The sequence below is a fragment of the Luteolibacter sp. genome (genome assembly GCF_039920825.1).
Taxonomy (GTDB): domain Bacteria; phylum Verrucomicrobiota; class Verrucomicrobiia; order Verrucomicrobiales; family Akkermansiaceae; genus Luteolibacter.
On sequence record NZ_JBDSCX010000041.1, the window covers coordinates 230,687 to 328,082 of the forward strand.

64 protein-coding genes and 1 pseudogene (1 of these 65 only partly in view) are annotated in these 97,396 nt (G+C 60.0%); 14 read left to right on the plus strand and 51 right to left on the minus strand.

Features of this window, described 5'->3' with window-relative positions:
• A protein-coding gene (locus tag ABIQ96_RS12180) for an alpha/beta fold hydrolase (RefSeq protein WP_348214867.1) crosses the window boundary here: on the minus strand, positions 1 to 385 show its beginning. It extends 443 nt beyond the left edge of the window; the window shows 385 of its 828 coding nt (coding positions 1-385); the start codon lies at positions 383 to 385; the stop codon falls past the left edge of the window.
• 108 nt (positions 386 to 493) lie between these two features.
• Between ABIQ96_RS12180 and ABIQ96_RS12185 the strand changes: the two genes are divergently transcribed.
• On the plus strand, positions 494 to 865 hold the full coding sequence (locus ABIQ96_RS12185) for a hypothetical protein (protein ID WP_348214868.1): 372 nt from the start codon (positions 494 to 496) through the stop codon (positions 863 to 865).
• 99 nt (positions 866 to 964) lie between these two features.
• The gene (locus tag ABIQ96_RS12190) at positions 965 to 2,245 is read left to right on the plus strand and encodes a DUF3422 domain-containing protein (protein ID WP_348214869.1); all 1,281 of its coding nucleotides are present in this window, start codon (positions 965 to 967) and stop codon (positions 2,243 to 2,245) included.
• Here the strand turns inward: ABIQ96_RS12190 and ABIQ96_RS12195 are convergent.
• The 19 genes from ABIQ96_RS12195 to ABIQ96_RS12285 all read right to left on the minus strand — a co-directional run bounded on the left by ABIQ96_RS12195 (position 2,239) and on the right by ABIQ96_RS12285 (position 53,762).
• On the minus strand, positions 2,239 to 2,400 hold the full coding sequence (locus ABIQ96_RS12195; RefSeq protein ID WP_348214870.1) for a hypothetical protein: 162 nt from the start codon (positions 2,398 to 2,400) through the stop codon (positions 2,239 to 2,241). The two genes, ABIQ96_RS12190 and ABIQ96_RS12195, sit on opposite strands and share 7 nt — an antisense overlap.
• Positions 2,401 to 2,478: 78 nt before the next feature.
• Positions 2,479 to 3,531 (minus strand): peptidase M42, encoded by a 1,053-nt coding sequence (locus ABIQ96_RS12200; protein ID WP_348214871.1) that lies wholly within the window; start codon positions 3,529 to 3,531, stop codon positions 2,479 to 2,481.
• A gap of 73 nt (positions 3,532 to 3,604) precedes the next feature.
• Positions 3,605 to 6,949: a tetratricopeptide repeat protein gene (locus tag ABIQ96_RS12205; RefSeq protein WP_348214872.1), complete on the minus strand. Its 3,345-nt coding sequence runs from the start codon at positions 6,947 to 6,949 to the stop codon at positions 3,605 to 3,607.
• Between the two features lie 50 nt (positions 6,950 to 6,999).
• Complete coding sequence (locus ABIQ96_RS12210) at positions 7,000 to 8,370, minus strand: DUF3142 domain-containing protein (RefSeq protein ID WP_348214873.1); 1,371 nt, start codon at positions 8,368 to 8,370, stop codon at positions 7,000 to 7,002.
• Positions 8,367 to 9,074 (minus strand): response regulator transcription factor, encoded by a 708-nt coding sequence (locus tag ABIQ96_RS12215; protein ID WP_348214874.1) that lies wholly within the window; start codon positions 9,072 to 9,074, stop codon positions 8,367 to 8,369. Before ABIQ96_RS12215 ends, ABIQ96_RS12210 begins: the two co-directional genes overlap by 4 nt.
• A complete protein-coding gene (locus tag ABIQ96_RS12220; protein ID WP_348214875.1) occupies positions 9,071 to 10,633 on the minus strand; it encodes a HAMP domain-containing sensor histidine kinase in 1,563 nt (520 codons plus the stop codon). The genes ABIQ96_RS12215 and ABIQ96_RS12220 overlap by 4 nt, the downstream gene beginning before the upstream one ends.
• Positions 10,633 to 11,439 carry a hypothetical protein gene (locus tag ABIQ96_RS12225; RefSeq protein ID WP_348214876.1) on the minus strand — a complete coding sequence of 269 codons (807 nt, stop codon included), beginning with the start codon at positions 11,437 to 11,439 and terminating at the stop codon, positions 10,633 to 10,635. Before ABIQ96_RS12225 ends, ABIQ96_RS12220 begins: the two co-directional genes overlap by 1 nt.
• Before the next feature lie 76 nt (positions 11,440 to 11,515).
• Positions 11,516 to 12,121, minus strand: coding sequence for an alpha-ketoglutarate-dependent dioxygenase AlkB (locus ABIQ96_RS12230; RefSeq protein WP_348214877.1), 606 nt, complete (start codon positions 12,119 to 12,121; stop codon positions 11,516 to 11,518).
• Positions 12,122 to 12,244: 123 nt separating this feature from the next.
• A complete protein-coding gene (gene ada / locus ABIQ96_RS12235) occupies positions 12,245 to 13,093 on the minus strand; it encodes a bifunctional DNA-binding transcriptional regulator/O6-methylguanine-DNA methyltransferase Ada (protein ID WP_348214878.1) in 849 nt (282 codons plus the stop codon).
• 127 nt (positions 13,094 to 13,220) lie between these two features.
• Complete coding sequence (locus ABIQ96_RS12240) at positions 13,221 to 24,182, minus strand: hypothetical protein (RefSeq protein WP_348214879.1); 10,962 nt, start codon at positions 24,180 to 24,182, stop codon at positions 13,221 to 13,223.
• Between the two features lie 50 nt (positions 24,183 to 24,232).
• Positions 24,233 to 25,186, minus strand: coding sequence for a peptidylprolyl isomerase (locus tag ABIQ96_RS12245; protein WP_348214880.1), 954 nt, complete (start codon positions 25,184 to 25,186; stop codon positions 24,233 to 24,235).
• Complete coding sequence (locus ABIQ96_RS12250) at positions 25,183 to 28,731, minus strand: type I secretion C-terminal target domain-containing protein (RefSeq protein WP_348214881.1); 3,549 nt, start codon at positions 28,729 to 28,731, stop codon at positions 25,183 to 25,185. The genes ABIQ96_RS12245 and ABIQ96_RS12250 overlap by 4 nt, the downstream gene beginning before the upstream one ends.
• Before the next feature lie 37 nt (positions 28,732 to 28,768).
• Positions 28,769 to 39,748, minus strand: a complete 10,980-nt coding sequence (locus ABIQ96_RS12255; protein WP_348214882.1) for a choice-of-anchor D domain-containing protein — start codon at positions 39,746 to 39,748, stop codon at positions 28,769 to 28,771.
• 11 nt (positions 39,749 to 39,759) lie between these two features.
• Positions 39,760 to 41,748: a hypothetical protein gene (locus ABIQ96_RS12260; RefSeq protein ID WP_348214883.1), complete on the minus strand. Its 1,989-nt coding sequence runs from the start codon at positions 41,746 to 41,748 to the stop codon at positions 39,760 to 39,762.
• A gap of 17 nt (positions 41,749 to 41,765) precedes the next feature.
• Positions 41,766 to 47,399: a choice-of-anchor Q domain-containing protein gene (locus ABIQ96_RS12265; protein ID WP_348214884.1), complete on the minus strand. Its 5,634-nt coding sequence runs from the start codon at positions 47,397 to 47,399 to the stop codon at positions 41,766 to 41,768.
• 314 nt (positions 47,400 to 47,713) lie between these two features.
• The gene (locus ABIQ96_RS12270) at positions 47,714 to 49,441 is read right to left on the minus strand and encodes a HAMP domain-containing sensor histidine kinase (RefSeq protein ID WP_348214885.1); all 1,728 of its coding nucleotides are present in this window, start codon (positions 49,439 to 49,441) and stop codon (positions 47,714 to 47,716) included.
• A 97-nt stretch (positions 49,442 to 49,538) separates the two neighbouring features.
• Positions 49,539 to 50,225: a response regulator transcription factor gene (locus ABIQ96_RS12275; RefSeq protein ID WP_348214886.1), complete on the minus strand. Its 687-nt coding sequence runs from the start codon at positions 50,223 to 50,225 to the stop codon at positions 49,539 to 49,541.
• A gap of 81 nt (positions 50,226 to 50,306) precedes the next feature.
• Positions 50,307 to 52,730, minus strand: coding sequence for an NHL repeat-containing protein (locus ABIQ96_RS12280; protein ID WP_348214887.1), 2,424 nt, complete (start codon positions 52,728 to 52,730; stop codon positions 50,307 to 50,309).
• Positions 52,731 to 52,766: 36 nt separating this feature from the next.
• A complete protein-coding gene (locus tag ABIQ96_RS12285) occupies positions 52,767 to 53,762 on the minus strand; it encodes a cell wall-binding protein (protein ID WP_348214888.1) in 996 nt (331 codons plus the stop codon).
• A 132-nt stretch (positions 53,763 to 53,894) separates the two neighbouring features.
• Here ABIQ96_RS12285 and ABIQ96_RS12290 point away from each other — a divergent pair, with 132 nt between their 5' ends.
• Complete coding sequence (locus tag ABIQ96_RS12290; RefSeq protein WP_348214889.1) at positions 53,895 to 56,303, plus strand: ATP-binding protein; 2,409 nt, start codon at positions 53,895 to 53,897, stop codon at positions 56,301 to 56,303.
• Between the two features lie 5 nt (positions 56,304 to 56,308).
• Positions 56,309 to 56,926, plus strand: a complete 618-nt coding sequence (locus ABIQ96_RS12295; protein WP_348214890.1) for a response regulator transcription factor — start codon at positions 56,309 to 56,311, stop codon at positions 56,924 to 56,926.
• Positions 56,927 to 56,929: 3 nt separating this feature from the next.
• Here ABIQ96_RS12295 and ABIQ96_RS12300 read toward each other — a convergent pair whose 3' ends face one another.
• The 4 genes from ABIQ96_RS12300 to ABIQ96_RS12315 all read right to left on the minus strand — a co-directional run bounded on the left by ABIQ96_RS12300 (position 56,930) and on the right by ABIQ96_RS12315 (position 66,455).
• Positions 56,930 to 57,433, minus strand: a complete 504-nt coding sequence (locus ABIQ96_RS12300; RefSeq protein WP_348214891.1) for a rhodanese-like domain-containing protein — start codon at positions 57,431 to 57,433, stop codon at positions 56,930 to 56,932.
• Positions 57,434 to 57,558: 125 nt separating this feature from the next.
• On the minus strand, positions 57,559 to 64,539 hold the full coding sequence (locus ABIQ96_RS12305) for an autotransporter-associated beta strand repeat-containing protein (RefSeq protein WP_348214892.1): 6,981 nt from the start codon (positions 64,537 to 64,539) through the stop codon (positions 57,559 to 57,561).
• Positions 64,540 to 64,859: 320 nt separating this feature from the next.
• The gene (locus ABIQ96_RS12310) at positions 64,860 to 65,726 is read right to left on the minus strand and encodes a hypothetical protein (RefSeq protein WP_348214893.1); all 867 of its coding nucleotides are present in this window, start codon (positions 65,724 to 65,726) and stop codon (positions 64,860 to 64,862) included.
• A gap of 60 nt (positions 65,727 to 65,786) precedes the next feature.
• Complete coding sequence (locus ABIQ96_RS12315; RefSeq protein WP_348214894.1) at positions 65,787 to 66,455, minus strand: hypothetical protein; 669 nt, start codon at positions 66,453 to 66,455, stop codon at positions 65,787 to 65,789.
• Between the two features lie 140 nt (positions 66,456 to 66,595).
• Between ABIQ96_RS12315 and ispG the strand changes: the two genes are divergently transcribed.
• Genes ispG through ABIQ96_RS12335 form a run of 4 tightly spaced genes read left to right on the plus strand, consistent with a single transcriptional unit; the run spans position 66,596 to position 71,488 of the window.
• Complete coding sequence (gene ispG / locus ABIQ96_RS12320) at positions 66,596 to 69,064, plus strand: (E)-4-hydroxy-3-methylbut-2-enyl-diphosphate synthase (RefSeq protein ID WP_348214895.1); 2,469 nt, start codon at positions 66,596 to 66,598, stop codon at positions 69,062 to 69,064.
• Between the two features lie 5 nt (positions 69,065 to 69,069).
• Positions 69,070 to 69,351, plus strand: a complete 282-nt coding sequence (locus ABIQ96_RS12325; protein WP_348214896.1) for an ATP-dependent Clp protease adaptor ClpS — start codon at positions 69,070 to 69,072, stop codon at positions 69,349 to 69,351.
• Positions 69,348 to 69,821 carry a hypothetical protein gene (locus ABIQ96_RS12330; protein WP_348214897.1) on the plus strand — a complete coding sequence of 158 codons (474 nt, stop codon included), beginning with the start codon at positions 69,348 to 69,350 and terminating at the stop codon, positions 69,819 to 69,821. The genes ABIQ96_RS12325 and ABIQ96_RS12330 overlap by 4 nt, the downstream gene beginning before the upstream one ends.
• 50 nt (positions 69,822 to 69,871) lie before the next feature.
• Complete coding sequence (locus ABIQ96_RS12335) at positions 69,872 to 71,488, plus strand: multicopper oxidase domain-containing protein (protein WP_348214898.1); 1,617 nt, start codon at positions 69,872 to 69,874, stop codon at positions 71,486 to 71,488.
• Between the two features lie 10 nt (positions 71,489 to 71,498).
• Here the strand turns inward: ABIQ96_RS12335 and ABIQ96_RS12340 are convergent, their stop codons facing one another.
• Positions 71,499 to 72,152 (minus strand): NlpC/P60 family protein, encoded by a 654-nt coding sequence (locus ABIQ96_RS12340; protein WP_348214899.1) that lies wholly within the window; start codon positions 72,150 to 72,152, stop codon positions 71,499 to 71,501.
• Between the two features lie 67 nt (positions 72,153 to 72,219).
• Here ABIQ96_RS12340 and ABIQ96_RS12345 point away from each other — a divergent pair, with 67 nt between their 5' ends.
• Together ABIQ96_RS12345 and ABIQ96_RS12350 are read left to right on the plus strand one after the other, a co-directional pair.
• Positions 72,220 to 73,146, plus strand: coding sequence for a mitochondrial fission ELM1 family protein (locus ABIQ96_RS12345; protein WP_348214900.1), 927 nt, complete (start codon positions 72,220 to 72,222; stop codon positions 73,144 to 73,146).
• A gap of 74 nt (positions 73,147 to 73,220) precedes the next feature.
• A complete protein-coding gene (locus tag ABIQ96_RS12350) occupies positions 73,221 to 73,964 on the plus strand; it encodes a glycosyl transferase (protein ID WP_348214901.1) in 744 nt (247 codons plus the stop codon).
• Positions 73,965 to 74,055: 91 nt separating this feature from the next.
• Here the strand turns inward: ABIQ96_RS12350 and ABIQ96_RS12355 are convergent, their stop codons facing one another.
• The 15 genes from ABIQ96_RS12355 to ABIQ96_RS12425 all read right to left on the minus strand — a co-directional run bounded on the left by ABIQ96_RS12355 (position 74,056) and on the right by ABIQ96_RS12425 (position 85,229).
• On the minus strand, positions 74,056 to 74,796 hold the full coding sequence (locus ABIQ96_RS12355; RefSeq protein WP_348214902.1) for a sulfotransferase family 2 domain-containing protein: 741 nt from the start codon (positions 74,794 to 74,796) through the stop codon (positions 74,056 to 74,058).
• Positions 74,793 to 75,530, minus strand: a complete 738-nt coding sequence (locus ABIQ96_RS12360; RefSeq protein WP_348214903.1) for an SGNH/GDSL hydrolase family protein — start codon at positions 75,528 to 75,530, stop codon at positions 74,793 to 74,795. The genes ABIQ96_RS12355 and ABIQ96_RS12360 overlap by 4 nt, the downstream gene beginning before the upstream one ends.
• 8 nt (positions 75,531 to 75,538) lie before the next feature.
• Entirely contained in the window at positions 75,539 to 76,570 is a 1,032-nt protein-coding gene (locus ABIQ96_RS12365; RefSeq protein ID WP_348214904.1) for an ELM1/GtrOC1 family putative glycosyltransferase, read from the minus strand.
• Between the two features lie 5 nt (positions 76,571 to 76,575).
• Entirely contained in the window at positions 76,576 to 77,394 is an 819-nt protein-coding gene (locus ABIQ96_RS12370) for an FkbM family methyltransferase (RefSeq protein WP_348214905.1), read from the minus strand.
• Between the two features lie 14 nt (positions 77,395 to 77,408).
• Entirely contained in the window at positions 77,409 to 78,221 is an 813-nt protein-coding gene (locus ABIQ96_RS12375; RefSeq protein ID WP_348214906.1) for a glycosyl transferase, read from the minus strand.
• Between the two features lie 298 nt (positions 78,222 to 78,519).
• Positions 78,520 to 78,927, minus strand: coding sequence for a type II toxin-antitoxin system HicB family antitoxin (locus ABIQ96_RS12380; protein ID WP_348214907.1), 408 nt, complete (start codon positions 78,925 to 78,927; stop codon positions 78,520 to 78,522).
• A 4-nt stretch (positions 78,928 to 78,931) separates the two neighbouring features.
• Positions 78,932 to 79,138: a type II toxin-antitoxin system HicA family toxin gene (locus ABIQ96_RS12385; protein WP_348214908.1), complete on the minus strand. Its 207-nt coding sequence runs from the start codon at positions 79,136 to 79,138 to the stop codon at positions 78,932 to 78,934.
• A 103-nt stretch (positions 79,139 to 79,241) separates the two neighbouring features.
• Entirely contained in the window at positions 79,242 to 79,730 is a 489-nt protein-coding gene (locus ABIQ96_RS12390; RefSeq protein WP_348214909.1) for a hypothetical protein, read from the minus strand.
• Positions 79,731 to 79,909: 179 nt separating this feature from the next.
• Positions 79,910 to 80,149 carry a hypothetical protein gene (locus ABIQ96_RS12395; RefSeq protein WP_348214910.1) on the minus strand — a complete coding sequence of 80 codons (240 nt, stop codon included), beginning with the start codon at positions 80,147 to 80,149 and terminating at the stop codon, positions 79,910 to 79,912.
• A gap of 24 nt (positions 80,150 to 80,173) precedes the next feature.
• The gene (locus tag ABIQ96_RS12400; protein ID WP_348214911.1) at positions 80,174 to 80,608 is read right to left on the minus strand and encodes a hypothetical protein; all 435 of its coding nucleotides are present in this window, start codon (positions 80,606 to 80,608) and stop codon (positions 80,174 to 80,176) included.
• 132 nt (positions 80,609 to 80,740) lie between these two features.
• Positions 80,741 to 81,853: a glycosyltransferase family 4 protein gene (locus ABIQ96_RS12405; RefSeq protein WP_348214912.1), complete on the minus strand. Its 1,113-nt coding sequence runs from the start codon at positions 81,851 to 81,853 to the stop codon at positions 80,741 to 80,743.
• On the minus strand, positions 81,850 to 83,106 hold the full coding sequence (locus ABIQ96_RS12410) for a hypothetical protein (RefSeq protein ID WP_348214913.1): 1,257 nt from the start codon (positions 83,104 to 83,106) through the stop codon (positions 81,850 to 81,852). Before ABIQ96_RS12410 ends, ABIQ96_RS12405 begins: the two co-directional genes overlap by 4 nt.
• A 56-nt stretch (positions 83,107 to 83,162) precedes the next feature.
• Positions 83,163 to 83,525, minus strand: coding sequence for a hypothetical protein (locus ABIQ96_RS12415; protein ID WP_348214914.1), 363 nt, complete (start codon positions 83,523 to 83,525; stop codon positions 83,163 to 83,165).
• 89 nt (positions 83,526 to 83,614) lie between these two features.
• Positions 83,615 to 84,448: a GH25 family lysozyme gene (locus ABIQ96_RS12420; RefSeq protein ID WP_348214915.1), complete on the minus strand. Its 834-nt coding sequence runs from the start codon at positions 84,446 to 84,448 to the stop codon at positions 83,615 to 83,617.
• A 172-nt stretch (positions 84,449 to 84,620) separates the two neighbouring features.
• Complete coding sequence (locus ABIQ96_RS12425) at positions 84,621 to 85,229, minus strand: protocatechuate 3,4-dioxygenase (RefSeq protein WP_348214932.1); 609 nt, start codon at positions 85,227 to 85,229, stop codon at positions 84,621 to 84,623.
• Between the two features lie 197 nt (positions 85,230 to 85,426).
• On the opposite strand from ABIQ96_RS12425, the gene ABIQ96_RS12430 reads away from it, so the two are divergent.
• Both ABIQ96_RS12430 and ABIQ96_RS12435 read left to right on the plus strand, forming a co-directional pair.
• Positions 85,427 to 85,711 (plus strand): hypothetical protein, encoded by a 285-nt coding sequence (locus ABIQ96_RS12430; protein ID WP_348214916.1) that lies wholly within the window; start codon positions 85,427 to 85,429, stop codon positions 85,709 to 85,711.
• Positions 85,708 to 86,565 carry a hypothetical protein gene (locus tag ABIQ96_RS12435; protein ID WP_348214917.1) on the plus strand — a complete coding sequence of 286 codons (858 nt, stop codon included), beginning with the start codon at positions 85,708 to 85,710 and terminating at the stop codon, positions 86,563 to 86,565. The genes ABIQ96_RS12430 and ABIQ96_RS12435 overlap by 4 nt, the downstream gene beginning before the upstream one ends.
• Before the next feature lie 149 nt (positions 86,566 to 86,714).
• Here the strand turns inward: ABIQ96_RS12435 and ABIQ96_RS12440 are convergent, their stop codons facing one another.
• Both ABIQ96_RS12440 and ABIQ96_RS12445 read right to left on the minus strand, forming a co-directional pair.
• Entirely contained in the window at positions 86,715 to 87,491 is a 777-nt protein-coding gene (locus tag ABIQ96_RS12440) for a hypothetical protein (protein WP_348214918.1), read from the minus strand.
• A complete protein-coding gene (locus tag ABIQ96_RS12445) occupies positions 87,488 to 88,252 on the minus strand; it encodes a hypothetical protein (protein ID WP_348214919.1) in 765 nt (254 codons plus the stop codon). The genes ABIQ96_RS12440 and ABIQ96_RS12445 overlap by 4 nt, the downstream gene beginning before the upstream one ends.
• 119 nt (positions 88,253 to 88,371) lie before the next feature.
• Here ABIQ96_RS12445 and ABIQ96_RS12450 point away from each other — a divergent pair, with 119 nt between their 5' ends.
• Entirely contained in the window at positions 88,372 to 88,977 is a 606-nt protein-coding gene (locus ABIQ96_RS12450; protein WP_348214920.1) for a hypothetical protein, read from the plus strand.
• A 68-nt stretch (positions 88,978 to 89,045) separates the two neighbouring features.
• Here ABIQ96_RS12450 and ABIQ96_RS12455 read toward each other — a convergent pair whose 3' ends face one another.
• The 6 genes from ABIQ96_RS12455 to ABIQ96_RS12480 all read right to left on the minus strand — a co-directional run bounded on the left by ABIQ96_RS12455 (position 89,046) and on the right by ABIQ96_RS12480 (position 94,047).
• A complete protein-coding gene (locus tag ABIQ96_RS12455; protein ID WP_348214921.1) occupies positions 89,046 to 89,225 on the minus strand; it encodes a hypothetical protein in 180 nt (59 codons plus the stop codon).
• Between the two features lie 70 nt (positions 89,226 to 89,295).
• Complete coding sequence (locus tag ABIQ96_RS12460) at positions 89,296 to 90,153, minus strand: SPFH domain-containing protein (protein WP_348214922.1); 858 nt, start codon at positions 90,151 to 90,153, stop codon at positions 89,296 to 89,298.
• A gap of 81 nt (positions 90,154 to 90,234) precedes the next feature.
• Positions 90,235 to 90,966, minus strand: a complete 732-nt coding sequence (locus tag ABIQ96_RS12465) for an amino acid ABC transporter ATP-binding protein (protein WP_348214923.1) — start codon at positions 90,964 to 90,966, stop codon at positions 90,235 to 90,237.
• Positions 90,956 to 91,732, minus strand: coding sequence for an amino acid ABC transporter permease (locus ABIQ96_RS12470; RefSeq protein WP_348214924.1), 777 nt, complete (start codon positions 91,730 to 91,732; stop codon positions 90,956 to 90,958). Before ABIQ96_RS12470 ends, ABIQ96_RS12465 begins: the two co-directional genes overlap by 11 nt.
• 16 nt (positions 91,733 to 91,748) lie before the next feature.
• Positions 91,749 to 92,552: a transporter substrate-binding domain-containing protein gene (locus ABIQ96_RS12475; protein WP_348214925.1), complete on the minus strand. Its 804-nt coding sequence runs from the start codon at positions 92,550 to 92,552 to the stop codon at positions 91,749 to 91,751.
• Between the two features lie 46 nt (positions 92,553 to 92,598).
• Positions 92,599 to 94,047, minus strand: coding sequence for a PLP-dependent aminotransferase family protein (locus ABIQ96_RS12480; protein WP_348214926.1), 1,449 nt, complete (start codon positions 94,045 to 94,047; stop codon positions 92,599 to 92,601).
• Positions 94,048 to 94,199: 152 nt separating this feature from the next.
• On the opposite strand from ABIQ96_RS12480, the gene ABIQ96_RS12485 reads away from it, so the two are divergent.
• Positions 94,200 to 94,517 (plus strand): DUF2917 domain-containing protein, encoded by a 318-nt coding sequence (locus ABIQ96_RS12485; protein WP_348214927.1) that lies wholly within the window; start codon positions 94,200 to 94,202, stop codon positions 94,515 to 94,517.
• 88 nt (positions 94,518 to 94,605) lie between these two features.
• Here the strand turns inward: ABIQ96_RS12485 and ABIQ96_RS12490 are convergent, their stop codons facing one another.
• From ABIQ96_RS12490 to carB, 3 genes and pseudogenes are all read right to left on the minus strand, one after another.
• Complete coding sequence (locus ABIQ96_RS12490) at positions 94,606 to 95,490, minus strand: GIY-YIG nuclease family protein (protein WP_348214928.1); 885 nt, start codon at positions 95,488 to 95,490, stop codon at positions 94,606 to 94,608.
• 15 nt (positions 95,491 to 95,505) lie between these two features.
• On the minus strand, positions 95,506 to 96,639 hold the full coding sequence (locus ABIQ96_RS12495) for a Fic family protein (protein WP_348214929.1): 1,134 nt from the start codon (positions 96,637 to 96,639) through the stop codon (positions 95,506 to 95,508).
• A 95-nt stretch (positions 96,640 to 96,734) separates the two neighbouring features.
• Positions 96,735 to 97,396, minus strand: a pseudogene (carB, locus tag ABIQ96_RS12500) (carbamoyl phosphate synthase large subunit); the annotation flags it as partial.

The window sequence follows — 97,396 nt, forward strand, 5'->3', positions numbered from 1 at the left end:
CATCGGCTCCCCGGGCAAACGAATTGAGCAAGGCGAGACTGCGAATGCGATTGTGGGCGGTGAGGGCAAGTTGCTGGGCAACCGAGCCTCCGAGCGAATGTCCGACGATATGGGCGGCCTCGATTCCGCAGGCGTCCATGATCGCCAGCGTGTCCCCTGCCATTTGCTCCACACTCAGGGATGTCCCGCACGGTTGGCTAAGTCCCATTCCGCGATTGTCGAAAGTGATGCAGCGGAAGCGGTCTTTAAGAGCGTCAACCTGCGGAAGCCAGCCGCCGCCATGAACTCCCGTGCCTTGAATGAAAACCACGGGCGGCCCTTCCCCCCACTGCGTGTAGGCAAGACGGCATCCGTCATGTTCGAGAAAATCCGGGGTGGAACGCATGATGAAAAGCTAACGAACGTGGGCACGTTGCCAAGGTTCCAGCCGATTGACAACCGGAGACCCGCGACTTTGATTGACCTGCTAGATCATCCGGCACAATCTGAAGCCATGGGCTGGGCACGCACGTTACTTTTGGGAGACATCGGCAATCGTCTCGATATCGCGGATGCCGAGGAAGACATCAACCGGATCCAGCGGACCCAGCAGCGCGCGGAAAACGCATTGCAATCGAAGGAACGGGAAATCGCCATGCTCAAGGACGAGCTCGGCCGGCAGAAGCTCGCGATCCAGGCACTCACCCGCTTTCTCATCGAGAAAGGGATCATCGCCTCGACGGAGCTGGATAACTTCATCGCCCTGATCGATGCGGAAGACGGGGCCGTCGATGGGAAAATGGAACTCGATCCAGCAAGCCGCCGCCTTCGCTTCCCAGAGAAGAAAGTCCCGGATGGGACTTTCCGTAAAACTGATAATGTCTGATGCATCCAGCGCGAATGGTGAGGGCAAAGACGTCATGCCAGCGCGCGAACCAAGCGCTTAAGGCACGCAAAATGCATTACAAAGCGAGACCCTGACACCGTGGATCCAGAGCGCTTCCATCCCCAATACCGCGAGCTGCACGCGGAACTACTGGCCCGACCGTTTCCGGTGGTTTCAGGGCAGGTAATGGTTTCGCACCGGGCGATTCTTTTCACTCCTGCGGAAGCCGCCGAACATCGTGCGGCGGTGGCGGCGCTCGCGGATTTTCCGGAAGTCGTGGCGACGCCGGAAGAGCAGGGATTTCAACTTTTGCGGCTGGGAGCGGTGGAACTGCGGATCGAGCGGCACACTGAATTCACCACGTTCACCGTATTCTCACCTCAGGTCGGCATGCCGTTTGCGGAATCGGCGATGAATCTGCTGCCGGAAGGTTGGCTTGATGCGATACCCGGCCGGATCCTGGCGGCGGTGGAAATCGCCAGCGAACTGGTGGCGGTCGCGGATGCCGGGACGGCGGCAACCATGGAACGGGTTTTGGAATTGTTCGATCAGGAACGGCTGGTCGGTGGCTGGGTCGTGGAACGGGTCGCCTCGGTGTGGAGTCATTTCAGGCAGGACGAAAACGGTGCCACACGGTTTCTCGTGCAAATCCATCGTCTCACTTCAGGCCGCTACGGCCGGCTTTTACAGCGGCTGGTGGAAATCGAAAACTACCGGATGGCGGCGATGCTCGGTCTTCCAGTGGCCCGCGAGTTGTTGCCGCAGATCGAGGAGCTTGAAGCGCGGCACGTCGCCTTGGTCGAGCGCATCGGTGTCATGCACGAAGGCGACGAACGTGAACTGCTCGGCGACCTAACTAATCTCTCGCTGGAAACCGAACGCCTTCAGGCGCGTTGTGGGTCGCGTTTCAGCATGACGGAATCCTACGCCCGCATTCTATCAGCCCGTGTCCGCGAGTTGAACGAGGAACAGGTTCCCGGTTATCAAACGCTCGGCGAATTTTTCGACCGTCGCCTGGCACAGGCATGGCACACCTGCGAACGGGCCGAGGCGGAGCTCGGTGCCTTGTCCGCGCGCTTGCAATCAACGACCGGCCTGCTGCGAACCCGGGTGGATGTGAGCCTGCAAAGCCAGAACCACCTTCTGTTAGCGAGTGTGGACCGCCGGGCCGCCGCCCAGTTGAAACTCCAGCACAACGTGGAAGGGCTCTCGGTGGTGGTGCTGACCTACTACCTCGCGAACCTGTTCAAAATCGTGATGGAGGGAATCAAAGGCACCGGCCTTCATTTCGACTCGTCACTGGCCGTCGCGCTGTTACTGCCGCTGCTGGCCTATGGAGTGTGGAGGGCCGTGCGGAACGCCCGAAACGAGAATCATTGATTCTCCGTATTCTCGATGGCGTCCTTCAACGGCCGCTTGAAAACATAGTCTTGTGAAATCACCGAGCCGTTGCTCGTGACCGTCTGTTGGGTCAGGCATCCGGACAACAGGACGACCAAGGACGAGGCGATCAGATATTTGGCGAATTTTTTCATGACATCAATTTCAAGACGACGAAACAAAACCCCGTCAGCCACCGCAAGGAAATTCCCATACCCATGGTCGCCGCCGGCTCAGCGGATATAGTTTTCTAGCAGCCGAATGGCTGAGCGCACGGATGCGAGCGAGGCGGTCTCGCTGGCGGTATGATAGCCGGTGGTCGGAATTTGAAGCGTGGTGCCGTTGATCTGACCCGCGGTGGCGGCGACGAGACGGCCGAGTTCGGTACGGCCGAGTGAAAGAGGTTTTGACCGGTTGGCGTTCAGGGCTTCGATCCAAGTGTCCTTGTAGGAGTAAGGAATCCCTAGCGCGCGGCAGTGCTCTTGGATTTCCACGGTGAAATCCGCGTCGAACTCCGCCGTGGCATCCTTTTTCCGCAGTACGAGATCCTGCGCTCCGGCGGCTTCCGGCGTGGGATACGGGCTGGTATCGAGCACAAGCAAACGGCGGGTGACGATGGATTCGCGCTGGAGCCAGGCAAGCGCGAAACGCCAGCTCCGACCGGCTTCTTCCTGCGCCGTGAACAACGCGGTGCCGGCGAATCCGTTGCGGAAAAGATGGATGATCAGGGCGACGCTCAGGACGTTGTCGAGCTGGGCTGATAGATGGGTGTCGGTGACGCGGAGGCGGTCGAGAAAGGAAACCGGTGTGCCGGGCTGGAGGAATTCAAGGCCGGTGATCTCGAAGATGAGGTTGTGGCGGTTGGGACACAGATAGCCGGCCGAAATCGAGCCCTGGCCGAGGTAGGTGCCGGTGTAGGGAAGGTGCGCCTGCACTCTCTGGCCGGTGAAGCGGTCGGCGATCGAAGCCATCATCTGCTCGGAAACCGAATCACCTGTTAGATCGCCGCGGTTGGCCGCGATGAAGGCCGCGTATTGGAATTCGTTCGGGCCGGTACACAGCAATCCGTGGCGGTCGATGTGCGCGGAGAGGACGATGCTTTCCGGATCCCGGCCACGGGCGACGAGCACTCCCATGTGCCGCTCTACCGTGACATCCACCTCTTCCAGTTCGCGGCGGAGGACGCGGAAAAACGAATCCTCGGTGCCCACCACCGACGGCTCCCGCACGAGTTGCTGGAGGATTTCGAGGAAGTCGGTGAGATCGGGCGAATCTTCGGGTTGCATCGGAATGCCGCAGGGAAAGCAGAAGGGATGCCGGATGGTGGATTTTGAAAAACAAGTAATGCGACGGAGGCCATCACGGTGTTTCCAGCCACGGCATCAACGGGTGGAGACGCGACAGGTAGGTGTCGCCATTCACTAGCAGCCGTAGCTTGGGCAGGGCCACGGGATTTTTCCGAAACGCCTCGACCACGGCCTGCCTCTCTGCGGGGACCAGCAAGCGCTGGCTGATTTCGCAGAAATTCAGTGCCGCGATCTGGTGGAGGTCTCCCTGCACGGGATCGCCGAGAATTTCCAAAAGACACTTCGTCGCCTCCGGTAAATCCACCTTATCGATCAGGGCCGCGGCTTTGAGCAGATTCAAATCCTGCCGGTAGCGTCCCTTGGGAAACCGCTTCTCGTGGGCCGCGATCAAGCTGAGAATCATCGCCGGGTCACTTTCCCGTTCGGCTTCCTCGATCCACACCCGCTTGTAGCCGTCTGGCACGGACGCTTCCGGGAACCTCTCGACTTCTACCGAGGGCCGTCCCCGGTGCTGCCGCGCGATCAAACGAACATACCTCAGCGACGCGGCCTCCGCCTTCGGACTGTCCGGATAGGTTGCCAGGAATTCCGCCCAGCCTTCCGGAGTGTCGTTGCGGGAAATTTCCGTATCGCTGTTAGAATCATTGACGAATGCCAGCCGCTTCCGGAAATCCAGAAAGCTCTTGAATGCCGGCGGTAGCTTGTCGCGGACACCCGCCGCGTAATTCGCGAAATCGGCGGCGGTGATTCCCGGCAGCGAGGCGGCCGCCATTAGATCGTCGAGCCGGTCCACCACACTGAGAATGTCCACATGATAGGCCGGATCCAGCGTGGCTCGGAGTCCGTTCAACTCCCGCTTGGCGTCCTCCACCTGGTGCCGGAGTTGTGGCAGGCTTTTCGTGGAATCGGGATGCTCGAAGCGCGTCGCGACGGCGAAGCAGGCTTTTTTAATTTCCGAGGATTTGTCGTCCTCATCTTCCCAGAGCTTGGATTTCGTGCCGGAAAGAGCGTCCAGAATCTTATCGGCCGCGTTCCAGGAATTGTAATCTCCGGGCATCCACGGGCCGACAGCCGGCGGGAAAACCAGATAGACCGGATTCTTCACGCCCAACCGTTTGAGCCGGTCATGGATTTCCATCGAAAGCTTCGCGGCATCAGTCTCCAGCGCCCGTCCACGCTGATAGGCTGAAAACTCCGCGCGGTGGAAGAGGCACTCGTTTGCGAGTTCCAGCGCGGGTATGGCCACGGCCGGGTCATCGCTTTTCGCTGCTTCCATTGCGTGGGCCAGCGCGTGGGTCGCCTCGTCGCGGGCATCGAGTTCGGTGTCGATGAACTCCCTCGAAAAACCGAGTTGCAAGCCGTTTTGCCGCCGCAACAGTTCCTGTTTCTCGCCCTCGCTGTTGGCATAGGAAATCACATACAGCCCCGGCATCGTGATGAGACCTCGATGCTCCCACCAGTAACGGGCGATTTCCAACTCGGTCTTCGCCTTACCGGCAACAGCAGCCGGATCCGCCAGCTTCCCGTAAAGCGACTCTAACGGCGCAATGCGCGACTGCCACTCGGCTTCATCCAGATGGCCCGCTTTGATTTTCGAATATTCCGGTTCATCCGCAGCGGGCGCCTCTTCTTTGGATAGATACTTCCTTGCCCGCGAAAAATCATGCATCGCCAAAGCCCGCGTCCGGATCGCCTGACGCAAGAGCGGTGCCTCCTTCGAGTCATCCGCCAGTCCATCAACCGCCGTCGCGAGCTGATCCAGCGGCGCAAACTGAAGCAACGTGTCCGCCCACTGAACCTCGTAAAATTCGGGGTTTAACTTCGGCCCCCCTTCCCCCTCATCGCCATCCGATGCGCCGAATGCGACAAACGCCTCGCCCGCATGGCCTGAGTAAAACAGCGACATCGCCCGCCGCTGCGGCAGATCGATCACCAGCGGACTTTGCGGATAGGCTTTCTCCAACGCGTCGAAGGCGGCCACCGCTTCCCCGTGCCGGCCTAACCGTTGCAGGATGATCGCCTTCGCGTGAAGCGCCTCGTCACGCGGGTCGTCACTGCGGATCTTGGAAATCAAAGCCAGGGCCTGCCCATGTTCTCCGGCTTCCGTCGCCGACCACGCGAGAATCGTTAGGGTCGCCTCATCCGTCGGCGATGACCGTTTCAACATCTCCTCCCCCAGCTTCAGCAACGCGGGCTCCACGAACTCCTGCTGCCTCACAATCCGCTGATTGAGAAACTGGATCGTCCACCGGTCCGACGACGAGTTCTCCTGCCAATTGTGCGCCAGCATTTCAGCCGCCGCCGGATCCAGGGCATGTTGAATGAACAACCGGGCAACCAGCGGATGACTCGCCACCGCCACGGCATCGAAATCCCGATTTCCGTCCAATCCATTTTCGAAATCACCGCCGTCCTGACGCTCGAAGAGTTTGTCGAAAATGAAATCACACTCGCGCAACACGGTTTTCGTGATTTCCCGCGTCGGCTGGAGATCGAGCCGGTCGAGCTGGTGCCTCACCGCCAACCCTAACTGTCCGTTTTCAATCGCCACCGCGCCGAGCCAGCCATGGGCATCCGGCGTAAACCGTCCGTTCGGATAACGCGAAATGAACTTCTCCAACAACTCATTCGCCTGCCCGAGCAATTCATGTCGCTTCTCGGCGGTCGCCGCGTCGTAATTCCTCTCGTCCGGTGGCGGGATCTGCCTCGCCTCGTCGAGACGGCAGCGCGCCAGCATCAACGCCGCGACCTCCGCCCGCGGATGCCCGGCTTGATGATCCGCGACCTCCGCGAAAATCCCTCCCGCCTCCTGATAGAATCCGCTCCGGAACAGGAACGCCGCCGCCTGCACCTTCCAGTAAGGCGCCAACGCGGGCGGGGCTCCGGCGACCAAGGCTGCGAATTCCTCCTTCTTTTGCGCCGCCGTTCTCTCCGCTTCCTCACGCGCCGCGGCGAACTCCTCCTCGCTCATGTTCCACGGCCGCAACTTCCCCCCTCGCGGCAAGGCATCCTTTCCGTGCTCGACCCGCCACGCGAGGTATCCGCCGCAGGTGCTGAAAGTCGCGTCGGTGGCGGCCAGCTCGCGGATTTCATGCAGGAAATTCGCCGTCGCCGACGAATACTCGCCCGCCTGGTTGGAGGAAATCAACGCGTCGATTCGTTTCAACCTGGCTTCCGCGGTCAGTCCCTTCAACTCCTCCGGCAACCTGTGGCAGAGTTCACTCAGTTCCGTTTCCTTTGGAGCCATCGGATCCGGCGGGGACGATTCCTTGAACAAATCGCTCCACCGTTTGGTCGCCAGCCGCTGCGAATAATGCTCCAGCGGCGGCGGGGCCTGATAGAAGGTGGGGCCGCACGCGAGGAGCGGAACAAGGGTAAATGGAATCCAACGCCGCATGGTCATGAGCTACGCCCAAGCTGTTGGAAATCGAGCAAATTATATAACTATTATTTGGTGCCCGCCGCCACCGCCCTGGCGGTGATTCCGGGGACGCTCCAGAGCACCCGTTTCGCATCGGCGACCACCGGTCCGGACGCGATCGATTCACCTCCCGCGAGCTTCGAAAAGTGCAGAACCACCTGCGTCGCCAGCTCGGCGGGAAGCCCGCCGGGCACTGTGACGCGTGCGAAATTTCCCGGCGCGCCGCTGCGAAAGATGCCCGCGGTTTCGGATTCCAACACCAGCGTCCAAGCTCCCTCCGCCGGGTTCGCTGGAAGATCAGCGGGGCCGCCGTTTTTCAAAACGACCGAACCGTTTTCATGAAGGATCAACTCCAACTGCGGCGATGATTTGCAGGCGAGATGACCTGCCGAAAACGCGGCCTGAATCCCCGGCCCCGGCAACACGAAATAGATCACGCCAGCGGCTCCCGCCTCGTCCGCCACTTGCGATAATTTCGCCAATGCCTCTTGGTCCGGCGTGCGATAGACGATCCTTGAACCGGCGCTGACCGGCGTTCCTGCCAGCGAAGTGAAAGCGCGGGTTTCGTAAGACGTGATCCCTTCGCCCAGCGCGGTCGGTTTCATTCCTTCCTTGAAAAACAAATCGTCGTGCGTCCACCCGCGCAGGTGACCGGACAAGCTGCCGTTGAGGTTGAAAACCGAAATGCGTTCGAAGTTCGGCAGGCCCGCGAGCCACGGCACCGGACACGCCGACCAGGATTCTATCAGCGCGCGGCTTTTCAAGTCCGCCATCGGCTGGAACCTGCTTTTCAAAACGTCCTCCGGCTTGTCCGCTTGGAGGTCGTAGAACATCGGTGCCATCGCCGAGACCGAACCCGCGAGCTGCGCAAACTCCGGATGCCGCGGCCACGAGGCCAGCGCGGTGATGGAGATTTTCACCGGTGCGATTCCTTGCCCCAGCTCCCGCAGGAATTTTCCGTATCGGTCGAGCAACCGGTCCGGGCAATCGAAGTCGAGTTGGAGCCCGGTGAATTTTCCGCCATCCGCCCAGTTCGTGAAAAGCCGCGCGAAGGATTCCACGGCATCCGGCGATCCTAGAAAATCCGTCTCCGGCTTGATGCGGTAAACCGGGATCACCGCGACACCCTCGATTTCGGCCATCGGCGCGGCGATTCTAACCGCATCCCATTTCCCGTCCTTCCATCCGCATTCAACAGCCTGCCAATAAAGAGTTTTCGTTCCCGCCCGTCGCAGGTTTTCGAGTTCCGCGGGTTTCAAGGCGTTGCTCCGGTGCCAGACCCAGTAGCATGGCGGCTCCATCGGCTTCGACCTCGCGGTGGCGACAGGCCGGCTTTTGCCGCAGGCTCCCGCTAACAAACAACAAGCCGCCAGGGTGATATTCCGCGCAAAATTCATGGAACCCTGCTGGAATCCGCGAACAAGCCACCCGCAGCGCAGCGGTAGCCGATGGAGCGGACGGTCTGGATGATTACGGGATTGGCCGGATCGGACTCGATTTTCTTCCGCAGGAGGAAAATGTGCTGATCGAGCGTCCGGGAATCCGGAAAATAATCGATCCCCCAACAGGCATCAAGAAAAGCGTCGCGGGAAACGGGTTCGCCGCGGTGGTCGTGGAGAAGCCGCAGCATGGAAATTTCTCGCGGACTGAGCTCGATGGCTTTTCCTCCGCGCTCGGCGAGCATGGCGCGCGGCTTGACCGTTAGATCGCCGAGATTGAAATGATCCGTGCCATCGCGCGGCGCGCTGCGGCGGAGCGCGGAACGAATTCTGGCCATGACTTCGCTGCGGGTGAACGGCTTGCGGATGAAGTCATCGGCTCCGAGATCAAGACCGACGACCACGTCGATTTCCTGGTTTTTTGCGGATAGAAAAAGGATGGGAACATCGCGGTTGCTCGCCCGGACCCGGCGACAAACCTCGTAACCGTCGACGCCGGGCATCATGATATCGAGGCAGAGGAGATCGGGTTTCTCCGAGCGCCAAAGGTCGAGCGCCTGTCGTCCGTCCGCCGCACGAAGCGCGGTGAAGCCGTCGCTCTCGATGCAGGCGGCGAGGGCGTCGAGAGTCAGCGGATCGTCTTCGGCGATGAGGATATTCATGCGGCGTCGGTTTCGGAAACGATGGCGAGCGCGGGCGGAGCGGGGATGCGCAGCCGGAACGATGCTCCTTGCTGTATATCTATCAACTCCAAAGTTCCTCCCATGCGCCGGGCGAGATCGCGTCCGATGGCGAGGCCGAGCCCTGTGCCGCTGGCACCTTCGTTGGTGGTTTGGAGGACGCGCTCGAACGGGGTGAAAATGCGCTCACGGGCCTTGGCCGGGATACCGGGACCGCGGTCGCTCACTTCAAGGATAAGGAAATCCGATTCCATCCGCGCCAACAGCCGCAACCAGCGCCCGGTGGCAGCGTATTTCTCGACGTTGGATAGAAGGTTGCCGGTGATCTGGCTAAGGGCATCGGAATCCAACAAGACGTGATCGCTGGCGTAAATTTCCGTTTCGATTTCGATCCCGCGGCGTTCGAGCGCGGGCCGGAAACTTTCCAGCGTGCTATGGATGATTTTCTCCGGCATGCAGCGGGCGGGTTTTAGTTCCAGCGTGTCCCGTTCGCGGCGCGAAAACGTCAGGACGTTGGCGACGAGCCGCGAGAGACGCTCGATTTCCTCCGCGACCAGACCGAGCCGGCGACGCGCTTCCGCGGGCCGGGCTAATAGAATTTCGGTGGCGAGATCGAGATTGAGCGAAAGATTGGTGAGAGGCGTGCCGAGTTCGTGGGAAACACGATTGACGAAGGACACGCGTTCGGCGGCGAGCTTGAGGGCGCGGTTCTGTTGGAAATAAAGCAGGACGCCGGAAACCGCGAGGATCAGGGCGATGGTCGAGGCGGCGGCAAGAGTGGACGCATCATGGGTGCTGCTAACAACAAGTCCGTCCCACGCGCGGATCTGCCAATCGCCGGAAAGCGTGCGGGTGGGAATGACCGAGGCGGCAGGGCCGTGCCGCGCGGGACCGATGGAGACCAGAGCCGGCCCCTGCGGCGGATCGATTTCCACCCGCTCTCCGGCCTCCCGCAGCGGGGTCAGCGGGGTAGAAAGCCAATCGGCGAGGTAAGTGGAGTTGCGCTCGCGGACTTTGCCAAGATCGATGAGAAATACGGCGAGCACGCCCGGCTCGGGCTGGCGGTAATGGACGCGCAGGTTGGGATCGGTGGACGAAATCCACGTGCCGTTCGGCGGCAGAGGCTTATCTAGCAGCGACGCATCGAGGATGACTGCGGTCGTTGGATTGAAAGGGCGCTTGCGTTTTTGGATCTCAATTTCCGGAAGACGCCCGTTAGATAAACCTGGTGAAATGGTGAGATCCTTGCCTTCCTTCCAGAAAACCCGGATCAGACGGACACCGGTGATTTCCGACGCGGCGTTCGCGGTTTGATCCGGTTTGTAAAAAACAGAGAATCGCGCGAGTTCATTGAGATGGTCGAGATAAACTTCATCGAGCCGGACCAGTTCGGCGCGGAAGGCATCCGCCAGATCGAGCAGGCGTTCTCTATCAGCGGGGGTGCGTTTTTCCACATCACGCCGTGCCATGCGTTCGCCGCCGGCCATCACGAGGACGGCGGCGGCGAGCATGGGAACGATGGTGACGAGGGAGGCGCGCATCAGGGTTTGGCAAGCGTTGCCGTAACGAAAGCAAACCAAACGCGGTTTGCCGAGTCCGGATCGACCTTGGAAACCGGGGGACGGTTCAAGGTCCCCATCAGGAACGGCTGATTGATGAGAACCGTGAAGGAAGCGTTGATGCGCTGGCTTTCAAAAACGGGGGACTCGGTGGTGGATAATCCCTGTCCATAGGCCGAACGCCCGACTTCGGTGACGATTTCCGGGACGATCCGGAGATCCAAGATTTTAAGATCCTCGCCGAGAGTCGGCTCGATTTCCAAGGTGGTTCCCACGTTCCGGGTTTCAAATGCGGTGGGTGTCGCAGGAGTTTGTAGTCCGTTGAAAGAGGATAAATCCGGAGAGCTTTGGAGTTTCGAAGGATCAGGAACCGGAGTTTGCTGGTCCTTGGCATCAGGAGGTGACATGGCAACCCCGACGGAATTGGGCAGCTCGGCAGGTTCATACTCCTTCGGATAGATCTGCTCGCTGATGCTTTCCGCCGTCGATTTCTGTCCTGATTTCCCCCGCAGAACGGTGAACGATTCTTGGCGGGCGGTTTGCTTTTCCACCGAGGCCAGGAGCTGTTTGTAGAGCTCAGAATCCGGAAGTTGCTGCCGTTGGAGTTTCGCCGCCACGGCAAGCGGCAGTGAAAAGGTTTCGCAACAGATGGAGATGTCCACATACGGAGCGCTTTGCTCAACGGATGCGGCATCCTTTTTCGGTTCGCGATAGGGATCGGCGGGCTTTTCCTGCGCATGCAATGAGGTGGCGGCGAGGGCGGTGATGAGCAATAGGTGAGTTTTCATGACCCCGGCATCCTGGCAGTTCGTTCGGGGAGAAGTGTCAAAAGTTTGTCATAAGATCCCGCGACGGAAAATAAACTCATGGAATCACCATCGTCCGGAACGTCAGGTTGATGCGCGGGGTTTTGATTTTCGCGGATTTCGGGATGCTGTGCAGCCAGTGGGTCTGCGTGGTGTCCTTCATCACCAGCAGGCTGCCGCTTTCCAACAGAACGGAAACCTTGTCCTCCGTGCGCTTGTGCTTGAGGCGGAATTCCCGCTCCGCGCCGAAGCTGACGGAGGCGATGGTGCTGTCTTTGCCTAACGATTTTTCGTCATCGCTGTGCCAGGCCATGCCCTCGTTACCGTCATGATAGAGATTGAGCAGGCAGGAGTTGAAAACGGTTTTTGTTAGCGTTTCGACGGTCGCTTTGAGCGCGGCGAGTTCCGGCGTCCACACTAGGGCCTGCTTGGTGGTGCCTGAGTAGGTGTAGGAGAAATCCGAATCGCCATACCACGCGACTTTTCTAGCAGTGCTGATGTGTTTGCCGAAGATCACGGCCTCGTCGTGTTTCCACGGGATGTCGCGGAGCAGCGTTTCGTAATAGCGCTTCGTTTCCACAACATTCAGGATGGGGCCGAAATAATTCACCGTGCCGTCGCAAGGCAGCAGATTGGCGGTGGGGTCGTTGCCGAAGAGGTCCATGGTGGTGAAAAAATAAGGGGGGTTGATCTCCGGTCAACTCAGCCAATGAATGGAGGAAGAAAAGAGCTTCGCGCCAAAGCTTCCGCACCTCAGTGGCCATGCGGACAGAAGTGTCCGCACTCCCTATGTTGCTTCGCGATCCAGCAGGCGGCGTTTGCGTTCGACGCCCCAGCGGTAGCCGGAGAGATTGCCATCGTTGCGGACGACGCGGTGGCAGGGAATGGCGACGGCGATGGCATTCGCGGCGCAAGCCCCGGCGACAGCCCTAACGGACTTCGGGCTGCCGATTTTTTCCGCAACTTCACTGTAGCTCAAAGTGGATCCGGCGGGTATCTCGCGCAATGCCTGCCAGACGCGTTGTTGAAATGCGGTGCCTCTCACATCAAGCGGTAGATCGAGGCCGAGCTGGGGCGTTTCCACAAAGCCGACGACCTTCGCGATCAAGTTTTCATAATTCTCGTCACCGCCGATGAGCTCGGCCTTGGGAAAGCGATCCTGCAAATCGACGGCGAGGCTGTCGGGATCATCGCCTAGCAGAATGCAGCACACGCCTTTTCCCGAAGACGCGACGAGGATCGCCCCAAGCGAACATTCACCGATGGCAAAACGGATGATCTCCCCTTTCCCGCCGCTGCGGAAAGTTTGCGGAGCCATGCCCAACATCTCCGCCGATTTCTCATAAAACCGGCCGTTGGAATTGAAACCCGCCTCGTAGATTGCCTCGGTGACGGTTCCGCTTTTCAAAAGCTCCTCACGCATCCGCTCGGCACGCCGGGCGACGGCGAAGGCTTTCGGAGTGACACCGGTCACCTGCTTGAAGACGCGCTGGAAGTGGAACGGGCTCATCCCGGCCGCTGCCGCAAGCTCGGCAAGTGACGGTGCGTCCTCCGAATTTTCAATCGTCCGGCACGCCTCAGTAACGGCTGCGGAGTGTTTCGAAAGTGGTGAGGTCGCGCTCATGTTCGGGAACACCCTAGCGCAACTTTTTCACGCTGAAACTCCGGTTCTTGCGATTTCAGGCACGTGACACCCCTTTCGAAACGCGCCGGACCGCTGAGGTGAGCGGCCGGCGCTGGTTAGAGGCGTTCAGGATCCGGCCTCAGAAACCGTAGGACAAACCAATGCCGACCGATTGCGAGGTTTCGGAGTCGGTGCGGAAGTCGGCGCGGTAATTCAGTCCCACCCGGGTGTTCTCATTGATGTCGTAGTAGGCTCCCACTCCGAGAACGAACGCCTCGTTGTCGATTCCCGGGGCCGATGCCGAGAACGGCGTGGAACCGACCGTGTTGAGACGTGCGCTAACGGACTCGTTGGAATCGTCGAAATCAAACGTATAGCCGAGGTGGCCGACGAGGGTGAAATTCTTTTGGACGGCATAATCAAAATCAACTCCCAGATCCAGCAGCGGCGAGTTGATGTCCTGGGAATCGACAGCGAGTCCGGTGCCCGCACCGGTTTCCTTGAAGCTGTCCACACTCCCGGTCGTGTAGCGGAACATCGCGCTCGGGGTGATCCGGAAACCGTCCTTTTCGTAGGCGACGGTGCTGATCCCGAGGGTTAGCTCGACCGCTTCCGATCCGATGCCGTCCGCATGGACACTTCCTCCCGCGCTCTGGCGGGTGGCGTCGGAGTCGTAGGTGCCATAGGTCGCGCTGGCGGTGAGTTCGGTTTTCGTGTTCTTGTCCAACAGATAGCTGCCGAATGCTCCGAAGACGAATCCGTTGACGTCGGTATTGATGAGCGAACCGTCGACGCTGCCGTCGTCGTAGCCTAGCAGCGCGCCGATCTGGGCGCATCCGCCGATGTCCTGACGCGCGCCGACGGTGACGCCGAAGATATCGATGTCATAGCCTGCGTTGGTAGCGGATCCATCCACACCGGACGAGGTGCCGTGAGTGGTGGCGAAGGTCTGGGTGGCGCCCGTTCGGGAAACCGGTGCCTGTTCCGCTTCGCTAACATGTGAATGCAACGCCTGTTCCGTGTAGTCAGCGATACCGCGGTAAACCTCGGGTGAAAGGTTGTTAGCCGGTGCCGCGTGAGCCACAGGAGCCGCAAATGTCTCGGCGGCGAGTTCCTCTGCCAGCGACTCTTCCCCTTCGGACAAGTCGGAGGTCAGCTCGTGAGTGAGTCTGCGGCTCGATGAAAATTCCGCCTTGGCGATATCCCGCGCGCTCGATTCAACCGGACTATCCACCAGCAGAGCGGCGGCTTCCTCCTTGGTTTTCGGCTGGGAGACAAACTTGCCTTGCTTATGGCCGCTGCCCGCGCCGAGTCCGATCAAGGTGCCGGTGACTTCGTCAAAGAGAACCGGGGTGTCGAAACCGATGGCGACGAAGGATTTGAAATCCTTCAGGTAGGTCCCGGCCTTGAAGATCTGAACCTTCTCGCCTTCCTCCAGGCCCACACCCGTATTGACCACCACCAGCTTCCCGCCGAAGCGGACCGAGTCGGCGGTGATGGATTCGAACTTGGTCGCGTTTTGAAGCGACAATTTCACCACTCCGGAGGTCTTGAGGGCTCCGGAAATCGTCAGGTCCTTGCCCTTGGCACCCACTGCGAGCGTTCCGTAGTTGGTCAGGTCGCCATCGACGAGGCCGGTTCCCCCGAGTTGGGCGGCAATCTTAACCATGGTATCGGAGGCGAGGATTCCTTTGACGGTCAGCTCGCCGCCGGTCACCTGCATGTTACCACCACCGACCTGGCCGGTGATCAGGACGGATCCGACGCTGGTGGCATTGCCGGTGATGGTTCCGGAAACCGTGCCACCCTTGAATGTCGCGAGTTTGGTCACCACGAGTTCACCCGTTCCGGCGAGTTCCGACGCTCCTTTTTGGGAGTAGTTGGTGACCGTGTCGCTGAATGTTCCGATGTCCAAGGTGCCCGTGTCGAACAGGCGAACGTTCGCGTTGTCAGCCAGACGATCGGACGCGCCGAGCTCAAGGACTCCCGAGTGGATGTTGACCGATTTCGCCGCAGAGGTTCCGGCGAGTGTCGTACTTCCGTCATACTGGCTCAGACTACCTTGGCCAAGATTCGCCGAAATGGTTCCTCCATAGAGGTTGTAGCTGGCGGCCGTGAGCGTGCCGGTGCCGGTCAGGGTGCCGGAATTCAGATCAAAGGCGCCCACCTTTTCGTTAAAGCCGGCGATGTCGAGCGTGCCGACGCCGACGTTGAGTTTGGAGCTGTCGGACAAGCGGTTGGAAGCTCCCAGGACGAGAGTGCCGTCGGAAACTTTGATGGAGGAGGCATCCGAAGTCCCGTTGAGGATGGTTGTGTCCGACCGTTGTTTCAAGGCGCCCGCGCCAAGATTGGCGTTCACCGTGCCACCATAGAGGTTGTAGAAGGTGGCGGTCAGCGTGCCGGTGCCATTGAGGCTGCCTCCGTCCATGAAGAGGGCTCCAACGGTATCGCTGAAGGTTCCCAATTCGAGACTGCCGCCGGCGATCCGCAGGTCCGCCTGATTGAGGAGGCGGTCGGACGAGCCGAGCGTCAGGGATCCGCCATTGATGTTGACGGTTCCGGCCAGCGAACTGCCGTTGAGCGCGGTGTCTCCGGAGCTCTGGATCAGGGTGCCCGAGCCGAGGTTCGCATTCACCACACCACCGTTGAGGGTGTAGCTGGCTGCGGTCAGCGTGCCGGTTCCGTCGATCGTGCCGGAGTTCAGCACCACGGTGCCGACAGTGTCATTGAAGGCTGCGAGATTAAAGATGGCGGAATCCACGGTGACCGCCGCGCTACCCGCAAGCCGGGCGGAAGCGCCCAACGTGAGGGTGCCGCCGTCGATGTGGACCTCGCTAACGGCAGCCTTGCCGTTGAGCGTGGTAGTGTTGGCCGCCTGGGTGATGATTCCGGTGCCGAGGTTGGCGTTCACCGTGCCGCCTTCGAAGTGATAGTTGGTGGCGGTCAGAGTGCCGCCACCATTGATCGAACCTTCATGGAGATTGAAGGTTTCCACCCGGTCGTTGGAGAGTCCGATGTCGAGGACGGCTCCGGTTTCAACTGATACGGTGGCGTTGTCCGCGAAACGGTTGGAGGCGCCAAGAGCCAGCGTGCCACCGGTGATGTTCACCGCGAGGGAGCCGGAGCTGCCGTTGAGCGTGGTGATGTTGCTGAGCTGGTTCAGCGTGCCGTCTCCGAGGTTGGCATTGATGGTGCCGCCATTGAGGTCGTAGGTGGTGGCGGTCAGCGTTCCAGAACCGTCAACCGTGCCACCATTGAGGGTGAACATGTCAATCGTTTCGGTGTGGGTGCCCAGGTTCAGGGTGCCGGGACCCGTTAGGGTGATGGCCGCGATGTCATTCAGGCGGTCGGAAGCCCCGAGAGTTAGAGTTCCGCCGGTAATGTTGACGGCGCTGGCGGCGGAGGTTCCGTTGAGGGTCGTGGTGTTGCTGAGTTGGTTCAGGGTGCCGGTGCCGAGGTTCGCGTTCACCGTACCGCCGTTGAGGTCGTAAGTGGTGGCAGTGAGCAGGCCGGTGCCGTTGAGGCTTCCAGTTTCGAGAGCGAAGGTTGCCACCGTTTCGTTGAAAGTGCCCATGCTAAAGGTTCCACCGGCGATCTTAAGTGCGGCGCTGTCATTCAACCTTTCCGACGAACCAAGAGTGAGGGTGCCACCATTGATGTTGACGAAGGCCGCGTCGGACGTGCCGTTGAGGACGGTCGAGCTGGTGAGCTGGTTCAGGGTGCCGGTGCCGAGGTTTGCGTTCACCGTGCCGCCGTTGAGGTCGTAGGTGGCGGCGGTGAGCAATCCGGTGCCGTTGAGCGTGCCCGAGTTCAGGGTGAAGGTGCCCACCGTGTCATTGAAAGCGCCGAGGTTGAGGATCGCGGAATTCACCGTGACTGCCGCGCTGTTATCCAGACGGTCGGAGGCTCCTAACGTGAGGGTGCCGCCGTTGATGTTGACCGTGGCAGCTCCGGACGTGCCGTTGAGCAGGGTGGTTTTGCTGAGTTGGTTCAGGGTGCCGGCACCGAGGTTGGCGTTTACGGTGCCGCCGTTCAGGTCGTAAGTGGTGGCGGTCAAAGTTCCGCTGCCGTTGAGCGTGCCTGAGTTCAGCGTGAACGTGCCGACCGTGTCGTCAAAAGTGCCGATGTCCAGAGTGGCCGCATTCACGGTGACGGTTGCGGTGTCATGCAGGCGGTTGTTAGCACCGAGTGTTAGCGTGCCGCCGTTGACGTTGACGGTCGCGGCGGATGACGTGCCGTTGAGCAGCGTGGCGTTGGAAAGCTGGCTCAGGACACCCGCACCGAGGTTCGCATTCACCGTGCTGCCATTGAGGCTGTAGGTGGCGGCGGTCAGCGTGCCGCTGCCGTTGAGCGTGCCGGTGTTCAGCGTGAAAGTGCCGACCGTGTCGTTGAAGGCACCAATGTCGAGGATCGCGGAGTTGACCGTCACCACCGCGCTGTTGGACAGGCGGTCCGACGCTCCTAACATGAGGGTGCCGCCGTTGACGTTGACCGTAGCGGCGGATGATGTGCCGTTGAGGGTGGTCGTGTTCGTGAGCTGGGTGAGGACGCCATTTCCGAGGTTTGCATTCACCGTGCCGCCGTTGAGGTCGTAGGTGGCGGCGGTCAGCGTGCCGCTGCCGTCGAGGATGCCGCCATTCAGGGTGAAGGTTCCGACGGTGTCGCTGAACGTGCCGAGATTCAGGATGCCGGTGCTGGCGATGGTGACGGCGGCGCTGTTGGACAAGCGGTTGGAAGCACCGAGGGTGAGCGTGCCACCATCGATGTTGACCGTGGAGGCTCCGGACGTGCCGTTGAGGAGGGTGATGTTCGCGAGCTGGGTGAGGATGCCGGTGCCGAGGTTCGCATTCACCGTGCCACCGCTGAGGTCGTAGGTGGCGGCGGTGAGCGTTCCGCTGCCATTGAGCGTGCCGGAATTCAGGGCGAAGGAGCCCACCGTGTCGCTGAAGGTGCCGAGGTCGAGGATTGCGGAGTTGACCGTCACCGCTGCGGCGTCGTTGAGCCGGTTAGAGGCACCGAGGGTGAGCGTGCCGCCGTTGATGTTGACCGTGGCGGCTCCGGACGTGCCGTTGAGGAGGGTGCTGTTTCCTGTATGGGTGAGAATCCCTGCACCGAGGTTGGCGTTCACCGTCCCGCCATTGAGCGTGTAGGTGGCGGCGGTCAGGGTGCCGCTACCGTTGAGGATGCCGGAGTTCAGCGTGAACGTGCCGACCGTGTCGTTGAAAGCACCGAGGTTAAGCGTCCCGACATTCACCGTGACGGCAGCCGCGTCGTTGAGGCGGTTGTTAGCGCCGAGCGTCAAGGTGCCGCCGTTGACGTTGACCGTGGCGGCGCCGGACGTGCCGTTGAGCAGGGTGGTGTTTCCTGTTTGAGTGAGAATACCGGCACCGAGGTTGGCGTTTACCGTGCCGCCGTTGAGCGTGTAGGTGGCGGCGGTCAGCGTGCCGCTGCCGTTGAGTGTCCCGGAGTTCAGGGTGAAGGTGCCGACCGTGTCGCTGAAGGTGCCGAGGTTGAGGATCGCCGAGTTGACTGTCACCGCCGCGCTGTTGTCCAGACGGTCGGAGGCTCCTAACGTGAGGGTGCCGCCGTTGATGTTGACCGTGGCGGCGGCGGACGTGCCGTTCAGCAACGTGGTGTTTCCGATTTGCGTGAGAATGCCGGTGCCGAGGTTCGCATTCACCGTGCCGCCGTTGAGACTGTAGGTGTTAGCGGTCAGGGTGCCGGTGCCGTTGAGCGTGCCGGAATTCAGGGCGAAGGTTCCGACCGTATCGTTGAATGCACCAAGGTTGAGCGTCCCGACATTCACCGTAACGGCGGCCGTGTCGAACAGGCGGTTGGAGGCACCGAGCGTCAGCGTGCCGCCGTTGACGGTGACCGTGGCGGCGGATGAGGTGCCGTTGAGGAGGGTCGTGTTGGTGAGCTGGGTCAGGATTCCCGCGCCAAGGTTCGCGTTCACCGTGCCGCCGTTGAGATCGTAGGTGGCGGCGGTCAAAGTGCCAGTGCCGTTGAGCGTGCCCGAATTCAGCGTGAAAGTTCCGACCGTGTCGTTGAAGGTGGCGATGTCGAGGATCGCGGAGTTGACCGTCACCGCCGCGCTGTTGGACAAGCGGTCCGAGGCTCCCAACGTCAGGGTGCCGCCGTTGACCTTGACCAAGGAAGCGGCGGAGGTGCCGTTGAGCAGCGTGCTGTTGCTGAGTTGAGTCAGGGTGCCGCCACCGAGGTTCGCGTTCACCGTGCCGCCGTTGAGGTCATAGGTGGCGGCGGTCAGCGTGCCCGTGCCGTTGAGCGTGCCGCCATTCAGCGTGAAAGTAGCAACCGTGTCGCTGAAGGTGCCGAGATTGAGGATCGCGGAATTCACCGTCACCGCCGCGCTGTCGCTGAGTCGGTTAGAAGCGCCGAGCGTCAGGGTGCCACCGTTGACGTTGACCGTGGCGGCTCCGGACGTGCCGTTGAGCAGCGTGGCGTTTCCGACTTGGGTGAGAATTCCGGCACCGAGATTCGCATTCACTGTGCCGCCGTTGAGGCCGTAGGTGGCGGCGGTGAGGGTGCCGCTGCCGTCGAGGATGCCGCCATTCAGAGTGAAGGTGCCCACCGTGTCGCTGAACGTACCGAGGTTGAGCGTCCCGACGTTCACCGTGACCGCCGCGGCGTCGTTCAGGCGGTTGTTAGCACCAAGCGTCAGCGTGCCCCCGTTGACGTTGACGGTGGCTGCGCCGGACGTGCCGTTGAGGAGGGTCGTGTTCGTGAGCTGGGTGAGGATTCCCGCGCCGAGATTCGCGTTCACCGTGCCGCCGTTGAGACTGTAGGTGGCGGCGGTCAGCGTGCCGGTGCCATCGAGCGTGCCGCCATTCAGCGTGAAGGTTCCGACCGTGTCGTTGAAGGTGCCCAGATTCAGGGTACCGGTATTTACGGTGACGGCGGCAGCATCATTAAGTCGGTTAGATGAACCAAGGGTCAGGGTTCCGCCGTTGACGTTGACCGTGGCGGCTCCGGACGTGCCATTGAGCAGCGTGCTGTTTCCTGTATGGGTGAGAATACCGGCACCGAGATTTGCGTTTACCGTGCCACCATTGAGAGTGTAGGTGGAGGCGGTCAAGGTGCCGCTGCCATTGAGCGTGCCCAAGTTCAGCGTGAAGGTACCGACGGTGTCGCTGAAGGTGTTGATGTCGAGGATCGCGGAATTCACCGTAACGTCAGCGCTGTTGGAGAGCCGGTCCGAAGCTCCCAACGTCAGGGTGCCGCCGTTGATGTTGACCGTGGCCGCGGCGGAGGTGCCGTTGAGCTGTGTGGTGTTGCTGAGTTGGGTCAGGGTGCCGGTGCCGAGGTTGGCGTTCACCGTGCCACCGTTAAGCGTGTAGGTTGTGGCGGTTAGCGTACCGCTGCCAGCGAGCGTGCCGCCATTCAACGTGAAGGTTCCGACCGTGTCATTGAAGGTGCCCAGGTTCAGGGTGCCGGCGAGGGTGACCGCCGCGCTGTCGTTCAGGCGGTTAGAGGCACCGAGCGTCAGAGTGCCGCCGCTGATGTTGACGGTGGCGGCGCCGGACGTGCCGTTGAGGATCGTGATATTGGAGAGTTGGTTGAGAATGCCTGCGCCGAGGTTTGCGTTCACCGTGCCGCCGCTGAGGCCATAGGTCGCGGCGGTCAGCGTGCCGCTGCCGTTGAGGGTGCCGGAATTCAGCGCAAATGTGCCGACCGTGTCGCTGAAGGTGCCAAGGTTGAGCGTCCCGGAATTCACGGTGAGGGCCGCGCTGTTGTCCAAACGATCGGAGACTCCTAACGTAAGGGTGCCGCCGTTCACATTGACGACGGAGGCGGCGGAAGTGCCATTCAGAAGCGTAGTGTTTCCGATTTGCGTGAGAGTGCCGGTGCCGAGGTTCGCATTCACCGTGCCGCCGTTGAGGCTGTAAGTGGTGGCTGTCAGCGTGCCGCTGCCGTCGAGCGTGCCCGAGTTCAACAGGAAGGTGCCGACCGTGTCGTTGAAGGTTGCCAGATTCAGGGTGCCGGAATTCACGGTGACCGCGGAGCTATCGAACAGTCGGTTAGAAGCGCCGAGGGTCAGGGTGCCGCCGTTCACATTGACCAGGGAAGCGGCGGACGTGCCGTTGAGAACCGTGGTGTTGGTGAATTGATTCAGGGTGCCGGTGCCGAGGTTGGCGTTCACCGTCCCTCCGTTCAGGTTGTAGGTGGTGGCGGTCAGCGTGCCGGTGCCAGCGAGCGTGCCCGAGTTCAGGGCGAAGGTGCCGACCGTGTCGCTGAAGGTGCCGAGGTCGAGGATCGCGGAGTTAATCGTCACCGCCGCGCTGTTGTCCAGGCGGTCGGAAGCACCTAACGTGAGAGTGCCGGCATTGATATTGACCGTGCCGGCGGCGGATGTGCCGTTGAGCAGTGTGGTGTTCCCGATCTGATTCAGCGTTCCGGTGCCGAGATTCGCGTTCACCGTGCCGCCGTTCAGGTTGTAAGTGGTGGCGGTGAGGGTTCCGGTGCCGTTGAGCAGGCCGGAGTTCAAATTCAAAATACCGACCGTGTCATTGAAAGCTCCCAGGTTCAGGATACCGGTGCTGGCGATCGTGACCGTCGCGCTGTCGGACAAACGGTCGGAAGCACCTAACGTAAGGGTGCCGCCGTTGACGTTGACCGTGGCGGCGCCGGAGGTGCCATTGAGGACTGCGATATTGGAGAGCTGATTCAGGGTGCCGGCTCCGAGGTTTCCGTTCAGTGTGCCACCATTCAGGTTGTAGGTGGTGGCGGTGAGGGTGCCGGTGCCGTTGAGCGTGCCGGCATTCAGCGTGAACGTGCCAACCGTGTCGTTGAAGGTGGCGAGATTCAGAATTCCGACGCCGGTTAGGGTGACTGCGGCGCTGTCGGACAAACGGTCCGAGGCTCCGAGAACGAGGGTGCCGCCGTTGATGTTGACGGTCGCCGAACCGGATGTGCCGTTGAGGATGGTCGTGTTGACAATCTGAGTCAGTGTCCCCGCGCCGAGATTGGCGTTGATCGCGCCGCCGCTGAGGTTGTAGGCGGCGGCGGTGAGCGTGCCGGTGCCGTCGAGCGAGCCGGTGTTGATCGCGAAGGTCCCGACCTTTTCATTGAAGGCATTCAGGTTCAAACTGCCGCCGGCGATGCTGAGAGTTGCGGCGTCGTTCAATCGTTCGGAGGCACCGAGGCTGAGGGCGCCGCCGTTGATGTTGACGTTGAGCGAGGCGGAGGTCCCGTTGAGGGTGGTGGTATTGGCGGTCTGTGTTAGAACGCCGGCGCCGAGGTTGGCATTCACCGTGCCGCCGCCCAGACCGTAGGTGGCTGCGGTCAGCGTGCCCGTGCCATTCAGGAATCCCGAACTCATCGAGAAGGTACCGACGGTGTCATTGAAGATGCCGAGGTTGAGCGTGCCATTGTTCACCACCACCGCGGCTCCATTTGCAAGCCGGTCGGAAGCGCCGAGGGTGAGGGTGCCGCCGTTGATGTTGACGGTGACGGCGGATGACGTGCCGTTGAGGACCGTGGTGTTTACAATCTGTGTTAGAATTCCATTGCCGATGTTGGCGTTCACCGTGCCGCCGTTCAGGTCGTAGGTCGCGGCGGTCAATGTGCCGGATCCGTCGAGGATTCCGCCGTTTACCGCGAACGAGGCGACCGTGTCGCTGAAGGTTCCGAGATTGAGCCGTCCCAAGTTCACCGTGACCGCTGCGCTATCAGAAAGGCGGTTGGAAGAACCGAGCGCCAGAGTGCCGCCGTTGACATTCACCGCGGAGGCGGCGGAAGTGCCGTTGAGGGTGGTGGTGGTGGTGCCGATCTGGTTGATGGTGCCGGTGCCGAGGTTGGCATTCACGTTGCCGCCGTTGAGATTGTAAGTGGTGGCGGTGAGAGTGCCCGTTCCCGCAAGGATCGCCGCGCCGTTCTGGTTATACGTTCCGACGGTGTTGTTGAAAGTGCCAAGATTGAATGTCGCACCGGACTGGACCGTTAGATCTCCCGCGACGATCTGGTTGTTTCCGGAAAGCACGATCGAGCCTTTCTGGATTTCAGCCGTCGTGGCCGTGATGGTGGAACCGAGCGCCATTGCGGCGTTTCCGTTGGTATTCCACACGAAATTTCCGGCCGTGTTGGCACCGGTGATGGAGGTTCCGGAAACCAGATTGAGGAAAACATTTCCGGTCGCATTGAAATTGAGGGAACCCAGGGAGACAGTCCCTGCGCCGCCGCCGAGATTGATGGAGTTGGCGGTGAGCTGGGTGGCACCGGTCACGCTGACGTTGCCGGAGTTGGTGAGCGCACCACCCGAGGTCACGGTTAGGCTGGAGGCCGTGACAGCTCCAAGGTCAGTATCGCCCTGCTCGGCGATGGTGACAGTGGTGCCATTCAAAGCCACGGTCCCGAAGTTGTTGAAGGCATTGATCAGAGTGATGGCATTCGATCCGGCATCAAATTTGGCCAGACCTGTCACCTGAACGACACCCGTTTGGGCGATGGTGCCGTTCGATTTCAGGTCAAGCGACCCGGCGTTCACCGCCGCCAGAATGGAGGAGCTGGCCTCGCGGAGGATGATCGCGTTTCCGGTGAGGTTGAGGCTTCCGAAATTGTTGGTCGGACCTGATAGAGTGATGTCGGACGATCCGGCGTTGAAAGTCGCCAACCCGTCCGCCCTGAGGATGTGCGTGTTATCTTGAGTAATTCCCCCCGTCGCCTGGACATTGATGGAACCGGTGAATTCCACCACGCCATTGAGCGCCACGCCGCCGTTGTTCGCGAACAGGGTGAGCCCGCCGCCGGAGAAGTTGGAAATGGCCGCTGCGACATTGATGCCGTCATGCGCATTGAGGACAAGGGAATTGGCGTTGGTCCAAGTGACAGGACTGATAACGTTGATCCCGGCTCCACCCGCTCCGGAGTTGCTCACCGTGACCACCGCATTCGACCCGAGCGCGCTAACAACCGAGAGTTCGGAAACCGTCGCGTCCGAGGCGTAGTTCAACGGCGAGAACGTCGGTGAGGCGGTGATGTTGGTTTCGGCCCCGCCGATGGTGATCAAGCCTGCGGCATGAAGGGATGGTGCCCCCATGCAGAGGAAAATCACGGAGCTGAGGAGTTTGCGGGACGGTTTCATGACGGGTGTGTGTAGGGTGTGATGACTGTGAGGCCATCGGATGATATCTATCAGGGTGTGATGGCAACTTGCGGATTCGGGGCGGCCGGGACCAGCAAGCTGGTGGGATACCTGGCCTTAATTTCAGCGTCGAAATCCGCTTCGACAGCCGTTCGGATTCTTTGTCGCTCGGATTGTTCAAGCTCTCGAGAAACAGATTCAAAGGGACGGACAAACGCGGGCTCCACCGCCATGCAGCGGACGAGGAACACGCCTTCGGGTCGGGAGATCACTGCGCTGACCTCACCCGGCTTCTCCAGTGAGAACGCGATTTCAGCGACGGCCTTGTTCCACGGATCCGCTCCGCCCTGGCGCTCCAGCCAGCCCAACACGCCGTCCTTGTAGCGGGTCGCCGCGTGCTCGGAATAGTCCACACTGAGCACGGAAAACCCCTGATCGGGATGAGCGACGAGGTCACCGTTAGAAAAATACCACTCACGGGCTTGGGCGAGTTTCGCCTGATATTGACCGAGCCTTTCCGAATCCGCGCCGGGATCAAGCCAAAGCACGGCGATCCGGCGTTTCTCAGCGGATTGGAACTGGTCCTTCCGCGATTCGTAAATTTCACGCAGCCGGACCTCTGGAATTTCCTCGGACGCCGCAGCCTTCAACTTCGGATTCAGCTCCTTTTCGCGAAGCCGCGAGATCAGAATTCGGGAAATTTCGGCGCGGGCGATAGGATCGGTGTCGATGCCGGCGTCATGTGCGGCCTGATTGAAACGGGCGCGTTCGGTTAGCTCGTCAAGCGCTGTCTGGCGTGACTCGGCATCCGTGCGGCCGGCGTGCTTTTCTTTAAGCTGATAGGCGAGATCTTCTTGAGTGACGGTCACCGAGCCGACGCGAAGCAGCACCCCGTCGTCCGTGGACGGGGGCGTGCTGACCGCCTGATTCCTTGTTTCCTGTTTGCAGGAAACGAAGGTCAGCAGGCAGGCAATCGCAACGGTCTCGATGATAGATTTCCTCATTTTGCCAGATTACGGATCACCGCGTTGCCGGTGCCGCGTTTGAATTCCCACATCAACAGATGGGTTCCCGAACCCGTGAGCTGACGCTGGATGGCGACGGCCGCGCTGGTGGTTTGCGATTGCTTCACCCCGTCGATGTAGAAGACGAGCAGGTCGCTTGAGCCGCCACCGGGGACCTGCATCTCGAAGTTGAGATTCGTCGTGCCACTGACCTCGGCGATGATGCGGCTGGTGTCGCCGGCATTGCCGCCGGAGCTGTTAAGATCGCCGGTGGATTGATTGGTTTTCCAGGTGGAGTTTCCGCTGATCCCGAAGCGCGTGGTTCCGGCAAGCTCGGTGATGCTGGTGGTGGCAAGTTCGCCGGGCTCCAGCTTCATGCTCAGGCGATAGAACCTGCTTTTCGCCTGGGCGGGCAGCGTCTGGCCGACCAGCTTGAGACCGGTGGGATCGGTTGCTTCACTGAAGGTCGAACTGTTATCCGACCATTGCCCCAGAGTGGAGGACGATTCCACGCCCCAATTGACGTCGGCGGCTTTGAACGGGCTGTTCGTTAGAATTTCCGGCTTGCCGTTGGCGACCCGGAACGAAATGGAGTGGGACGGAAGTTGATCCGGCGAACCCAGTCCGAACGCGTAGGCCTGGAGATATTTGGAAATCATCTCCTTCGACATGCCTGCCAGATCCGAGAGTTTGGTCTTGGCGCCGTTGGTGGACGCCTGCAACCAGCGGTCAAAGCCGGCTCCATTCGCTTCCGAGGCGGTATTGGCAACATAGAGAACCGCTTCATTCGGATTCCCGAGTTGATAGATATTGCTTGGAACGAGTTGGAAAAGGACCACCTTCGGACCTCTCGTCAGGCCTTCGGCGCGGGCGGTTACCAGAACTTCCGCGGAATCCTGACCGGCGGGAATCGTGACGGAATCCGGGACATCTTGAATGTGGATGCCTTCCTTGGCGGTGCCGCCGAGACCGAGAGTCACCGTTAGACCCTGGCTAAGATCACCATCACGGTGGATCAGCAAACTGGCAGGCTGGCCGATGCCTGAAACCGCATTCGCCTGCACGACTTCCAGCGAAACCATCGGCCGGTCAACGATAACCCGTTCGACAGGCGCGCCGCCGACGGAGTATTTGAACTGAGGCAGCACCGCGACCTGCACGGCACTCACACCCGCGGTGTCGAGATCGGGAACGGGACGGACTGTTAGTGTTTTGGTGGTCACTCCCCGCGCGAAGCGGACGACCGAACGCAGGCTTTCGTTCTCAACCGCGCCATCGATGACGAAATGCCCGCCGAGCGCGTTCTCGAAGAAGCCCAGCGGCACGTCGAGCGCGGCGGCGGTGCCCGCACCACTGCGGGTGACAACAATATTGAAAGGCTGGTCGAGCGATTCAGTGAGCGGACCAGTCGGGCTGCCCGGCGCGAGTGCGACTTGAACGGAGGAAGGAATGCTCAGGCCGCCCATGCGGATGCGACCTTCGACGATGAGTTGGATCAACTGGCTGCTGCTGACGACCTTGTTTTCCAAGGTGATTTCCTGAGTGACTCCGCCAGGGCGTTTCACGATCAGCACGGTGTCCAGTGTGGGAGTGGCGGTGGAGAAATTTGCATCCAGTCGCACCGAGATGGACTGGCGCGCGTCGCCGGTCTGGCCCCAGTAGAGAGCAGATAGATCGATGATGTCCTTTTCAAGATCGAAGTCGGTGATCCGGTCCGCGCCGGTATCCACGCCACCGAAAACGAAGCGATCAACGCCGCCGCCGCCGGTCAGGATGTCGGTTCCCGGGCCACCTGATAGAGTATCATCAAACGGACCGCCACCGAGACGGTCGTCGCCATGGCCGCCGCGGATGATCTGCGGATGGGTGGCCGAAACAGCCGAAAGGCTGACGGCCTTGAGTCCGGTGCTGAGGTCCCAAATGATCGAGCCGCCCCATTTCGAGTCGAGGTAGTCATGCACGTCGCGCAGCTTTTGTTCGGGAAGCGCCGTTGGGAAAACGAGCAGTTCGTGAAGTTGGCCGCCGAAGGCGTCGGTGATCGGATCGCCTCCGTTAGGAATCGCCGGGCGGCGTCCGCCGATGGTCGGCAGCACCGGATCGATGGATTCAGCCGCGATGTTTTGCCCGTCGTAGGAAAGTCCGAAGACGTTCTGCAGGAGGCTTCCCTCGCGGCGGAAAGTCGAGGTTGATTCCTTGCCCGAAATGTCCACGTAGCCTTGGGTGGCGAGACCGTCCATTTGATAGACCGGCGCTCCGGGATAGGAAATCGCCTGGCTGGTGGGGGCGACTTTCAGGAAACCGCGGTTGGTGGCGAGCAGGGTCTGCGGGGCGTCCGACGAGTCGGCAGCCTTGTAGGCGGCGAGCACGGTGTGATTACTGGTGGAGATGGCCGCATCCTGGAAGAACAGGTGCGCCGAAGTGGATGCAGAGAAATCCGCCGAGTTGTCCTTCACCACGGGTTGGAGCGCTGGAAGCGGTTGAGAAGCGTTCCGGTTGTTTCCAGAGCGATCCGGCCAGGTGCTGATGGGACTGCCCGCGGCGGCAAGATCCATGCCGTCGAGCCAAAGCGTGGAGTCGTTGCCATCGCGGGTGCTCGGGGTGGTGACGCGGATGACCACCTCTCCGGTGATCATCGCGCCGCCGTCATTCCAGCTAACAGGAAGGGTGGCTTGATTCAACGCACGGTTCGAGTGTCGGATGCTCAGGCGTCCCGCTTGGAGGTCGGCGAGCGTTAGATGGCGCATCGTGCCGGCTGCGAGTGGCAGACCGTCCACATCGAGCGTGAAACCGGAACTCGGACTGCCGGTAAACGCGAGATCTATGCCGGCGGGCTGGGTGTCGGAATCCAGAACATGGAGAAAAACGCCCGCCTCGCCGGACTCGGAGACAAGAATTTCCGCGGTGGCAAGTTGTGGGTCGCGGTTGCTGACGTTGGGGTCGCCGCCGAGGTTGTATTCCTGAAGGTTCGTCCAGCCGTCGTTGTCGGGATCCGCATCGGAATCGGCGAGATTGGAATCGAGGCCGTGGAGCTTTTCCCACCAGTCGGGGAGTCCGTCGCCGTCGCTGTCGAGGCTTTCGCCAGGAACTAACAAATCGAGGCGATAATCGGACCCGCGGCTGGCGAAGCTGAGGCCGTAGAATTCCTTGCTGCCGTCGGGAAGCGTGGCGGCCCGGCCGTCGATCGTGATTTGCTGGATCTTGAAGGTGGTGGACGCCGCTCCGATCGATAGGAACTCACCGATCCGGGGCGTTTCCGGCAGATAGGCGAGCGGCACTTCGATGGCGTAGGAAAACAGCTTGTTAGTGCCTTCACCGGTGGGGCGAAGGTCCGCCTTGAGGGTGACGCGGTTGGTGGGGCTGGACTGGTTGACGAAGGTCATTTCCAGTTTCCCAGCCTGAAGCAGGACCGTCTGCGCGCCGCCTACCTGGCGGACCTCGCCATAGAACGTAACCACGGAATCAGTGAAGCCGGGCGCGGCGGCGGCCACGCCTGCCAGAAGGCAGGGGAGGAGCGCGGCAGTGAGGAGATGGAGAAGCTTTTTCATCGGATGGCGGTGATAAGGATTGGAAACCACGGGCATTTCACTGGCCTTGATGGGAGTAGGTTTTGAAGTAGAGCTTGATGTCGCCGATGGTGTCGGAGAGTTTCGTCAGGCCCGTGATGGGATCGGCGCTGAGACCGGCACCGGGGATGACGAGCATCCACTCGGAGTTCCAGACCGAGCGACCTATCAGGCGCGAGTCGAGAACCAGCTCGCTGTCGTCGGCCTCGGGATCGCCGTTGTCATGATACATCCGGAAATCGCCGTGTCGCCTTGGTTCGCCGTAGCCACCATCCACGCCGTTGAGCGTGGGGATGAAGCCGGGCGCGGTCAGGTTGCTCTGGTTGATGACAAACGGAGTGGGGATGCGCTGCTCGTTGACACTCCACATGCGGGTGAACGGCGTCGCCGAACTGGAGGCACGGAGGAAGTCATTTCCGATAGGAACCAGATAGGCGCGCGGGGTGGTGGCGAGTCCGGCGGCATTGTAGTTTTCCAACCAGACCCCGAAGCCCCGCACCTTGGTGGCGAAGTTGGCGGAACTGTAGTTGTGATCCCCGGGAAGCAGCGAGCGACCGAAGACATTGAGTCCGGGCTCGATGCTTGTGGAGAACCTGATGACAAGTCCGGGCTGCGCGGTCGTGGAACTTGCGAACGGCCGGCAGTAGTGGACAAACTCGGGCATTTTGTTGAGATCCGGCACGATCCGGGCCTTGAGCGCGTCCTTCCAGCGGTCATCGCTGGCCGCCGTGCCGCCTTCCGCCAGAGCAGGCCCGATACGGAAGAACTCGCTGCGTAGGGAGATTTTTTCCGTCGCGGTCTGCGGGTTATTGATTCCTAACTGGCCCTTGAGCACTTGGAAATTGGCGTTCATATGGTTGAGGATTTCCGCCAATCCGTTCTGACCCGACTTGGGCTCGCCGTCTGTCCAGAGGCCGAGCTGGCGCTCCTTCACGATCTGGTCATAGACAGGACCTGGAGCCGCGGGATGGCCGGGATCGAGACTCGTCTCGTAGTCGTAGGCCTTGGCGGTTAGCCAGGTGTAGCGGGCCGCGTTATCGAACGCGGTCTGGTATTTGCTCATCGCCTCGTTGCGGGAGAGACGGAAGATCATGTCCTGATAGCGGTTCTTCTGCACCGTGGCGGCGAGCGTCTTGTTGAAAGCCTCGCGCTCGCGCAGGAGACGGAATCCCTCCGACTGGGCGGTGAAATACTCCTGTCGCAGGATTTCAAGGTTCTGCAACCGTGCGCCGATAGCGGCACGGAGCGGTCCTTCATTTCCTGAAGTCGCCTTGAGTTCCACTAACATTCCTTCGATTTCCGCCACATAGTCCACGCGAACACCCGAACGCTCGAGGCCGGCAATAACTTCGTCACGGACAAGTTCAGCGATGCGGGTCCCGATGTCCTTCACTTCGGTCGCGGTGTCCAGTGCAACGTTCGCTCCAACAGCTGTCGCAAGCGCGATTCCACGGGCGATCGAAGTAACGTCATTGGAGAATCCAATACTCGTCGGAAATGCTTCGGAAATCGCTGTTGCGGTTTTGTCAACCGTGTTGCCAATGATCTTGGCGATACCAATCGCAGTTTCCGCGACGACGATCGCCGTATTGATCCCAGCTCGCGTTCCCTGGATTTTGTCAGCCAATCCTTCTTTCTTTGCGATCATGTCGATCTGGTTTTTCAAGCGGATCGTCTGCGCCTGATAGTCACCGAGGAAAGCCGTGTAGGCGTCAATGTCACCCTTGAGGCCTACCTCTTCGTTGAGCATGGCTTCGAGGGACTGTTGGATTTTTCCATAACTCGTCCGCTGGCCCCAACCGGTCGGTGCCTGATAGCCATATGCCGAAGCGCGGGCGACGGGCATGCTGAAGGTCACCGTCGGATCCTCATACTTGTTGCCCTTGATGAATGCCTGCACCGCGGTGGTGAGCTGGGAGCTTCCGCCGGATGTGCTACCGTAGATATCCTTAAGAGTTCCGTCATCCGCCAGACCGGTGACGGTGTTCCTGATATCATTGAAATCCAGCGTCGCCGTGGTCGTCGAGGTGGTTCCGCTAGGAATGATCTGCTCGACCTTGGTCCTGTCCAGATAGGCGAAGAGCAGGTTGTCAGGCCCCTCGTAGCCTTCCGGGAAGGCTTTTCCGAATCCGATGGTGCCAGTGTATGGACGACCGAAGATCTCGATGAGGCGGTTCCGGTAATCGATGTCCTGGCGCATGGCCTCGGCGATCAGGCCGTCGGTGTCATCCGCGATGCGGCGCAGCTTGTTGTCCGCCTTGGCGGCGAAATCCAATGTGGCAAGCGCGTTGGTGCCTGCGGAAACGGCGCGGTTATAAATTTGCTCGAAATGGGTAACGAGGTCTCCGCTCTCGCTGTCCTTCGTGGGGTCGATGTCGAAGGTGATGGCGTCGGAATCGAAGCCTAGCGGATTTACTCCTCCGTCCGCATCGTCCATGGCAACTTGGATTTCATAGAAACCAGCGGCGATTTCACTGACCTCATCCTTGGCCCCGAGGCGCTCGATCTTGTCGAGTCCTTCCGGATTCGTCACCGGAGTCGCGGCGGCGGCATCCGCAGGAAGCAGAGCGTTGGCCACCGCCCAGTCAAAATATGCGGCTTGTCCGGCGCGGTGTGCCCACTCGGAAACGCCCCACGCGCGGGCCGGATCGGCACCGTCGGTGTAGCCCTGCCACTGGCCGTCGGGGTCCTCGGTGTATTTCAGGCGATAGGTGTCGCGGACGATGTCCCGCCCGGCGCGAGCCTTGGCGGCGGCAAGCTTGGCGAAGGTTTTCTCATCGAGGAAATCGACTTCCAGCACGTTCTGCATCAGGGAATACAACTCGGAGCGTGTTCTCCAGTTGAAGTTAGGAGCCTGGAGCAGGTCATAGTGTTTGTTGAGCGCGTTGACGAAGTGGCCCCAAGCGTCGCCGTGGCCTTGCGGATAGAGAATGCGTGCGTCGTTCTCGTTGATGAAGCCATCGCTGTTCGCATCGTAGATGTTATAATTGACGTTGTAGGCAGCCTCGCCGAGACCCTTGGCGTAGTTCCAGAACTCGCGGTTATAAACCGGGTAGCTCTTGCGGAAATCGGTGCCGCGCAGCAGCCCGAGTTCCTCGTGGAGGAGGTCGGGTTCGAAATTCTGGAAGGCGTGGGTGAACGAGGCGACGTTGGCCAATCCGCCGTCATCCGAGACGGTGATGGTGGAGTCCTGCGCATCGCTGTAGGCCTCGCGGGCAAGCAGTTCGTAAAGAACCGACAAGCGGGTGGCGGCGAGCAGCAATGCCTGGTTGATACCGTCGGTGCTAACCGGATTCGAGGAATTGTCGATGGACAGCTCCTTGGCCCGTTGCAGGATGGTTTCATAGAGTTCGATCAGGCCCGTGTTCTCAATGACGTTCTTGTCGGAGTTGAGCGCGACTTTTCCGGCGAAAGGTCCGCCGGCGATCTGGATCTGGCTGGAGTAGGTGGCCGGACTTTCGTTAGAGAAGAAGTCGGTGTAGCGCGCTTCGTAAGGGTTGATGCGGTCGAGGACGCGCTTCACCCAGCCCATGACGAGCTGCGGGATGTAGCGCTTGCTGCCGTCGGCCTGGAGCTGTGGCGAGTTGGCCGCGCCCGCCCATTGGAAGGGAGCGGGGCTTCCGGGTTTCCAAGTGAGCGAGGCGTTGTTGAACTCGAACGGAATCAGATTCCAACCGGTCTCGTTCTTGTGACGATAGCGCATGAGCACCAGCTTGTCCGCGAGGGTGACGTCGGGCCGTCCTTCGAAGACGATGCTGTTCAGTCCGAGGTGTTTCTGGGCGTCGGTGAGTGTCCCGTTTTCGAGGCGGTTCTTCGGCAGGTATTGCTGCCACAGCGTGTGGCCCGAGGAATCGGTTTCCGCCAGATTTCCGTTAGGGAAGACTTCGCTGGCGACCAGGTCAAGCGGTGCGGCGTCTCTGATCCACCATTCATAATAGAGGTCGCCGGTGTTCGCGCCGAACTCGCCGTTGTGGAGAAGCATGACCTTTTCGCTGAAGGCATCGGTGCTTTCCACCACCTTGATCGCGCCGCGGTAACGGTCCGGAACGATCTCGATGATGTGAAGCGAGATCGCCGCGCCGTTGAGCTCGGAGCGGTTGTTCTCCGCGACGGTGACGTAGAGAGAGCCTGTGGGAGTCTGCGTCAGGAGCGAGGAATTGGGAACCAGCGCGGAACCGACGCCGAAGCTGTCGAGGCGCGTGAGGACCGGATCCGGCGAGGTGACCGTGGCCGATAGATCGGATTTCCAGAATTTCTTCACCTCGGGCAAGCCACCTCCGGCAGGCGCCGCCTTGACGCCTTGGAGGAAAACCGGGGCAGTCAGGCTGCCGGGAAGCGCCGTAGCCGCATTCGGGTTCTGGGAAAGCTTGAACATGTCGTCAATGGCCGTCCTCCAGGCGGAGTCCGCGGACAAGGCGCGGATGCTGGTGTATTCGTCCAGCGTCATGACGTTCGGTTCTAGCAGATTGAGCGGGTCCGGGCCGGAGGTCAGTTTCGAGTTGCCGCTGTCCTTGTCGTTCAGATAGCCGCGGAAAACGAGGGTGGACGCCAGCGAATCGTAGTAGAACCGCTTGCCGAGCGAGCCCGGCAGATCCTTGAAGAACCAGCGCTCGGCGATGATCAACAGCTTCGCGGTCTCTGCGGGCGTGAAGCCGGCGGAGCTCATTTGGGCGGCGGTGAAACCGGTCTTCTCACGGCGGTCAAGCGGACGGATGATCTGCGCCGATGCCTTGCCGACCTCGGCGGAGGTCGCCGCGCCGATCACCATTTCCGGCGTGCTGGAATCATAGACGATTTCCGCCGCCTTCATCGCGACGAGGGCGGGAAGTCCGTTGGAGCCGGGGTTCTCGTTGAAATACTCACCGCCCTGATAGGTGAGCGTCTCGCCGCGCTTGAGTTTCGGATAGTCCGAGCGCCACTTGCTGGTATAGACGACCTTGACGGGTTCGATGCTGGTGCCCGTGCCGGTGAAGACCTTGGTATCCGGCAACCATGCCACGGGTGTGCCGTTGGCGGGCATTGTCGGTAGATAGAAATCGCCACGCATCGGATAGAAATACTGGTTGAAGAAGCTGCCGTCACCTGAGACGACCCATGCCTTCCTGTTCACATCGCGCCACAGGGTGCGGCGGTTGACGCCACCGACCTGGATGTTTCCGCCGCGCTCGTCCTGCATCGCGACGTTGCCGATGACGATGTTGAGCGGATAGGGCGGGATCACGAGGTCGCCGGCGAAGACGGGAAACTCGAACTTGTAGGTGAGGTTGTAGGTCTTCGACGGATCCAGCGTGAGGAAACGGTCCTCCGGATTGGTGGCCGGCTCATAGGCGAGGCCGGGAGTGGCTTGGACCACGGCGTCCGTCGGACGTGGGAAGGCGACCGTCCCGGTGCGGGTCTTTCGCACGCCATATGCGGCCATTTCCGGCTCGCCGGTCCGCAGGTTGTTCACCTGTATGAGCACCCAGGGTTCCGAGGTGTAGGGCGATGTTGTTAGGTTGGCATCCGCCTGAAGGGCGAAGGCGGCGAGCGGCGAATTGTTAGGAATTCCGTCGCCGAGGCTCTTCACCTTGAGCGCGGCCCGGCCGGATGCGGCGGCGAGGGCGTGCTCTTCATTCGGATTGTAACCCGCCTTGGCGATATCTCCTTGGTTATAAATTTTAAAGCTGGAAAACTGCGAGAGGTCGAAGACTTTCTGCGGCCTGCCATTGTTGTCCACGCCTTCGGATCCGATGCGGCTGGCAATGAAGATCCGCTTGTCCTTGTTTTCCCCGTTGGTTGGGAAAACGACATCCTTGAATTCCGTGGTCACATACGGCCACGCAACGTTGGGGTTGGGGCCGCGGTCGGTGATGTAGGGATTCTCGTAGTAGGTGATCTCAAGTTTTTTCGCCGCGTCGGTAAAGAGCTGGCTGTGGTTGACCGGGAAAACAGGGCCCCAGGTGCCTACCTCGGCCGTGCGGTTGTAGAGGCCCGCGTTGTAGTTAGAGACCAAGTTGAGGATGTAGCCGGTGCCGCTGAATCCGGCGTTATCAAGCGTACTGTCGATGCGCGTGGCGACTTCCTGAAGGTCGGTATCCGCCCATGTTTCCGGGTAGGTTCCGGAACCGCTAACCGGTCCGATCGCGACGTTGGCCAGCGTCCCGAGGTTGACGAACCTGCCACTGGAGGGACTCGCCTCGAAATTGAACCAAAGCTTGGGACTAACCGACCGGAGTTGTTTCGCGGCGAGCGTCATGTCACGCTCGGTGCGCAGCAGCCGGAGCTCGCTGCCCTTGAGGTAACCCTTGGTATCCGTGCCCAGGCTGAAGAAACGGAATTGGTCGATCTTCAATCCGTTGAGCGGATCGGCATCGACGCCGAGACGCAGCGAGTTCGCATCCACCGTGGTGCCGACGGAAGAATCCGCGGAGCCGGGATACCAACTGGTGACAAAGCTCTGTTCCTTGCGAACGCCGTCCAGATAGAAATCCACGACCGTCACACCGGTGCCGAAAAGCGTGTTGGTGAAAACGTGGACCACATAGTGACGCCATCCCGCGCCAGCCAATGGCAGATCGTGGGTGATCGGCACGCCGCGGAAGTTCGCGGTGACCGTGGAGGCGTCGGCATTGAGGGAAACCTTGAGTCCGCCGCCGCCGGTGCTGAGGATGGTAACCGGTTTATTGGACGCGGTGAGAGTCAGTCCGGTTTTCGATCCGGTCGCCGCTGCGCTGAGCACCAGGGTGGTGGCGTTGACGACCGAGGTAACCTTGGTTCCCGCCGGGATGTTGGTGCCGGTTAGAGTCATTTCCGGCACGATGCCGTTGGTGCTGGCGCAAATGAGGGTCGAAGATCCGCTGACCGTCTTGCAACTGCCGAGGGTCATTGCGGGAGAAGTCGTGAGGCCTTTCGCATTGAGCCAGAAATCCACGACAAATTTATCTCCGGATGGCACCGAGGTCACCGCAGGCGTGGCTCCGGTTTGCACGACGCCGTATGCACCGCCCGAACCAGCCAGGCCGTTTCCGAGTTTTAAACCATGCTGCCCGAGAACGAGCCGCGAGTCCGTGCGGGGAATCACGACGGATGGACTGGATCTAACGACACGGACGGCGAGCTGCTCCTTGTTAGCGGTGCCGTCGGCGGCCTCGTCCGGATTCGGGCGGAAGCTGTAGAGCAGGACGCTGCGGCCGCTGCCGGTCACGCTGAAGGCCTTGGAGGTGCTGGCATCCACGCTCGCGCCGGTGCCCTGATCGGCGTAGGTGAGTTCGCGGAACGACCATTCGTCGCTGGTGCTGATGTCCAGTTTCGTCGGCATGTTGCGGGCCGCGATGGGATCATAGAGGTGACGGTAATGCGCGTCCGGTGTCGGAGCCACCGCGCTTCCGGGGAACTCCGCATCCACCCGTGGAAGATCGGAGGTGAAGACATAGGCGGTGCCGGCCAACTGCCTTTTCGAATCTCCGCTGGAGAGCTTCGTTTCACGGGCGGACGCCAGTTGCGCGGTATCACCGGGATAGGCGGAGACAACTTCGATCTTATAGCTTCTCGCGGGATTGTTAGAATCGGGCCAGTCGAGCTGATAGCTGCCGGGATGCACCGGGAAGAGACTTTGGCCGACCTGATCCCAACGCACCGGCGTGCCGGTAGCCTGGCCGGTGGAAAGGGCGCCCACGCGAACAAAGCCGTCGGCGGGGCCGCGGTCGTCGGTGCGCAAAACAGCGCCATCACAAATGTCCGGGACGAGTTGCAGGTTCGGGTTCGTGGCGTCGAAGGACTGGCCGAGCGGGATTTCCGCCCGGAAAACCGTGGGAACATAGGAGAAGCCGATCTCGGTCGGAGCGGTCGCTGCCTGCACGGTGAAGACCCGGGCCACGCGGTTTCCAACCGCCAGCGTCGCGCCGGCATCCACCATCACGTCGCTGAAGAGCGCGATGTTCGTGCCGACGGCGTTCAGGTTACCGCTCGGTGGCGATGGGAAATCGCCGAGCGTGTAATAGCGGTCGTTAGTTCGATAGAACGATCCGACCTCGACCTTGCGTCCGGCGTCGATCCAGATTTCGTTCAAGCTCGCGTTGCCAAGAAGCGGGTTCGGATAGCTTGCGGAAGTCGGTTCGAGAGCGGTGCGGGCCTTGTTATAAACCCGCACGAACGAGAGTCCGCGGAAAGGAGCGCTGCCCTCGCTGGTCGGACCTGCTGCGGAGAAACGGTAGCGAACCTGTGCGGCCATGGTCCATTTCAACCTGATCCAACCGGTGACAGTGACCGGCGCGGTGGCCACGCGGTTTCCTGTCGGACTCAGTTGGGTGACCGCCGGAGCACTCCGCAGGCCGGAAGTGCCGTCCGGGAGATTCAATTCGTAGGTCTTCGCTGTGTAGCGGAATCCGGCGACGTCCAAGCCGAGCGAATCATTGCCGACCGCACGGTCAATGGAGGCGGCAAATGGGGAATCCTTGGCATACCAGTGGCGGCCGATAGAAGGGCTCGGGTTGCCGACCCCCGCTCCTGCGCTGAGCGTGTTGCCATCCAAGTCCACCGTCTCGACGAAGGCGGCATACTCGAGTTTCCACCGCCAGATGACGGTGACGTCGTGGGTCAGGGTGGTCGTGAAGAACGTGTGCGTTCCCTGGATCACCTGGCCGTCGATGGCGTAGCCGTCGTTGACGAGGCGGTAGTAAGCGGTGGACCCACCCGTTGGCGGCGGGTATTCACCGGCACCCGCGCTGAGTTGGTTGAAGGTCTCGTCCAGATAGATAAACTCGGGGGCTTCGAAGCGTTTCACGGACTCGTAGGGAGCCTTGATCGTTCCGATTTCAGGGTTGAGGCCGACTGCAAGATTCCCCACGTCGATCGAGGTGCCATCGGGCTTTTGGAATTTGCTCTCCACCTTGATCACGACAGGCCGCGAGAAGGTGACGGCGCTGGGGATGCTCGGTTTTTGCAAAAGCGACTTGTGCGAAATGCCGACCGCTCCGGTGGGACCTTCGATCCCGATGCTGACGTTGCGGGTGGCGCTGAAGCCGTTGATTTTCTTGAACTGCATCTCGATCGAGTTGCTGCCCTCGTAGAGGATGACCTGGAAGGAAATCCTCGCGGCGGAGTTCGCGTATTCCTCCATGTCCTGATAGTCGATGATGAACACCCGGTTCGGCGCGGAACCTCGGGTCGTGTAGAGGATGTTGCTGCTGCCGCCCTTCACCATGTCCGTCCAGAACGGAGCGATGAAATTGTTAGGAGTGGAGGCGTTCGGGATCGGCAGCGGACTGAAGCTCGTCGAGGATCCGCCGAAGGTGATCAGGCCGTTGGTCGAAGCTGATAAAGTGCTGTAGGTCTGGTCATAGAAATAGAACGGGAATCCGATGCTGATGGACTGGGCGTAGTCGTCCCCGGAAAGGTCGGCGGCAGTGACCACGTCGGCATCCGTTGTTTTCAGGTTCAGGGCGTTGACCGGAGTGGTGCCCATGGTGTAGCCGAATCCATCGCTGCCCGAGGCGGGAGCGTCTCCGCTGCCGGTGACGACGATGTTGTAGGGGTTTTCATTTCCGTCGGGATCGTTGTTGGCGATGTGGAGAGTGGCGGTCCTGCTTCCGCCGGCGGAAGGGACGAAATTAATGACGAAGGTCGTGACACCGCCGCCACCAACGACGGAAGCGCTTGGTGGGGAAGCCACCGTGAAATCGACCGAGTTCGCGCCGTCCTTGGTGATCGCCAGTCCCGAGAGGTTGGCATCACCGGTATTTCTGATGGAAAAAGTCAGCTTGCCGGTGGCACCCACTACGACGGATCCGAAGGCCTGGGTACCGCCGGTTAGAATCGTGTTGGAGGTAGGTCCCTGCACTTCGATCTCGGGAGCGGTGCCGGTGCCGGTAAGGTTGATGACAAACGGCGATTCGCTGCCATCCGGGTCGTTGTTAGTGATCGAAAGGGCCGCCGCGCGGGCACCCCGGCCGGAGGGAGTGAACTTGACCGTGAGGGCGGTGGTCCCCGACGGGGAGCTCACCGGTGCGGTCGGGCTGGTCGTGATGGTGTAGTCGGAGGAATTCGTTCCGCTCAAGCTGGCGACCAGTCCGGTCAAATCGGCGTCGCCGGTATTGCTGATGGTGAAGGTCAGGCTGGTATTCGTGCCGATTTCCACGTTTCCGAAGGATTTTGAACCTCCCGAGCTGATGCCTCCACTTTCGTCCACCGCGATTTCGGGTGCGAGGCCGGTGCCGGTGAGGCTGATGTTGTAAGGGCCCTCGTCACTGTCGTTGTTCGCGATGCTGATGGCCGCGGCGCGGGTTCCCCGGCCTAACGGGGTGAAACTCACGGTGAAAGTCGTGCTGCCACCCGCCGCCACGGGCGCGGCCGGGCTGACCTGGGTGATGATGAAATCGCCGGAGTTCGCGCCACTCTTGGTGATGGCCAGTCCGGTGAGATTCGTGTTTCCGGAGTTGTTGATCGTGAAGGTCAGCAAGTTCCCAGATCCCGCGGCAACGGAGCCGAAATCTTTCGAGCCTCCATCGGTGATGCTGCTTCCCTGGACCACATCGATTTCCGGCGAGAGGCCGGTGCCGGTGAGCGTGATGTCGAAGGGATTCTCGTCCGGATCGTTGCTGTCGATAGAGAGAGCGGCGGTTCTCGCACCGCGTGCTCCGGGGCTGAAGGTAACGGTAAATGTCGCGGATCCCGCAGCGGCAATCGGTATCGACGCCGGGCTGACCTGGGTGACGGTGAAATCGCCGGAATTCGTCCCGCTTTTGGTGATGGTGAGACCGGTGAGATCCGCGTCACCCGTGTTCTTGATCGTGAAGGTCAGCGGCGTGCTGGATCCCACATTGATCGAACCGAAGTCCTTGGATCCGCCGTCGGCGATATTTGCGGCGGACTGCTCTACGGCGATGTTAGGTGCGGCCATGGCGGTGCCTGCGGACAGGGCCACGAGGCAAAAGGTGGCAAGCAAGGTCAGGATCCGGTTCGGTAACGGAAATTTTTTCATCAGACTTGGGATCGAGAATGGAGTGATGGCAGAGAGAGTCATGGGGGTAGGTCCTATTGGGCTCCTTCGAGAGTGGCGACAGGGCTGACACGGCGGAACTCAACACGTCCGGTGAGTGTGAGATCGGTTTTGATGAGACCGTGGAGGGTCTCGCTGAAGGTGCCCTTGAGGCGGTCTGAAACGGCTTGTTCGGAATCAAAAGTGAACGTCATGGTTCGGTTGATATCCGGTCCCTTGGGAAGATTCTGATGATAGGCGTGGCGGAACGGATTGCTCCGGTGGAAGGGATCGAGGTTGAACGCGGCGGTGACCGACTGGCCCATCCCGATGGAGCCGTTCGCGGAAATGGATAGCTGATAGGCCTCGGTCAATTTCGACGGACGGATGCTGCTGGAGAGCAGGTAGCCGGGCAACAGGCTCGGAATGGTGGCCTTGGCGGCATTGATCGCGGCGGTGCTGGACGAGATCAGGTTGTTATCCGCCGTGGTCCGGATGGAAGGGTCTTTGGCGAGGGCGATTTGCAGTGCCGCGGAGAGGTTGGTGAGAGCGAGGAATTTCGGATCGTTGATCAGGGATTGCTGGCTCACGGAGTCTAACTTGCGGGGCATGTCGTAGGCGATCGAATCAAGACGCACGCCGACCTTCTTGCCGTTGCGCTCCTTGACGCCTTCGAAAAACGGAATTTTGGCGGGATCCACCACCAGCACCGGCAGCGGGGCGATTTCCGGGTCGGCGGTTTTCGTCTGCATGATGGTGACCTGTGAGAGCAGCCGCACCTGGCCGTTGGCATCCGAATGGAGAATCACCCGCACCGGTGCGGTGCCGGCGGATTTTCTGATAGGCGAGCCGTCCTCGACGATGCTGGTGACGGAATCCGCGATCACCTCGCCGACCCACAAACCGGTCACCGTGCTGGCGGGAACGCCGGCCACGACGCCGGAGTTCTGCTGGACCTCGCTGCGGATGGCGGTGACGGGCAGCCAGAAAGAGGCGCCGGTGGGCGAGGTGTTGAGCCGATAGAGATTGGTGCGCGGGGCGTCGTCATTCCAACCGCGCAACGCACCGAGCGAAAGCGTGGAGGTTTTCAGGGTGGCGATGGTTTCGCCGAGGGAGGCACTGCTTCCCGCACCCAATGCGGAGTCCACCTGGTTTCCCCGTTCGTAGGCGAGGCTGTTAGCGGCGGGCCTGACGACGTGGAGTGCGAGTCCGCTGCCGCTGGTGGAGATCAGGTCGAGCTGCGGCGTGGCGCTGGTGGTTCCGAGGTTGCTGAAAACAATTTCCTCGAGATCGAGTTCGAGCTTATCGACACCGGAGCCGACGGTCACGACATCGGACGGGCCGCCGAATCCGAGTTTGCCGTTGCTGGCGGAGTCGAAGCTAACTGAAACAGGCCCCATGTAGCTGGATGGACCCGAGCAGAAGACCCAGTAGGCCTGGCCGGAAGTCATGGCCGCGGTCCCGGTGACACGCTGCCAGTTGCCGGTGGCGGCATTCAGGGAGAAAATTTTGGAAACGGCGTGTTTGGTGCCGGAAGGACCGAAGAACTGATCAAACGTGGGAGTTCCTTGCAGTCCGAAGCCGACGAGGTTGTAGCGGTCGGGATTCCAAGTGGGACGGAAGAACACTGCCTTTCCGGTCACGGTCACGGTGAAGTTCGCCGTGCCCGGCGCGACTTGGATCAGATAGGGACGGTTGCCACTGATGGCGGCAAGGTCGTTTCCTCCGGACGGGTCGGTCCTTTTCCATTGCTGCCACTCGTCCTGGTTGAACGTGCCGATGGAGTCCGGATCCTCGGCGAAAAATTCCGCCAGCCCGGCGAGCGGCTTGGGCGAGGCCGCCATGAGGATGGCGGGATTGCTGAAAACATCCTGCGGCGCGCGGGTCTGCCCGGCGTTGTCCACCGGCTCGACTTCTAACCAAACAGCATTCCAACCGGCAGTAAGTGTGACCGATTGGGTGGCGCTCTGGGCATGGGTAAACCCGGCAAGGGACAACACCCCGACAATCAGGCTTCGTGTCAGCAGATGGAATAAGGATTTCATGAAAGGAAATGAATGGGTCATGGCTGCTGCAAAGTGACGTTGATGCGGAGGAACTTCGCTCCACCGGCAGTGGAGGGGATGGAGGCGCAAACCTGTTGTGTGGTGCCGTTGTCACTCATGATTTCCTGGGTGACTCCTGCGGAACTCCAGTGGATCAGGTCGGTGGACCATTCCGGTGTATAAACGAGGTTGGTCGCGGCGAGGACCTTGGTGTAGATCAGGCTGAGCTCGCCCGCTTCGTCTCCCAGGGCAGGAAGGCCTACGACCCCCGAAACGGATGGATCCATGTGGAAGGCGTATTTCAGAAGATTACTCACCCCGTCGTTGTTAGGAATGGCCGCGGCTCCGGCGATGAGTGGATTGGTCGCGTTGGCGCCGAAATTTTGGATCTGCCAGATCAGGAATGGATCTCCGAAGGTCAGGGTGGCTCCGATGGTCGTGCCGCCGCCGTTGGTGGCGATGGTGCGGAAATAGTAAATCAAACCACTCGTGAGCCCGGTGATCGTGGTCTCCGCAGGCAGGGTGGAGGTTCCCGTTAGGCCGGTCGCGGCTTGCACCAGCACTTGGGTGGAGTTGATTCTCCGCAGGGTGGTGTGGCTTGTTTCACCGACAGCAACGCCGCCTGTTGGAGTATTGGCCAGCGAGATGGGTTGATCAAAACGAGCGACCTCGCCGAGACCATCGGTCGTCCCCGAAGTGCCGGACCCCACGTAGGTGGCGGTCACGCCGGTTGGACTAACGGAACGAATGCGGTGGTTGCCCTTGTCGGCAACGAGCAGGGTGCCATCCACGCGGATCGCGAGACCGGCGGGATTGGAGAATCGGGCACTGGCACCGGTCGCGTTGGTGAAACCTGACACCGTCGCGGAGCCTGCGAAAATGCCGGTGGTTCCATCAGCAGCGACCTTGCGGATGGCATGGCTTGCAGCCTCGGTGACATACGTATTGCCCGCCGCGTCCACGGCGATGCCGACGGGGTTGTCGAATCGCGCCACACTAACCGATCCATTGGTGGAGCCCGCGGTCGCGGTGCCTGCGAGAGTGCTGACGGTGCCGTCGGGTCCGATGAGACGGATGCGATGATTGCCGCGGTCCGCCAGGTGGAGGGTTCCGTTGCCGTCGATGGCGAGTCCGGACGGAAGGTTGAAACGCGCTGCCGCCGGAACACCGTCGGTGAAGCCCGGTGTGCCGAGGCCGGAGAAGGTGCTGACACTTCCCGCCAGCGTGATTGCCCGGATGCAGTGGTTTTTCGAATCCGCCACGAAGAGGATGCCGCTGCCGGTCATCACCAGACCGATCGGCTCGTTAAACTGCGCGGAAGTCCCCGGTCCGTCGGCGAATCCAGCCACGCCGGTCCCGGCGAAGGTAGTGGTGGTCCCATTCGGAGCGACCTTGCGGATCCGGTGATTCAGCGTGTCGGCGACGTAGATGTTTCCTGAGACATCACTCGCGAGGCCGGAGGGTTGCAAAAGATCCGAACCCGTCACCGTGCTGACCGTTAGACCGTCGAACTCCGGATCCAGCGACCACTCGAACCAAACGTTCGTGCTGCTGCCCCGAGGATTGACGCTGGCGTTCAAAGTCGCTGTAGCGCCGGTGGTGTTGCTGGCCGCGAGGGTGGTCACCACCGGCGGATCGAGCACCAAGCCGGTGATCGGGAAAGTGAACGTCGCCTGGTCCGGCGCGTCGCTGTGGATCGTAACATTGCCGCTGAAGGTCCCCGCCGTGGTGGCGGTTAGAGCAAGTCCGAGCGTGAGCGAATCAAGAGGAGCGATGACCCACGGACCCGCCGCGAGCTGATAGCCGGCGGGCAGGGTCACCGAACTAACATTCAGCTTGTAGCTGCCGGGGTTGGTGATGGTGACCTGGCGGGTGACCGGGTGGCCGGTCGGAGTGTTTCCGAAATCGACGGCATCGACCTGCTCGTCAAGGATCGCAGGATCGCTCGTGGTGGCTCCGTCGAACACGGTGATGCCGGCTTGGGGAGTCAGGAAATCCAGCGTATCGCCGGTGACTGTGCCACGGTAGTTCGTGGCCACGGCGCGGAAATAGTAAGTCGTATTTGGCAACAACGGTTGCGGAATGTCTGCGGAAACTAGCCGGTCTCCACTGCCGGAAGCACGCGGCGTCACCGCCACGGTCGGCAGTGCGGCAGCCCGGGCGATTTCACGAACGATCCCTCCTTGAGTGACAAAAATGCGGCCCGCAGCATCGGCCGCGATGCCGGAGGGCGAGCTGAATTGGGCAGCCGTGGCGGGATACAGTCCGCTCCCGGCGACTGGGGAATCGACCGTTCCGCTGATGCCGGAACCGGCAAGCGTGCTAACATCGCCGCCCGTTTCCACACGCCGGATGCGGTGATTTCCGGAGTCCGAGACGAAGACAACACCGTCACCATCGACCGCGATCCCCGTCGGCGAGGAAAACCGGGCGGAAGGTCCCGAGCCATCGGCAAATCCCGCCGTGCCATCTCCCGCAAGGGTGAAAACATCGCCGGAGGAAATCAGGCGGACGCACTGGTTCCCGGTATCCGCCACCCAGACATGGGAGCCTGCGGCGTCCACCGCGATGCCGCGCGGTGAGGCGAACTTGGCCAAGTCTGCCGATCCATCAGCCGTGATGCCCGAGACACCGGTGCCTGCTAGAGTCGTCACGCTGCCGGTGCCGATAGAGAATTTCCGGATCCGATGGTTGCCGGTGTCTGCGACAAACACGTTGCCCGCCGCGTCAACCGCGACTCCGGTGGGATTGAGGAAAAGCGCTGCGTTCGCCAAGTCGTCGCCGAATCCGGCGACACCGGAACCCGCAAGGGTGGACACGGCACCTGCCGAAGTGATTTTACGAATGCGGTGATTGAATTCATCCGCAACGTAGAGATTTCCGCTGGCATCGATCGCCAGCCCGCCCGGCTTCTCAAACTTGGCTGCCGTGCCGTTGCCATTGGCGAATCCGGCCACTCCGGAGCCCGCAAACGTGCTGACCACGCCAGCCGCAGTGATGTGCAGAATCCGATTTCCCGAGCGGTCCGCCACATAAACACCACCACTGCCGTCCGCCGCGATGCCCGATGGCCCGGCCAATCCAGCGACGAGGGAGCCCGCCAAGGTGCTCACACCGTAGGGTGGCAGCAGGTCCGGATCGGTCGAGTATTCGAAAACAACTTCGGTTAGGTTGTCTTTCGGATCGACCGTCGCGTTGAGTTGCGCGGAGGTCGGGATCAGATTGCTGGCTGGCTCCGTCGTCAGAATCGGAAGTTGATAGAGCGTGAACCGCAGGCCGATGCTCTGGGTGATCGCGGTGGTCGAGGAAACCCAGCGGATATAATAAACCGCGCCAGGGTCGAGGCCAAGCGCCGCGGCATTGAGGACGGCGTTGACCTGCTGTTGGCCCGCGCCATTGACATCCCCGCTGACCAAGCTGGAGAACAACTTGGTGTTCTCGATGATGATGCGGCGCAGCACGTGGTTTTGGCTGTCTGCGACAATCAGGTTGCCGTCGGGCGCGACCATCAGGCCGGTCGGAGCGTTAAATTCCGCGATGTCCGATTTCCCATTGGTAAATCCGTCGGTGCCCGCTCCGGCCACGGTGGTGACATCGGCGGCAGAGGTGATTTTGCGGATCAGGTGGTTCTGCTCGTCGGCGACGTAAAGGGCACCCGCACCATCGGTGGCGATGCCTGATGGCGAGTCGAATGCCGCAGCGGTTCCCGTGCCGTCGGAATCGCCCGGCACGCCTGTCGAAGATCCGGCGAAGGTGCTCACCGCGTCGGCAAGCGAACCGCCGGAGGTGATCTTGCGGATGCAATTGTTCCCCGTGTCCGCGACATACACGGTGCTACCGAGGACACAAACCGCCTTGGGCGTGTCGAATTGCGCCGTGGACGGCGTGGTGGAATCCACCAGGCCGAGGGTGCCGGAACCGGCATAGGTGCTGACGCCGCCGGAGGGCGTCACCTTGCGGATGCGGTTGTTTAGCGAATCCGCCACGTAAACATTCCCGGCCGCGTCCAGAGCGATTCCGTAGGGATAATTAAAGCGCGCCGCGCTTCCCGGCTGGTTCAAAAAGCCGGCATTTCCCGGACTATTGGGGCCGGCCAGGGTGCTGACCGTCCAAACTCCGCCGACGACCGCCGGCCGAGCCAGTTTGCAGATTCGGTGGTTGAAGGTGTCGGCCACGTAAACATTGCCATCGGGACCCACCGCGACGGCGGAAGGAAACGAAAATGCGGCGTTCGGTCCGGGGCCGTTGGCCAATCCGGAAAACTGGCCGCTTCCCGCAATGGTGGTGAGGTTTCCAGCCGAATCGATCATGCGGATCCGATGGTTTCCGGAATCGGCGATGAAGGTGTTTCCGAGTTCGTCCCGCGCCACCGACGATGGATAGCCTAATTTCGCGGAAGTGCGGTAGTCGTCGGCCAGTCCGGCCACTCCTGTTCCGGCGTAAGTGGTGACCACCGGCAGGAATTGCGGATCTGTGGAAATTTCAAACGCCCCGGCGGAGTCGCCCGATGGCACCCGGGTGTGGAGCGTCAGTCCATTCGGATTGTAATCGCCGACCTCGGCTTCGGCCGCACCGATGTCCGGACCGTCCGCCAAATCACGCGGAAACCCGCGCTGATCGGTTGCAAGGTTCTCATCATTCGCATGATCGATCGCCGGCGAGTCCGGTTGTGGCGGCATCGTCAGGGTCGGGCCACCGTAATCTCCCAGCGGCGCGAGCTTCGGGTCGCCATCGGTCAGATTGGAGGGCGAAACGGTGAACGGGCCGAAGAAGTTCTCGCTGACGGGAGCAGTGTTGCCAGCGACGATCGAACTTCTGAGGGTTAAAGCGCTGCCGAAATCGTTGTAGATTCCGCCGCCTTTGTTACCTGCGTGGTTTCCGGAAAGCGTGGCGTGGATCAAGGTCAGCGGGCTGGTGTGATAAATCGCGCCGCCGAAGAGGACCGCCGTGTTGCCGGTGAGAGTCGAGTTTTTCAGGATCAAAGTCCCGGAACTCGCGCTGTAAATTCCCCCACCGAGTGAGCCCGCGCTACTGCCGGAGATCGTGCAGCGGATGACTTCGAGACTTCCCGAATTGGCAACCGCGCCGCCGTAGTTGAGCGCGCTGCTGTCGGCAAAGGTGCAATCCTGAAGGCTGGCGAAACCTGCATTGAAGAGCGCTCCGCCGAAGCCGCTGGCCGCCGCACCCGAGCTGTTTCCGTCGCGGAGAGCCAGCTTCTTCAGGGTGAGATTCCCCGCCGCGGTCACGCTCATCACGCGGGTCACATGGTTTCCCGTGAGGGTCACTCCGCTGCCAATCGCGCTGGCATCGAGGGTTGCGGTCTTGGTCAAAAGCAGCTCGCTCGCCAAGGTGATGGTGTGCGAGGCATCGGTGAAAACCACCGGGTCGAAATCAATCACGCCGCCGTCCGGAACATCGCTCATCGCCTGACGCAAGGAACCGGCACCGCTGTTGTTCGCGTTGGTGACGGTGATCCCCGAGGCCGCATGCGCCGCCATGGGAAGGAGGCCGAGCATGAATCCGCTCGCAAGGATCAGCCGTGATTTTTCCTGGATTCCACGGCGGACCGTGAATTTGCCGACCGAGCTGTCTTTTCGGTGGATCGAATCAGAGTTGAACAGGGTCCGGCAGGAACGGAGGAAGCGTTTCATTTGAATGGTTGGCTGAACGACTGGATTGGATTTTCCAAGCCCATCGCTTTGCGAAAATTCAGGGTTTTGCTCTTCACTTTCGGGAAAATCCCAACCCCTCCACCTCGCGAATCAGGAACCCGATGAAGGGTTAGATTTGACTCGCGGGATACTTGTCAGGTTCATTTAGTCCTGACGAGTTTAAAGTTAGTATTACTTAATAATATTCGTAATCAACTTACGATAAATGGTATAACGCACGAAACACCCGCCAAATCGGGCGGTTTGCAACCAGAGCGACATCGAGCCAAGGTAAGGGTTCCTCTTATTAACCCTCAGGAGACCACCAGCGGCAGCCGGAGCACGAAACACGCGCCCGATTTCGAATCCACGCAGGTCAGCCCGCCACCAAGCGACTTGGCGAGGCGGCGGGAAAGCGCGAGTCCGAGGCCCACGCCGGGGCGGCTTTCGGCGGCTTCGCGGGCGGATTTGTGAAAAGCACGGAAAATGCGGCCGCGTTCCGACTCGGGAATCCCGGGGCCGTGGTCGCTGACGGTAATTTCCAAAAACCGGCCGGACGTCACGCTGCGGATTTCCACTTTCGGTGGCTCTCCGTTCGCCGCGTATTTCGCCGCGTTGTCGATTAGATTGAAGAGGATGTGTTCCACAGCGGCGCTGTCCACGCGGACCTTCGACTCGCCAGTCCCGTCCATTTCCAAAGTGAGTCCGGCGGTGGCAAGCCGGGCTTCGAGGCGTTCGCGCATGGGTTCGAGCAACCCTGCGACGCTCGTTTCGCGGACGACCGAGCGGGCGCTACCGCGCTCGACCTTGGAAAACGAAAGTACGTTTTCAACGAGGTGGGAAAGCCGGTCCGCCTCGCGCGAGAGCACGCGGAGGTAGTCGCCGCGTTTCCCCTCTTTCACCGCGCCGCTTTCGAGCATGTCGGAGTAGAGGCGGAAGGTTGTGAGAGGCGTGCGGAGCTCGTGAGTGACGGCGGAAACAAACGACGCGCGGCGTTCGCTGAGCCGCATGACGCCGTGGACGAGCAGGGATGCGGTTAGGAGCGCGAGCAGGACGGCCGCCCAGCCGATGATCAACGGGCCGTTGAGCGGAAAATCCGCTGCCGGAGCCGACTCGTTCCGCAACAATCCGAGTGGGAACGAAACCAACGTCAGCGGATCCCGCGAAGCACCCGGACCGCTGCCGACAACCGCCAGATTCGAAGCGGGCAGCAGGTCTTTGATTTCGGCGAGCAGCCGTTGCTTGAGAATTTCACGATCAAACCAAACGCCCTGGATGCCTTTTTCCACCACACCGGAGGAGGTGGTGGTGAATTGGCGCAGCAGCAGCAATTCATCACCCACCCAGACCGCCCGCATGACTCCCAGATCGAGGATCTGGTTGGCATCGGCCCTGATCGGAGACTGCGTGAGATCGATCTGGTTTCCAATGTTAGAACTGATAACCGTTTCCTCCACGGTTTTCGCCCGCTGTGCGAGTTCCGTTCCGCTGGAGTTCGATTGATAACTGGCATCACCGCGCACTTGGGAGCCGCCCTTGGTCTGGCGCAGCATCTGGTTGTCGAATTTCTGTTGGAGCGCCTGCTTGGGAACTGCGTTCCAAGCGGTCTCACCGGCTTCGGCGGCGCAGGTGAGTTGCGACCACTCCTCGCCGGGAATCGGACTTTTTCGAAGCAAATCCCTCAGTGCCACCAGTTTGGATGGTTGCCCGGATTCGGTTTCCGGGGACGTCAGCTTGCCGCTCTGGCGGAGCTCGAAATGAAGTTTCACCACCGGATCACCGGGAGTGGGAAATGCCGCCGATCCCGCGCCATAGTCGGCGGGGGTATGACGGTTTTCCCCCGCTACGATCACCGCCCCCAAGGCATCCATCCGCCACAGGGCGAGGCGTGTGCGCTCTTCCAGATCGGCGCGGGCTTCGGCGACAGCGCGTTCTTTTTCGGAAGCAAGCACTCCACGCGTCAGCCACGTCATCGCTCCTAACACCATCACGCCGCAAAGCGCGAGGGTGGCCCAGATGAGGACGCCGCGGGAAATTTTCATGGGTGGATCGTCCGGAGTCCAAGCTTCAGCTTGTCTTGATGTTTCGCTGGAAAAATGGAGGAAGACAAACTGAAGTTTGAACTCCGGGCGGTGGGTTTCATGACATCCAACGATAGCCTTTGCCGCGGACGGTCGCGAGCAGGGATTGGTCCTTGTCGCCGAGTTTCGCGCGAAGGTGCATGATGTGCATGTCGATGGTGCGCGTCTCGGTGCGGTCGGGATCAAGGCCCCAGAGATTGCGCAGGATTTCCTCGCGGCTGATGATGCGACCGTTGGAATCGAGCAGGTAACGAAGCAGGTCGTTCTCGCGGTCGGAAAGTTCCTCGCGGCGACCGTCACTGAAAATCAAGACGCGTTCCTTGAAATCAACCTTGCCGCCCGGAACCTCGCGGCTGTCGGCGGGTGCGGTGCGTTCGCAAGTCCGACGCAGCACGGCATCGACGCGCGCTAACAGCTCCTTCATGCTGAAGGGTTTCACCACGTAGTCGTCGGCACCGTTGACAAGGCCGCGGACGCGGTCGTTCTCCTCACCACGAGCTGATAGAATGATCACCGCCTGGCCGGGGCGTTTCTTTTTCAACGCTTCGAGAATGTCGAATCCGGATGGCCCGGGCATGACCAGATCCAACAGAAGCAGCCGGAAATTCGCTTTCAGCGCGAGGTCCATGCCGGCGTGGCCGTCCGCCGCTTCGAGCGTCCGGTAGCCGGCATACTCCAACACATCGACGATCCCCCGGCGGACGGCGGGATCGTCTTCGATGACGAGGATGGTGATTTCAGACATGAGACGGTCGGCTCCATGGCACGGGAGCGGGACCATTGAACCCCCGAACCTGCCCCGTGTCCGTAAAGATCCGGTAAATTTTCACCGCTCGGCGAGCCGATAAAACCAGCGGGCGGCGGCAGGCTTCGGCAGCGTGAAAACCGCCGGACCGTTCGCGTCCGGTGAGAATGATCCGGCGTCCTGCCACGTCGTCAGATCGGGAGAGGACTGCCACTGATAGGTCACGCCCTTGACCAGATTTCCGCAGGTGAACGAGAGAGCCGTTGGATTTTCCACCTTCAGGTCGAGACTCGGAACCGTGGGAGAAAACCGCAGGATGCGGCCGTTTTCTCCATCGGCGATCCACAGGCAGCCATCATTGTCGCGGACCATCTGGCGCGCGCCGTTGAATTGACCGGGCCCTGTTCCACCTTGCTCGAATCCGAAATCCGGCTGACCCAGCACACCGTCCGCATCGGCTCCGTCCAGACGGGAGGCGGCGTGTTCCCATCTCAGCGCGCGGTTGTGATTTCCATCGACAAACCACAGCCGTCCTCCGGGTTCGGCGCAGACAAACCCATATTCCACACCATCCGGGCCGAGGCCGCCATCGACGACGGAGGTCATGCCGCTTTGACCGAGCACTCCGTCGGCAGGAGCGTAGGTGGGCTTCGCCGCCGCGCCATCGAAGCGCAGGATGCGGCTGTGGGAATTGTCCATCACCCACAGCCGGCCCGCTCCATCGAGAGCGATGCTGGCGGCGGAGAAGTGCCGCGCGTCGGTCATGCCAAACTCGTAAGCGTCGAAGGCCGGCTGTCCCAGCACCACGTCGGCGGGCGGGTTCCCGCCCTTGTTGCGGGCGTTGTCGAAGCGCAGCAGCCGCCCGTTCGTTTCCACCCACAGCTCGCCGCCCGCACCGGCGAGGATGGAAATGGGGCCAACGATGGTTCTGGCTGATAGAGCGGCGATTGAATTCGAATTGAAACCCGACTGGCCGAACACGGCATCCGCGGCGACGCCGCTCGCGCGCTGCGAGATGTTGTTGAAACGCAGCACCCGGTTGTTTTCCGTATCCGCCACCCAGAGAATTCCGAAATGATCCACGGTGATCGCGGACGGCGACCACATGCGCCCCGCCGCCGTGGCGGGCGAAGCGCCGTTGAAATCCAACTGGCCGAAGACCGCCTCCGCCGCCGCACCGGAGGCCAGCGAGCGGACGTTGGCGAAGCGAAGCACGCGATGCCGCGGCGTGTCGGTGACGAACAGCTTCCCCGTTCCCGGATCGATCGCCATCGCACCGGGGCGGAAATTTCGTGTTAGATCCATGGTGGTCGAGGCGTCACCGATCACGCCGTCCGCATCCGCGCCATTGACCTTGGTCTGCGCGGCTTCGTGGCGTAGAACCCTGTCGTTCTGATAGTCGGAAATCCACAGCCGTCCGCCGGTGCCGATCGCCAGCGAAGTGGAAATACTGAACGCGCCGGGTCCCGATCCCATCCCGATGGTATTGAAGGAGGGCTGGCCGAGGACTCCATCGGCCGGAGCACCGCTGGCTTTGGCCACCGCGTTGTCGAACCTAACAATCCGACCCACCTGGCTACCGACGTAGAGCCTTCCCGAGGAATCCGCCGCGAGGCCGTACGGCACGGGCGTGCCGGTTTGCGTGATGTTCGCATCCGTTTGGTTGAATCCAAGCTGGCCCAGCACCCGGAGCGCCGCCGCACCATTGGCGAGATGCGGGGCATCGGAGAACAATAGCACACGGTTGTTAGCGATATCCGCAACCCACAGATAGGGCGAGCCTTGGAGAACCGGGTTCGGAGAAATCGCGAGCGAACCCGGCAACTGGAATTTTGCCGAACCTTTACCACCCGAAGAAGTGGAGTAACCCGACTGGCCGAGCACCGCCGACGCCGATGGTCCGTCAGGCAGGGCCGCCGCGTTGTTGAATCGCAGGACGCGGTTGTTGAACGAGTCCGCGACATAGAGATTGCCCAAAAGATCCGTGACCAGGCTCAATGGATGATAGAACGTGCCCGCCGCCGTGCCGGGGTCCGTGTTTTCGAAATTCACCTGGCCGAGCACGCCGTTCGCCGGCACACCGCTGCCGATGGTGGCTGCGTTGTTGAAGCGAAGGACGCGGTTGTTTCCAGCATCGGCCACCCACAGCCGGCCCGCGTTGTCCAAGCACATCCCGGCGGGCATGTTGAAGTGATCGGGGCCATTGCCGGCATCGCCGCAGTTGAAATTCGTTTGACCGAGCACGGCCTCCGCCGCCGCGCCATTCTGCAGCGAGGCACCTGAGCTGAAACGCAGGATTCGGTTCATCCGCGAGTCGCCGACAAACACCTTTTGTGTGGAGGGATCGACCGCCACGAATGGCCCCGACAGATGCGAGGCGTCCGCAGGCTGGCGGCCGAGGATGAGATCCGCCTCGGCTCCGTCCGCTACGACGGCGCGCGCCGCCTGCATGGCTAACAGGAGAACGAGCGACGCCACAAGGCAAACGCAGAATTCGGTTTTCACGGTAGGGAATGGTTGGATGTTTCCAAACGCGGGATCTCATTCGACCGGATGGCGGCCGGAATTAACGGTATTGGCTTTGGTTGCCTGCTTCGACAAAAGTTTGCCGGACTGTACGATCGTGCCGTTGCGCCCGACGGCGACGAACGTGTTCCTGCCATAGCAGACGGAGTAGAGCGCTTCCTGGGTTTTGCCCGGGCGTTTCGCCCACTTTTTGCCATCTTTGGATGATTGGATTTCTCCGGCCCAGCCAACGGTGACGAAGGTCTTGTTTCCGTAACAGACCCCGAAGAGCGTGTCCCCGCCTTTGATGCGATGCGGTGTCCAGGTGACACCATCGCCGGAGGTGGTCACCGCTCCGGAATCACCGACGGCGACAAAGCGGCCGTTGCCGTAGGTGATGCCTAATAGATAATCCCCGAGGCCGGCATTCCGTGGTGTCCAGATGAAGCCGTCGGGCGACGTGAGGATCGAGGGTTTGTTGGAATCGCCATCATGGGTGGTGGCCACAAAGGTTCCCTTACCGGCCGCCAGTCCGTCGAAAACCTGGTTCTCCGGTTGGGGACGGGCCGGCCAAGCCAATCCGTCCTCCGACTCGACGAACTGGCTGGTTCCTCCCAGCAGGAACTTGCCGTCGCCATAGGTGGCGCAATACAGCGTGCCGACGATGGAGCCCGGATAGACGAGCCACGAGATGCCGTCCACGGACGTGAGCACCGTCCGGTCCTGTCCGGCGACGACGAACAAGCCGTTTCGATAGATGACGGAGTAGAGGTCCTTGCTGCTGACCTTCGGCGCGGCTTTCCATTTCGCACCGTCGGAAGAATAGAGCACGGTACCCAGGTAGCCGACCGAAACGAAGCGGCCATTGCCGTAAGTCACGCCCTGGAGGTATTGTGAGTTGACCGACTTGGCCGGGGTCCTGACTTGCCATGTGGCGAGCGGATCGGCGGCGAATGCCTGGGGGGTGATATTTGTTAGGCCGATCAGGCAGATGGCGAGAGCGGCGAGCGGGGAGTTGAGGTTGGTTTTCATAGCGACTCCGGTTTAGCACCGTCCTGAGGCTGCGGGCCATACCACTGCCGGAGGGGAAAAGGCAGTGGTTGCGGGGTTTACCTACGCATTTAGTGGTATTCCGGCGGGGAACGATGTGATTAGGATGACGCGGTGACGATCACCCGCCGCATCCTGACTCAAGTCGCGGTCGCCGCAGGAGCGGTCGTCGCCGTGGTGTCGGCGGTGGCATATGGAATCGTTTTCGACACGACCAAGGAACGTGAGCTGGAGAACCTGAAAACCTATGTGGCGGAAAGGACCCGCCGCGAAGAGACCGGATTCCGCCAGGTCGAGGCAAACCTCGCCACGGTACGCGGGCAGTTCCTCAAACGCATCGCCGAACCCGCGCCCGCGGACTGGCGCGAGCGCTGGGATGACAGGTTCGAGCTGTTTCCCGATGGTTCGTGGCGCAGCCGCCGTAAATTCGCCGACGGGCGGAAATACTCGACGCTATGGATGCATCGCGACGCGGATCTAACAAAAGACCTGCAGGTGCGCATTCTCCATGCGCAGAACATCTGCGACGAGCTGCTTCCATCGTGGGGAGATTCGTTCCCGAGCCTTTATTTCAATTTCCCGGGGCCATCTAACATAGGATTCGATCCAACGATCCCCTCGTGGGTCTGGGACACGCCCGCGGATTACGACATGAATGGGCAGGAGTGGGTGAAGATGGCATTTCCGGAAAACAACCCCTCACGTGGATTCACGTGGACCGGAGTCGTCGAGGAAGAGGTCACGAAGACTCCGCAGGTCGCGGTGTTGCTGCCGATCGACGTGGGCGGTGAGATGCTCTGCTCCGTGGCGCACAGCATCAACGTGCGGGGGATGATCGAGGAAACGACGCACGGCGTGCTGCCGGGAGTCTCGCAAATGATTTTCCGTCGCGACGGACGGCTGATCGCCCACCCTGAGGCAAAGGAGCGCATCATTTCCAGCAAGGGACTTCTAACGGCCGCTGCCAGCGGTGACCCGATGCTTGTCCGTCTCTACGGGATCGTTTCGAAAACTCCGGACAAGCTTTTCTCCGGCTACGATGTTGCGGCCAAGGCGTATTTCGTGGCGGCGCGGCTCGAGGGACCGGATTGGTTTTTTGTCACGGTGATGCCGCGGACGCTGCTGCAGCGGCAGGCGTTTGCCTCGGCGAAGTGGGTGCTGTGGTCAGGATTGTTGTCACTGGCATTGGTGTTAGGTGTTTTCGCCTGGATCCTCCGGCGTCAGGTCGCGAGGCCCCTGGCGGAGTTCGCCCGCGTCACCGGGCGCATGAGCGCAGGGGACACGGATGCGCGTGCCGTGGTGTCCGGCGATGACGAACTGGGGCGGCTGGCCGGAGATTTCAACGAGATGGTCTCCAAGGTCGCTGCCCGCGGCGCGGAACTCAAGGCGCTGAACCTGTCGCTGGAAGAGCGTGTCGCCGAACGCACGCGGGAGTTGCGGGAATCCGAGGAACGCTTCGGAAAAGCGTTCCAGGCGAGCCCGGCACTGATCGCGCTGACCCGCATCGGCGACGGCACGTTCATCGCGGCGAACGACGCGTTCTATCGAATTTCAGGCTATCCGGAGGAAGAGGTCATCGGTCACAGCTCGCTGGATCTGAACATCTACGCCCGGCCGGTACAGCGCGACGAGTATGTGAGCGAGGTGAAAGCCCGCGGCTCGGTGCGGGATCGCGAGCACGAGCTGAGAGACAAGAGCGGCAATCTGCGCACCATTCTAACATCCGGCGAGATCATCGAGCTTGATGGCGAGCCGCATCTGCTGACGGTCGGCCTCGACATCACGGACCGGAAGCACGCGGAGCTGGAAATGGCCCGGGCCCTCACCCGCGAGAAGGAGCTGGGTGAATTGAAAAGCAGCTTCATCTCGATGGTCTCGCACGAGTTCCGCACTCCGCTGGGTGTGATCCTTTCCGCAGCGGACGTTCTGGAGCGGTATTTCGACCGGCTGTCCGCGGAGGACCGCGCATGCCATCTCGAGATGATCCAGCGCTCGACGAAGAACCTGGCGAAACTGATGGAAGAAGTGCTTTTGCTCGGCACCGTCGAGGAGGGCCGGATGCGGTTCACGCCGGCACCGGTGGATCTGGATTCTCTCGCCCGCTCGCTGGCCGATGAAATGATTTCCGCGACACAATCCGCCTGCCCCATCGTTTTCAAGGCTCACGGCCCGCTGGTCGGAGCGGTGTGCGACGAAAGCCTCGTGCGCCATATCCTGACCAACTTGTTATCCAACGCGGTGAAGTATTCGGAACCCGGCAGCCCGGTCGACTTCATCGCCGCGCGGGACGGCGGAAACGTGATTATCACGGTGCGCGACCGGGGCATCGGAATCCCGGTGGAGGACCGGGAACGGATCTTCCGTTCGTTCACCCGCGGCAGGAACGTCGGTCTGCGTCCGGGCACCGGGCTCGGGCTGCTGATCGTCGAACGCTGTGTCCAATTGCACGGTGGAAGCGTTGATCTCGTGAGCACTCCCGGTTCCGGAACCATCGTCACCATCACGCTCCCCGCCTTCATCTAACATCCATGAAGACCATCCTCATCATCGAAGACCAGCCTGACATGCGTAGGAATGTCGCGACCATTTTGAAAATGGAAAACTACGCCGTCCTCGTCGCGGAAAACGGCCTCGAAGGTCTGGCAATCGCCCGCGACGAGAAGCCGGATCTCATCCTCTGCGACGTGATGATGCCGGAACTCGACGGCTACGGCGTACTGGAAGGAGTGCGCGCGGATCCGACGATCGCAGGCACGCCGCTGGTTTTTCTAACTGCCAAAGGCGAGAAGACCGACCTCCGTGCCGGAATGAATCTCGGCGCGGACGATTATCTGGTGAAACCCGTATCCGCGAGCGATCTGCTGGCCACCGTCTCGGCGCGGTTGGAGCGCGAGAGGCATCGGCTCGCAACCGGTTTCAACCCGGACTTCACCACCGCCGCGCCGCTTGAAAGAAAACTGGGCCTGACTCCACGGGAGGCGGAGGTTTTGCTCTGGGTGGCCCAAGGGAAGAGCAATCCGGAGATAGCCACCATTCTCGGCGCGGCGGAAGGTACGGTGAAGAAGCACCTGCAGAACATTTTTGAGAAAACCGGCGTGGACAATCGCAATGCAGCCTCAATGCTGGCGTTTGAAATTCTTTCCTAACATTTATTTCGGCGGGGTGCCTTCGAACGGGATCTTGGTGGTCTTCACATCCAGCAGCGGCCCGAGTTCGTAAACGTTTTTGTAACCGTAGGCGTGGAGGTTGATGAAAGTCTGGATGTTGAGCGCGACCTCCGCGGTTTTGCGCGCGAAGCCGACAGGATCCTTGTCGAAGTTGTTATTGCAGTAAATGAGGATGCGCGTGGTTTTGTCCGGGATGACCTTTTTCAACGCGTCTTCGGTGAAGTCGGTGAAGGCCAGATGGAGCGCTCCTTTCACATGGATCCGCTCGAACTTGTCAGTGGAGCGGGCGTCAAAAACCACGGTGCCGGGTTCGGCCGCCATTTTGAGAAAATCCTCCTCGCTCACCCGATGCGCCTCGCGGACCGGTTCGAGTTCCTGCGTGAGTTTGGCGAAAGCAGCGTAATCGACCGCGGGATTTTTGATCTCGGCGGCGTGGAGTGGAAATGCGGTGAAGCAAGCCAGAATGAGGAGACGTTGGTTTTTCATAACCCCTCGTTTTTTACCCGCATCGAGGCCCGCTGTCCGTCAACGCTCGGTAAATTCAACGGGGCGCAAAAAGGCCGGGAGCATGACTCCCGGCCTTGATGATGTGGCTTGTTAGCCGCCCGAGCTCAATTGTTGACCTTGGCGCGGATGAAGTCGGTGGGCTTGCCGAAGACGGAACCCGGGACGCGGAAGGTGCGGTAGGTCCAGCCGGTGCTCAGGGAGGGCAGGCCTGCTTGAATGGTCGTGGCATCCGTTCCCGTCACTTCGGTGACGTTGTTGGTCCAGGTGGCGAGTTCGTCGGCACCTTGGATGCGATAGATCACTCCGTCGATGAGGGCGGAGACCTCCTCGTGGGTGGTGCCATCGTCGGAGAACACCGCACCGGTGCGGACAGGCACGGTCAGGGTGAGGACGTTGTTGCCACCGACGGTGCCGATCTTGCCGACGAGTTTTCCATCGCTGGCACCGCTGAGCGGATTTCCATCGAAGGCGAACTCGGCGAGGTTGTTGCGGCCGTCTTTGTCCGGGTCCGCGCTGTCGAGGCGGTCCGCACCGGTGAGTCCTTTGAGATCGGCCCAGGTTTCGTAGGCGTTGGCACCCACCTGAAGTTTGCCGTTTCCGATGATCGCCGCGGTTTCAAACTGGGCACCGGAACTGATGGCTCCATAAATGCCGTTAGCCTTGGTGACTCCGTTGATGACGAGTCCGGTCACGTTATCGGTGGCTCCGTGTGTCAGTTCAAGCGTGGCACCACCGGCGATGTTCACGGTGGAGGTGTCGCTCAGACAGGCGTTGCTCAAGGAGAGCATGCCGGTGGTGACGGTGGTGTTTCCGGTGTAGGTGTTGACTCCCGCAAGGATGAGTTTGCCGGCGCCGGTTTTCGTGAGTCCGCCATCCGTCGCCGCATCGGCTCCGATCGCGGAATGCTGAAGCACCTGGCCGATGGTGATGTCCTGGCCATTGCTATTGATGAGGGCACCGCCGTTTCTGACATTGGATGCGCTGAGCCCCGTCAGGAAGGTGGCCGCCGTGGCGCCGGTGTTGGCGACGAGCGTCCCTCCGTTGAAGTTGAAGGTTCCCGTGGCGGCGGCTCCACCCTTGATGATCTGCTTCACCGTTAGAGTGCCACCATCGAGGTTCACCGTGCCGTTTGACGTGGCCACGTTCTGCGAGCCCAAGTTGATGATGCCGAGGTTGGTGGTGGCGGATCCGGACAGGTTGTAGGTGGCGATGCCATGCTCTGCGATCCATGTCTGGCTGTCGGTATTGGTGATCAAACCGCCCGATTGATTGATCTCGGTGGTTTGCGTCCCGCCGACGCCGGAGGTAGTGATATTGCCGTTGGCCGTGGTTTTCGTCACGCTGCCGCCGGACATGTTGAAGACGCCGCTGGCGCTGTCGCGGCCGATCGCAAGCCAGTTGGTGGCGTTGATGGCGCCGGTGGTCATGTTGACCGTGCCGTTATTTCCCGCACCATTGAGGAGCCAGATTTCAGCACCTGTGGACTGGAGGGTTCCGGTGAAGTTGGTCACCCCGCTGGCCAGGGAAATCACCCCTGCGGCGTTGGTGGCGGCACTGGTCACCGTGCCGGCCAGGTTCAGGGTGCCCGGGCCGTTTTTCACCAGACCGAATGAACCGGTGATGGAATCCGGGATGGTAAGTGTTCCGGCCATCACGGTGACCGTTGGTTGGGAGAACGAGGTTTTCGCTCCGGACAGGGTAATGTCGTTAGAGCCGGCGAAGGCCCAAGCGCCGCCAAGGGAAACCGGATTGGTCACGTTCAATGCCGAGCCCGTGGTGTTGTCCAGTGTTCCTCCCGAGAGTGTGAGGGTTCCGGTGCCGGCGGCTGTCGTACTGCCGAGTTCCAAGGTGCCGCCGGAAAGGCTGATGCCGCCGGAGAAGGTGTTGGAGCCCGTCAAAGACAGCTTGTTGATGCCTGTTTTACCAAGGCGCACGGTTCCGGTGCCATTCTGGATGGTGCCGGAGAACACGGAGTCCCCACCGCCGCCGATGGTCAGAACTCCGGTGCCGGGAACACTGCGGCTCACCGTGCCGGTTCCGGACAACTCGGCTTTCCCGAAGATGCTGTTCACGTTCAGGGTGCCGTCCACCTGCACAGCTCCCGATGTCGTGTTGCCAAGGCTGCCTCCGGAGACGCTGAGCACGGCCCCCGTGTCAATCAGCGCGTCGCCGGTATACACCATGTTGGCGAGAGCGATGTTGGCTGTGGCTCCGGGCTGTACTTCGAGTGATTTGAAGTTCGGATTGTAACCCTGCAAGGTCAGCGTGTTTGCACCGCCCAAGGTGGATGTGCCGCTGGAAAACGTCAGGCTGTTCACCGTGAAGTTCACACCCAGGGTGGTATCGGTATTGGTTGCGCCCGCAGCTTGGAAATACACATCCGAGACGAGGCCGGGGATCTGTTTGGTATCGGTGGCCCCTCCCGAGGTGGTGGCCCAGTTGCTGTTGTTCGGAGCGTTGGTGGCATCGTTCCAGATGCTGCTCACATCACCTTTCCAGTAGGCCTCGGTGGGGGTGGCGCTGCCCGTCACGGTGACCACATACTTGTTGCCGACCACATTGCCGACATAGGTGGTGAATCCTGCCACAATGGCGCTGGTATCCAGTGAGAAGGTTCCTGACAAGGCGGCACCGGAGGTAATGATGTCATAGGTTCCGGGGTCGAGAACACCGGACAGTTTGATGGTGGTCGTTCCCGTTGCCGAGACAGTCGCCGCGGAGATGGAATCCGTGCTGATCGAGTTCGCTCCGACCAGCAGCGTGGCACCGTTGAGCGTCAGAGCGCTGACCGCCGCCGCGCGGTCACCGTTTCCGTTACGGAGATCGAAGGTCCCCGCGTTTACCGTTAGGTTGTTGCCCGTTGGCAAACTGATGAAGGGGCCGAGGGCCAAGGTGCCACCATTGACCGTTGTCGTTCCGACATAATCCAGCGAGCCGGTCAGTGTGAGCGAACCCGCGCCTTGCTTGGTCAGGCCGCCTGCACCGGCAAGCGGCTGCGCGGTGGCGAGGGTGAAACCATTGCTGTCGATGACGGCTCCACCCGCTTGCACGTTGGCCGTATCCACGGCGATGAAGGCCGCGCTGTCCGCGGTGGCTTTCAAAACGCCGCCGTTCATGTTCAGGGTGCTGGAACCGCCTCCCGCTTCCTCGACGACGCGTTTGGCATTGAGGGTGCCACCGTTGAGGTTGACCGTGCCCACGGCCGTGGAAAGTTTGGCGATGGAAAGGAGCGGGCCCGATACGTTGATCGTCCCGCTACCCGAGATGTTCAGAACTCCCACGCCGCCTTCTGCGATGGTCATGGTCGATGCGGTATTGGCGACTGCCGTCTGATTCACGGTTCCCGCGCTGAGGTTATAGACACCTTGGGCTCCCACATAACGTCCGACCACCAGCCAGGTGGCGGCGTTGACGGTACCGCCTGTTTGGGTCAGCGCGCCGTAGGAAGTGCCGGTGCCGGCCGCATCGCTTTTCCCGACGAAGACCGTGCCACCGAAGTTCGCGGTGGCGGTGTCTTTCACATTGAGGTTGCCGGTGGTGGTGAGACCGGCGTTGCCGATATAGGTGTCGATCGCGCCTACTGTTAGCGAGGAGCTGTTTTCCAAGTTCAGAATTCCGTTGCCCGCGTTGCCAATCACCATGGTGCCTGCGGCTCCCTTGACGATGGAGCTGGTATCCTTGACGGTCACCGTGCCGACGGCGGTTCCCGCGCCGCCGATGTTGAAGGTGTTGCCGGCGTTATAAACGGATCCGCTCTGCAGGATCCATGTTCCCTGCGAGCTTGTGCTTTCGGCAACGTGGGTCGTGCCGGTGTTGGTGAACGTCGAATTGGTCTGGGTGATGAAGGTCTGGCTGCTGTTGTTAGCGAGGGCGTTGTTAAAGCCGCAACTGAAGTTTCCTACATTCACCGTGGAGTTGGTGAGGTTCAGATTGCAGATCCCGGTGTTGCCGTTGCCACGGGCCAATGCCAGCCAACTCACCAAATTGAGCGTCGAGTTGGTGACGGTGAGGTCGGCGGAAACATCGGGCGTGTTAGATACCCACATTTCCGCGGCCACGTTGTTGATCTGCGCGCCCGCCGTGCCGTCGAAAATTACTTTTCCTGCGGTGATGAACAGCCCGTTGGCCGCCGCGCCGATGGTGTTGGTGCCGGCATTGGTGATGCTAAGAGTTCCCGCTCCCGTTTTCACCATCCCTCCCAGGAGGCCGGAGGTGATGCCGCCGGTGACCGTCAGGTTGTTGGTGATGTTCAGGCCGCTGTTGGTGCCATCGATCATGAATCCGCGATTGATCGTTGTGCTCGCACCCGTGTAGGCAAGTACGCCACCGGCGAGGACAAGATTGGAAGGAGCGCTGGTGGCCGCACCCAGCGGGCCCGCCACACCGCCGTCGGTCAGGACATCCACCGTGAGGGTGCCGCCTTCAAGACGGGTGACCCCGGTGTAGTCGTTGGTCATGGCAGTGATGGATGCGGTTCCGGTGCCCTTTTTGATAAGAGTGGAGGCTCCTGAAATCTTGCCCAATCCGGTCAGGGTGTAGGCCTTGGCGGCATTGTTGAACTGCACTTCCTGCGGCAACACGGTGACTCCGAGGGTCACATTGCCCGTGCCGGTGGCGAGGTCGTTGAACAGGACTGGATTCGGATTGAGATAGGTGGAACCCGTTAGAAGAACCTGATCCACCCAGTTGGCGGTGGTGGCGATATCCCACACCCCGTCCACGGTGCCGTTCCAGCGTGGAAGGGCCACGCTGGTGATGTTCAGATAGACGTTACCCGCATTGTCATCCACGAGGTTGGCGACGACACCTACCGGCAAGGTGCCCAGCACGAAACTGCCGGAACCTGTTTTCGAGGCATAGGTCAGGAGTTTCAGGTTCGCCGCTTGGAACTTGGTGCCCGTCACATTGATTGTGACCGGACCATTCACCGCGAGCGTCCCGGTCACGTTGACCGGTGCCGTGGCGGGATTGGCACCCGCGAGATCACCCACATTGGCGAAGTAGGTGGTGGCGGCCGTGGAGCCGAACGTCAGGTTGGTGAAGTTGATGGTGTTTCCCTTGACCGGGGGTGTGACCGAAAGCGAGGTTCCGTTGGCAAGGGTCATCGGCCCCGCGCTGGCGGCGAAGGTGGCGTTCAAATCCAGCTTGCCGCCGGTCAATGTGGTGCCGCCCGCATAGGTGAACGCGGTCTTGATCGTGGTGGTGCCGCTGCCGGAGAAGGTCATCGCGCCGGAAGTGTTGGCGACCAAGGTGGCCGCTCCGGTGAGGGTTCCCGTGTTGCCGAAGCCACCGCCCACCAGCGTGAAGGTCGGCGCGGTGAGGTAGCCGATGCCCGCGCTGGTCATCGTGATGCTCGTCAGGTTTCCACTGGCATCGATGTTGGCGACCGCAGAGGCTCCCGTCCCGCTGCCGCCGGTGATGTTGACCCGTGGGGTTTCAAGATAGCCGCCGCCGCCCACAACTAGGCCGGTCGCGGAAACGCCATTGCCGCTGGGTGCTTTCAGGGCTTCGGTGAGCGTGATGTTGAAGCTGTTGTTGTCAACCGTGCCGCCCCCCGAATAGACGTAGGCATCGGTGAGGGCCAAATCGTTGAAAAATGCAGTGTTATTGGCATTCGCCTTGAGTGTGCCGCCGTTGAAATGGAAACGATAGACGCCGGTGGCGCTGCTCGTCCCCTTGGTGACGGAGTTGGCCGAAAGTGTGCCCCCCAGAAGATTGATGGTCCCGGCAAGGGATGTCGCGTTTCCAGCGAACTGCGCGGTTCCCCCTGTCCCGAGGGTCATCGAATGCGAGCCGGAGATGTTCAGGGTTCCCGTGCCGTTTTCACCGACGAAAATGCCTGTGTTGTCGGTGAAAGTGCCACCGGATAGGTTCACAATACCAAACGAGGCCGCGCCACCGGCACCGATGGTCATGCGGTTGGCGGCAACGGTGATCGAGCCGCCCGATTGATTGAGGATGCCGCTGTCTCCGGCGAGGCCGACAGCCAGCCAGCTTCCGACCGTCAACGAGCCTCCCGTCTGGGTGTAGGCCCCATAGACGGCGTTGCCCCGGCCGATATGAAACTCGCTCGCGGTGGTGATGGTGCCGGAGGTCATTTTCAGCAGGCCGGCCGAGTTTGCGGTCGAGCTGATCGCGATGGTGGGGGAACTGTTCTTGTAACAGGTGAGCGTGCCGCCTTCGATCAGCATGGTGCTGTTCACGCTGCCGCCATTGCCCACGGCTACGGCATTGTTTGCTGTTCCGGAGACGCCGGCCACGGTGGTCCCCGTGATCTTGATCACGCCGCGTTCCACGGAGAGGCGATCTCCGATTACGTTATTGCCTGATAGTGTGAGGGTGCCGGTGTTGTTGCGTTTCACCAAGCCGAGGCGGGCCGTGGCCGAGCCGGTGATCGTGCCGCCGAAGTTGAAATCACCTGCGGATTGGATAAACACCCATTTGGAATTCGGGCCGCCGTTTTCCAAGCTTCCCGCGCCGGTGAGCCCGCCATTCAAGGTGAAGTCGCCGGAGACCTGGATTTTTCCCGCCTGGATATCCAACAGTCCCGCGACGGCGGTGTTGTTCGCTTGGTCGGACATCCAAACGTCGCCGGTGCCTTGTTTGGTGATGCCTCCCGAGGCGGTGAAGTTGTTGGCGAGGACGATTTTGTTAGACGAGTTATTCACCCACGTCTGTGTTCCGGTGAAGGTGACCGGAATGTTCTGGTTGGCGGTGGCGGAGCCGATGGTCGCGGTGCCCGCGCCTGACGCCATGGTCATGCCGCCGGCTCCCACACCAAGTGCGCGGTTGGTGCCGTCCGCCGCGAGGGTGGTGGTTCCCGTGTTGTTGAACGTTAGCGAATTCGCCGCATGGTTGGCGTTGAAGGTGACGGTCGTGGCCGCGTTCGCAGTGGTGATGTTGAAAATGGCATCATCCGTTACTACGGGAGCTGCTACGGGATCCGGAGTCGTTGCGGCGGAGTCCGTGGACCAAGCTGCGGAGTTCAGCCATGAGCCGTTGGCACCGTCCCAGTAGATGGTGGCGGCGTGTGCCTGGGTAAACAGGAGTGCGGACAGCAGGACATTGCGTGAATTGCTTTTCATGGGTTTTGAATGGTGGTGGATTTGTCGGGAGTGAGGAAACCGGGTGCCCGGAAGAGGACGTGAGTCCGCAAAAAGCCAAGCCAGGGACGGCTGGGAGCCGCCCGGTGTGAAACGGGAAACGTCAAGGAGGCGGATGGGTTTTGGGCCTCGGAGACGAAATAATGATCTAACCTAAAGCAAAGAGATTAGGGCTTCCGCGTATTCTGCCTACCTATTTTGTGTCCCCTTTTCGGGGGGGGTAATGGGGCATACTTCGACGACCGGGTTGGAGGCCTCCGATCATGTTAGATAAGTAAGGAAAAGCTTCCGCTTTCAAACGATCAAGGCGCGTCCTTCAGATCATTGGCGGGCTTTTGCGCGGCCTTCGGAATATTCCATGCGGTGAGCCACTCCTGTTTGGTGCGCTTGAAGCCAAGTTCTAGCAGGTGTTTTTCCATATCGGGGAAATGGGCGGCCCCGTAGAAAATGCCGAGATTTTTGTGACCGGCGGCGAACTCGGTGTTCATGACTTCGAGGCAGCGTTTGTTGCGATCGCTGATGATCACGCTTTCCCCGGCGAATGCGGCGATCTGGTCGTCGCCGTGGCCGAGCGTGTGAACGATTTCGAGTTTCACCCCATTCGAACTGCCCGAGAGCAGGGCTTTGAGGAGCTTGGCGGGATCCGGTTGGTTTTTGGCATCGGGGTCGAGTTTGCCGGCCTTCATCGCGAAGCCGATCAGCGATTCGCCGCGCTCGGACTGCATCTCGGTGAACTCGGCGATTGTCAGGTCGGCGTGGACGAAATTTTTCGTGGTGTAATCGATGGAACCCGCCTGGCCGGTCAGATTGAGAAAGCCGGCGACCATGTCATAGATCTTGTGCAGTCCGGATAGATTTTTTCCTTCGTCTTTAGCCGGCCCTTCCTCTCCGTCTTTCCGCGGTGTGTATTTTTCTCCGCCGATCATTTCGAAAAGCAGGGAATCGTAGCCTTGGAAGCGGGTTGTGAGCGTCTCGTAATACGCCTTGTCCGCGATGTGGACGGCACCGAGGAGCTCGACGCTTTCGCCGTCCTTTTCATAACGGGTGACCGCCGTTTGCAAGCGGGCGGCGGAATCGTCCTCATCCACGCGGATAAAATCGCCGGCACTGGCGGCGACGGCCAGAATGAGTGAGGTGAAGACAGTTGCGAGGCGTGTTCTCCGGGCCATGGGAAAATTTTTCGCATGGGAGAGGCGGTCGCGCGAGGGGAAATTCCATCGGATTTCCGATCAGGTATTCCACTTGCGGATGTAGACGCTGGTCATGGTTTCATCGGTCCGGAGTTCGATAAAACCCGTGTATCGTCCGGGGCTGTGGTTGTTGAAATCCATGGTTTTCTTATGGAGACCGAAGCTAGGCGAATAAATACTTTCAGGAAGATACGCTGGCATCCCGGTGCCCGCGCCACTCCGTTTTAAATCCAATGTCTGGATGAGGCGCACTGTTTCCTCTCGAGAGCATTCGAACGAATAAGAGGCACTCACGTCGGAGAGGATGATGTTGTTGATGTTGACCGTCAGATGTCGCGCGCTTTTCGGAAGTTCGGCGTCGAAATAACTCTTAAAGCCAAGCGCGGGATCCATCCTTTCGCGAACGGCGGACACGACGGGCCGCGCGCAGAAAACCAAGGGAAGGACCAAGGAAACCCACCAGCGATAGGGCCGGATGGGTTTCCAATTTCCGATGGCCCTGCCAATCAGGCCCAGAGGTACGAGGATGAGCAACATGAACGGCGAGGCAAATGCCGCAATAATGAGGGACATTTTCAAGACCCGGTCCAAATCGGTGTTCGTGAACGCTTGCTCAGCACACAGCGACGTCCACGCGGCGATCCACAACACCAAGACCCAGAAAATCCGCCGCTGATTCCGAGAGCGGAGGGCACCTTGAAGGAGCATGGGATCTTCCTGCTTCTCAACTTCCATCGCCTCAATCTTGACAGGCCCAGGAGGTGGCACACAACTTCGAAAACCGAGATTCTCGGTCACAAACGCAACCGTTGCCGGGCCGATGTTTCTCGGTTATATCCACGGTAGAAATGAATCCACCCGCCCTGCGCTACTGCCCCGATCTGCTGCATTATTCCCGACGACTCACCCGCGAGGTGATGGTCGGAAATGTCGGCGTCGGCGCGCATCACCCGATCCGCGTGCAGTCGATGATCACTTCGGACACACGCGACACTCCGGCCTGCGTCGCGGAAGTGCTCGGGCTGGCCGAGGCCGGTTGTGAAATCGTGCGGATCACGGCGCAGACGAGGATTTACGCAGCGAATCTGGAAAACATCGCCCGCGAGGTGCGCGCCGCCGGTTGCAACGTGCCGCTGGTGGCGGACATCCATTTCAAGCCCGACGCCGCGCTCGAAGCCGCGAAGTGGGTGGAAAAGGTCCGGGTGAATCCGGGAAACTACGTGGACAAGAAAAAGTTCGAGATCCGCGAATACAGCGACGATCAATACGCCGAGGAACTGGAGCGCATCCGCGAGGAATTCACGCCGCTGGTGCTGCTTTGCAAGGATCTCGGCCGGGCGATGCGGATCGGCACCAACCACGGCTCGCTTTCCGACCGCATCATGAACCGTTACGGCGACACACCGCTCGGGATGTGTGAAAGCGCGTTGGAATTCGCCCGACTGGCGCGAGAGAACGACTATCACAATTTCGTCTTCTCGATGAAGGCATCCAACCCGAAGGTAATGATCGAGGCCTATCGCCTGTTAGTCGCAAGACTCGATGCGGAAGGCCCGGACTGGAACTATCCGATCCACCTTGGCGTCACCGAAGCCGGCGACGGCGAGGACGGCCGCATCAAGAGCGCCATCGGCATCGGTTCGCTGTTGGCGGATGGCATCGGAGATACGATCCGCGTCTCGCTAACAGAAGATGCCGTTTATGAAATCCCGGTCGCGCAGGCGTTGGCGGCACCCTTCAACGCGCGCAGCGTCGTTGAAGGTGGTTGCTGCGTCTCGCAGCAACGATCCATCAGCGAAGACGCCAGCTCCACGCGGTTCGCTTGGGACAAGGTTAAAAAAAACAAAGCCACGTTCCTCCCTCACTGGACTCAGGATGGAGCGACCTATGCCGTCACCTTCCGGCTTGCCGATTCCCTGCCTCAGGAGATTCTCAACCGTTACGAAAACAAGCGCAAAGCCCTCCAGGAGCAATTCGAATCACAATCCCCTTTCGCTCGCAAACAACTCTCTAACCTCCAATCCACTGAGATCGATCCCGAACTGGATCGCGCCCACGGAACCTGTTTGTTTAACAACGAGATTTACGCAAAACTCGTCGCTGAAGCCATGGCGCATTTCAACGGCAGCCGTTACGATCTCCTCGCGTGGTGTGTCATGCCCAACCATGTTCACGCAGTGCTCAAGTTGTCGCCGGGTGAGCAGCTTGATAAGATTTTACATTCATGGAAAAGTTTCACCGCCCATGAAATCAACAAGCTGTCAGGAAAAAATGGACCCATCTGGCAAAAGGAAAGTTACGATCATCTGGTGAGGGATGGTGACGATTTGAGAAACCAAGTGGCATATGTGCTCGATAATCCTAAGCTGGCGGGGTTGAACGGTTGGAAGTGGGTGGGGGGTGTTTATCCGGAATTTTTAGAGAGGCGGACGTTGCTGCGAGACGCAGCAACCACGTTGATTTCTTCATACGACCCCTTCAGCTACGAACGACGCGCCAGCTCCACTCTAACGATCATGGGCCACGAGCTCGGCGGCGAGAAGACCGTGCGTGTTTTCACGACCCAGGAACGCTGGAACGCCATCGCCCACAAGATCGTTGGCATGGGCGATTTCAAGCCGGAGATCATCGTTGAAAAATCCGGTGTCGTGGAAATCGACCCCCGCGACGAGACAGCGATCTCCGCCATCAATAGCCAAACCGAGCCCGTTCTCGTCACCGTGAAGGACGGTCTCGATCTCGAAGTCATCCACGCGTTCCGCCAGCTCGCGTTCCGCGTCGATCCGCGGCATCCGGTTCTGCTCAAAGACACGCTTCACCCGCCGGTCGGCGACACGGATTTCATCCAGGCACTGCTTCCCGCCGCGCAAAACATCGGCTCGCTGCTGTGCGACGGCATCGGCGACGCCATTCTCGTTAGAGGCGAAACCGCACCGGGCCAATCGCTGCGGCTCGCCTACAACATCCTGCAGGCCGCCGGCACGCGCATTTTCAAAACCGACTACGTCGCCTGCCCGAGTTGCGGCCGCACGCTTTTCAACCTCCAGCACACGACGCAGAAAATCCGCGCCGCCACCGGCCATCTCAAGGGCGTTAGAATCGCCGTCATGGGCTGCATCGTCAATGGCCCCGGCGAAATGGCGGACGCCGATTTCGGCTACGTCGGCGGAGCTCCTAACAAAATCAACCTTTACGTCGGCAAAACCGCGGTCAAATTCAACATCCCCGAAGCCGAGGCCGTCGAGCGGCTCATCGACCTCATCCGCGAGCACGGAAAATGGGTGGACGCACCCGAACCGGCCACCGCCGAAGTCTAACTGTCATGGCTGATCCAGAAACCCTGACCCGTACCAGCGAGGCAACCTCGCTCGATGTTCCGTGGAACGTGATCGTGCATGACGATCCGGTGAACCTCGTGAGGTATGTGATCTTCGTCCTGATGAAAATCTTCGGTTACGACGAGAAAAAATCGCTGGTCATGACGATGCAGGTCCATCGCCAGGGCCGCTCGGTCGTCTGGTCGGGCGAGCGGGAAAAAGCCGAGTTCTACGTCCAGCAACTGCAGGCCCACCAATTGAAATCCTCAATGGAAAAAGCGCAATGACCGTCCTGCCCACACTTGAAGGCGGCCTCCGCATCGATACGGAAGATCCCAGCGATTGGGAGCTTCTCCGCTCGATCATCACCGATGCGAATTGCTGCAAGATCGACCTCGCAAGCCGCCTTGGAGGGCTCATGAGCGAAGCGGCCGGCGGGGAGGATTGGGACGAACTGGTCGTCCCGGATTTGCGCGAGGGTTTCCAGGACGAGCTCGCTGAAATCGGTGCCTTGATAGAATCCGCCATCTTCAATGCCGAAAACGGCCCGGGACCGATCTGGATTTCTCCCGACGATGCGTTCCCATGGTACAGCTCGCTGAATCAAGCGCGTCTGGCTTTGGAGGAAATCCATCATTTCGGCCCCGAAGACGAGGTGGATCCGATGGTCATGACACCGGTCCAGCGCGCGGCATTCATCCGCTCCGGCTTTTATTCGGACATCCAGTCGCTGCTGTTGCGGCATGTGATGCGATAATTCCGGACTTCCTGATTCCTTCCCTCGGGATCGGTCATTAGAATTGGCGAATGTTCGGCCGTTACCTGATCATCTCATTGTGGATTCTCTCGCTGGGCATCGCTCCTGGTTGTCCGTGGTGCCAGAACAATCCGGCGATGAAGCCGACGGTGAACGAGGGCGATCCGGATCCCGGAGGCAAGTATTTCGGCCAGATCCCGGATCCCGCCAAAGTCCGCCGTTACTACATCGCCGCCGAACCGGTCCTTTGGGATTACCTGCCTGCGGGCGAGGATCCGGTGATGAAAACTCCGCTGCCTCCCCAAATGGCAACAGGCGTCAAAGCCGCGAAATTTCGCTATCAGCAATATGCGGACGAAGGGTTTCAAAAAAAGGTCTTCCCCCCCGGCCGCTTGGGAATCCTCGGCCCGGTGATGAGGGGGCAGACCGGTGATTTCATCGTGGTGACACTTCTCAACCGCCTGCCAACACCCGTCTCCATGCACCCGCATGGCGTCCGCTATGACAAGGACAGCGAGGGCTCCAGCTACTTTCCGGGACGTGGCATGGGGGCGTCGATCGGTCCTGGAGCGAAATTTACCTACGTATGGCATCTCGATGAGGCGAGCGGACCCCGGCCGGATGAACCGAGTTCCAAGCCATGGCTCTATCACAGCCACGTGATCGGAGATTCGGAAATCAACGCGGGGCTTTCCGGGTTCATCATCGTCACCGACCCCGCACGCAGTCGCCCGGACGGAACGCCAAAGGACGTGGATCGGGAGATGGCGCTGCTTTTTCAAAATTATGACGAGAGCGGCGTCGATGAAAGTGCGGAGTATGCGGCGGGTGGCTCCTCCGAAGAAAAATCCGAGGGGCTCACGCCATTGCCGTGGGAAAAATTGAAGGAAAAACGGGAGCTGAACATGCGTCACGCGATCAACGGCCGGATCTTCGGCAACTTGCGCGGCCTTGAAATGCGGGCGGGCGAGCGGGTGCGCTGGTATGTGTTCGCACTTGGCAATGAAGCGGACGTCCATACCGCCCATTGGCACGGCGCGCGTCTCACGGACGACACCGGCCGCATGATGGATGTCCTCAATCTAATGCCGGGAAACATGAAATGTGCCGACATGCTGGCCGACAATCCCGGCGAGTGGATGATCCATTGTCATGTAGGGGAGCACATGATGGCGGGGATGTATGGAACCTATCAGGTATTTCCCGCTGACGGACCTGTTCCGGCGGAGGATGCGTTTTTCGGATTGAGCACCAACACCCAAAGCGTGCGCTGGCTTGCTGCCGACGGCGACCTCGATCCCGCATCATTTCAACTCAAAGTCCGCTGCCTCGTCACGGCTTACGAAAATCTATCCGTTTGGACCACCAAGCTCGGCGTGACGATCGGCAGGACCTCCGCCAATGTGCAGCTCGATCAAAAAGGAGCCGGTGAATCCGGCGGAGGAGCTTTCCGGGTGGTCAATGCGGACAGCCTCGGGTTGGTTCGCGGTGACGCTCTGGAAATCGAGCTCAGGTTGACCGGATCCGAGTGGAAGAACGCGATCCGGGAATCTTTGGTTAGGGAAGGCGATCCTTACGTGCCTCTGGAAATTTCCCTGAACGGAGTTGCCCATCAGACCCGGGTTCCCCTGACGATTACGGGAGATAAGGTCGTTTTGCGGAAGTGACGAACCTCGGTCATTCTCCGATCCCCGGTGGCGTTCCATAACCCATGAACACCGCCTTGCCTCCCTCGCGTGGCAGTCGGAAATCATAAACACCGTAACCGTTCGCCTTGATGCCGCGGTAGGATCGGCCGTCGGTGGCGTTGATCATCACCGCGTTGCCGTCCTTTTTCTCATGGCCGAGAAACAGGGCGACGTGGGTGATGTTCACCTTCCGCTCATCGCCCGGAGTGTAGGTGCCGCCCCAGAATAACAAATCGCCGGGCTGGAGATTTTTCAAACTCGCTTCATCGAGCGCGCTCGTGCCTAACGAAACTTCAGTCAGGCGACCCTTTTCCTTGAGCCAGAGATACTGATCCGCAGACGTTCTCGGCGGATCGAGGCCCGCTTCGGTCATGACGAAATACATCGCGCCGGAACAATCGAACCCGCCGTCCTTGGGATCCGAGGCACCGAATCGGTAGGGCAGCCACGCCGAGTCCCTCGCGACGGCAATCGCCTCGCTGATCAACTTTTTCCGGTCCTCGGGCAACGACTCGAATTCCCGCAACGATTGCGTCGCGATCAAGGCCGGCCTTCCGTAGCTGGCCTTGACGACCGGTTCGGTCGCGGGCGTTTGCGCGACCGCTCCAACCCCGAGCAGGATGGAAAACAAAAGGAGTTTCATCCGGCAAGATACCGTCGGGTACGCAGGGTTGCAATGGATCATCCGCCCGTGGCATTCTGACCGGGTCGTGACGAAACCTCTCACCCTCTGGCTGCTGGGCGATGGCAAGCCGGGCCATGAAAACCAATCACTTGGACTCGCGGACGCACTCGCGCGGCGGGTCCCGTGCGAGGTCCACCGGATTTCCCTCGCGGGAAAACGCGGCATCGTCACCCGCGTCAGGGCGGCGCTCAAGGTCAGTGAGCGCCTACCGAAACCCGACCTCATCATCGGCGCGGGACATGCCACCCATTTCGCCCTGCTTAGGCTGGCCCGCAAGCATCGAGCCAAAAGCATCGTCCTGATGCGACCGAGTTTGCCAATGGGTTGGTTCGATCTCTGCATCGTACCAGCTCATGATTTCGCCAACGGCTGCGGGCGGGAAAACGTCATCATCACCCAGGGAGCGCTCAACCGCGTGTCCCCTCCCCCGATTTCCGGCCGTAATGGAAAAATGATCCTTATCGGCGGTCCATCGTCGAGCCACGGTTGGGATGGCGAAAGCTTGCTGGCGACCCTTGCTGAAATTTCCAAGGATGGCTCCTGGCAACTCACCGATTCGCGCCGGACACCCGACGGATTCACCGACGAAATCCGCAGAAAACTGCCCGCCATCGAGGTTTTTCCCCATCAGCAAACGACGCCCGAATGGCTTCCCGGGAAACTCGCTACTGCGGAGGAAGTTTGGGTCTCGGAGGATTCTGTCTCCATGATTTACGAGGCGCTCAGCTCGGGTGCGCGGACCGGCCTGCTTCCCGTGCCACGGCTTGCGGAGTCGTCCCGAGTCCTGCGCGGTCTGGAGAACCTCGTGAACGACGGTTTCATCACCCCGTTTTCGGATTGGGAAAAAACCGGGCGGCTCAAGGCCCCTCCTTCCATCTTGCGCGAGGCCGACCGTTGCGCCGATGAGGTTCTCAGACGCGACACCACCCGCGGAAGACAAGCTGAAGCTTGAACTCCGGAACCGGGCCCCGGCCTCCCTATTTTAAGCTGTTCGATCCCGGACCCCCATTTCAGAATCCCGCCTCCATGACCCGCTACATCGTCACGCTCAAATGGGGAGACCGCTATGGCCCGGAGTATGTGAACCGGCTCGCTTCCGCCGTCCGCCGCCACACCAGGACGCCCGTGACCATCGTTTGCTTCACGGACGACGGGACCGGCATCGACCCGTCGGTGGAAATTTTCCCGATCCCGGAAATCGATCTTCCGGCGGCAGACAAAGTCACCGGTTGGCGGAAAATCTGCCTGTTCCGCCCGGATCTGCCGATCGATGGCCTCGGGTTGTTCGTCGATCTGGACGTCGTGATCACCGGTTCGCTCGACGACTTTTTCACCTTCGGAAACGAGGACGACATTCCGATCATCCACAACTGGATGGCCTTCCATAAGAAGTTTTTCATCAAGGATCCGATGATCGGAAATTCCTCAGTCTTCCGTTGGAAACTCAACCATTGCGCGTTCGTCTGGGATCAATTCCACAAAGAAAAGGAATGGGCGCTGGCAAATTTCCGCCCGCCGCAATCCTATCTAACACACTGCATCCGGCCGCGCATGAAATTCTGGCCCGCCGAGTGGGTCCGCAGTTTCAAGCGGCACTGCCGCCACGCTTTTCCGCTGAACTGGCTGCTGGCTCCGTCGCTTCCCGCCAGCGCGAAAATCATCGCCTTCCACGGCAAGCCCGACCCGGACGAAGCCGCCGTCGGCTACCGCGGCAAGCGGCTGAACCACTACTCGCGTCCCGCTCCGTGGATCGACAAGAACTGGTGTTAGGAATCCACCCGGAGTTCAAGCTTCAGCTTGTTCTTTGTTAGGTCAGTCCCGGATGAATGAAGACAAGCTGAAGCTTGAACTCCGGACCGCCCTATTTCGCGACCGGACCGCCGTGGCGTTCCCGCCATTTCTCGCAGATTTCCAGGAAATCATAGTCGCGGCGGTACCAGTTTTTGACCAGTTCGACCGCGGCCGGCTCCAATGGCGGCGGCCGGTCCGTGTCGGAGGAACTCCGGTTGGTGCTTTTCGAATCCTTGGGCAGCGTCAGCTCACCCGGAAGTCCTAACGGCTCCTTCAACAGTTCGAAATCCGCGTCGAAACTCTCGATCCGGCCGATGAACAGAATCGCATTCTCTCTAGCAGCAAGCTCTTTCTCGTTTCCAAACCAATCCCAGTAGGAGCACTGGAGATGGCTGATTGTCCGCATCGCGTGGACCGCATCGGCATGCGCGGGGTGGGCGGGATCGAGGGCGAGAGCCAGCGAGTTCGGATCGGGAAAACGCGAGAACGCCCGTTCTTCATCGGCCGACCACGGCACGTGATGCGCCGGCGCGCCCTTCCGCAGCCGGCTACCGAAGCCGCTGATGTAGCGGCTGACCGGATCCCGCGTCACGAACATCACGCGATGGCCCTGCGGAATGTGCTTCAACGCGACGCGATGGGGATGAAGATAGAGCACGCATTTCGGAGTGACCTGATGCGAACCAAGCACACTCTTCAAGGTGGTGCCGCCGGTTTTCCGAAGGTGGAGAAAATGGATGTTTTCCCGGTCGGTGCAGCCCGCGAGGATGCGTTTTTTCAGGCGGTCCAATTTCCGGAATGACAGGCTCATGACTTGATTGGATTGACTGCAAGCTTGTCCCTGAGCGGCCCTATCAGAATCCGCGCGTAGGCTTCCGGCTCGTAGTGATGGTCGTTCGGATTCGAATTCAGAAGACCCGGATCCACGGTGCCGTCGGGACCCAGCGACTTGCTATCGAGATTAATGAACGCGATGCCGTGGCCTTCGCAAAATGCCTCCACCTGCTTGTTGAAATGCAGCGTCAGCGCGGTGCGTTCGATCTGCGTCGCGGTGACTTCCTTGCGCGCGGTGGCGACCTCGCCCCATTCGGTGCCGTCCTTGATCGTTGGCAGCGGCGTGCTGATGCAGACGACCGAGGCCGGGCGGGATTGGATTTCCAACAGAAAATCGGTGTAGGTCCTGACCGCTTTCTCGGTCACCAACTCGACGGACTCGTTGTATTTTTTCGCCCGGTACCAAATGATGAATCCGGTGTCCACCTCGCCTAACATCACCACGATCCGTTTGGCGGCGGTGTCGGCCAGCGCCTCACGGAAACGCTGGTAGGCCTGCGTCTTCGAGTTCGGATTGGCTAGACCGGATGCAGTCGCGCCGCCGACGTTGATGACGTTGAAAAAGGATTTAGGAAAACTCCGGCAGATGGCCTTCTGTTTGAAAATGGAGGTGTGCGAATCGCCCAACACCAGGATTTCCTCGCGCAGCATCCGCTTGGCCAGCAGCAGCACGCGCCTCTTGAGTTTTCGGATCGGACGGTTGCGCTTCATGCTACAGACTAGTGGTTCACGGGCCAATGAAGCCGTGAAAGCAGCGTCGCTGCCAGCTCGCAATTGATCGGGCGCGAGCGCGGCAGAAGCCGGGTGTCACCGGGGTGGAAACTCCCGAGAACGGCGATCGGCACCCGGACGATGCGCGACGCCTTCTCCAGCCGGTTGTAATATCCGTGGAGAAAACTTGTCGGCTTAATCTCCGTTTTGGCGGGCATCGTGACCAGCACCGGCCGCCCGGAGGCGACGGCTTCCGTGACCATGGTGACGCTGTCCTGCGTGACACAGACCCACGTCGCGGAACCAAGGAATTCCGCCATCAGTTTCTCCGGTTTTTCCGCCCACCAAACGGCGCGGGCGATGGTCTTCGGGACGAGGTGCTCGCGCAGGATGGTTTCCGCCCGCGCGCCCGTCCGGCGGGAGGTGCTGACCAGCCAGCGGATGTCCTGCGCCTCCGCCAGCGTGTTCATCTTCAGGGCTAACAATTTCCAGTCGGCATCTGTATATTCATGGCTCGCCGACGCGCCGCCGATGATCATCGCCCAGAGACAGCCGTTAGGGCGTTCCCGCCAGGCGCTCGCCGCAGCGTTCGCCTTCGCCGGGGTGATGCCGGTGGGGATCATTTCCAACGGCACATCGGTCACGTCCGTTTCAAACGGCGAGGGCGTGAAAACCGTGTGGAACCAACGGGCCGGATACGGTTTGCGCTCGCCGAGGAACACCAGCGGCGCACCGTGTTTCACCGCCAGGCTGCGCGCGGTGAACACCGCCTTGCCACCGCTGGTGACGATGAGATTCGGCATCACTCCTGTTGGAGGCCTGCAACCCAGGCAGCTCTTGAGGAATCCATCGGACAAGGGTTGCCCGGCGCGGCCCATCCACAGCCGCACGATGGAGCGGATGATTCCGCCGAAACGCGGACTCGTCTGGATGATGTGGGGCTCGAGCTTCACCTGTTGGGCAAGGGCGGCGACCAAGCCTTCCGACTGGCTCACGTGACCCGGACTGCCTTCGCTGATGATCCAGACGACCCTTTTCATGGAGTTTACTCGGTTAGAACGAGGATGCCGTTCATTTTCGTACAGCGGTCGAGCCGGTAACCGTGGGAAACCAGCAGGTTTTTGAGAGGTTCGCCGCCTTCACCAACGATTTCGCCGATGACGAAGCGCGGCCAAATCGTACGCGGAGCGGTTTTGAAAAACGCCTCCAACACCGGAACTTCGAAGCCCTCGATGTCGATCTTCATCGCGTCCACCCGATCCACTCCCGCTTCCATCAGAAGATCGAGCAGCGGTCGGCCGGGGACCCGGCGGCCGGAGCCTTCCGAGCGCACGGCGGTCTGGCCGACATTGCCCGCGTGTTCCTCGATGACGACCTCGCACGGAGTCGGCGTGACAGCGCAGGGGAAGAGCGTGACGGATGATGTTAGATTGTTCGCCGCGAGATTGTGGCGCATCCGTTCGAGCATGATTTCCGTCGGCTCGACGGCGATGACGCGCAGGCCGGCATGGCGTTGGGACAGCGCCCAGAATGTGTAGAAGCCGGCGTTCGCGCCGACATCAAGAAAGACCGCACCGGGATGCAGCGCGCCTCGCAGGGCATCGCGTTCGGGAGCGTCGTGGAAATTGGCCATGGTCAGCCAGCGCTGCTCCGTTAGGTTTCCGCGCGCGCCGAGGCGGAGCTTGAGTCCCCAGATTTCTCGATCGTAAACAGCCTGTTCGCTGTTCTTCACCGGCTTGCGCAGGAGGAACGCGAGTTTGCGGAAAATCCCCGACGGCGGCAGCAGATCGATCAGCTTCAAACTGAATGCCGCGGCTCCGCGCGGTTTCCAGGTGCCCCAGGGAGATGTGGTGTCGAAGGTCATTCAGTTAGCCAATTTCATTCTCTCCAGTGCTCGGCAACCCACGCGGACGGCATGACGTAGCGGGCCAAATGCTTGCGCCATTTCTTCTGGGTCTTGCGGTTTCCCCAGACCCAGCGGAGTTGCTCCATCGGGCTGCGGGGCGAGGTGTTTTGCGACCAGCGGCCGAGGATGGCATCGGGCGGTTTCGGGTGGCCGGGGAAGGTGACGATTTTCACGCCTTTCGGCAGAACGGCAGGACGAAGGTAACGCAACGGCCAGGGCCCCATCGAGTGCAGGCCGAAATGCTTGGTCCACGACGGCGGCCAGAATTTGATCCCGCCGCGGATGCCGGCGGTGACGTAGTTTTGCTCGAACTGGTATTTCCGCGAAATGTTGACCGAATCCTTCTGCAGATTTTCCAACATGTAAGGATGCCCGCCGACGGGAAACCGGAACACCGACGTCTGCCCGGTCTTCTTGAAAATCCGGACCCAGTTGCGAGCAGTGATGACGTCCTGCGGATCGCCGTAGGTGAAATAATCGTCGATGTTGGAAACGATCACCGAGTCGAGATCGATGAAAAGCGCCGTGCCTTCGAGCCCGTCGAGCTCGCGGTTCCAAAGAGCGACTTTCGGCCATTTTCCCGGAACATCGGGCGGAATCTCACAACCCAGTGAAGGCAGCGGTCGGCAATCGACCTCGGGCCGGATGCCGCTGGCGTCTTCGGTGAAACAAACGACCTTGAACGGCCCGGTGATGTTCCGCGCGACCATGGCGTGGAGGATATTGACGTAGCGGGCGTCGTAAACGGTCCCCCACTTCATGCAGAAAATCAGCTTGGTAGTCATCGATTCGGAAAATGCCCGGCCGGGTCAGGTGAAAGCCATAATTCACACAAGAGCAGGACGAAATGTAAGCAAAATCTCAGGTCCGTGGCTTGCATTTCAAAATGACCGGAAGACTTTCAGCCGCAAAAAGGCGCGAAAATACGCAAAGTGGGTGATGTGGCGGGATCATGGATCCGGATCGATTTACGATCCACCCCGCCATCGAACACATCGAAATTTTTCGACCGCTTTTCGCCTCTTTGCGGCGGAGTTCCCCATCACTTCTCAGATGTGCGCCCCAAACCCCAAACCTCGTCCGCTATTGATCGTCGTGCGCGGCCACATACTCCAAAGCGGCGTGCGCGAGAAACCCGGAACGGGTATCTCCATGGCGTGCGGCAAATGAATCGATCTGAACCAGGAGCCGTTCAGGCAAGGTGATGTTCACGCGCTTCGCCTTACCGGACAATTTCGATACGTCCACGTCCACCAAAGCCCAGACTCCATCTGAAAATCGATCCTCGTTACGGTAATGTTCAACGGTTTCAGGAACAGGAAGTTTCCCGCCGTCCAGTAGCAAACCTTCGATATGGCACTCGATCGCCTCAACCGCGTTTGAGAGCGCATCATCGGTCGTGTCGCCCGCCGAAAAGCAGCCGGGTAAATCCGGGACGGTGACGCCATAATCAGAGTCGGGGTCCTTATGAATGACGATTGGGAATCTCATGGGGTTACGGTGGCCACTGCCATCCAGCTTGGGTAAAAATGCTTCGGAGAGTGCCTTTTGGAAAATCCTTCTTGGGGTGCGGCACCGTAACACGCCCAACTTGTTCGGGATGTTTGTATTGATGGTGTGAGCCCCGAACATTCGCCAGAACCCAGCCCCCGGCTTTCAATCTGGCGATGATGTCGCGACTCGTCACCACGAGAGGATACACACGCTACACACCGGGTCAAGAGTGGCGTTTTAGGATTCCGGGACCCGAGCGCGTCAAAGGGCGCGAACGAAGGGTGGTTGAAGTGAAATTAGTTAGATTTCCTTCAGTCTCCTCCCCAGACCTCGATGAGTTCCAAGTCCACGAATTCGACATGGTAGCCGAAGGTACCCTTTCCCCAAGAAAACGCCATCGACCAACTTTTGCCGTCAAAACCCCCACCATCCTCGCCGATCATGATCGATGGATCCTTTGCATGGGCACAAAATTCCTGCTCATCCGATGGTGCCCTACTGAGGACTGCTTCCACGGCGTGACCGAAGAGGGTCGGGAGATGCTCACGAATCTTCTGGATCAATTCACGGCGAACCACGTCGACATGATCAACCCCGATGAGTAAGACCCTGAATTTCCGTGGATCAATCCGTGGATCGCGGAACGGCAACTTCGCTTCCATCTCTGATATGGAAATGAATCGGAACACGAGATCGTCACACATAATCTTCCGTTCCCTGTTTTGCGGATCGATGCCTAGCTGCGCAAGCATTGCCTCTTCAGGTGTCCGAATGCCAAGTATTCTCCGTAACCAGCGCATTTCTTTTGGCTAACCTATAACGCACGCACCCCTACCAGCGGGTGCGCGCGTCGAACGGGAGGGGTGAGATGTTGGAGTTACTGAAAATCATCGAAACTGGGCGGCTGGTAGGGTTGCTCTGGCACGTCTTCCCTCCTGAATTCAGAAAGGAGTGCCCGGCCTTTCAATTTCTGGCACGTTCAGCGATGATCGGCCTGAGACTTCTCAGCGTCATTTTTTTGTCTCTCGTGATAATCCTTCATCATTTGATCGTATTCGGGAGTCCCCTGTTTCGGGATTTTGGCGGCATCGCCTTTGTCAATTCCCAAGACTGTCAAAGGAGTGTAGATCGGCTTACCCTCTCGATACACCGGTGTCCAGTTGCAGGAAACGCTGAAAAGCATGAAGATTATTAAAAATGAGTTGGTTGCAATAGTCATTTTATGCCGATCAGTGCAATTAATTCACTGATGAGAGTTATCATTTTGGATAGCGCTTGGAAGGGAAGACGATCCGCATCTCGAAGTTTCTGTCGATAAGCGGGTGGCGGCTTTGGTTTTGGAATTTACCCTGACGAGTATAACGATACTCGTTACCGAGACGGCAAAAAGAGCGGATCCAAGTGGAAGTCCGAGATCGCCGTATGAACGAAGAAAGGCTACTAAAGATGTATTAGTTTTATCTTTGCTCTGGATCACTTTGACAAGGTCACAATGCATGTCTTTTGTGTATTCCTGACCTACATGTGTTGCCAAGCGCTCTTCGAAATCGGAAGTTGCAGGTCCAGTGTCCGAGAATTTAAAGTTTGAGATAAAATTGCCCGCAACTAGGAAGATCAAAGCTATAAGCCCGCTAAGAACATTTAGCGCCATAAGGGATCGGAAAGGTTTGGATTCCATGCAGAAGATTTTTTTGCAGAGTAGTGCCATTATTTCACTGACGAGGGTTATCGTTTTGGATAGCGCTTGCAAGGGGAGAAGCTGCCCATCTCGAAGTTTCTGTCAATAAGCAGGTGGCGGCTTTAACAGACTTCACCGGGCGGAGCCGATGACTTCCTGGTAAATTGCGAGTGTCGCCCTGCACATGGCGTCGAGCGTGAAGGGCTCGCCGACGGGCGACGGGACGGGGCGGTCGTTAATCACCGAGCGGGTGACTCCGAGAAGTTCCGCGGCATTTCCCAGCGGCACCCGGCCAGCAGGAAACAGCTCGCCTAACAATTCTCCGACTCCGCCGCAATCGTAGCCGACGACGGGTTTTCCCAAGGCCATCGCTTCGAGCACGGTGCGGCCGAATGACTCGGGCTGTTGGGAAAGGGCGAGGACGATGTCGCTGACGGCCATGACCTCGCGGATGTCGCCGCGATGGCCGAGGAAGGTGAGTTCGTTAGAAATGCCGAGGCGGCTCACGGTTTCGCGGAGCTCGTCCATGTAGTCCTGCTTTTTCGCGTGGGTGTCGCCGGCGACCAGGCCGTGGACGGGGATGCCTTCGCTTTTCAGGGCGGCGATGAGATTGAAAAAATCGCCGTGGCCCTTGAGCCGGGTGATCCGGCCGGGAAGCAGCAAGACGCATTTACCTGCGAGATCCGGATGCTCGGAAGTCCACTTGGCGCGCCAATCGGCGGCGGGTTGGAAGTCGGTGCCGTAGTTCTCCGGCTCGATGCCGCGCGGGATGACGCGGATGATTTGCGCCGGGGTTTTCGGATAGTTTCCCAGGATATATTCCCGGATGCAGTTAGAAACGGCGATCACCCGCTCGCCCTTGGTCATGATCGAAGAGTAGAAATTGACGGAGTAAAATCCATGCACCGTGCTGACCAGCCGCGGCCGCGTCGCGGGGTTCATGCCGCGCCAGGCGAGCCACGTCACCCAGCCGGGAACCCGCGAACGGATGTGGACGATGTCCGGCTTTTCTGATGTTAGAAACCGCCGCATCGCGTGGACTTGGAACAGCGTGGCGAGGCTTTTCCGGTGCACCGGCATTGCGACATGGCGGGCTCCGCCGCGTTCGAGTTCCGGCACCAGCCGTCCGCCGTTAGAAACGACGATGGCCTGGTGGCCTTCGCGCACCAGCCGGGCGGCGATTTCCAGAGTTCCGCGTTCGACGCCACCGGCATTGAGCTCCGGGAGGATTTGGACGATTTTCATGCCGTCGCTGGCAATGAAACCAGCGGGATGGAGAGGCGTCGAGCGGCTTTTGCCAGCGCCTTGGAAGCGCCACAGGTCAGGATGAAATCGATGGGCAAGGCAGCGGAGGCGTCGATGGTTTCAAGGTATTTCATCAGGCTGTCGCGGTCATCGCGATCCGGTCCGGCGTGAAGATAGAGTTTTTCAAAACTCCTCGGCAGAAGCGGTCCGCCGAGGGTGGGAACCACTTCGTAAATCACATCGGGATGGGTCCATTCATCGGGAAGCTGCCAGTTAGCGTGCGTCCCTGGCAGCCAGAGCAGGGCGCGATGGGGTTTGCCGCTGCCGGGGAGATCCGGGCCTAACCATTCTTTGACGCTGCGGGTCGGGCGCAGATACATTTTCCAACGCTCCTGAAGCCAGAAGACGTCGAGCGGGCTGGCTTTCATCGAGCGCTCGATGGCGTCCATGCAGTTCGCCGTGGTGGCCGGACCGTTCAGCTCATGATAGCGGATCCGCCATTTTCCGGGCGATTCGGTGATGAGTGACATACCAAGGACTTGGGATTTGCTGCGCCGCGCGACCAAACTGGGAAGCGGGCTGGCGCGGGTCAGTCTTCCGAAAAACCGGACAAGCTCACCCTGCGGACCGACACGCTGGTCCGCGAGGATCCCGAGGATGCCGCCCTCGCGGAGAAACCCGGTGATCACGTGGAAACTGTCGCGTTTCGAAAACAAGCGCGTCCCTTCCATTTCCCGCTGGGCCAACACGCGGGCATCGAGCAGGGGGTTGTTCAGAGGCCGGTAAAGCGCTCCGTTCGCGTGCCCCGGTGGGAACGTGCGATGGATGCGGGTGAGGATTTCCCAATTTCCCATATGGCACGGCAGCAACACGACGCCGGGACTGCGGCGCACCGCTTCCTCGACGAGTTCCGGGTTCTCGACGGTCACCACCGATCCGATCCGCTCGGCGGTGAGGCCCGCCGTGTGCAGGGCGGAAAACAGATTCGCCCCGGTGCGGCGGAACGATTTTCGCGCCATGATCCGCAGGGCTTCGAGGTCGTATTCGCCGTGCAGCGCGATGCGCAGATTCCGCAGAACGACCTGCCGCCGCTCCTTCATGAAATGCCACGCGATGCCACCAAGCACCTCGCCGATCCGGAAAACCAGCGGCCCGGGAAGGATGCCCGCGAGTTTTTCGATCCCGGTCTGGGCCAGCCACTCGAGCCGCCATTTCCAGAGATTGGGATGATTTTCAGGAGACTCGCGGGCCACAGGTGCCGGTTTTTAGGGAATCCCGCCCGAAGGTGCAAGGCCGGTGGCGTCCCGCCTCAACGATCGATGCCGCAGAGATGCACGAAAAATGTAGCGGGCAGATGTGCCAGCGGTTCGCGCAGCTTGTCGATTTCCGCAGCCGGGCCGTGGAATTCCAAATTCGTGAGATCTGCGATCTTCTCCATCCGGCCCAACAACTCGCCGACATTTTCCAAATGCGCCAGCACGCCCGCCGCGCCTTCGTAGCCTTCGCGGCAGAACCCGCGGTCGTCCACCGTGGCGAACTCGTAGAAGTAACAAGCTTTCTCCGGGCGGGTTTTCTCCACGAATTCATGCATCAGCGCATGGAACTCATCGACGCGCCCGGCGTGGGCTTTGAAATACGGATTGATGGTGACGAGATTCGGGGAGTTGGCCATGGCTGGAAAACTGGCGGGACAGGGCAAGGAGTTCAAGCTTTAGCTTGTGGCTTCGAAGACAAGCTGAAGCTTGAACTCCCCGGAGAAACTTATCTAACCACCCAGGAATGTTCCTCCCAAAAGTCGTTCAGATCATCGAGATCACCGTTGAACGCGTTGTGCTCCATCGGCCGGTCCATGGAGCCGAAGTAAGCGGGCGATTTCCACGGGCCGTGGCTGTAGTGTTTTGAAACGGAGCGGCCCGACCACTCGACGCCGGCGTACTGCCACATCGCCCACTCGTCCCAAATGCCGTAGGCCTTCATCAGGCTGGCCGGCGTTTCGAATCCGGAACTGTGGGAGTAGAGCGCGATCCAATACGGGCATTTGCAAATGCGGTTCTTCTGCGCGGGCGTGGCGTGGCTGAGCGAGGCGCGGAGCCGGTCGCTGTTTTCCAGATAGATCGCGGGCAGGACTCCGGTGCGCTGTTCCACTCGATCAATGAATTTCACCAGATCCGCCGGGCTCGATTTGGTATCGAAATCTCCGACTAACAAAACTCTCCGACCCGCGGCGATCTGTTGGAGACGGCCGATGTATTGGTCCGCTTGGGCAACCGGATCGGAGGTTTTCAAAACGAAGTAATACGTCCCGAGCATCATGCCCTGGCACTCGGCGGCCCTGAGGAAATCCGCGCACTTGTCGTCGAGCACCATGCCCTTGCCGCAGCGGGCGATCAGGCCGCGCGCGCCGTTGCGCTTGAGGGCGGAGACATCGTTGCAGGAAAACGATTCGCCGGAACGCTGCTTCTCCTTGGGGTCATAGGAGGAAACGTTCACGACCTTGGGCGCATCAGACAACCCGATCCGGCCATAGCCGCCGCCCCCGCAACTGATGAGGAGCAACGGCAGTGCCGTCGCGAGAAACGGGATGGAAACATTCATACGCCAGTGAATCGAAGAGCGGAGCAAAACGCAAGAAACGAAGCGGAGCAATTTACAAGGCTCCGTCCTAGTGTCGTGTAAAACTTAAAGTGGCAGATAAGCAGTACAAGGTAAGGATTGCTGTCGGAGCAGTCCGAAAGGGTCAACCCGCCAATTTGATTTTCACTCGACACTAATGCCCCATGTCCGTCGGCGTGTAGCCCATCACGATATCGAACTTGGCCGCCAGCTCGCCGATCTTCGATTCCTTAATCGCGGCGAAATCGACGATAACCGACTCGCGGGCCTTCACATCCTTGATGCCCTGGAGCACCATGTCCGTGTCGTTCTGCGCGGTGCCTTTGACATAGCACTGCGTCGTCCATTTGTCGCGGCCCTTCATCTTCACCGCGAAGTGGATGTGCGGCGTCCGTCCGGGGTAGGCGACGGGTTTGACGGTGCGGAAATAATACTCGCCGGTGGAGCCAGTTAGGAATCGGCCGAAGCCTTGGAAATTCGTATCGCGTCCTTCCTTGCCTCCGCTGCCGGAATGGAGATAGACGCCCTTGCCATCCACCTGCCAGATCTCGACCACCGCGTTGCGGATCGGCTCGCTCTTTGCATCAAGCAAGCGTCCTGATAGATGGGTGACTTCGCCGATGGACGAGGTGATGCCGTCGTTGACGACGAGCAGATCGTTGTCGGTATCGAGCGGCAGGTGATCCGGATAAAACGGGCCCTCGGTCTGCTTCGGCGTGAGCATGAGCTGCTCGGCGAACGCACCGGGCGCGGCGAACGTCATGGCGAGCGTGCCGATGATTTTCCGCCGGGTCCAGAGATGGGGCATTTCGATCATGTTGGAAATGAAGCCCTTCCCGCCCTCTGCTTCAAGCGGGATTGTTTGGGCAACTCCCAGGGTCGGCCGGAATTATTGGATTTTCCCCTCGCCCGATCTATCGAATTTTGGAAGGGTACGGACTATTCCGCAGAAATATCAAAATGAAGGGCAATTATGAAGATTTTAAAACTGGGTGGATCGGAGTGCATATCGGTATCAAGAATTCCGAGATCGATGACCTCATTGATTCACTCAAGAAACTACGTAACTCCCGGATCCATTTTCATTTGCGCAGTTCATTCGAAGGAGATTCCGGGATCGCAGACGTTGAAATCTTTTCTCTGGAGGAAGGTGATGCAAGCAATCTTGAATTAGACTCGTCCGGGCCGGTTTATTGCGAAGAGGAATTAGGAGAAGCCGAACAAAATGCAGAGCTCGGGCGATGAATAAACGATGGTATGGACTGGGCAAATCCCTCGGCATCCTGGCTATCTTGCTGGGTGGTTCGGTGGCGGGCATTTATTTCTGGCACCGCCACGTCTATCCTTATGGCCAAAGCCATTGCTGTATTCTGGGGGTGCAATTCGCACTGACGGATTATGCTGAAGCCCACGGTGGGCGATTTCCACACGGCGAGTCATCTCCTGAGGCTTCGCTGAGTCTCCTCTACAAAGAGGAAGGCCTTGATGCGAATACTTTGCGGGGAATGACGGTTCCGGAGAAAACCACCCGGGCCATTTTGGAAAGCGGGCACTTGCTCACCCCCGCGACTTGCGGGTGGCATTATGTCGAAGGGTTGACGAAATCGGACGATCCACGACTTGCGCTTCTGTGGTGCAAGGAACCGCTGCAACACGATGGCAGCCGCGGCAAGTCTGGTGCCCGGGAAGTCGTCAGGGTGGATGGAGACCGTAGTTCGGTATCGGGTGACCAATGGACGGAATTTCTGAAGGAGCAGCAACAACTGATGGAGAAGCGCAGTGCCTCTGAAATCGCCGGAAAACCGGTGGTCCGGGCAGCCGTCGAACTGCCGGATCACACTCAGATAGAGACCATCGAAGGCTACTACGTCATGGATCATTCGTCACATTCGAAGGACTCTTCGGGCAGCGGTAGAGGATCCGGCAGCTCGCTCAAAGTATCCGATCTGACGTGGTATCGGGCTCCGGTTCAGCATGGCAGCGAGACGCGCACCCTGATGTTCTCGAACATGACTTCCGATCCTGTCACCGTGACTTTTACAAACGGTGTCCCCGATGTCAGGGAAGTCGTATTCCGGATGAAGGAAATCCGGAAATGACGACACCTTGATTTGTTAGGAAGGCCGGTATCGATCCCGGACAGACTTGAGCAGGTCAAAGCAACTCCTGCCGCCAATCCATGAAATCCGGATCGGGCGGCGCGGGTTTGGAAACGACCGGAGGCGGTGTGGTTTCGACTTCCACGGGATCACTTTTCGAGGAAGGGATTGCGTCCGTTGTTGGTGGGAGCGGCTTCACGGGATTTTTCCGGTTCCGGGGATTGGGCGACTTCCTTTGGGAGCGAGGTGCCGAAGGTGTCGCCCCAATGTTCGAGGAAAAATTTCTTCTCCTGGGTGAGTCGCAGCGTGGAGCGGCCGAGAATGGGGCGGAGCGAGGTGGTCATTTGCAGGGTGACGAGCAGGAAAACGGCGCTCCAGATCGCGAGCGGACCTTTCTGCGTGCCGCCGGTCGTGAAGATCACCGATTTCAAAAACCGCAGCGCGAAAACCACGGCGATGATCCACGCGCCGATGGAGAGGGAACCCATGAAACCTAACGAGTCGGTGGATTCCGCGAAGATCCACATGGCGGGCGCGAACCCTAACAATAACAGCCCGGCGAGAGCGAGCGCGCCGGCGAGGCAGGCGGCGAGTTGGGAAATGCTGACGCGCGCGCCGGCGAGCGTGGAAAAGATGTAGAGGCTGGGGAAACAGATGAGGCCGGAGAAAACCAGCCCGGCAGTGATTTTCACGGGCGCTGCCCACAATTGTTCATGTTTCGCGAAGCAGCCTAACACAAAACCGAATAGCAGGATGGAGATGACCGCCATCAGGGCGAAGCGTCCGGTCGCACCGTGGTTCGGCTCGGCAAGCCGCACGACGAGATCCCGCGGCCGTCGGAGCAGCGCCTCGAACAGGGTTTTCAAATCGAGTTTTTCGGGAAGCGGGGCTTCTGGCGGTGGTGGTTGGATGTCGGGCGTATTCATGGTCGTGGGGTGATTTTGTGGTTCAGTTGGATGGCATGGGCGATGGGTCCGATGAGAAGAACGAGGATGATGGCGAGCGCAGGAATTCCATGGCCGCCGGTCATTTTGTTGATGGAACTCCAGACGGCTTCGTAGAAATTTCCGCGCAGCGGGTGCTCGCGGAGAAACTCGACCTTGAGGCCCGGCATGCCGAAAAACGGCCGCAGGATCCATGAGAACTGCGCGCCGAGGAATCCATTCCCCCCCAGCCAGGCGAGCAAGGTGGCGGTGGCCGCAGCCGGTGTCGGGGCCTTCACGGCAAGCAGGCGGTGGAGGTGGAGATTCGCCGTGATGCCCGCGAAACCGATGAGCACCGTGTGGGCGACAAGATAGGTGGCGTGGGCTTGTTGCGCACCAGGCGCACTTGGTGTCGGGGCATTCCATGCGAGGAAAAGCGTGACCGGAGCCAGCGACCCGAGAATCACCGCGGCGAGCGCGAAGGAGCTGAGCAGGGCGAGGAGCGATTGGCGGAATCCCAAGCCGGTCCCTAGCAACAAGCCAAGCAGGCCATTCAGCAATCCGTTGCAAGCCAGCGTCAGTGCGACGAGCAGCGGCATTTTCACCGCGACGTAAGCGCCCATCAGCGGATCGCGCCAGTAACCGACGGTGAATCCGTAAATCGCCAGACCGGCGAAAGCCGTCGCGGCCACCCAAGCGACCCGTCGGGGCGAGGGAGCATCCAGCCAGTCGGTCGTGGGCTGGATCAGTTGGCGGAGGCTCATGGAGAAGATCCAAACCGTTGTTTGTGAACCCCTCGTGCGGACTGCGTGATTATTTCATGAAACCTACTAGCGAGTTGGCGCTTGAATGTTCCGGCCTCCCGCCCTAGTTCGGGGGCCGCATGGATCCACAGCACCCGTATCAGCACCTGCTGCTTTTCCCCACCGGCCTGGTGCTGGCCATCTGGCTCATCGCCATCCACGCGCTGATGTTGGCGAAACCGGATGCGACTCAAGGATTTCTGAAAAAATTCTCACGCAACGACCAGCTCGGCCAAGTTCTGATGGGCATCGGCCTCGCGTGGTTCTGGCTGCTCATCGCCCCGGACAATCTCGGCAAGCTCAGCGCGCTGACGATGGACCTCGGGGAGTTCAACAGCGCAAAGGGCCTGCTGCAGATTCTCGTGCCGGTCTCACTGATCCTCGTCTGCCGCAGCGTGCGGGATTTTCTCGCCGTCCGCGCGCTCGGCCTCCTCGGGCTGATGGCTGCCGCGCCCTTGCTCGGTGCCGCGTTCCTCAAAAATCCGGAATCGCGCCTGCTGGTTCCGATCTACGCCTACGCCATGCTGACCGCCGCGATGTTCTGCGTCGGCATGCCCTACCTTTTCCGCGACGCGGTGAACTGGGTCACCGCCGATCGCAAGCGCTGGACTCTGTGCGCTGTCGCCGGGCTTGGCTACGGCGTCGCGACTCTGGTCTGCGCGTTCGCCTTCTGGCGTGGATATTGATTTGCTCTCAAAACAAAAACGGCGTCTTCCCACTCAGTGAGAGGACGCCGTTTTGTTTTGAAGTGGATTCAGTAAACCGGTGCGCCGGAAGTATCGCCACCACCACTGCTGCCCCCGTTCGTTTTATTGGCGGTTTTTTCCAGACCTTCACCGCCCATGCGCATGTCGCGGCCAAGGCCGATCATCGTATTGCACGAGCTCAAAAGCATTCCCGCGGCGGCCAACGTGATGAGAAAAATTGATTTCATGGGCGATTTACATACTCCAAAACGGCGCTCCCGCAAGTGGATATTGTAAACTTTTCTTAAATTTTAACCCTCAGCCGGGCGAGCTGGTGGACATCACCGGCTGGATGTGGGACTCGGAAACCAGCGCGATCATCAGGTTGTTCACCATCACGGATTTACTCTTCTCATCGAGGTGCACCACGTTGTCCGACTCCAGTTTTTTGAGCGCCATTTCCACCATGCTCACCGCGCCTTCGACAATCATCTGCCGCGCGCCGATCACGGCCGCCGCCTGTTGGCGACGCAACATCGCCTGCGCGATTTCCGGGCTGTAGGCGAGGTGGGAAAGCTGCGCCTCGATGATCTCGATGCCCGCTAACATCACCCGGCCCTGCACCTCGCGCTGGAGGGTTTCACCGACTTTCTCCGGAGACCCCCGCAGTGAAACCTCGCCGGACTCGTGTGGTTCGTACGGGTAATGGCTGGCCAGATGACGCAGCGCCGTTTCGCACTGGATGTGAACGAAAACGCCGTAATCCTGCACGTCGAACATTGCCTTCGCCGTGTCCACCACCCGCCAGACGATCACGCAGGCGATCTCGATCGGGTTGCCGTGCGCGTCGTTCACCTTCAGTTGCGGGCTTTGGAAATTGCTCACCTTCAGCGAAATCCTCGTCTTGCTCGCGAACGGATTGGCAAACCAGAACCCCGGCGTTCTAACGGTACCGGTGTATTTCCCGAAGAAGGTCAGCACCTTTCCTTCGTTAGGCGAAACAATGAACAAGCCTTTCAGCCACAACATGGCGGCCGGAACGATCAGCACCAACAGGAACGGAGCCACTTCCAGCACCCACTGCAATTTTCCCGAGATGATGGCGATCACCACGGTAAAGATCAGCAAAACCAAAGGCGTCAGGCCGTTCACACACAGAGCTTTTTTCTCGGTCATGGTGATGTTTCTAGCGATCCACGTGGAAAGATCAAGCTCGCCTCCTTTACAAAGAACGGTGGATTTTCAACCGGGGTCCGCTCAATACCGCATCACCCGCGACAAAAACCTCTGGCACAGCGCGGACTTCGGCTCGCCGAACAACTCCGCCGGCGGCGAGAGTTCCTCGATTTTTCCCAGAGCGACAAAAGCCACCTGGTCCGCCACCGCACGGGCGAATCCCATTTCGTGCGTGCTGAGGATGATGTCCTGCCCGGCCTCGGCGAGTTCCTGGATCAACTCCAGTACCTCCGCCGTCATCTCGGGATCGAGCGCGGATGTCGGCTCGTCGAGAAACAAGACCTCCGGCTGGTGTGCCACCGCACGTGCGATGCCGACGCGCTGCTGTTGGCCACCGGAAAGCTGCGCGGGCAGCTTGTCGGCATGGTCCAGCAGGCAGAAGCGATCCAACGCTTGCATCGCGATTTCCTCGGCCTTAGCGGGCGGATGGCCGTGAACTTTCTCCAACGGCAGCGCGATGTTGCGCCGCGCGGTCAAGTGGGGAAACAGGTTGAACTGCTGGAAAAGGAAACCGTTCTTCCGACGATAGGCCTGGAGCGCCGCAGGATCCGTTAGGAGGCGGTGGCTGTTGATGACGACCGTCCCCGCATCCGCGGTTTCAAGGCCGCCGAGCAGCCGCAGCAACGTGCTCTTTCCACCTCCGGACGGACCGATCAGCACCAGCACACGGGCCGAGGCGACCGACAGGGAAAGCCCGTCCGCCGCACGGGTCTTGCCGTAGCATTTCGTCAGGCCGGTAACTTCAAGTTTCATGACGGAAGCGTTTTTCCAGCCAGTGCGATAGCCACGCGACCGGAATAGTTAGGACAAGATATCCCAGCGCCAGCGGCACGTAGCCTTCGAGTCCGGCGTAAGAGCGCGAAATGAAATTCCGCGTGTTGTAGAAATACTCCGCCACGCCGATGACGTTGAGCAGCGACGAGTCCTTGATCAACGAGACAAACAATCCCGCCATCGCCGGCAGCACACGCCGCAAGGCCTGCGGGAAAATCACATAGCGGTAAACCTGGAACGGACTGAACCCCACCGCCCTTGCAGATTCCCACTGCGTCCGCGGAATGCTCTCCACCCCGCCGCGCAGGATCTCACCGAGATACGCGCCTTCGAAAACCGATAAAAGCAGCACGCCGATGATCAGCTTGTCATCGAATCCCTGTTCTCCCAGCCGCCGCGAGATCAGCGGCGCGAAAATCACGAAGTAGCCGAACAACAAATGCACCAGCAGCGGGGTGTCCCTAACAAACTCCAGGAAACCCCGGCATGTCCAGCGGATGACAATCAATGACGACCTCTGCCCAAGCATAAACAACAGCCCGAAGAAAATGCTCCCGATCAGCGCGGCGAAGGAGATTTCCAGCGTCACCAGCCAGCCGCGCCACAGCGTTTCCCGATATTCCCACGCCTTCGACCAATCGGTCTGTTTTCCTAACAACGCGAACACCGACGTGCAGAGCCACGAGAACAAAGCCACCAGCGCGATCGCGACAAGGGCATTGGCAAGCAACTGGCGGCGGGTCATTCCGGTGGCTTTCGCGTTATCTCAGGATGAACGGGATGCCCGCGTCTTCGAGGAACTTCTTCTCGTTCTTCAAATACTGGTCGCCGAGTTTTCCAAAACCACCCTCCGCCCGGAATTCATCGAGAAACGCGTTCACCTGCGTCTTCAATTCATCATGGCCTTTCGCGATTCCGATGGCCCATGATTCCTCGACAAACGGCTTCAGCAAGCCGCGGGTGGTGTCCTTGTTTTCCTGCGCGTATTGGTAAATACTAAGTTGATCGTAGATGAACGCATCGACCCGGCCCTGCACCACCTCTAACACGCAGGCCGTCTGATCCTCGAACACCACGCGTTTGGCCTTGGGCAGATTGTTCAGCGCCCATGTCTCGCCAGTCGTGGTCGCTTTCGCCGAAATCGTGCGGCCCGGCTTTTTCAAATCCTCGATCGACTGCACGTCCGAATCTTTTCTCACCAACAACGCGAGACCGGTGAAGGCATAGGGATCGGAAAAATCAATTGATTGCCGGCGCTCGTCGGTGGCGGTCATCGAGGAAATGACGAGGTCGATGTTGCCCGTCTTGAGCGCGGGGATCAGCCCGGAGAAATCCATCGGCACGATCTTGAGCGGGCGACCCAGCTTTTTGGCCAACGCCTCCGCAAGTTTCACGCCGACACCATCCGGATTTCCCGCCTTGTCCTGCATTTCAAACGGCGGGTACGTCAGCTCCATGCCGATCCGCAGCGGCTCGCCCTTTTCGAAGGACTTGGATTTTTCACTGCAACCTGTAGCAGCAAGAAGACACCCGGCGAGGATCAGAAAACGACGGCGGTGGAGCATGCCCGAACCCTAGCTAGAAACGTGCCGGGCGGAAGCGCGGAGTTTTTTACCGCTTCGGAGTCGGGGGAGCCTGCCGGGCGATGATCCCCGCCAAAGTCCCGAGCGCGGATTCCATTTTAGGGCTCCATGGCGATCCGCAGCTCAACCGCAGGCAGTTTTTGAAACCGCCGTTCGGTGAAAACAAGGGGCCCGGCGAGAAGCTGATTCCGGCTGCACGTGCCTCATGGAACACCGCCATGATGTCCGTGTTTCCCGGTAGCTCCAACCAGAGCACGAACCCGCCCGAAGGATTGCTTAGCCGGGTGCCTTCCGGAAAAACGGCAGCCACCGCTTCACGCATCTTGCAAACCTGATGGCGGAGAGTGTCGCGCAGTTTTCGCAAATGGCGCTCATAGCCGCCGGTTCGCAGGAATTCCGCCACCGTTAGAGCGGGCAACGACGCACCGCCCAGATTGAAGGCGTTTTTCAGTTCCATCACCCGCGCTTGGTGTTTCCCGGCGGCGATGTAGCCAATGCGGAATCCCGGTGCGAGCGTCTTGGAATACGAACCGCACAGGATCACGCGGTCGCCCCGGTCCAACGATTTCAAACAATGCGGTCTCGGCCCCTCGTGAGGAAGGTCGCCGTAAATGTCGTCCTCGATGATCGGAATGTTGTGTTTCTCCGCCAGACCTAACAATTCTCGGCGGTTGGCCTCCGGCATCAGGCTTCCCATCGGATTCGAGAAATTGGGAATCACCAGCATTGCGGCGACCGGATGGGCGGCGAGCACGTTTTTCACCGCGTTCATGTCGAGCCCTTCGCCGGATGATGAAGGAACGGCGATGACCTTCAGTTTCAGCAGAGCTAACAAATTGAGCGTGCCGTAATACGTCGGGGATTCGACCAATACGGTGTCGCCCGGTTTCGTCACCGCCAACAACGCGAGATGCAGCGCCTCGCTTGCCCCGACCGTGATCAGGAAATCAGAGGCATCCAGCCCGCATCCCCAATCCAGCGAAAGACGGCTCAGTTCCTTGCGCAAGGCAAGACAGCCCGGTGCCGGGTCATATTGCAGACTCGCAGCCGTCGACCGCCGCATCACGGAGGCTGTTAGCTGCGCCAGTTTCTTTTCCGGCAGCAAGCCGGCGCCCGGGATCGCGGCACCGAGCGGTACCAGTTTTGGATCCGTGATGTCCTGGATCATCGAGATCGCGGAGGCAAATCCCGACAGCGAAGCCACCGCCGGCCTGCGTTTGCTAACAACCGGCTCGCGCAGGGAACTCGACAGCCTCGGACGGACATAAAATCCCGATTTCGGCCGTGCCTCGATCAAGCGCCGGCTTTCCAACAGCGTGTAAGCCTGCATCACCGTGGGAATGCTCACCTGATGCTGCAAACTCGAATGCCTGACCGACGGGATCCGGTCGCCCGCCCGCAGCGAGCCCGAATCAATCATCGCCTCCATGCGATCCGCGATCCGCAGGTAGAGCGGTTGGCCTGATTCCTTTTCCATGACTTGAAATTAATCCGATTTCTCCCCTGCGACCATGCACAGATTGGAAACTAAAAAACCTGTACAGCTGGATCAAATATGAAATCTGTGCAGGTCACAAATCCACCGCTCTGTGGATACCGCGCCCGGCCGCTTCGGGCTAGTTTCATCCCATGCAAACGATCCTTCCGATCACCCCGCTGTCCAGATGGCTGACCGGCTACCGGAGCCAACAAATCCGCCCCACACCTTCCCGCATCGAAGAACTTCCCGCTCGGAAAGTCCTAACCGCCTCATTCCCCAACTGCGGAAAAATCACCTGCACTCATGGCACCCTCTGGATTACCCGCGACGGATCATCCGAAGATATCCTGCTTCGTGCCGGCGGTAGTTTCGCTTGCGAAACTGGTTCCCGCTTCGTCATCGAAGCATTGGAAAATGCGGTGGTGGAAATCACAGGCTCCAGCGGGGTGGGATTCACCTTTCTATAATCCCAAATTAAAGTTTTTGCCCCTTTCCTTTAATTTGCTCCCGAAGATTGAAAGGTAGCTTTCAATCTTCAACCGTCTTGGGCATCCGCTAGTTTTCGTTCAATCCAAAGGGTCGCCGGGTGTGCAGTCGTCTTTTCCAAGTGTTTTCGAGGGCTATGACTTCCGCGTTGCTCAGATCGTGGGCGACGATTTGGAGGATGCTGAAACGGAAATTCGCTGGATCGAGACCCACCAACCCTTTGTCTCCGCCATCGCCTCCATCGGCATAATTCTGCCAACGGCCCAGCAGGTTCTCCGATCCGGACGCGGAGCCCACGTAGCCTTTCCCGTCGGAGGCGTCGTGGATGAAATAGACGCCGCGCCAGTGGGAAAGAGCCGTCCGCCAGCTCGTCGGAATCACGCGGAGCTGCGCCCAGATCAGCACCAGCTCGCGCCAATCCGGCATTTTCTCCGCGAACCGGCTTTCTTCGCTGATAGAAAGGACCGGCGCTTCTTTTTTGTTAGCGTGGATCCACCACTTGATCGCCGGAGGAGGCCAGCCGACCTCGAGTTTGCCGATCCAGTGGGCGTAGGTGGCCTGCAATTCAAGATCGAACCACAAACAGGTTTTCCCGAGATCTTTCTTGTCCCAGTCCGGGAGCCCGAAGGATCGCAGCGACTGGTTCACTTCCATGCTCCAGAATTGCTGGTGATTGACCGGCACCGCGCCGCGAATTCGATAGAGTCCGGCGAACACCGCCGTCCGGGATTTCAAACCGATGAAAGAAGCGACGTATCCCGAGCCAACGATATCATTGAGGGCATTTTCCACCAGTCTGCTCTGGCTTTGCTGATAGGCATTAAACACCTCGGGTTTCTCATCCACCAGCCATGGGAAGATTTTTCGCAACTCCTTTTCCTTGGGACTATGTCGCATGACGATCACCTGCGCGGGATCAATGTCTTGTTTGCGAAGCAGATCGTTGAGATTCATGGAACGAAGGCGGGTTCAGTGATTGGGACTTTGCATGGATTCACCGGTGAGAATGGCGGTAAGCGCGGGATTCATGTAATAGTTCGTGCGGCCGATTTTCTGCTTTTGGAGAAAGCCGCCGCTCACGAGCGCTTCGAGATATTTCGTGGCCGTAAGGCGGGAAACCTTCAGATCGCGCTCGATGAATTCGACCTTGGTGTAGGGGTGATCGAAGAGATTGTTGATGAGATCCTGGCTGTAAAATTTGTAGGAAGCCCGGATGCTGCGCTTGGTTTCCATCAGCGCCTTCTTGACCGCTTGAATGGTAATGATCGCCTCTACTGAGGTTTCCTCGACGGCCGTCAGAATGTAGAGAATCCATTCCTCCCAAGTGTCCTCGGTACGCACGGATTGAAGCAGTCGATAGTAGTCCGACTTCGTGCGCACGAGATGACGGCTGAGGTAGAGCACCGGGATATCGAGCAAACCCTGCTGCACCAGATAAAGGACGTTGATGATCCGCCCGGTGCGGCCGTTGCCATCGTAAAACGGGTGGATGCTTTCAAACTGGTGATGGATCAAAGCCATTTTGATCAATGGATCCGCATCAAACAAATGCGCGTCATTGATGAAATGCTCGAGATCACCCATCGCGGCTACAATCGCATCGGGATTCTGAGGCGGCGTGTAAACCGTCTCGCCCGCACCGTCTTTGAGGACAGTGCCGGGGACTTTTCGGAAACCTGCGTTGTTTTGCTCCAAGGTCGCTTGGATTTCCAAAATGCGGCGGGTCGTAAGCAAGCCGTCGCTCTGCACTCCTTTGAATCCGACCTGTAGGGCTTGGCGGTAGCGGAGAACCTCCTTGGCGGCTGGACCGAGAGCACTCCCCGGACTCAGATCGCCCTGAAAGAGTTCGTCGTGGGTGGTAACGATGTTTTCGATCTCGGAACTGTCCTTGGCTTCCTGCATCGCCAAGGTATTGATGAGAATCCCGCGGTTGGGAATCGATTCGACAACTCCCTTAAGTTCAGCGAGTTTCCTCCCGGCGCTGGCAAGTTTTTTGAGAATGGCAGAAGTCTCGAAGCGCTCAGGTGAAAGCTTCTGGAGAGGGAAAATTTCGGCAGGCTCGTCCATTTCGATCTGCATAGAAAACAGGGTTTTCGTATGCATGTCGAGATGACATGTATAGAAAAACGCGATTTCCTATACATGTTCTGCTGACGTGTATGGAAAATACGTCTTTCCTATACACGTTGGGAAACGCCTCAAGCGTGATACTCCTGAATGCTCTTCACCGTGAACTCCTTGGTCTTCAACGACCGCATGGCTTTGACGGACGCTTCGGCGGCGGAGAGGTTGGTGGCGTGGGAGATCTTTTGGGCGATGGCGGTGGAGCGGATCAGGATCTCGTCGGCACGGGATTCGTGGGTGGACGGGGTGTTGATGATGAAATGGATTTCGCCATTTTTCATCATGTCGATCACGTTCGGGCGCGCTTGTTCGAGGACCTTGTAAACGCGGTTGCTCGGGATGCCTTCCGCGGTGAGGCGGGCGTGGGTGCCGCCGGTGGAATAGATTTTGAAGCCGAGCTCGGCGAGCTCGCGGGCGACGGGGACGGCGCGGTCCTTGTCGCGGTCGGAGACGGAGAGGAAGACGTTGCCGACGGTCGGAAGCGGGTTGAAGGCGGAAATCTGCGCTTTTCCGTAGGCCATGCCCCAATCGGCGTCGATGCCCATGACTTCGCCGGTAGATTTCATTTCCGGGCCGAGAACGATGTCGATGCCGGGGAAACGGTTCCACGGGAAGACGGCTTCCTTCACGGAGAAATGCGGCGGGACGATGGTCTGGGTGTAGCCCATGTCCTTCAGTTTTTCGCCGACCATGACTTTCGCGGCAAGCTTGGCGAGGGAAACGCCGGTGGCCTTGC

Bases quoted from the DNA above. Each gene is read 5' to 3' on its own strand.
- ABIQ96_RS12185 (WP_348214868.1), top strand. From the start codon at position 494: ATGGGCTGGGCACGCACGTTACTTTTGGGAGACATCGGCAATCGTCTC.
- ABIQ96_RS12195 (WP_348214870.1), bottom strand. From the start codon at position 2,400: ATGAAAAAATTCGCCAAATATCTGATCGCCTCGTCCTTGGTCGTCCTG.
- ABIQ96_RS12200 (WP_348214871.1), bottom strand. From the start codon at position 3,531: ATGCAACCCGAAGATTCGCCCGATCTCACCGACTTCCTCGAAATCCTC.
- ABIQ96_RS12205 (WP_348214872.1), bottom strand. From the start codon at position 6,949: ATGCGGCGTTGGATTCCATTTACCCTTGTTCCGCTCCTCGCGTGCGGC.
- ABIQ96_RS12210 (WP_348214873.1), bottom strand. From the start codon at position 8,370: ATGAATTTTGCGCGGAATATCACCCTGGCGGCTTGTTGTTTGTTAGCG.
- ABIQ96_RS12215 (WP_348214874.1), bottom strand. From the start codon at position 9,074: ATGAATATCCTCATCGCCGAAGACGATCCGCTGACTCTCGACGCCCTC.
- ABIQ96_RS12220 (WP_348214875.1), bottom strand. From the start codon at position 10,633: ATGCGCGCCTCCCTCGTCACCATCGTTCCCATGCTCGCCGCCGCCGTC.
- ABIQ96_RS12225 (WP_348214876.1), bottom strand. From the start codon at position 11,439: ATGAAAACTCACCTATTGCTCATCACCGCCCTCGCCGCCACCTCATTG.
- ABIQ96_RS12230 (WP_348214877.1), bottom strand. From the start codon at position 12,121: ATGGACCTCTTCGGCAACGACCCCACCGCCAATCTGCTGCCTTGCGAC.
- ABIQ96_RS12240 (WP_348214879.1), bottom strand. From the start codon at position 24,182: ATGAAACCGTCCCGCAAACTCCTCAGCTCCGTGATTTTCCTCTGCATG.
- ABIQ96_RS12245 (WP_348214880.1), bottom strand. From the start codon at position 25,186: ATGAGGAAATCTATCATCGAGACCGTTGCGATTGCCTGCCTGCTGACC.
- ABIQ96_RS12250 (WP_348214881.1), bottom strand. From the start codon at position 28,731: ATGAAAAAGCTTCTCCATCTCCTCACTGCCGCGCTCCTCCCCTGCCTT.
- ABIQ96_RS12255 (WP_348214882.1), bottom strand. From the start codon at position 39,748: ATGACTCTCTCTGCCATCACTCCATTCTCGATCCCAAGTCTGATGAAA.
- ABIQ96_RS12260 (WP_348214883.1), bottom strand. From the start codon at position 41,748: ATGAAATCCTTATTCCATCTGCTGACACGAAGCCTGATTGTCGGGGTG.
- ABIQ96_RS12265 (WP_348214884.1), bottom strand. From the start codon at position 47,399: ATGAAACGCTTCCTCCGTTCCTGCCGGACCCTGTTCAACTCTGATTCG.
- ABIQ96_RS12270 (WP_348214885.1), bottom strand. From the start codon at position 49,441: ATGAAAATTTCCCGCGGCGTCCTCATCTGGGCCACCCTCGCGCTTTGC.
- ABIQ96_RS12275 (WP_348214886.1), bottom strand. From the start codon at position 50,225: ATGTCTGAAATCACCATCCTCGTCATCGAAGACGATCCCGCCGTCCGC.
- ABIQ96_RS12285 (WP_348214888.1), bottom strand. From the start codon at position 53,762: ATGAAAACCAACCTCAACTCCCCGCTCGCCGCTCTCGCCATCTGCCTG.
- ABIQ96_RS12295 (WP_348214890.1), top strand. From the start codon at position 56,309: ATGAAGACCATCCTCATCATCGAAGACCAGCCTGACATGCGTAGGAAT.
- ABIQ96_RS12300 (WP_348214891.1), bottom strand. From the start codon at position 57,433: ATGAAAAACCAACGTCTCCTCATTCTGGCTTGCTTCACCGCATTTCCA.
- ABIQ96_RS12305 (WP_348214892.1), bottom strand. From the start codon at position 64,539: ATGAAAAGCAATTCACGCAATGTCCTGCTGTCCGCACTCCTGTTTACC.
- ABIQ96_RS12310 (WP_348214893.1), bottom strand. From the start codon at position 65,726: ATGGCCCGGAGAACACGCCTCGCAACTGTCTTCACCTCACTCATTCTG.
- ABIQ96_RS12315 (WP_348214894.1), bottom strand. From the start codon at position 66,455: ATGCTCCTTCAAGGTGCCCTCCGCTCTCGGAATCAGCGGCGGATTTTC.
- ispG (WP_348214895.1), top strand. From the start codon at position 66,596: ATGAATCCACCCGCCCTGCGCTACTGCCCCGATCTGCTGCATTATTCC.
- ABIQ96_RS12325 (WP_348214896.1), top strand. From the start codon at position 69,070: ATGGCTGATCCAGAAACCCTGACCCGTACCAGCGAGGCAACCTCGCTC.
- ABIQ96_RS12330 (WP_348214897.1), top strand. From the start codon at position 69,348: ATGACCGTCCTGCCCACACTTGAAGGCGGCCTCCGCATCGATACGGAA.
- ABIQ96_RS12335 (WP_348214898.1), top strand. From the start codon at position 69,872: ATGTTCGGCCGTTACCTGATCATCTCATTGTGGATTCTCTCGCTGGGC.
- ABIQ96_RS12340 (WP_348214899.1), bottom strand. From the start codon at position 72,152: ATGAAACTCCTTTTGTTTTCCATCCTGCTCGGGGTTGGAGCGGTCGCG.
- ABIQ96_RS12350 (WP_348214901.1), top strand. From the start codon at position 73,221: ATGACCCGCTACATCGTCACGCTCAAATGGGGAGACCGCTATGGCCCG.
- ABIQ96_RS12355 (WP_348214902.1), bottom strand. From the start codon at position 74,796: ATGAGCCTGTCATTCCGGAAATTGGACCGCCTGAAAAAACGCATCCTC.
- ABIQ96_RS12360 (WP_348214903.1), bottom strand. From the start codon at position 75,530: ATGAAGCGCAACCGTCCGATCCGAAAACTCAAGAGGCGCGTGCTGCTG.
- ABIQ96_RS12365 (WP_348214904.1), bottom strand. From the start codon at position 76,570: ATGAAAAGGGTCGTCTGGATCATCAGCGAAGGCAGTCCGGGTCACGTG.
- ABIQ96_RS12370 (WP_348214905.1), bottom strand. From the start codon at position 77,394: ATGACCTTCGACACCACATCTCCCTGGGGCACCTGGAAACCGCGCGGA.
- ABIQ96_RS12375 (WP_348214906.1), bottom strand. From the start codon at position 78,221: ATGACTACCAAGCTGATTTTCTGCATGAAGTGGGGGACCGTTTACGAC.
- ABIQ96_RS12380 (WP_348214907.1), bottom strand. From the start codon at position 78,927: ATGAGATTCCCAATCGTCATTCATAAGGACCCCGACTCTGATTATGGC.
- ABIQ96_RS12390 (WP_348214909.1), bottom strand. From the start codon at position 79,730: ATGCGCTGGTTACGGAGAATACTTGGCATTCGGACACCTGAAGAGGCA.
- ABIQ96_RS12395 (WP_348214910.1), bottom strand. From the start codon at position 80,149: ATGACTATTGCAACCAACTCATTTTTAATAATCTTCATGCTTTTCAGC.
- ABIQ96_RS12400 (WP_348214911.1), bottom strand. From the start codon at position 80,608: ATGGAATCCAAACCTTTCCGATCCCTTATGGCGCTAAATGTTCTTAGC.
- ABIQ96_RS12405 (WP_348214912.1), bottom strand. From the start codon at position 81,853: ATGAAAATCGTCCAAATCCTCCCGGAGCTCAATGCCGGTGGCGTCGAA.
- ABIQ96_RS12415 (WP_348214914.1), bottom strand. From the start codon at position 83,525: ATGGCCAACTCCCCGAATCTCGTCACCATCAATCCGTATTTCAAAGCC.
- ABIQ96_RS12420 (WP_348214915.1), bottom strand. From the start codon at position 84,448: ATGAATGTTTCCATCCCGTTTCTCGCGACGGCACTGCCGTTGCTCCTC.
- ABIQ96_RS12425 (WP_348214932.1), bottom strand. From the start codon at position 85,229: ATGACGTTCGCCGCGCCCGGTGCGTTCGCCGAGCAGCTCATGCTCACG.
- ABIQ96_RS12430 (WP_348214916.1), top strand. From the start codon at position 85,427: ATGAAGGGCAATTATGAAGATTTTAAAACTGGGTGGATCGGAGTGCAT.
- ABIQ96_RS12435 (WP_348214917.1), top strand. From the start codon at position 85,708: ATGAATAAACGATGGTATGGACTGGGCAAATCCCTCGGCATCCTGGCT.
- ABIQ96_RS12440 (WP_348214918.1), bottom strand. From the start codon at position 87,491: ATGAATACGCCCGACATCCAACCACCACCGCCAGAAGCCCCGCTTCCC.
- ABIQ96_RS12445 (WP_348214919.1), bottom strand. From the start codon at position 88,252: ATGAGCCTCCGCCAACTGATCCAGCCCACGACCGACTGGCTGGATGCT.
- ABIQ96_RS12450 (WP_348214920.1), top strand. From the start codon at position 88,372: ATGGATCCACAGCACCCGTATCAGCACCTGCTGCTTTTCCCCACCGGC.
- ABIQ96_RS12455 (WP_348214921.1), bottom strand. From the start codon at position 89,225: ATGAAATCAATTTTTCTCATCACGTTGGCCGCCGCGGGAATGCTTTTG.
- ABIQ96_RS12460 (WP_348214922.1), bottom strand. From the start codon at position 90,153: ATGACCGAGAAAAAAGCTCTGTGTGTGAACGGCCTGACGCCTTTGGTT.
- ABIQ96_RS12465 (WP_348214923.1), bottom strand. From the start codon at position 90,966: ATGAAACTTGAAGTTACCGGCCTGACGAAATGCTACGGCAAGACCCGT.
- ABIQ96_RS12470 (WP_348214924.1), bottom strand. From the start codon at position 91,732: ATGACCCGCCGCCAGTTGCTTGCCAATGCCCTTGTCGCGATCGCGCTG.
- ABIQ96_RS12475 (WP_348214925.1), bottom strand. From the start codon at position 92,552: ATGCTCCACCGCCGTCGTTTTCTGATCCTCGCCGGGTGTCTTCTTGCT.
- ABIQ96_RS12480 (WP_348214926.1), bottom strand. From the start codon at position 94,047: ATGGAAAAGGAATCAGGCCAACCGCTCTACCTGCGGATCGCGGATCGC.
- ABIQ96_RS12485 (WP_348214927.1), top strand. From the start codon at position 94,200: ATGCAAACGATCCTTCCGATCACCCCGCTGTCCAGATGGCTGACCGGC.
- ABIQ96_RS12490 (WP_348214928.1), bottom strand. From the start codon at position 95,490: ATGAATCTCAACGATCTGCTTCGCAAACAAGACATTGATCCCGCGCAG.
- ABIQ96_RS12495 (WP_348214929.1), bottom strand. From the start codon at position 96,639: ATGCATACGAAAACCCTGTTTTCTATGCAGATCGAAATGGACGAGCCT.